Below are 86,402 nucleotides of genomic sequence, written 5' to 3' on the forward strand. Positions count from 1 at the left end.
GGAGCTGACGCCTGCGACCGACGATTGAGAGTGGCCGCCGTTTCTTCGCACTGCTGCGGGAAATTCGAAATGCTGGCGGGACAGCACCCCCCTCTGTCCTGCCGGACGTCTCCCCCGCAAGGGGGGAGATTGCCAGCATCGTCGGCTGAACTTTACTTCGGACCTGGGCGATTGGCGAAAGCCAAGGCGACATCCGATCTCCCCCCTTGCGGGGGAGATGTCCGGCAGGACAGAGGGGGGTGGGACGGAACGAGGCGGTTGTTATTTCCATACCGACCTAATCCATGATCCCGCCCAACCTCCAGCCCTACCGCGCCAAGCGCCGCTTCTCGAACACGCCCGAGCCGGCCGGAGGCCCGGTCACCGACGAAGGCAACCGCTTCGTCGTCCACAAGCATCATGCCACGGCCGATCACTATGACCTGCGCCTGGAGATCGGCGGCGCGCTGAAGAGCTGGGCGGTGCCGCGCGGGCCCTCGCTCAATCCCGCCGACAAGCGGCTGGCGGTCGAGACCGAGGATCATCCGCTCGACTATATCGACTTCGAAGGCGTCATTCCCGAAGGCGAATATGGCGGCGGGCCGATGATCGTCTGGGACACGGGCAGCTGGGCGCCGATGGACGATGTCGAGACGAGCCTGCGCACCGGCGCCTTCAAGTTTCGCCTCGCCGGCGAGAAACTGAATGGCGGCTGGATGCTGACGCGGCTGAAGCCCAAGCCCGGCGAAGACCCTGCCAAAAAGAACTGGCTGCTGTTCAAGGAGCGCGACCTCGCCGCTGATGCGAAGCTCGACATCCTCGAAGCCCGTCCGGAAAGCGTGAAGTCCGGCCTGCGCATCGAGGAACTCGCGGCAGCGGCCAAACCGGCAGCCAAGGCGAAATCAAGGCCGGTTTCGCTTAAGCCCGGCGCGCTGCCGGGTGCAGTGAAGGCGCCGGCGCCCGGCAGGATCGAGCCGCAGCTGGCAAGCCAGGTGCCAAGGCCTCCGGGAGGCGAAGGTCCAGGCGAACATACGAACGAGCCCTGGCTGCATGAGATCAAGTTCGACGGCTACCGGACGATGGCGCATCTTTCCGGCGGCCAGGTGCGGCTTATCACGCGCGGTGGGCTCGACTGGACGAAGCGCTATGGCGACCTGCCGCATGCGTTTGCAAAACTGCCGTGCCGCGACGCGGTCATCGACGGCGAGATCGTCGTGCTCGACGCCAGCGGCATCAGCCGCTTCGCGCTTTTGCAGGACGCGTTGGCGCAGGGCGCCGGCAGCAGGCTGCATTTCTACGCCTTCGACCTGCTGCATCTCGACGGCTGGGACCTGACGAAAGCGCCGCTGGTCAGGCGCAAGGCCCTGCTGGCCACGCTGCTTGGCGGTCTCGGCGGCAATTCCGCCATCCAGTTCTCCGACCATGTCGAGGGCTCCGGGCGGGGGCTTTATGAGCAGGCGACGGAACTCGGGCTCGAAGGCGTCGTCTCCAAACGCGCCACTGGAACCTATCAGAGCGGCCGGTCCAAGAGCTGGACCAAGTGCAAGGCGCTGCAGAAAGGCGATTTCGTCATCGCCGGCTACACCATCTCGCAAGCGGCGGAAGGGCTGGCGGCGCTCGGCCTGGCCGAGTGGCAGGACGGCGAGTTGCATTATCGCGGCAAGGTCGGAACGGGCTTCGATGCAGCAACTGCGGCTGGCTTGCTCGCCCGGCTGGAGCCGATGGCGGCGGACGCCACGGCGCCGGAAGGCGCGCCGCGCGAGATCATGCGCGAGATGCACTGGGTAAAGCCGCTCTTGTCGGCGCACATCCACTATGCCAACCGAACCGCCGACAATGCGCTGCGCCATGCGGTGTTTCGCGGCCTGCGCGATGTCGGCCTTTCGACACCGGTCGCGCCGAAGCGCAAGCGGCTGATCGCGGAAGCCGACCTGGCCACCATCTGGGTGACCAATCCGGGGCGGCGCCTGTTCGGCAAGACGGGCCCGACCAAGCTCGACATTGCCGTCTACTACGCGCTGGTCGGCGATTTCATGCTGCCGCATATTCTGGGCCGGCCGGTGTCGCTGGTGCGCTGCCCGACCGGCCTGCCCAAGGACTGCTTCTTCCAGCGCCACGCCTTCACAGGGATGCCGCCCTCGGTGGTGACATTCGACACCGCCAATTCCGAGGGCGAGACCAAAACCTACCTCGCGGTCGAAGGCGCCAAGGGCTATCTGGCGCTGGCGCAGTTCGGCGTCGTCGAATTCCATACATGGGGCACGCATCGGGACCGGCTCGACAGGCCGGACCAGATCGTGCTCGACCTCGACCCCGGAGAGGGGATTTCGTGGCGCGAGGTGGTCGAGGCCGCCATCCACATCAAGGGCGAGCTGGAAGGGATGGGGCTGGTGCCGTTCGCCAAGACCTCCGGCGGCAGCGGCATCCACATCACCGTGCCGGTGACGCGCAAACAGAACTGGAAGAAGCTGCATCAGGTGACGAGCGCGATCGCCAGCCGCCTGGCCGCCGCCGCGCCCGATAGTTTCACCACCACGATGGGCAAGGACAACCGCAAGAAGCGCATCTTCATCGACTTCCATCGCAACGCGCGCGGCCACACTTCCGCCGCTCCCTATTCGCTGCGCGCCCGCACCAATCTGCCGGCCTCGACGCCGGTGAGCTGGGGCGATCTCGAGGCGATCGATGCGCCGCAGGACCTGAACTATTCCTCGCTGCCGGGGCTGCTTGAGACATCGGGGGATCCCTGGGCGGAGATCGACGCGTTTGCCAGGGATCTGCCGGTGATGGAACGCTAGTTCCTCGCCCCACGAAAGTGGGGAGAGGTGGCCGCATAGCGGCCGGAGAGGGGGCAGCGCCGGCTTATGCGGTCAAGCGCCGGAAACATTCGGCGCCGCGCCATTCCCCTCTCCGTCTCGGCTTCGCCGAGCCACCTCTCCCCACTTTCGTGGGGCGAGGAAAAGGGCCGCGCCATCTCCATCGACGCTTGCTATAATTTGAACTATCCTCCGCGCCAACCCCGAGAACACTTCGCTAGGAATTCGGCTGTAAGGTCAGGGATCGGTGTAGGATTTCCGCAGCCTAAATCGTCCTCCGGACGAAGCGCTGCAAAGAGCATGGACAAGACCATGCTGCAACATAGTGTCAGTGCGTTGCCGCGTAGGAGTATATCATGGCGCCCAGGGCAAGTTGGAAGGGTTACCTCAAGCTCAGCCTCGTCAGCTGTCCGGTCCGGCTCTATCCGGCGACGACGACCAGCGAGCGCATCTCCTTCAACCAGTTGCACAAGAAGACCCACAACCGCATCAACATGAAGCCGGTCGATCCGGAGCTTGGCCTCGTCGAGCGTTCGGACCTGATCAAGGGCTACGAATATGAAGACAAGCAGTACATCATCATCGAGGACACCGACCTCGAGGCGGTGCGGATCGAATCCAACCACACGATGAACATCGAAGCCTTCGTCGACGAGCGCGAGGTCGACGTCATCTACCAGGATGCGCCCTATTACATGGCGCCGGATGGGGCCATGGCGGAGGAGACCTTCGCCGTGCTGCGCGAGGCGATGCGCAAATCGGGCAAGGTGGCGATCGCGCGGCTGGTGCTGTCCAGCCGCGAGCGTGTGGTGACGATCGGGGCGCGCGAGAACGGCATGTTCGTGTGCACGTTGAGGAACCCGAACGAAGTGCGAGGCACCGCTGAGTATTTCGGCAATATCCCGGCCGGCAATCCCGATCCGGAAATGCTGCAACTGGCCGAGGCGCTGATCAAGCAGAAGGAAACAACCTTCGATCCGAAGAATTACGAGGACCGCTACGAGATCGCGCTGATGGCGATGATCCGCGAGAAGCTCAAGGGCCACAAGCCGATCATCGCCGCGGCGCCGGAGCGCGGCAACGTCATCAATTTGATGGATGCGCTGAAGGCCAGCCTGTCGCAGTCGAAGCCGCCGGCCAAGTCCAAGAGCAAGGCCGACGAAATTGCCAAACCGGCCAAGTCAGCCGGGAAAAAGGCGGCGACGGGCGGCGCTGCCGAAAATCCGCTGAAGGCCAATCTGCTGAAGGCGGTCGGCAAGAGCAAGAAATGACGGCGATGGCTGTCGCGGGATCCGTCTTCGGCACGATCGGTGCGTTGTCGGCGTTCCCGCTCAGGCTCGCGGCGCGCGAGGTCGAGCGCCAGCACGGCGAGTTGCGACGCGGCGTCGTCAGGCGCACTACGCATGTCGTGTTCGGCCGCACGCTGCTTGCAAAGGCCGGGACCGCCAGGAGCAACGATACCGCAATCGAGCGCCGCGTCGCCGCCGAGCGCGCAGCCGGGCGCACCCCCGTCAGCGAGAACGGCTTCCTGCGCCTGCTCGGGCTCATGAAGGCGCCGGAAGCATCCTCGCTGTCGCGCCAATCGCTGATCGAGCAGTCGCGCCTGTCCGGCGCCGATCTCGACCTGCTCTCGCTGTTCGATGCCTTCGAGCATGATGGCGAGCCCTATTCCTTCCGCGACCTCATCCTGGCGCGCAAATATGCCGGGCTGATTTCCGGCGGGGCGAGCTGGGGCGCGATCGCGCGTTCCGTGCATCGCTCCGGGCCGGTCGCCTCGCTCACCGCCAAATCGCTCAATGTCGGTTCGGCATTTGGCCGCCCCGATCAGATCTATCTCGAAGGCGGCCAAAGCGAACTCGACGGGCAGTTGCTGTTCGATCTGGGCAGCGCCGCGCATGGCGACGACACGCTGGAAGAGCTGTTTGCCGAGGCGGAAGCGGCGGAGGAGGGCGGCGACCATGACGGCGCCGCCGCACTCTATCGCCGCTGTCTCGCCATCGACCCGAGCGACGCCATCGCCGCCTTCAACCGCGCCAACTGCCTGCGCGCCGGCGGCCATGCCGCAGAGGCTGCGCATGACTATGCGAGGGCGATCAAGCTCGACCCGGCCTTCGTCGAGGCGTGGTTCAATCTCGCCGGCCTGATGAGCGAGCAAGGCCGCGACGCCTCAGCGCGGCGGCATCTGCAAAGGGCGATCGCGCTCGACAAGAGTTATGCCGATCCGGTGTTCAACCTGGCCCGGCTGGAATTCGACGCCGGCAATCTGGCGGAGGCGCGCCGGCTCTGGGTGCGCTATCTCGAGCTCGACGCGGACTCGGAGTGGGCCGGGGTGGCGGCCAAGGGCGTGCAGTTCGTGGACATGCAGCTGGCGCGGACGGCGGGGTGACCGTGATTGGCGAAGGCCGCGATGAGAGCCGATCTCCCCCCTTGTGGGGGAGATGTCCGGCAGGACAGAGGGGGGCGCTGTCCCGCCGACGTACCGGCTCATGCTGAAGATCACTTCCTGGACATATCTGACCGTAGGCTGGCGTTCCGTCACGCCCCCCTCTGCCCTGCCGGGCATCTCCCCCACAAGGGGGGAGATTGGCAGCGTCGCGGTCACGCCGGATGTCGCCCCATGACCAGCTTCCTCTTCGACGGTCCCGACACCGCACCCGCGACCATCCTGCTGGCGCATGGCGCCGGGGCGCCGATGGATTCGCCCTCGATGACCGCCGTTGCCAAGGCCCTGGCCGAAGCCGGAATGCGCGTGGCGCGGTTTGAATTCGGCTATATGGCGGCGCGCCGGCACGGTCAGCGCAAGCCGCCGCCGCGGGCGGAGACGGTCAACCCGGAATATGTCGAGGCGATCGCGGATTTGCGCGCCGGGGGCGTTGCCGGCAAGCTCATCATCGGCGGCAAGTCGATGGGTGGGCGCGTGGCCTCGATGGTGGCCGACGAGATGTACGCCGCCGGCGAGATTTCGGGGCTGGTCTGCCTCGGCTACCCCTTTCACCCGCCCGGCAAGCCCCAGCAACTGCGGACGAAACATCTCGCCGGGCTGAAAACGCCGACGCTGATCTTCCAGGGCACGCGCGACGAGTTCGGCACGCGCGACGAGGTCAGCGGCTATACGCTGTCGGATGCGATCGAGGTGATCTGGCTGGAGGATGGCGACCACGACCTCAAGCCGCGCAAGAGCCTGTCGGGATTTTCGGCGGCCGATCATTTGAAGCGGCTGGCGGAGGCGGTGAAGGGGTGGGTGGAGAGGATTTAGGACGGGCGGTCGAGCATTCATTCGATGTTGGCGCCGCCCCTCACCCTTACCCTCTGGCCGTGAAGAACGGGGAGAGGGGGGCGGCAGCGTTGAAGCTATTTCCTTCTCTCGGTTCTTATACGGGGAGAAGGTACCGGCAGGCGGATGAGGGGCAGCCCTGCCATTGGCCATTGGCCCATATCCGGCCGCGGCATTCAACCATTGCTTGCCCATCGCCGCTGCTTCCTGCTTCATGCTTCAAATGAAAATCGCCACCTTCAACGTCAACAACATCAACAGCCGGCTGACGAACCTGTTAGCATGGCTGGCGGCCGCGAAACCCGATGTCGTGTGCCTGCAGGAACTCAAGGCGCGCGACACGCAGTTTCCGCGCTCCGCTTTGGCCGATGCCGGCTATGGCGCGGTATGGAAGGGCCAGCCGACATGGAACGGCGTCGCCATCCTGGCGCGGGGCGCCGAGCCGGTGCTGACCCGCGACGTCCTGCCCGGCGATGATGCGGACAAGCAGAGCCGCTACATCGAGGCGGCGGTCAGCGGCGTGCTCATCGGCTGCCTGTATGCGCCGAACGGCAACCCGCAACCGGGGCCGAAATTCGCCTACAAGCTTGCCTGGCACGAGAGGCTGAACGCGCATGCCGAGCAATTGCTCGGCACCGGCGTGCCGGTTGTGCTGGCGGGCGACTACAATATCGTGCCCGAACCGCGCGACATCTACGCCACCCGCTCCTATGACGACAATGCGCTGGTGCAGCCGGAAAGCCGCGCCGCCTTCGCCGCGCTCATCGAGCAGGGCTGGCTCGACGCGCTACGCAAGAAACATCCGAAGGAGACGCTCTACACGTTCTGGGACTATCGCCGGAACCGCTGGCCGCGCGACGCCGGGCTGCGCCTCGACCACATCCTGCTGTCGAAGAAACTGGTGCGCCGGCTGACCGCCGCCGGCATCGACCGCGACGTGCGCGGCCAGGACGGCGCCAGCGACCACGCGCCGGTCTGGGTGGAACTCAAGTGAACGCCGCGTATCTGTGGCTGCCGGTCCTCCTTGCCACGGTCGTGCTGCTTGCCGGCATAACCTGGCTGGCGTCACGCGCGCGTGCCCGCCGCAAGGCTGCCCGCCGGGCCGATCCCGGCAATGACTATGCCATCCGCACCGACTGGGCGGATGGCGGGGGCATCCTCAATTACTCGTCCTTCGTCTATTTCGACGTCGATCGCGACGGCGAATATGGTGTCGGCGACCGACCGATGGCCGGGATCATGGTGCGGCTCCAGGACGAGGCGGGCAAGGTGGTCATGGCGACACGGACCAACAATGCCGGTTTCGCCAATTTTCCGATGTCGATGAAAAGCCGGAAGGCAGTGATCCGCGCAGCAGGCGATTGGCGCTTTTCGGTGTCGGTGCCGCCGGGTTGGCGGGCGACAGGCGCCAATGAGGTCCAGGCACGGCACATCGATCATATGCCGGGCTCGCCGACCGGGCTGGTATCGCGCGAGATGCTGTCGCCGGTCGGCCTGGCGCCGCCCCGCTCTCTTGCCGGGTGGATCAGTGATGACGCCCACTCGACCAGGCGCATCAGTGATGACGCCCGACCAGGCGGGCGCATCCGTGATGACGGAACGCCGACGCTGGCGGTGCTGCGCGACGGAGCGGTCGTCGAGACACGGACGCTGCCGCCGGGCGCCGCCTTTCGCGTCGACCTGCCGGAAGACGCCGACGCGTTCAGTATCACGGGCGGCGGCCTGGACCGCTGGCTGGCCCTGTCGCCTTATCCCGTCGATCTCGGCCTGCTGTCATCTCGAACCGATCGCCTGGCGAGCGACGCGGTGCTGGAGACGATCGACTTCGACGATGTGACGGGGCGCACCTTCAGGAAAATCCCGTCAGGCCATGCCGGGCTGAGTTGGCGCAATCTGAACGCCATGGCGCGCGATTACACCAAGGACAGCCAGGGCTACGTCAATGGCAATGTATCGGGCGACCATGTGGCCTATACAAGCAGCGGACTGCCGGCCGAGTTCAGCTGCGACCGGCCGTTCGGCTTCCACTCCGTCATGCTGACGGCTGCCTGGCTGAGTTCGGAAGGCGAGGTGGCGCTGATTGAAAGCTGGCTTGGCGACCAGCTTGTCGCAAGCGACCACTTCGCGCTGTCGGCGCTGACGCCGGTGCACTACGCCCCGATGCTCAGGGCTGTGACCCGCGTCCGCCTGTCAACGACTCATCGCTGGCAACTGGTCCTGGACGATCTTGTCCTGGCGCGCTGAGATCAGCGCGACAGCGCTAAGATCAGTCCGGCAATGGGTTGGAGGCGCCGTTCGCGGCGGTGACCGCCGACAGCTGGCCCTTCTTGAGAAGCAGCGGCTTTGCGTAGGTCTTCTTCATGTCCAATTCCCCCTGGTTTGCCAGCAGATGATGGCAGACCCTGGGCAAGTGTCAACAAGGGCTCGATTGGAGCCCTTCGATGCAGCACAGGCGCGAGAAGCAGTAGACGTTCGAACGCCGCTCAGATCTCGTCGAAACGGCCTTCCCGGTCGGGATGCCGGCTGATGGCGGCTTCTTCCTCATCGTCGGGCAGGGCGTCGTCACTGTCCTGCAGCGCGTTGTCGTCATCCTCTTCGGGCAGGTCGCCATCCTTCTCGATGCCGTAGTTGATGCCGTCCGAGTCGATTACCGAATCCGGCAAGATCTCGGCGCCGGCGATGGCATCCCAATCCTGCTGTTCGATCACCGGACCATCGGCCTCGATGCCATTTTCGATGTCGGTGCGGGTGGTGTCGCGGGGTGCCATGCTTGATCTCCAGATTACGAGAAGGATCGAGGGCGAAACTCGGGCGAAAGCTGTTTGTTCCGGAGGCAAGGCGTCCTTGGACGATAGGCGCTTACGCTTCGGTCCTGTCGTGCACGGCCTTCGGCACGAAGAGCGCGGCGATGAAGCTGTCCAGTGCACGCAGGCTTGGGATGCGCCGCGGCGACCGGATCAGGCCCTGTTCGCGCGCGGCCCTTTCGAAGGCGGCCATTGCGATGGCCGGCCGGCACGCGCCGGCCTGTGCCGCCGCGATCAATTGCCTTGCGCGAAGATAGCTCGGCGCCTGCTTGTTGCACCACCTGCCGTCAAGGGCGTCGCGGGCCTCGGTGAGCGTCGAGACCGTCATCGAACGGGCGTCGATGAAACGAACGGCGAGCGGCGCGAGGCTGTTCATACCGGATGTTCCTACCAACCCATCCACTCGCGCGTGCGCCATGCGAGGCCCGCAAAAGGTGCGATGAGCGCGATCACCACGAACATCAGTGTGAAAGGGTGTTTGGTAACGGAGGGTCGGCGCGCCATCGGACATCCTCGCTGAAGAGTTCCGCTTTAACGTCATGATAGACGGTTGGTTGCACCGGGCATGCCGCAATTTGCTCGGCGCCGCCTGGCGGGGAGGGCAGTCGAGCCTGCTCGAAAGCGCTTGGGCTGAGGTCGACCTTGCCGTGGTCGTTCGAGGCTTCAGCCCGGCAAGGTTATCTCCCGGCTGAGTTTCACCAGCTCGCCGCGCGTGTGGCGGCCGGTTTTCTCGAACACCCGCAACAAATGGGTTCGCACCGTGCTTGGCGCCACGCCGAGCTTTTCTGCGATGGCGGCCGTCGTCTCGCCTGCCGCGACCAGTTCGAAGACACGCTGTTCGGCGGGCGTCAGCTCATAGAGGAGGCGCATGGCCTCGGCCGGCATTTCGAGCGGCGTGGCGGGATCCCCGATGAAGACGGCGGCGACCGCCCGCCGGTCGAGGCCGCCGCGCAGGGTGCGCTTTTCGAGCGGCATGACCTGCAGCGCCACCGCCGTGCCGTCGCGAGACTTCGCCGCGATGCCGATGCCGCGCCGTCCGAGCTCCTGCTCGGCGCGCGTCGCGGCCTGTACAGCCGCCTGCAGGCGGTTGGGCACCAGTTCGCGCGGCAAGGTGAGCTTGCCGCGTAGAGAGGCAATCGGATCTCCATTGGCCAGCATGGTCTTGGCCGCCGCATTGGCATGCACGATCGACATGTCCTGCGCGATCAGCACAACTGCCGAGCGCGTCGCGTCGAGCGCGGCCTCGAACGTGGAGGCGGCCGATGTCGTCTTGTCGAGCATGCGGCTGATGACCGCCGCCCGCCTCACATGCGGCGCCATAAGGCGCAGGCCGTTCATCTGGGCGTCGGTCAGCGGCGGCGCGGATTCGTGCAGGCCAAGTCCCACATTGCCGACCATCGTCCGGTCGCGGGCCAGCATGATGCCGACCTGATCGACGAGGCCGAGCGGGCGCACCCATTCCTCGTAGAAACGATTGCCTTCCCAGACATCCGGGCCCGTGATCCGCGACTGCAGGATCGGCTCCTCGAGCGGCATTTCGGCCATGCGCGCCATGCCGCCCCAAAGCTCGATGACGTCGTCATTATAGGCCTCCATGCCGGCGGCATATTCAGGGGGAATGTTGGTGGAGACCTGCACCATGGCGCTTCCCGTCGGCAGCGAGATCACCGAGATCGCTCCCAGATGAAAGCCGAAATGGCGCCGCATGTCGTCAAGCGCCTTCTGCCAGAGATCAGGCTCAATGACGGCATCGTAGAATGTGCCGATCATGCCTGAGAGTTCCGCGAATTCATCCGCCAAAATCTGCTCCCCGAAAGCGCCCGCCGCCGAAATACAGCATAGTGCGGATCTGTTGGCTAGTTTGGACAGTGATGCTGTCCCATGGTGGCTGGAGTAACGTCGATAAACTGATTCAAGCTGGATGTTCTCCACCAGTTGGTGGATGCCGACCTTCAATCTCGTCGCTAGCCTTCCGATGAATTGCGAATCTGCAATCGGGAATTGGCATTCGATCAGGCGGGGGCGTTTGGGAATGAAAGAACAGCGTGGCGGGGCGAACAGCCCGTTTGCGGTTGACGGTTCGAAGGGCGACGTGTTTCCCGGAGTCCCGCCGAGGCTACGCGCCTTGCTCGGCGCTTCATCGCTGGTGCTCGGCCTCATGATTTCATTCGGAAGCTCGGCCCTTGCAGATGACTGCGGTGACGGGACCGGCCTGGACGGCGCCTACGCCTGCGGCGCTGGCGCGAATGCATCCGACAGCCCGGCGAACAGCGCATTCGGCAATAATTCCACAGCCTCTAGCGATGGCGGCAATACCGCGGTCGGGGCGGCTGCTACGGCCGCTCTTGGAGCCAACAACACGGCTCTCGGCTACAATGCAGTCGCGGCTGGCAACAACGCCACCGCACTCGGTCAAGGCGCCAATGCCAGTTTTGACGGTTCCACCGCCGTGGGCCAGGGCGTTGCCACGACGAGGGATAACCAGGTTGCCATCGGCGGCAGCCAGGCAACCTATACGCTTTCCGGCCTGCCATCCGCCGCGAGCACCAGCGCCCAGTCCGGCACCACCTATGTCGTGACCACCGACAGCGCTGGCAACCTCGCCGCCTCGACATTCGATTTCGAGGCCCTGTCGGATACGGTGGCGCAGAACAGTTCAGACATCAGCGCGCTGCAAGGCACGGTGAGCGGCCACACCGCGGAACTCGCCGACCACGAGACGCGCATCACCAACAATGAGAGCGATATCGCGCAACACACGACCCAGATCGCATCGCTCGACACGCGGGTAACAACCAACACCGCCGACATTGCTACAAACACCTCCAACATCGCCATCAACACGGCCGACATCGCGACCAACACCGCCAACATCGCCACCAACACCAACAACATCGCGCTGCTCGACGGTCGTGTCGGCAGCCTGGAAAGCGGGTTGGACTTCGCCAACAACAGGATCGACAAGGCCTTCGAAGGCACGGCCATGGCGCTGGCGATGGCCGGCAGCGGGCTGCCCGGCGACAAGAATTATGCCGTCTCGCTGAACTGGGGCACGTTCGAAGGCGAGAACGCCTTTGCCGGCAGTGCGCAGGCCCGCATCAACGAGAATGTCATCCTCAGCGGCGGCATCGGCATGGGCGCCAGCAATCACACCGTAGGCGGCCGCGCCGGCGTGACAGTCGCCTGGTAAAGGCAGCCGATCGGACCTGTCGCGTGACCTGCGGCCAAGCGTCGGCCTCAATATGGCGGGCTGGCTGGAAAGCCGTTGCGCTGCTTCTCGGCCTTGCGACGAGCCTGGTATCTTATCCGGCCGCAGCGCAGACCGGAAAGGCCTCCGAAAAGGCGCATGCGAAGCCCGCCAATCTCGACCGCAACGGCGTGCTGATCCTGACGCGTGGCACGCTGTTGGCGCTCGACCAGGCCAACAAGACCGGCAACTACACAGTGCTTCGCGATCTTGGCTCGGCCAGCTTCCAGAACAAGAGCGCGTCCGACCTGGCCGAGATCTTCGCCGCACAGCGCAGGCAGATGCTGGATTTCAGCGCGGTCGCGGCGCTCGAGCCGCAATTGACGCTGCTGCCGCAGACGGAGCCGAACGGCATGCTGCACATGATGGGCTTCTTTCCTTCCGCGCCCCTGCAGATCAATTTCGAACTGCTGTTCGAGCCGGTCAATCGCCAGTGGAAGGTTTACGGGCTCGCGGTCAACCTGACGCCGGGAGGCCCGCAGGCACCTGACAAGCCAGCCGCCGAACCGGCCAAGCCCGTCGATGCCGGGCCGCCCGAACCGCCTTCGACGGCCGTGGGCAAGAAGAAAGCAGCGCTCGCCAAGCCGTAAGCTTCCTAAAGGCCGCCCGCCCGGGGGTGGGTCGCGCTCTCCTGGCCCGGTTTTACCTGCAAGGCCCGCGAATAGTCTGGAACCGAGCTTAAGCCCGTGAGTTTTTAGCCCGGCGGGTTTGTAGATTTACCCAAAGGAGATTGTCATGAAACTTTTTCTCAAGAGCGTGGCCGCAGCGGCCGTCCTGATCGGCGGCATCGGCGTTGCCATGGCTGAAGACGTTGTCGTCGTGAAGCCAGGCACGAAGGTGGTGGTGGAGCCGCAGCAGGAAACGGTGGTGCGCGAGTATATCAAGAAGGAACCGGTGGCCTCGGTGAACCTGTTGGGCGTCGAGTTGAAGCTCGGCTCTTCGGTGCCGGACACCGTCGAACTGCGTGAGGTCCCCAACGTCAAGTACCGCGTCGCCGTCATCAACGACCAGACCGTGCTGGTCGATCCCGACACACACCAGATCGTCGAAGTCCTGAACTAAGCTTGCCAAGAAGATGAAACGAAACGTCGTTCCCAAGGGAAGCGGGTAACGCTTTCCTTGGGAATTGCGTGAAGAAGACGTCCGACGCGGTTGGTGAACTCGTCTATTCGGCTGCCGGCGCCAGCTTGTCCTGCGTCTTCGTCTCGAAATCGCTGGCGTCGTGACGTTCGTGGAGTTGCAGGGCCGGTTCGCCGAACGCGCGGTTGACCATACGGCCGCGCTGGACAGCCGGGCGCGCGTCAATGGCTTGCGCCCAGCGCTGGACGTTCTTGTACTCCTGGACCGACAGGAAGTCGCCCGCATCATTATACATGCGGCCGAGCGCCAGTCCGCCATACCAGGGCCAGACCGCCATGTCGGCAATGCTGTAGTCGGCGCCGCCGAGATATTCGACCTCGGCCAGACGGCGGTCGAGCACATCCATCTGGCGCTTGACCTCCATCGAGAAGCGATCGATGGCGTATTCGAACTTCTCCGGCGCATAGGCGTAGAAATGGCCGAAGCCGCCGCCGAGATAGGGCGCAGAGCCCATCTGCCAGAACAGCCAGGACAGGACTTCAGCGCGCGCCGGCTGTTCCTTCGGCAGGAATTCACCGAATTTCTCGGCGAGATAGACGAGGATCGAGCCGGATTCGAACACCCGGATCGGTGTATCGCCGCTGCGGTCCATCAGGGCCGGTATCTTCGAATTCGGATTGACGGCGACGAAGCCGCTGCCGAACTGGTCGCCATCGTTGATCTTGATCAGCCAGGCATCGTACTCGGCGCCCTCATGCCCAAGCGCAAGCAGTTCCTCCAGCATGACCGTCACCTTGACGCCGTTGGGCGTGGCCAGCGAATAGAGCTGCAGCGGGTGCTTGCCGACAGGCAATTCCTTGTCATGCGTCGGACCGGCGATGGGCCGGTTGATGCTGGCGAACGTACCGCCATTGGCCTTGTTCCAGGTCCATACTTTGGGCGGGGTGTAGTCGGTCATTGCGGGGCCTCGGATGGTGGGTTTGGCAGGGGAGATGTGAAGTTAGGGTTGCGGAGGGGAAAGTTCAACTTGCGTTGAACTATTAGCGACGGTTGCGATGCCCCTCATTGCCCTGCCGGGCATTTCTCCCCGTATAGTGACGGGGAGAAAGGCGCCGTCATCGGGGATTTCGCCAATCACCAGCGTCGCAAGAAAAGGCGCTGAGGTTGCGGCCAGCTCCCTTCTCCCCGTCACTATACGGGGAGAAGGTGCCGGCAGGCGGATGAGGGGCGGCGGCGCAGCGCTTCGCAATTGAACTGCTGCCTGCCCTTGCGCCGTTCTCTGCGAGCCATACCTATAGGCTAAGCATTCGCATTTGCAGGACAAGAGCATGACCATCAATCCCAATCCGCGCTCGGTCGTGGCCGTGCGCGCCACCGTTCCCGACGATGCCTTCACGGCCGGCGCCCTGGGTACGCTGCGGGAAGGCAGCGGCGTCGTTATCCGTGATGACGGGCTGGTTCTGACCATCGGCTATCTCATCACCGAGGCCGAGGAAGTCTGGTTGACCAGCCATGACGGCCGGGTCTTTCCGGCACACGCCCTGGCCTACGACCAGGAATCCGGCTTCGGCCTTGTCCAGGCGCTGGCGCCGCTCGGCCTGCCGGCCGTGGCGCTGGGCGACGCCGGCAAGGCCAAGATCGGCGACGCCGTGGTGCTGGCCGACGGCATCGGCCGCTCGGTGCAGGCCAAGATCGTCACCAAGCAGGAATTCGCCGGCTATTGGGAATATCTGCTCGACGAGGCGATCTTCATTGCGCCGGCGCATCCCTCCTGGGGTGGCGCAGGGCTGTTCGGCGAGGACGGCTCGCTGCTCGGGATCGGCTCGCTGCGCCTGCAGATGAGCCGCAATGGCGAGGTGGCCGACATCAACATGGTGGTGCCGATCGACCTTCTGCCGCCCATCCTCGACGACCTGCTGACGCGCGGCCAGGTCGCCAAGCCGCCGCGGCCCTGGCTCGGCGCGCTGTCGGCCGAAAGCGACGGCCAGGTGGTGGTGATGAGCGTGACCGAGGGCGGGCCTGCGGCAAAGGCCGGCCTGCGCCAGGGTGACGTCATCTCCGATATTCGCGACGGCGCCGTCGACGGGCTGGCGGATTTCTATCGCAAGCTGTGGGAAAGCGGCTCGGCGGGCGCGGAGATCCCGATGCGCGTCGTGCGCGACGGCCGCGACACCTGGCTGCGCGTCAAGTCGGCGGATCGCGGCAGCTTCCTGAAAAAGCCGCAGCTGCAGTAGGTCCTCGACGCCAGCCGCATGCATCCAAGACTGCTCAAGACATTCCTGGCGGTGGCGGAGACGCGCAGCGTCACCCGCGCCGCCGAGGCGGTTCATCTCGCGCAGTCGAGCGTCAGCGACCAGATCCAGTCGCTGGAAGCCGAGCTTGGCGCCACGCTGTTCACGCGCAGCAGGGCCGGCTTGCAACTGACACCGGCAGGGCTGGCGCTCAAGCCTGTCGCCGAGGATCTTTTGCGCCTCGATGGCGAGGCGCGTGCGGCGGTTCAGGCGGCGGCCGGGCAGGCGCGCGGGCAGCTGACAATCGGCGCGCTGGAGACGATCGCCTCGGCGCGCCTTGCGCCCTGGATGCCGGGTTTCCAGGCCAGCCATCCCGATATTGCCGTGCGGCTGAAAGTGGCAGGCAGCGGCGCGCTGCTGCGGCTGCTGGAGGCCGGCGAGATCGACGCGGCATTCTGTTTCGACACGCAGCGGGGCGCCGGCCAGGCCCATCAGCTCCTCAGGCGTACCATCGCGGCCGAACCGCTGGTGCTGGTAGCGGCTCCGGGGCAGGTTGGCGGCGGGGACGATCTGGCTGCGCTGGCGACGCGGCGCTTCGTGGCGACGGAGCCCGGATGCATCTACCGTCACATGTTCGACACCGCCTTTGCCGAGGCGGGCTTGCCCGCGCCGAGCCTCTTGTCGGAGGTCGGCAGCATGGGCGCGATCGTACGGCTGGTGGCGGCCGGCGCGGGGCTTGCTCTGGTGCCGCGCCTGGCCGTCGGCGATGCGCTGCTGCGGGGTGAGGTCGTGGAATTGCCCTGGCCGGGCCGCCTGCCGGAGGCGCCGCTTGCAGTGATCTGGCGCCGCAGGCGTGTCCAGCCGCCGGCTCTCGCCAAGCTGCTGTTGGCGTTGCGAGACCCTCTTACGCTGGCGCTGCGGCCCACCAGGCCCGGCTCATCGGTTGAATCGGCTGATGCCGCCAAGCTCTTGCTTGCAAACGAGTCCTGACGGCGCGCCATCTGCTAGACGAGGCGATGGCCGCCCTCGACATGCAGTGTCGTGCCCGTCGTGAAGCCATTGCAGAGCAGGAAAAAAATGGCGTCTGCAATGTCTTCGGGCCGGCCGATGCGCCCCACCGGCAGCCGGTCGGCCATCGCGTCCAGCACCTGTTGCTTGCGCTCGCCGGCAACCTGCGCCCAAATCTCAGTATCGACCCAACCGGGCGAGACGGCGTTGACGCGGATCGGCGCGAGTTCCACCGCCAGCGCCCGTACCAGGCCTTCGAGCGCCGCATTGACCGCAGCGACGACGGACCCGCGTGGTGCCGGCCGGTAAGCGGCGATGCCGGAGACGAAGGTCATCGAGCCGCCGGCCGCGAGCCGAGGCGCGCCATGCTTGGCGAGCAACAGCGGGCCGTAGAGCTTGCTCTCGACCACCCTCTGCGCGGCCTCCAGCTCGATTTCCGGCAACAGCCGGTAGGCGCCTTCGATGTCGGCGGCTGTGCTGACGATGTGGTCGAGCTCGCCGATCTGACCGAACAGTGCTGCGACCTGGTCCTCGCGGGCGATGTCGGCGACGGCAAGCTCCAGCCCGGCGGGCGTGCCGAGCGCGTCGCGCGCCTGGCGCAGCCTATCCTCGCCGCGTCCGGCGATGACGACCGCGGCGCCGGCATCGATGCACCGCCGCGCCAACGCCAGCCCCATGCCCGAACCGCCGCCGACGATCAGGATTTTCTGCTTTGCAATGCTCATATCCGCTCTGCCCTGTTTGGATGGACGATGGCAGGGAATTGGCAGCTTGGTGCGCTGAGGGGAAACGGAAGAAACCGATGGTGGTATCGGAAATGCCGATGGCGGCGTGGTGTGGGATCCAGCTTGGCCAGATCGGGCCTGGGCGCCCCCCTCTGTCCTGCCGGACATCTCCCCCACAAGGGGGGAGATCAGTCTCGTCGCCGGTTTTGCTGATTGTCAGGGTCTCGAGGCACGCTTTATCGGCCTACTGGGTGCAGGCGGAGAAGGCTTCGCCAGGATTCCAGTCGCGGAACGCGACGGTTCTTCCTGCGACGGAAACGGTCTTGTGCCTGGTGGTGCCGTCGGGCTGTTTCTTGCTGCTGGTGCCTTTGCCGGTCAGGACGTTCAAGTCGCAGGCGCTGGCGACATTGTCCTGCTGGAAATCCTCGGAATCGTAAGCGAAGCCGGCGACGATGAAATTCCCATCGCGGTAGGCGATGGTCAGCGTCTGGTTGGTGCGCTCGCTGCCCTGCGGCAGCGCCGGCAGATAGACTTTGATCGAGCCTTTCGGCAGCAGGGTCAGCTCCGGCTCGGTGTCCGAATTGCCATAGCCCGGCCGGTCATAGCCGTTCCACTCGGCGTCGACCTGCTCGTGCACGATCTCGACGGGCTTGAGATAATTGTGCTCCTTGTCCCGGAGGAAGAAGTGGATGTCCATCGGGTCGGTCGGCTCCGTCTCGACGACCATGACCAAGTCGGAGGCGCCGTCGCCGTTGAAATCGCCGGTCAGCGCGGTGATGATCTTGCGGGTTTCGATCGGTTCGGCGAAGCCGGTTGCGGGCAGGGCGATCGCGAGCAGGGCGAGGGCGAGGCGGATACAGATCATGGGATGGCTTGGCCTCGGCGATGGCGACAGCCTCTTTGGTACAGCACGGCGGGGAAGGGCGCCAGCGCTGCCGCAACAGCCCCGGCTTGCGCGGGCAAAGCCGATGGCAGTCTAGTCCGTCTGCGCGCTCGCCAGCACCACGAGGTTTCCATCGGGGTCGTGCATGCGCACGATATGCACATAATCGGCTTGCTCGATCGGACCCGGCTCCAGTCCGGCGTCCGCCAGCCTGCGCCGTTCGGGCACCAGCGGCAGAACGCCCAGCGTCAGCGTCGAGGTGCCGGCCTTGTCCCTGTCTTCGAACAGCTGCACCTCGGCGCTGTCGGTGAATTGCCATTCGGCCAGGCCCGGCATCGGCCGCCGCAAAGGCGGCTTGCCGAAGAGCTTGCCGTACCAGACGATGCTGGCTTCGAGGTCGGAACAACTGACATGAGCAAAAATCGTGTGGATTGCCATCGCAGACCTCGTGCAGGAATGTCTTGTGGCTTTAACGCAGCGGCAGGCTCCGCGTTGCCTTTTCGGATGTGGGCAAGCTTGGCTGCTGACGGAACCTGACAGCGCCGTATGCCATTGTGCGGGCTAGCCTCGACTGGGCGATGGTGAGAACAATGGATTGCGTAGTGAAGGACGGGGAGAGGATCGACTGATGGCGCCGGTCAAGGTCGATCCCGACAGGGTGCATGAATTTCCCGACGCCGCCAGTTTCCGTGCCTGGCTCAGCCGGCATCATGCCACGGAAAGCGAAGTGTGGATCAAGGTGCACAAGGTGCGCTCCGGGCTGAAAGCGATCACGCCGAAGGAAGCCATCGATGTCGCGCTGTGCTTCGGCTGGATCGACGCCGTGCGCAAGGGGCTGGACGACAAGAGCTTCCTGCAACGCTACACGCCGCGCGGCAAGAAGAGCATATGGAGCCGGATCAATGTCGACAATGTCGCGCGGCTGATCGCCGAGGACCGCATGACCGAGCATGGGCTGAGAGAGGTCGAGGCGGCCAAGGCCGACGGGCGCTGGGCGCGCGCCTATGGCAGCGGCAAGGAGATGAAGATCCCCGACGATCTGCAGGCGGCCATCGACGCCGAGCCGGCGGCCAGGGAGATGCTGGGCAAGCTCAGCGCGCAGAACCGCTTCGCGCTCGCCTTCCGCGTCCACAATCTGAAGACCGAGGCCGGCCGCAAGAAGAAGATCGAGACCTTCGTGGCGATGCTGAAGCGCGGCGACACCATCTATCCCCAAGGCAAAAAATAGAGGCCCTTCATGCGCCCGAGTGCGGACTAGTGCTTTCCCATGGGGGCGCTACAGGCTGGCGCCGGCGAGGATGATGCCGAAGCCGGCGAGGCAGATGGCGCTGGTCCGGCGCAAGGCGCGGCGTCCGAGCAGGCTTGATCCGGTGCGCCGCACCAACACGCCGACGGCGAGCCAAGCCGCGCCTGCAAGCGCGACCAGCACGGCAATAATGGCCAGCAGGCTGGCCGTCATGTCATCGGACTGGACCAGCAGGGCGACGATCATCGCCTTGGGGTTGAGCAGCGTGGTCACGAGCACCTGCCTCACCGTGACCAGCCCGGTCTCGGCGTCGTCGTCATCGTTTGCGCTCCAGACGCGGTAAGCCAGCCATAGCAGCCACACAACAGCACCGGCACGCAAGAGGGAAGGCGGCGCGGCCAGATTGAAGGCCGGGACAATCGCGGCAAGCCCTGCCATCGCCAGGATCACCGCCATATAGGCGAGCACGACCGCCGTCAGCATGGGCACGGTGCGCCGTGCCCCGGACGAGACGGTCGAGAAGGCCAGCATGATGTTGGTCGGCCCCGGCGTCAGCAGCAAACCGCCCAAGGCCAGGAGATCAAGGTCAAGCATGCCGGTCCTCGGTGGTGTCGATGAGGCAGAGAGTTAGAAAAGGCCAGCGCCGGGCGAAACCCGTCGTCCAACCGGGCGGGTAAGCGCCCCGGCGGAGGCAGGGCGCGCCGCTGTGGGTTCATAGCGCGATTCGAGAAGCGTCGATAAGTCTCTGGTGTTGCTACGATATCGCGCTTTCTTGGCTGCGGGTCCAGCCATACGGGGAGAGGGCGGCCCTCGTAGGAACAGTACTGCTGTGGAGGAGATCGGCCCTCTGCGGCGCTGGTGCCTCTTCCTTTGCCGCCGTGCTTCGCGTATGGCGCCGGGCAGATCCTCTCATCCCAGTTTGGCCGGACACCGCATGATCAGACTTGAAAGCATCAGCAAGCAGAACGGCCGCCAGCTCGTGTTCATCGAGGCGTCGGCGGCGCTGCAGAAGGGCGAGAAGATCGGTCTCGTCGGGCCGAACGGCGCCGGCAAGACGACGCTGTTTCGCATGATCACCGGGCAAGAGCAGCCCGACGAAGGCCAGGTGCAGGTCGATCGCGGTGTCACCATCGGCTATTTCAGCCAGGATGTCGGCGACATGGAAGGCCATAGCGCTGTCGCCGAAGTCATGAACGGCGCCGGGCCGGTGAGTGAGGTGGCAGCCGAGATGGCGGAACTGGAAGCGGCGATGGCCGATCCGGATCAAGCCGACCGGATGGATGAGATCATCGAGAAATATGGCGAGGCCCAGCACCGTTTCGAGGAACTGGACGGCTATGCGCTCGACGGCCGCGCGCGTGAGGTGCTGGACGGCCTCGGCTTCAGCCAGGAGATGATGGACGGCGATGTCGGCAAGCTTTCCGGCGGCTGGAAGATGCGCGTGGCGCTGGCCCGGATCCTTCTGATGCGGCCCGACGTGATGCTGCTCGACGAACCTTCCAACCATCTCGACCTTGAAAGCCTGATCTGGCTGGAATCCTTCCTCAAGGGCTATGATGGCGCGCTCCTGATGACCTCGCACGACCGCGAGTTCATGAACCGCATCGTCAACAAGATCGTCGAGATCGACGCCGGGTCGCTGACGGCCTATTCCGGCAATTACGAGTTCTACCAGCAGCAGCGGGCGATCGCCGACAAGCAGCAGCAGGCGCAGTTCGAGCGCCAGCAGGCTATGCTGGCCAAGGAGATCGCCTTCATCGAGCGGTTCAAGGCGCGCGCCTCGCATGCCGCCCAGGTGCAGAGCCGGGTCAAGAAGCTCGACAAGATCGACCGCGTCGAGCCGCCGAAGCGCCGGCAGACGGTAAGCTTCGACTTCCAGCCCGCGCCGCGCTGCGGCGAGGATGTCGTGACGCTGAAGAACGTGCACAAGGGCTATGGCAGCCGCACCATCTATGAGGGGCTGGATTTCCAGGTCCGCCGGCGCGAGCGCTGGTGCATCATGGGCGTCAACGGCGCCGGCAAGTCGACGCTGCTGAAGCTGGTTGCGGGGGCTTCCGAACCCGATACGGGCACGGTGGCGCGCGGCCCAAGCGTCAAGATGGGCTATTTCGCCCAGCATGCGATGGAATTGCTGGAAGGCGAACGCACCGTGTTCCAGACGCTGGAAGACGCTTTCCCCCAGGCGGGGCAGGCGCCGCTGCGGGCCCTGGCCGGCTGCTTCGGCTTTTCCGGCGACGAAATCGAGAAGCGCTGCCGGGTGTTGTCAGGCGGCGAGAAGGCGCGGCTGGTCATGGCGCTTATGCTGTTCGACCCACCCAATCTGCTGGTGTTGGACGAGCCGACCAACCACCTCGACATCGCCACCAAGGAGATGCTGATCACGGCGCTTGCGCAGTATGAAGGCACAATGCTGTTCGTCTCGCACGACCGCCATTTTCTCGCAGCACTCTCCAACCGCGTACTGGAACTGACGCCCGAGGGGATCCACACCTATGGCGGCGGCTATACGGAATATGTCGAGCGGACCGGGCAGGAAGCGCCGGGGCTCAGGAGCTGAATGGCAAGGGCGATGCCAGCGAAGCCGGCACCGCCCTTTGTCTTTAGCTGAAGCAACGGCGGCGATGCCAGCGAAGCCGGCACCGCCCTTTGTCTTTAACTGAAATAACGGCGGCGATGCTAGCGGAGCCGGCACCGCCCTTTGTCTTAGCTCGAATAACGGCCTTACTCGAACGAGATGGCCATGCCGCTCAAGTCGGCGTTGACCTGCAGACCGACCTGCTTGCCTGACAGTTCGAGTGCGCGCCCTTGTCGTTGGTCATGAGGATCACCTGGGCGCCCTTGCCGATCGTGCCGCCGCCGCCGGCCGCTCCATAGACGCCGGTCACGTCGCGGGCGCGCCTGATATGGCGTACCGTGCCGCGGAAATAGGTCTTGGACACGCCGAAGGCGAGGCCGCCGGACACGGCGCCGATCGAGATCGGGTAGCTCTTGCCGTGGAAGGTGAAGGTGCCCTTGCCGCCGGAGCCGCCCACGAAGAAGGCCGCCTTGTAGACGGCGAAGCGGATCGTGCCGCTGTCGGCATGCGCTGCGCTGGCAAAGCCGATGCCGGCGGTGGCGATGGCGGCGACCGCGATCTTACGAAATCCCGACGAAATGTTCATGATGATAGCTCCTGGTATCGCCTCTTACCCGGCCGGGCTCGTCAGCGTCTTACGAAAGTCAAACGCAACAGTCTCGACCGTCAATGGTTCCAGCCTGGCGTGGTCACTCCGGCGTGACCAAAGGCGGCCGACTGTCCTGTTGCCGCCCGCTGATCGTCGAGTGCCGTGCTTGTGGGCAGGCGAGTTCCGTGTAGTGTCGCATCGTGTTGGGAAAGGCTTCGGCATGAGAATCGCACTATCCGCCGCAGTGGCGGCGACATTGGCCGGATGCGCGACATCGCCGGTCGACTATGGGACGTCGCTTTCGCAGCAAGACCCGAAATTTGCATCGCCCGAATGCCAGCACGCGCGGACCGCGGCTGCCGACTATGCCGCCCGCGAGAAGACGCATCCAGGCTGGGCCTTCGTCGCGCTCGGCCCATACGGGATGGGCATCCTGGCGGCGACCAAGGAGGCCGAACAGAAGCAACGCAGACTGTTCGCCCGCGACGTCCATCTGCAATGCTCCAGCCTGCCGCTGCCGAAGCAATTGCAGGGCGATTTGAACCCGGCGGGCGCGCAGACGAAATACCCGTAGCCGACGCGGAGCAAACCCTCGGCCCGCTGGCCGCCCCAAGCCATTGCCAGGATCATGGGTGGCCTCGCGACATCATTCTGCCAAGAATTCCCAGGAAGCGTTCATACCTCGGTCGGGGGATGTGTCTTGCGAAAAACGATAGCGGTCACGGCTGCGCTGGCGGCGCTTGTCGTGTTGTCGGCCTCATGGTTCGTTTGGGAGAGAAACGGCGCCTATGGGTTGAACGTCCTTCTGCGGCGCGGCGGAAGTTACTGGATCACGGTCGACCGCGACGATGCGCGCCTCTCGCCGGCGATGCGGCTCGCCCTGCAGCCCTCCATCCCCGAGGCGACCGCCGGGGCGAGTTCGTGGAGCGAAGTGGAGCCGGGATTCGAAGCGGCCGAGATACCGGTAATCGCCGATGCGCGGGAAGTCGACCGCCTCTATCTCTACCGGTTCGATCCGGCGAAATTCCGCTTCGTCGCCCGTAACGAGCCCGATGGAGGCAAGGACATCGACCAGTGGGAGCGCGCGCTTCGCCCTGATGACAAGGGAGGCACGGTGCTGATCGTCAATGGCAGCTATTTCGGCCTCAAGGGTGAGGCGGACACGCCTTTGGTGAGCAATGGGACCCGGCTTGGACCTCGTGACTATGACGCGAAGGCGGGGGCCTGGGCCGCCGATGCGTCCGGCACCCACGTCGTCGATCTGAGCAATCGCGACTGGCGTCCGTTGCTGGAGCACGCGGACAACGCCATGGTTTCCTATCCGCTACTCGTCGGCGAGGATGGCCGCAACGCTGTCAGGGCCAAAAGCAAGTGGTTGGCCAATCGCACATTCATCGCAGAGGACCGGCAGGGTCGCATCCTTGTCGGTTCGACCAGGGATGCGTTCTTCTCGCTGGACAGGCTGGCCGATTTCCTGCTCGCGTCGAAGCTCGACCTCAAGACGGCGTTGAACCTCGATGGCGGGCCGATTGCCTGTCTCAGCGTGCGAGCGGGCAGCTATAGGCTGAAGCACTATGCGCGCTGGGAAGCGCAAGTCACGGATGACAAGGTGTCTCTGCTGCAGGCACCGCTGGACGTGCCTTGGGGAATGCCTGTCGTGCTCACCGTGGAACGGAGATAGCGTCCGCACGAATTGAGCACTGATCGGGCATCAAGACGCGAAGCAGCTCCATCTAGCGCAGCAGCCCATCCGCCTCGAAATTGTCCCAGCCCTCGAGCTTTGGCGGCAGGCCGTCATCCTTTGCCGATTTTCGGGCCGTGCCGGCCTTGCGCTCGCGCTTGCCTGCCCGCGTCAGCGCCGCCTTGCCGGCGCCGCGCCGCCTGTTCTCGGTGACCTCCAGCGCATCCGCCTCCCGCCAGCTTGTCGCCAGGTCGCGGTCGAGAATGTCCTCGACATGGCGCGGATCGAAGACGTGGAAGGTGACGGATTTGGATCGCCCGCGCATCTTGACGGTGCGCGTGCCGATGCTTTTGAGGCGACCATCGCGCAGCCATTTGTGGCGCTCGCGGGCGGAGATGGTGAGGATGTCCTCCGCCTCACGGGGCAGGATGGCTAGGGTTTCGACACCCTGCAAAATGCGCGAGATCGTTGCCGAGGCGGCCTCGAACGCGTCCGCGTCGGTCTTCAGCATACGCAGCACGACCCGGCCCGTCTCTGCCTTGGCGAATTTCCTGACCGCCCAGGGCAGGCGGGCCCGGAGCTCGCGCTCGATCCCCTTCAGGCGCACGGCGGAACCGAGCGTCGCCGATGGCGGCAGCGGCCATTCGGCAACCAGTGTCGTGGCGCTGCTTTCGCCACTCCCGGTTGCGGGAGCAGGGGCGGGAGCGATTTTCGCGGCCAGCCCGCCCACAAGCTTTCGGAGGGAACCGCGCTTCTTCTTGTCCGCCATGTTCCTTTTCTCGCCGCGCGCCTGAACAGAGAACCGCGAGCGGGCTCCAACAGTTCCCTGGCATGCGCGGCACGATGGTGAGCTCTTCACCGCCTACGGCCCGACCGATCAGCAGAGCGAGGATCGGGCGATCCGCACGAAGGCCTTGGCCGGCAAGCATGTCGGCGTCATCGCCTGGAGCAGGGATGCTGACCCGGCGCTAGGCGATTATGGCCCGCCCGCGACCCTGTTCCAGAGCGGCGAGGTGCCCGATATGGAATAAGCGCGCCCAGGCAAATCTTGCCAACGAACTGCTTGAAAGATTCTGGTCCCTTTCTGAACGCTTGGCGTTGAAGTCTCATGTGCTTAGCTCGAATGTCCCCAATGTGGCGAAGCGAATGTTCCTCGGGCTCTCTACGCCGCCCCGCTGCTAGATCAGTGGGAGCGTGTTGATAAAATCGTGCTGCGGGACGCATTCATTTCTTGGATCGTCTTCGAAATTCTTAGGAGGAAGCAGTTCAAAGCGAAGCTTCTTCGCGCTCCAATTGTAAACGGTTTTTTCTACATCGTTTTGAACGATTAGGACGCCGTGAAAGAACCACCAAAATGAATCTCTATAACCTGTCCTAGTCGTGTAAAAGGATAGGCCGCGCAAGTTCGCCAGACTGGAAACAGGTTTACGATCCCCGTGCAACGCAATGCAGTATGGCCTAGCGCTACTCATTGCTCGCGCCGATGCGACAAGCATGCCACCTGCGGCCAGCGACCAAGTTGCAGCGATTGCCGGTATGATCATCAAGGCAATTGTGGACAGCCCCATGGGAGAATGAATATCGCCACGGCACAGAACAAGGAAAGATGCTAATACTGCTATGGTAAGGGTTGCACCGTGCATAAATACAACGTGTCCGCCTGCTCCAGAAAGGCCGGCTGCGACCAGGGTCAATAGCAGACCTACTACAAACGTTATATAAGCAAATAGCAGTGCGCTAGTTTTCGTCAGCCGCAGTGGTGTGAGACGAACCATTGACGCTACTATAGGAAATATAGGCGCGAGTTTGACGCACCATATCAGAATTGAAACTCTAGGCACACCCCCATCTACTGGGGGCCAACGCTTAAACCAGGTAATATCGACGTAGCCGAGAGCAATCAGCACCGAGAGAGCCGCGAGGATTGACCAGTGCAAAATGTTTTTTGATGGTGGGACGCGATCAATAGACATGCCCATACCTGACATCCTGTTATTGTATGCGCAACGGTTGCTACGCCTACGACGTCAACTTTCTGCAGCGAAACCGTAGCGCAGCTTGTCCTCGCTTGGCTTTCCTTAGGCGCCCTCCGAGCGCAGCATTTCAACCGACAACGAGCCGGCCGGGAGCGGCCGCAGCAGCTCGGCCTCTGACTTCGTCAGGTTGAGCCAGGCGGCCCAATTCTCTGGCTGAAGAACCACGATGTGCCGGATGTGGACGGCGCGACATCCGGTCCTGGCTCAGTCGTCAGCATCGTGAAGGTCGGCAGCTTGTTGCCCGCGCTCCCTCTTTCGCCAAATTCTGCGATATCGCGGCCAAGATCGCGCCCCGGCTACCCCGCGGCCAGCCATTTGCGCGACCGCGCGAAGGTCTTGAAGGCGCTGGCCTCCATGGGACGCCCGAAGAAATAGCCCTGCAGGATGTCGCAGCCAAGCTCCTTCAGGATACGCGCATGCTCCATCGTCTCGACGCCCTCGGCGATGACTTCGATGCCGAGCGATTTGCCGATCTCGATGATCGACAACACCAGATGGCGCTGCGCGCTCGAACCGGTGATGGGTATCACCAGTTGGCGGTCGATCTTCAGGCGGCGCGGCTGCAGCTTGAGCAAGGAGACGATCGAGGCATGGCCGGTGCCGAAATCGTCGATCTCGATGTCGATGCCGAGCTCCTTGATATGCTCGATGTTCCAGGTGACCAGCTCGTCGTTCTCGTCGAGGAAGATGGACTCGACCAGCTCGAACGACACGGTTCCCTGCTTGATGTCGAGCTTGCGCAGCCCTTCGATCAGGCTCTTGTCCTCCAGCCGCCTGGCCGAGACATTGACCGAAACGCGCGGGATCTTGAGATGGGCCTGGTTCCAGCGGCCGAAATTCTCCAGCGCCTGCTCGAGGATGGTGCGGTCGATCAGCGAGACGACGTTGAGCTCCTCGGCCACTTTGAGGAAGGCGTCGGGGGCAAGGACCCCGCGTCGCGGGTGGTTCCACCGCGACAGCGCCTCGACGCCGACGATCTCGAGCGTCCTGGCATCGAATTGCGGCTGGTAATAAGCGACGAATTCGTTGCGCTCCAGTCCGCCCAGGATCTCGTCGGCGACCTGCTTGGTGCGCACGATCTCGTTCTGCAGCTCTTCGTTGAAGAACTCGTAGCGGTTGCGGCCGCGGCCCTTCGCCCGGTAGAGGGCGAGATCGGCGTTGACGAGCAGCTGCTTGGTCTCGACGCCGCTGTTGGCGGCGATGCCGATGCTCACGCCGAAGCGGCAGGGATGGCCGCGATAGTCGAGGGGTTGGCGCATCTGTTCGATGATGCGGTCGGCGAGTGCCGCGAGCTCGTCGTCGTCAAGCCCATGGCTCATCACGACGAATTCGTCGCCGCCGATGCGCGCGACGAAATCGCCAGGGCCGGCATTGGCCTTGATGACCTCGGAGGCATGCACAAGCATGGCGTCGCCGGCGGCATGGCCGAGCGTGTCGTTGATCTGCTTGAAGCGGTCCAGGTCCAGGTGCAGCAGCGCGGTGGGCTGGTTCGGCCCGGTGTTTTCGGCGAGCAGTTCATCGAGATAGCGCCGGTTGGGCAGGCCGGTCAAGGAATCGTGCAGCGCTGCATACTCGATTTGCGCCTTGGCGACGTTCAGCTCGGCATTCTTCGATTCGGTCAATTGCCGCTCGCGCCTGAGGGTCTCGTTGAGGAGCACGTCGCTGGTCACGTCCCACTCGGCGCCGATCAGCTTCGGCGCGCCGTCGATATCCTGGAAGAAGCTGGCGCGCGCACGCACGTGGCGGACGGCGCCATCGGGACCGAGGAGGCGGTATTGCGAGGAATAGAGGCTCTTGTTGCCGGCGGCCCGATCGAAATCCCGCTGCGCCCGCGCCCTGTCCTCGGGATGGATTGCCCGCACCCAGTCATCATAGCCGCGCGGCTGGCCGTCGGCGGGTTTGCCGTAGATCTCGTTGACGCGGTCGTCCCATACCATTCGATCGGTGGCGAGGTCGTGCTCCCAGACGCCGATGCCGGAGGCTTCCAGCGCCAGCTCCAGGCGCCCGGAGAGGCGCCTCAGTTCGGCATAGTTCTTCTGCCTTTCTCCGAACAGGCGCCCGGCGACCATGATCGGCAGCACGACCAGGGCTCCGGCGAGCAACATCAGCGCCCGCAAGGTCCATTCGTTCTTCGGAGCCGCCGGCCAGCCGCCCTTGGGGATCGCCGAGATCTGCCAGGAGCCCGACGGCAGCTGCACATTGGCGGTAACCGGATGTCCGTCGATGACATTCTGGCCGCCGAAGAAGCGTTCGCCGCCACCGCCCAGCGCATCCTTGCCGGTCAGCGCGACGTCGATGTTGAGCTCGGGATCGGTCAGCCCGCTGGCGGCGTAGAGCCGGTCGACATCGACCACCGCCGAGACGATGCCCCAGAAGCGGTCGCCGCCGCCCGCTTTCGGCACAAAGACCGGGATGCGGCCGATGAAGCCGAGCCCGCCCTGGGCAAGCTCGACCGGACCCGCGAAGACCAGCACGCGCTGGTCTCGCGCCTGTATCGCCGCCCTGCGCTGCGTCTCGTTCTTGCGATAGTCGACCCCGAGGGCCTTCTCGTTCCCGTTCATCGGGTAAATCAGCGAGATGATGAGGTCGGGCGCGCCGGCAATGTCGCGCAATTGCGATTTCTGCTGGAACAAGTTGGCCGCGAGCGCGGCAAATCTTTCCTGACCCATGTCAGGCTCTGTGATGATGGTCGCCACCAGGCCCTGAACCAGACGCAGATTGCCCGCTATGTTGCCTTCGAGCTTGGCGCGGACGATGTTGACCTTGGCCAGCACATCGGCCCGCTCCAACTGGTCGGAGACGATCCGGTTCTGCCTGTCGGCAAGCAAGGCGCAGGCCAAAAGGACGACAAAAGCTATGGCCGCCGGCAAGTTGGCGGAAGAGAAAACGGCCTGTCTTACGCGACCTATGCTGAAACGCGTTGTGGCCAATTTGACCCGAATACCTTTCTGGACAACAGCCTGTCTGTCGACACTAGTACCAAACGTTTAAATTTGCCCTTCCAATATGGCTAGAGCTGCGCCTGCGCGAAGATGCGCGTCGCCCAGTCGAGGAAGACGCGCAAGCGGGGCGAGAGCTGGCGGTTCTGCGGGTAGAGCGCCGACAGCGGCGTCGGCGAGGGCGGGTAGCCGGCGAGCACTTCGACCAGCGTGCCGTCGGCAAGGTCTTTCTCGAAGCGGTAGCGCGGCGCCTGGATGAGGCCAAGGCCAAGCCGCGCCAGATCGGCCGCTGTATCGGAATTGTTGGCGGCGACGCGGCCGGGTAGCCGGACCTGGCGGATCCTGCCCTCGACGGTGAATTCGAATGGCAAGGTCTCGCCGGAGCGTGACGAGACGAACCCAACCGCCTGGTGACCTTCGAGCGCGTCGGGAGAGGCGGGCACGCCGTGGCGTTCGAGATAGGCGGGGCTGGCGCAGGTCATCTCGCGGATCATGGCGAGCCGCCGCATGATCATGCCGCTATCGGCCGGTTCGCCGACACGGATCACGCAGTCGACGCCTTCGCGCACGAGATCCACCAGGCGGTCGCCCTGGCCGATCTGCAGATCGATGCGGGGGTAGCGAGCCAGGAACTCCGGCAGGCGCGGCAACAGGAAGGTGCGGGTGAGCAGTGTGGAGGCGTCGATGCGCAGCAGGCCGAAGGGCTCGGCATCGCGGAAGGCAGCCTCGGCATCCTCGATCTCGGCCAGGATCGACAGGCAGCGCCGATAATAGGCCTCGCCGTCCTGCGTGGGGTTTACCTGGCGCGTGGTGCGCTCCAGCAGCCGCGCGCCGAGGAATTCCTCGAGCCTCCGGATGGCCTCCGTCGCGGTGGAACGCGGCAGGCCGAGATCGGCGGCGGCCGCAGTGAAACTGCGCCGCTCCAGCACGCGAACGAAAAGCCGCATCGTATCCAGGCGATCCATGGCTATTGTTCGCATTATCCGAATAGTGATGTCAACGAACGCCCGATTATCCGGAAAATAACTCGGCCTATATCCGTCTCACCAAACACGGAGAGACTTCCATGATCACTCAGCATCCAAGAACGGCAATCGTGACCGGCGCCTCCAAGGGCATCGGGGCCGCGATCGCGCGGCGGCTCGCCGGCGACGGCGTCGCCATCATCATCAATTATGCGCGGGGCCGGGCCGAGGCCGAAGAGGTTGCAAGGGCAATCGAGGCGGACGGCGGCAAGGCGATCGCCGTGCAGGCCGATATCGCCGATCCCAAAGGCATTGCAGCATTGTTCGATGCCGGCGAGACGGCGTTCGGCGGCATCGACATACTGGTCAACAATGCCGGCATCATGAAGCTGTCGCCGATCGCCCAGACCGATGACGCCTCGTTCGATACGCAGGTCGCTACCAATCTCGGCGGCGTGTTCCGCGGCATGCGGGAAGGCGCGCGACGGCTTCGCGACGGCGGCCGCATCGTCAATTTCTCCTCGAGCGTCGTCGGCCTCTACCAGCCGGGCTACGGCGTCTATGCCGCCACCAAGGCAGCCGTCGAGGCGATGACGCATATTCTGGCCAAGGAGCTTGGCCAGCGCCGCATCACCGTCAACGCGGTGGCGCCCGGCCCGGTCGAGACCGCGCTGTTCATGGACGGCAAGAGCGAGGCGCAGATCGAGGCCATCGGGAAGATGATCCCGCTCGGCCGGCTCGGGCAGCCCGCCGACATTGCCGGCATCGTCTCCTTCCTCGCCGGGCCGGACAGCTTCTGGGTCAACGGCCAGGTCATCCGCGCCAATGGCGGCGTCGTGTGAGGAGGTCACCATGCAAAAAACAATCCTGATCACGGGTGCTTCCTGCGGCTTCGGCGCGATGACGGCGCGGGCGCTGGCAAGGTCCGGCCACACCGTCTATGCCTCGATGCGCGACCCCTCGGCGCGCGGCGCGGCGGTGGCCGAGATGGAAAAACTGGCGCGCGACGAAGACCTAGCGCTCATTCCCATCGCGCTCGATGTCACCTCCGACAGTTCGGCCGAGGCCGCGATCGAGCGGATCATCGGCGAGGCTGGCCGGCTCGACGTGCTCGTCCACAATGCCGGGCACATGGGGTTCGGACCGGCCGAGGCCTTTACGCCCGAACAGCTGGCGCAACTCTACGATGTCAACGTCGTCGGCACGCAGCGGGTCAACCGCGCAGCCTTGCCGCATATGCGCCCGCTCGGCCGGGCGCAGATGATCTGGGTCGGCTCGAGCAGCACGCGCGGCGGCACGCCGCCATTCCTGGCGCCCTATTTCGCCGCCAAGGCCGGCATGGACGCGCTGGCGCAGAGCTATGCGCTTGAACTTGCGCGCTTCGGCATCGAGACGACAATCGTGGTGCCTGGCGCCTTCACCAAGGGCACGGAGCATTTCACTCACGCGGCGGCGCCGGCCGATGGCGAGCGCGCCGCGCTCTATTGGTCCGGTACCTATGCAGGGGTCGACCAGCAGGCGCTGAAGGGGCTGGCCTCGCTCGAGCCGGTGGACGCCGATCCGGAGACGGTCGCACGCGCCATCGTCGACCTCGTGGCCATGCCGCATGGCAGCCGTCCGCTGCGCATCCATATCGATCCCTCCGACGATGGCGCGGCCATCGTCAACGGCGTTGCCGACCGCGTGCGCGCGCAACTCATGGAACGGATCGGCCTTGCCGACCTGCTCCACGTCAAAATCTGAAACCCCACTGAAGAGAAGGAACAAGACCATGCCATTCGCCAACATAAAAGTGCCGCAGGCCGCGCTCTCCAAGGCGCAGAAGGCAGACCTCATCCACCGCACCACAGCCATGTTCGTCGACTTTTTCGGCGAGGGCGTGCGACCCACCACCATGGTGCTGGTGGAAGAAATCGCCGATGGCGGCTACGGCCGCGCCGACGAGGTGTTCGTGATCCCGGAAGCCTATCGCGCCAGGGAGTAATACCAGCCGGAGCACCGAAGCGCTCGCGTGCCGTCATGGGCGCGCGAGCGCTCGCGCCTCTGGGTGGGGGCGGCGCAGCCTTGAGTGCCGCCATTGACGGCACAGCTCATCCGGCCGATAGGTCCGCGCGAACAGCCCGAGACTGCACAATGCCCGACCTCAAAGAAGCAACCGCCACCGCCGATGCCGCCTGGCAGAACGATGTCCGCCAGGGCGTGCGCCATGTGCGCGATCTCGAGCGCCTGCCGCTGTCGCCGGCCGAGCGGGCGGCGGCTCAGGCCGCTGCCGCCAACCACAAGGTGCGGGCGCCCAAGGCTTACCTCGACCTGATCGACTGGAACGACCCGGCCGACCCGATCCGCGCGCAGGTGATCCCGTCGCCCGGCGAACTCAAGCAGGCGGAAGGCGAGCTCGACGATCCCATCGCCGACCACGCGTTCAGCCCGGTGCCGCGCCTGACGCATCGCCATGCCGATCGTGTGCTTCTGTTCCCGACCTATCAATGCGCCGTCTATTGCCGCTTCTGCTTCCGCAAGGAATCGCTGACTTCGATCGCCCGCGGCTACACGCGCGAGGCGCTGGAGCCGGCGCTGGCCTATATTTCGGCTCATCCGGAAATCCGCGAGGTGATCCTGACCGGCGGCGATCCGCTGTCGCTGCCCGACAAGGCGCTGGCCGAAATCGCCGGGCGCATCGAGGCGATCGCGCATGTGCGGCTGCTGCGAATCCACACCCGCGTGCCGGTGGCGCTGCCGTCGCGCATCACGCCTGGGCTGGTGGCCGCACTGCAAGGGCGGCTGATGGTCACCGTCGTCACGCATTTCAACCACGCGCGCGAGATCACCGACGCCACCGAAGCGGCCTGCCGGACGTTGCGGCTGGCGGGGTTCGTGCTGCTCAACCAGAGCGTTCTGCTCAAAGGCGTCAACGACAGCGTCGAGGTGCTGGAAGAGCTCTGCCGCGAGCTGATGTATCGCCTGGGCGTTAAACCCTATTACCTGCACCATGGCGATCTGGCGCGCGGCATGGCGCACCGCCGCACGACGATTGCCGAAGGCCAGGCGCTGGTGGAAGCGCTGCGCGCCCGCCTGTCGGGCATCTGCAATCCTGTCTATGTGCTCGACCTCCCGGAAGGCGGCGGCAAGGTGCCGATCGGGCCGTGTCATGTCGAGGTGCGGGACGGGCAGCGCTGGCGGCTGCGCGGGCTGGATGGGAAGGCGCGGGATTATGCGGAGGTGGTCGGCGAGGGGGAGGGCGCGGCCGTGAGCCGTAGCGACGCAAGTGGCGCAAGTTAGCGCTGCCCCTCACCTGCCTGCCGGCATCCTCTCCCCGTATAGGACGGGGAGAGGGGCGCTGTCATCGGCGATTTCGCCAATCTCCAAGGTTGCGGAAAGATCGTCAGCGTTGCGGCCAGCCCTCTCTCCCCGTCCTATACGGGGAGAGATGTCCGGCAGGACAGTGAGGGGCAGCGCCGACGCGGGAGATTGGTGCGTTGCATCAGCGCGGGGCGATAATTGGTCGAGCCTAAACCTCAACTCCGCCGACAAACGCCAGGACGACGATGCGCGGAGCGGTGCAGTAGACAAGGCTGAGCTTGCGGCCGATCCTTGTCGTGGCGCGGCGCGCGTCGAGGTCAACGGCGATATCCTCGTAGCCCAGCACCTGTCGGTCGAGCGGATAGACCGCCTTGTAGACAGCCTCCTTGGCGACGAAGAGGAGGCGGCCGGCGAGATGGAGATCACTTCTGTCCATGCGGTCCGCGGACGTTGCGACGAGCGCGAAAATATCATCGGGCAAAGGCAGCGCCGGCTCGACGTCGATGCCCAGCGATATGATGTCTCCGACTTCGGCAAGTGCCGCCACTGCCATGTCGTCGTCATGGGCGAGCGAGCCGGTCATCCCGTCGGGCCAGACCGGCGCTCCCGACGGCGCGCGGGGGATCGGGTCGTGGATGCCGATATCCGCCAGCAGCCGGTGCGCGATCCACCGCGCGGCGCCGCTGGCTCGCCGCATGGCCGGCTGGCGGGCAGGGAGGGAGCGCGCCTCCTCCGGCAGCAGATGGGTCTCGTCACCGTCGCGTATCAGCCGGCATCCCGTGCGCACCCCATGTGGGGCGATGGCGGCCAGCGCCCGCGCCAGCGACATTTCCTCGGGCAAAACGGCCAGCGAAGTGATTGCCGTCATGGTTCGGCTCCCGACGCCGGGCGGGACAAGATCGGCAATCATCTCTTCGCTCTCGTCCGGTCTTGATCGAGGGTCAATGGCGTCAGGACGACGCCCTGGAACCGTCGTCCATGATCGCCTCGACGAACCGATGCAGCTTGGCCGGGTTACCGCGCCAGATCGTGTCGGGCTCCAGGGTCTCGCCCTTCATGACGAAGGAATCGGCATCGACCATCGATCCCTTGCCCATGGTGACGCCGTAATGGACGAAGGCGGAGGGCCCTAGCGTACAGCCGTCGCCGATGCTGATATAATCCGACTTGAAGGCGCCTTCCTCCAGCGAATGGGCCTGGATGACGCAGCCCTCGTTGAGTGTGACATCGTCGCCGATCTCGACCAGCGAGCGCTCGGTCAAATTGGCGCCGCCGTCATAGACTCGTTTGCCGACCTTCACGCCGAGCAGGCGCAGGATCATCGGCCGGAAGGGCGTGCCGCCAAACAGCCGCACGATGGGCGAGTCGGCGAGCTTCCAGTGGCGCTCATGGCGCCAGAAATCGACGTCGTAGATCGTCGTCACCTGAGGCTTCAGCCTTCCGAAGCCGAGGCTTGCCCGCTCGACGAAGATGTAGAACGGGATGGTGATCGCCGACGTCAACAACACGGCGACGAAGAGGGCGATCTCGGCCCATTCGGTGTAATAGTTCAGCGCGCGGTCCCAGATCGCCAGGGTGGCGAACAGCATGATCCATTGCGTGGCCACGAACAGGAGGATCGTCACCAGATTGTGGCGGTTCTTGAACGGGATGCGCTTGCGCCGGTCGGCCTCGGCAACGCCCGCGATCAGCTCTTTATCGCGGTTCACCATGCGCGGGATTTCGAAGGAAGGCGACCCGAGCAGGCCGACATTCTCGCGCAGCGGCCCGTCGACCGGGATCATCACCTTTGTGCCGAGCAGGACGTTGTCGCCCGTGCGGCCATCCGGCGGGTAATAGATGTTGTTGCCGAGATAGTTGCGCTCGCCGATGCGGGTCGGCTCAAGCCTGAAGGCGGTGGCTGACTTGTGCATGTTGATCATGAACAGCCCGTCCGACACCATGGTCTCGGTGCCGATCTCGCACAGCAGCGGGTTTTCGTGCTGCTGGTTGGAGCCGAAATTGGAGCCCGTCTGCACGACCTTGTTGAGGTTCCAGCCGATGGCCCGCATATAGTGGACAATGGCTGAGCTGTCGCCGAACAGCAGTCCCAGCATGCGGGAATTGCTGGAGAATTCGGACACGGACTGCAGCCAGTAGCGGAAGCCGTAGAGCGTGTAGGTGCGGCCGGGTTTCAGGATCAGGCTGAACAGGCGCGGCACCAGGGTTGCGGCGAGGAAGGTCGCGCCGATGTAGCCGAAAAGCGTGACCGTGGTGCCGATGGCCACGAGGCCGATCGTCTCCTGGTAGTCGTCGCCGAGATTTTCCCAATAGGAGTGGAACAGCAGCGGCAGCGGCGTGATGACCGCGAACAGCAGCAACAGCTGAACGGCTTCATAGAGGATGCGCCTGATCTCGTAGGGGTTTTCATTGCGCACCTTGCAATAGTCCGCCGTGGTCGGCACGGCCGGCGAGCCATGCCAGTGTTCGCCGTCCGGGATGCTTTGCCCGCGCTGCAGCGAGGATGAATGACCGAGCTGGCCGCCGTCGCCGATGGAGATGTCGATGTCGAGCGTGGAGCCGACGCCGACAAAGACATCGCGACCGATGGTCAGCGGCCCTGTGTGGATATAGCCGGCCTGCGCGCGATAGCCCAGGATCATGGATTCCTTGCGCAGGATGGTGTTGGCGCCGATCGAAATAAGATCGGTGCAGACGGGGATGGAACGCGACTCGATGACGGCGTTGTGGCCGAGCCTGGTGCCGAGCAGTCTGAGATAGAGGCTGTAGAGCGGGCTGCCCCGGAACAGAACGACGGGCGCGGTGCGGATCAGGGTCTTGACGACCCAGAAGCGGTAGTAGCGCGGGCCCCAGATGGGGAAGGTCTCGGCCTTCCAGCGGCCGATGAGCACCCATTTGGCAAGGACGGCGAAGCCGGTCATGCCGAAGAAGACGCCGGCCGAGAGCGCGACGCACCTGAAGTAGAGCTGCAGCGGATCGTCGAGCGCCTCATACATCCAGTTGAGTCCGATGTTGAAGGCCCACAGGCCGAGATAGCTGTAGACGCCGTAGAAGAGCAGCTGCGCGAGGCCGCAGGTCCAATAGGCGAAATCCGAGGCGCGGCGGGTGAGGACGGGCTCGTAGGTGGCCGTCGTCATGGCATCGGCGGTGCCCAGATGCGCGGCCAGGCGCGCCACGGTCGGGAAGAGGTAGATGTCGCGCATCGACGTCGTCGCCCATTCCTCACGGGTTCGCACCCGCGCGCAGAAATGAGCCATGAGAAGCGAGTTGGCGCCGAGATCGTCGAAGAAATTGTCCTCGACCGACACCTCCTCGAATTTCAGCACCTCGGCCAGCGCGCCGGCCAGGAAGCGCTCGTCATCGGTGCGGGGCACCACCATGGCGCGGTCGCCCGAAAGCCGGACGCTGGTCGGCTTTGGCAATTGCCGAAGGTCGACCTTGTTGGAGACCGTCATTGGGATGCCGGGCAGTTCCTCCAGATAGGAAGGGACCATGTAGTCGGGCAGGCGCCGCTTCATCACCTTGGCGATTTCGGCGCGCGCGATCGCCGGCTGGCCTGATTTGGCGGCGTAATAGGCGACTAGTTCGACGCGGCCGGGCTCGATCTCCCAGGTGGTGACAGCGGCCTGCGCGATTTCGGGCTGGTCGAGCAGCACCGCCTCGATCTCGCCAAGCTCGATGCGATAGCCGCGGATCTTCACCTGCGTGTCGATGCGCCCGGCATATTCGATCTCGCCGCTTTCGTTGATGCGGCCAAGGTCGCCGGTGCGGTAGATGCGCTTCGACGGATTGTTGGGCAGGCCGATGAAATCGGCGATGAATTTCTGTTCCGTCAGGTCGGGCCGGTTGAGGTAGCCGACGGCCAGGCCGATGCCGGCAATGCCGATCTCGCCCAGTTCGCCGGGCGCGGCAAGCTGCGGCAGCGACGGGTCGAGAATGACGATGGAATAGGTGGGCAGCGGCGCGCCGATGGTCACCGGCCGGTCGGGCGACAGTTCGCCCATGGTTGCCGTAACCGTGGCTTCGGTCGGGCCATAGGTGTTGAGGATCTTGCGGCCGGGTCTCGACCAGCGCACGACCAGATTGTGCGGGCAGGCCTCGCCGCCGACCAGCAGCGTGCGCAGGCTGGGCACGTCCGACGTCATCGATGACAGCAGGGTCGGACTGCAGGCCATGCAGGTGATGGCGTGCTGGCGCAGGAAATCCGCGAGCTCCTCGCCGACGAGGGGGAGTTGGCCGGGCGCCGGCACCACGGTCGCGCCGGCCACGAACGGCACCCAGATCTCCTCGGAGGAAAAGTCGAAGGCGATGGTCATGCCCTGGTAGACGCGATCGCAGGGTTGGTAGCCGTAGGAGGCGGCGGCGACCCGGATGAAGTTGACGAAGCTCTGGTGGCGGACGGCGACGCCCTTCGGCCTGCCCGTCGTGCCCGAGGTGTAGAGGATGTAGCAGATGTCGTCGGCGGCGCCCGGCGCCTTGTGCGGCTTGAGCGGCGCGTCTGACTGGGCGGAAATCTCGGCAGCGGCGCTGTCGATGAGCAGATGCGGCACCGCCAGCTGGCCGGCGCGCGAGGCGTAGGCGGCGATGGTGACGATCATGCTGACGCCGGCGTCGTCGATGATCAGCTCCATGCGCTCGCGCGGGAAGGCGGTGGCCAGCGGCACGAAGGCAGCGCCCGCCTTGATGACGCCGAGAAGGGCGACATAGGTTTCCGCCGAACGGTCGAGGATGAGCCCGACGCAGTGGCCCGGCCGCACGCCGCGCTTGCCGAGCAGGCGGGCGAACTGGTTGGCGCGCCTGTCGAGCTCCTGATAGGTCCAGGCGCGCCCCTCGGAAATCACCGCGGGAAGAGCGGCAAATGTGTGGGCGAGCTGTTCGAAGACCTTGTCGAGCCGTTCCTCGGGCCGGCCGGCGCGGGGGAAGTCTGCCCCGGTCAGCACCTGGCCCTGCGCGGCGAGCGAACGCCGGGCGCTTTTCATGAGCGTGTCCACACCCGGCAAACCATTTGCGACCAGGCCATTTCCTCCCAGCCCGGTTTCGGGCTCTGCGCTCGGCCCTGCCGTGTCCCGCTCGAGTGCGGCGATATCGACACCGTGATCCATGTGCAAACTTTCCGGTCCTGCGAAGCCTTGAACGGCACGCCGCCGCCCGGCCTGGTTGCCCGGGCCGGGTCGCGCTGTCCGGATGGGTATGCCATCCGATCTTTTCGCCAGTTTTTCTCAACTGTTGAATCTTGTTTCTGAACTGTGTCTGGAGGCGGCAAAGGCGCCGGTTTCGCCGGTCCCGGCGCAGCGGTCCGGCGCCTCGCAAAAAATCTGCCGGCCGCCGGGAATAAAGGGCGGCCTTTCCGGGTCTTCACTACAGCGGGGCCAAACCGGCCCGCGACACGAAGAAAACGAAACAAGGATCTTTAGGAATGACCAAGCTCGCTCTCAGCGTGGCTGCGATGTTGCTTGCCTCGAGTGCCGCCTTTGCCGGCAGCGACCATTACGGCGCCGACAATGCCAACCAGCCCGCCGTCGACGCCAATGCGACGGCCTCGATCCCCTATGCCGGCCGGAAGGACGGCGTCGACGCCAAGGTGACGACCGGACCGAGCCAGGGCTCGGTGCAGGACATCATCGATCGGCACAATCGCGACGGCAATTGGGGCCGCTAACCGCTTCCGATCTTCACGCAAGCCTTCAACAAACAGGAACCATCGACATGAAAAACATCGCTCTCACCGCCGCCGCCATCCTGCTCGCCACCACCGGCGCCTTTGCCGGCAGCGACCATTTCGGCCAGACCTCCGCCAGGCCGGCGGCAGCCACGGTCGACACCATCCGCACCGCATCCATCCGCAAGGCGGACATGGCCGCGCACGACATGAAGGCGACGACGAAATCCGACGCGGACGAACCAGGCCAGGGCATCTGGGGCAACTGAGTTCGCGGGCGCCGGCGCCGCATCCCGACGGCGCCGAGCCCGACCGCGTCGGGACGGAGGGCCAGGGCTTCGGCCCTCCGTTATCTCTTTCCCGGCTGCCGGCGTGATGTCCCGCCGCCGGGACCTGACTTTTCCGCGCCTCTAGCCAACCCAACCCATGAGGAGACCACCATGTTCAGCATGACACGCCGCACAGTGCTTCAATCTGCGGCGGCCGCCGCCGCCCTCGGCCTTGCCGGCAAGCTTGAATTCACCCGGCCCGCTTTCGCGCAGACGCCGCTCGAACCGTCCGTCGGCTTCTACAAGTACACAGTCGGCGACATCGAGGTGACCGCCATCTATGACGGCATCTGGAAGAAGCCGCACGACCCGGCCTTCATCGCCAACGCCTCGGTCGAGGACACCAAGGCGGCACTCGCCAAGGCGGGGCTGACCACCGACTTCATGCCGATCCCGCTCACCGTTGTCGTGCTCAAGATGAACGGCAAGCTGATCATGATGGATGCCGGCTCGGGCGTCGGCCAGTGGCAGACCAACGCCACGCACCTGCCGGCCAATATGGCCGCCGCCGGCATCGACTACAAGGCGATCGACACCATCATGATCTCCCATTTCCACCCCGACCATGTCTGGGGCCTGATGGAAAAGGGGAGCAACGCGCCGGTGTTCCCCAATGCCGAGCTGATCGTCAACGCGACCGAGTATAAATGGTGGACCGATCCCGGCCGGCTGGCCAAGCTGCCGGAAGGCCGCAAGCCGGCGGGCAAGCGCATCGCCGACAATTTCCCCAAATGGAAGAACTGGAAACTGGTGCAGGACGGCGACGAGGTGGCGCCCGGCATGCAGATCATCGCGGCGCCCGGCCACACGCCAGGCCATTCCGTGTACCTCGCCAATTCCGGCAAGGAACAGCTGATGATCTCGGCAGACACCATGTATGTGCCGGCGTTGCTGGCGCCGCATCCGGAATGGCGGGGCAGCTACGACCAGGATGGGCCGACGGCGATCGCCACGCGCCACAAGATCATCGACCGGGTGATCGCCGACAATATCCGCATTTCCGGATCGCACTTCCCGTTCCCGGGCACCGGCGTCTTCGTCAAAGACGGCAATGCCTACGGCTTCACACCAGTTCAGATTTGAGACCGTTTGGAAACTCTACTCTGGCGGCCATCTGAAGGCGTTTCTGCGCTTCCGGTGCTCACGGACCCGAACGTCCGCTGCGCTCCGGTTCTCGAAATCACCTCCATATGACTCCCCAGAGCGAATTTCGAAACGGTCTCTCAACGCTAGCGCTCAAACCAACCGAGAAAGACAATGAAACAATCCTATCTGGGCAAGCACGCCCTTTACGCCCTGCTCGGCGCCGTCGCCGTTCTGACGGTCGTTCCCGTCGCCACCATCATGCCGGCCTATGCGGTCGACGATATAGAGGGTGCGGATGCGCCCGACCTCACCGCGGTCCAGGCCAAGATCGCCGCCAAGGACTACAAGGGCGCGCTGGCCGACCTGCGGGATCTCGCGCAGGACAACCAGCAGCCGGATGTCTACAACCTGCTCGGCTTCACGCTGCGCAAGACAGGCGACTTCGCCACTGCGCTGACCTACTACAACAAGGCGCTGGAGCTGAAGCCCGACCACAAGGCAGCCCGCGAATATCTGGGCGAGCTCTATGTCGAGACCGGCGACATGGCCAAGGCCAATGAGCAGCTTGCATCGCTGCAAAAACTCTGCCCCGCCGGCTGCGAGGAGCTCGCCGACCTACAAAAGGCGATCGACACAAAGGTCACGCAGTAAGGTCGCCCTCACCCGGATTGCCGAGACCGAATTGCGGAATGCAATTCGGGGCAATCCGACCTCTCCCCGAGGGGAGAGGAGGGAGCCGGCACCGGGCACGCCTTCCTCTTCTCCCCTTGGGGAGAAGGTGGCCCGCAGGGCCGGATGAGGGGCCTTCGCACTGACTATCCCATCATGATTCACCAGTTTGGGCGACGCCACTTTCGCCCATTGCCGGGGCCGGCTTCTCTCCCTCGCGCCGGCTCCGGCTCTTTCGACACATCTGGCAGCGCTTCCGCGGGCGTCCGACCGGGCGCTTTTGCCTGCCTGCAAATTGGAGCTCGACCATGAACCCGACCGTCCTCGCCGCGACGCTGCATGCGCTCGCCTCCAGGCTGTGCATCAGGGACGCAGCCCTGCTCGCCGGCCGGCTGCTGCTGTCCTTCCTCTTCCTGCATGAAGGCGCCACGCTCGCCACCCATTTCGACGCCGCCGCCAGGGCGATGGCGGCGCTCGGCGTCGGCCTGCCGCTGTTCGTCGCCACGCTCGCGCTGCAGCTCGGGGCGGGGCTCGCCATCGCGACCGGACTGCTGACGCGGCTTGGCGCCATCGGGCTAGGCCTGTTCTGCCTGGCGACGGCGATGCTGTTCCACACCAATTTCGCCAGCCAGAACGAGTTGCTGCATTTCGAGAAGGACCTCGCCATAGCCGGCGGCATGTTCGTGCTCGCCGCCACGGGCGCGGGCAGGCTTTCGCTGGACCGGTTGATGGTCGCCTATCTGCAACGGCGCCGGCGCGACAGGGAGATGATGGCGGCGCTGCAGGCGGTGGAAAGCCATGGCTGGCTGGGCGAGGTGAAGCTGCCGGTCTGAGTTGTGGCGGCCGTGCATCACAAGGCCGGCCACAGTCCAGCTGGCGTGGAACCAGCGCTCGCGCTCTGCATTCTATGACGCAGATGACTGTGACCCAGACGGGTCGGGAGTGCGGGATGAAAACGTTTTTTGAGATGCTCGGTAGCCTGGTGATCAGCCTGTCGATGCTGGCTGTCGCTGTATTACTTGCGTCGTGGCTGGTAGCTCCCGTGCCGGCCAAGTCCGAGGCGCGTGCCGCCAGCGTCGCCGACCTTTGGACCCGGGAGCCGCAGAAGGTGGACAGGGCGTCGCTGACGCTGGAACGCGTGCCGGCCGCCCCGCAGGCTGCGCCCGATGCCGCGGCGCTGGCCCGCATGCCGGCCACCGAGCCCCGGATGGTCGCCCAGACGGAACCCGCCGTCGAGGCACAGCCGGCGCTTCCCGCGGAGCATGTCAGCTGGTGTGCCGAGCGCTACCGCTCCTACAACCCCGACGACAACAGCTACCGCTCCTATAGCGGACAGCAGCGCCCGTGCGTTTCGCCCTATCTCGCGGCCAATGACAATGGCGATATCCTTCGCGCCGACACGGAAGTCCAGTCGGCCACGGAGGTCGGCTATGTCGAGACCGCCTCGGCGGAAACGGACAGCATGATGGCGGCCACCAACCTGTCCGCCGGCCATATCGAATCCTGTCTCGGCCGCTACCGTTCCTACAGGCCGGAGGACAATACGTACCAGCCTTATTCCGGCGGGCCGCGTCGCCAGTGCGAATAGGGCCTGGCCGCTGAACAGGGCCAATACGACGCAGCAGCGCCGGGCCATGATCCCATAGGCGCGGCAGGCAGCGGCGCTTGATTCTTGCTAGTCGATGATGAAGGCGGTGCCTTGCGCCTTCATGCGGGCGAGGCCCTCCTTCATCTGTTGAAGCTGTTCGGCTGCATGGCCCTGCCACCCCGTCACTTCCGCGAGAATTCGCAGCGCATCGCGCGAGCGATAGGACATGGACGGATTGCCGGGGAATTTCTTGTCGGTCAGGTTCGGGTCGTCGACATAGGGGCCAGTCGGCTCGACGACATAGATCCGGCCGGGCCGGTCGCCTGCGGCAAGCTCGGCGCCCCAGATCGCGGCATCCAGCGTGCTGGTGAAATAGATGAAGGATAGCGGCTTGCCGCTGTCGAAGTTCGAGGCATGACCGACGACCAGCAGGTCGCCGGGCTTCAGATCGGCCCGCGTACCATGGAAGAACGATTGCGTGAACATGCTTGCGGCAGCTGACATCGGAAGGTCCCTGTTTGTGGCTCGAAGGCCAGAGGGATGACACGAACACCCCGGCTTGACGCAAGCCCCACCTCGCCATAGACCATGGCAATGGGAAAGCCGGCGCGCCTCCCATTCCCCCAAACCCGAACGCATCGTGAGCGTAACCGCCGCTTGAGCGATGCTTACTGCCGACCTGCTGTCAGCAGACTTGGCTGCTCTGTCTCGATCTCCCTTCGGCACGACGCTAATGTGAAGCGAAGCCATCGAGGGAGCGAGGACATGATCTGCAGGGTTTGGCGCGGTTGGACGAGCAGGGGCAATGCCGATGCCTATCAGCGCATCGTGCATGGCCAGGTCATTCCCGACATCGAGGCGCGGCGCATTCCAGGGTTCCGGCAGATCGACCTGATGCGGCGCGAGCTCGAAGACGAGGTGGAGTTCACGACCTTCATGTGGTTCGACAGCACCGACGCGGTGCGCGACTTCATGGGCGAGGATTATACGGTGAGCCATGTGCCGGCGGCGGCGCGGGCGGTGCTCAGCCGTTTCGACAGCCATGCCGTTCACCATGACGTCGTCGACCGGCGGCCACAGGTCTAGAACCGCCCCATGCGGCCGGCGGCGCTACCGCCGATCACGGAAATTTTTTGGATCATTCGCCAGCGATCGGCGTTCATGCCTCACCCCAACAGAGGACGTGACAATGACCGACGACCGCAACGACAGGATCCGTGAGCGCGCCTATGAAATGTGGCAGCGCGAGGGCGGCGCACATGGCAGCGACGAGCGCCACTGGCACCAGGCCGCGATGGAGATCGACCGGGAATCGGCGCTGCCGCTGACGGCGGACGACGCCCTGCCGCAGACCGGCGAGATCGCCGCCTCCGACGTGCAGTCGGTCGAGGCTCTGGCCATGCGCACCGGCATATCGGGCGACGAGGCGCAGGAGATGGTCGACAAGCTCGGCAGCGACCGCGTCGCCACCGAGCAGGCCGCGCGCGGCCTGAAGTCCAGGCGCAGATCCTGACCCCAAGATCGTAATTATTGCCCTGACGGCAGGGCCAACAAGAGGACCAGGCTGACGACAGGAGAGCGAGATGATCCGCAAACTCAAGGACAGCAAATACCGGCTCTATTCGCGCAAGAAGGACGAGACGACAGGGAAACGCAGGAATCTCGGCACGTTCGACAATCGCGAGGCGGCCGAGAAGCATGAGAAGGACGTGCAGTATTTCAAGCGGCATTGACCGGTCTGCCCCGGCTTATCGCCTCGCGGAGCGATTGCGGCTGGATTCTTTCGCCGCGATGATGTCGTTGTAGGGCATGAACCTTCCTCCGGCCCTGGCGCCCGATCCCTACACACTGATCCTGCTCGGCGCGGGGTTCCTCATCGCCCTTGTGGCGTGGCTGCCGCTTGCGCTGAAGCGGCTGCCGCTGTCGCTGCCGATCGTGTGCATCGGGCTCGGCATGGCGATCTTCTCGCTGCCGCAGGTGACGCTCAGCCCGCTACCGATGGCCTATCCCGAAGTCGCCGAGCGTTTCTCGGAATTCGTGGTCATCATCGCGCTGATGGGAGCTGGGCTGAAGATCGACCGCGTGTTCGGCTTTCGCAGCTGGGGGGTGACCTGGCGGCTGATCGCCATCACCATGCCGCTCAGCATTTTCGCCATCACCGCGCTCGGCGGCTGGTGGATCGGCCTGTCCTGGGCAACGGCGCTGCTGCTCGGCGCGGCGCTGGCGCCGACCGACCCGGTGCTGGCCGCCGACGTCCAGGTCGGGCCGCCGCAATCGGGCCAGGAGGACGAGGTCCGCTTCGGCCTGACCTCGGAGGCAGGGCTCAATGACGGCTTTGCCTTTCCCTTCGTGCATCTGGCCATCCTGCTGTCGGCGGTAGCGGCCACTGGCGAACCGTGGCTGGCGCATTGGCTGTCCTACAATGTCGTGTGGGAGATCGCCGCCGGCGTCGCCGGGGGCTATCTGGTCGGGCGCGCCTTCGGCTGGCTGACCTTCCACGTGCCGGCCCGGACCAAGCTCGCCAAGACCGGCGACGGGCTGATTGCCGTGTCCGCCACCTTTGTCTCCTACGGGCTGACCGAGATCGTCCATTCCTATGGCTTCCTGGCGGTGTTCGTGACCGCGCTGACCTTTCGCCACGCGCATCGCGACCATGATTTCCAGCTCGACATGCACCAGCTGACCGAGCAGATAGAGCGCATCGCCATGATGGTGCTGCTGATCCTGCTCGGCGGCTCGATCGTCGAGGGGCTGCTCGCCTCGCTGAGCTGGGCCGACTGCGCCGCCGTGGCGGCCATCCTGCTGGTGATCCGGCCGATGGCCGGCCTGATCGGGCTGATCGGCCACCGCACCAATCTGCGCGAGCGCCTGATCCTGTCCTTCTTCGGCATACGCGGCGTCGGCTCGATCTACTATCTCGCCTATGGGCTGAACCACATGAAGGCCGATCCCGGCGCCGAGCGCCTGTGGGCGGTGGTCGGCCTGACCATCCTGCTGTCGATCCTGATGCATGGCCTGACCGTCACCCCGATCATGCGCCGGCTCGACCGCAGCCAGGGTCGCGACCCCGATCAAGACGAGGCGGAGGAGCAGAAGGAAAAGGAAGAGAAGGAGGACGAGGGCGTTGGCGAGCGCGGGTGAAGCGGGCTGTCGGATAGGCCGCCCCGTTGGAGACCTGCGGGGACGCGGCTCCTGATGCCGGCGCCGATCGGCCTCGTCACCCTGTCAGGACCGAAGCCGGGCGATATATGTCCGGTTTCAACCCGATGGAGGACATCGCCGCCATGATCAACGCCCTGCCTTCAGCCGAGGAGGTGCCGCATGAGCGCGCCTAAAGTCACGCCGCGCGATGTAAGGCGGATCGCGCAGGCCGCGCTGTTTGCCGCCCATGCCCACAAGGACCAGATGCGCGAGGATATGGGCGATCCCTACCTCGTCCACCTCGCCGAAGTGGCGGCGCTGTGCGCCGGCATCAAGCCGCTGGACCCGGTGCTGTTGGCTGCCGCCTGGCTGCACGATACGCTCGAAGACACCGATACTGACGAGGCTACCCTGCGCGGAGAGTTCGGCGAGGCGGTGGCGGCGCTTGTCGCCGATGTCAGCGACCCGCCCGGGCTCAAGGGCAAGGCGCGCCGCCAGCGCCAGGTCGACCACACCGCCAGGGCGGGCCTGCGCACCAAGCGGCTCAAGCTGGCGGACCGGACCTCGAATGTCGACGAGGAGCTGAACGCTCCCGACGAGCGCTTCAGGGCCAAGAGTGCCGCCCGCTACCTGAAATGGTCGCACCGCGTGGTCGATGTCTGCCGTGGCGCGGCCCCGGAGCTGGAAGCGCGGTTCGACAAGTCGGCGGCGGCGCTGAAGGCGCGGATCGAGAAGGGCGGCGGCGCGGTCTAGGCGAGGGGGGTTGGATTTGCCCGCCCAGCACTATCCCGATCTGCCCAGCGCCCTCAAGACAGACGCGGTCCTGATCGGGCCGAGGGCAGGGCGATCGCAGATCCACGCCAGCACGACACCGGAACGGCGTATTTACCGAACGCGTAGACGGCTGGATTATACAGGACAAATCTTGCTAGGCTGCCGGTCCGGGGGGAGCGCGATGGACGAGGTTGCAACGCTGGAGGTCGACATCGTCGCGACGGGGCTCGGCTGGCCCGAAGGTCCGACGGTGCTTCCCGATGGGCGCGTCGTCATCGTCGAAAGCTATCGCAGCCAGCTGACCGCCATCGATGGCGACGGAACCGCCCGGCAGTTCGCTTATGTCGCGGGAGCGCCCAATGCGTGCGTCCTGGGCTCCGATGGCCTGCTCTATGTCTGCCAGAATGGCGGCACGACCGGACCCTGGCGGGCCGCCGAGATGACGACGCCATCGATCCAGCGCGTTGCCGAGGGCGGCAAGCCGGAGATCCTGCTGACCGAGATTGCGGGCATCCGGCTCAATGGTCCGAACGATCTCGTCTTTGCGCCCGGCGGCCGGCTGATCTTCAGCGATCCCGGAACGTACAATCCCGGCAATCCGGATCCCAGCTACATCTTTGCCGTCAACCCCGATGGCAGTGCGCAGATTGCCGTCGGCTTCGACGAGCCGACCTTCCCCAATGGCGTGGCGATCGAGGCCGACGGCTCGATCGTCTGGGGCGAGTCCTATACGGGCCGCGTCAAGCGGCAACGGCCGGATGGCAGCGTCGAAGACCTTGGCCGCTTGCCCGGGGCCAATCCGATCCCGGACGGGCTGAAGGTTGGGGCCGATGGCCGCCTCTATGTCACGGATATTGCCGCCAACGGCATCCACGTGCTGAAGCCCGACGGCGCGGCGGAAGGGTTCTTCCTCTGCGGCAAGGCAACGACCAACTGCGTCTTTTCGGGCGATATCCTCTGGGTGACGAATGCCGGCGTGCTGGCGACCGGCAGCGACCCCTCCTTCGGAGGCACGCTGTGCTGCGTGCATGTTCCCGGCGGCGGAGGTCCGACGCATTACGGCCGCATCGACGGTAGGAAATCGTGAGCAACTCCTCGACCGCTCCGGCCGCGCTGAAGCGCCTGTACAGCGTGGCCGCGGTGCGCGACGCGGCGCGGCGGATTCTGCCGCGCCCGGTGTTCGACTTCGCCGATGGCGGCGCCGAGGACGAGCGGACGCTGCACCGCAACGAGGCGGCGTTCAACGATGTTGCTCTCCTGCCGCGACCCCTCAACGGCGCGGCGACGCGCGATCTCTCGCTCGATCTCTTCGGCGCCAGGCTTTCCATGCCGCTCGGCATTGCGCCGACAGGACTAGCCGGGCTGTTCTGGCCCGACGGCGAGCGCGCGGCGGCACGAGCCGCGGCAGCCGCCGGCACCTTCTACTGCGCCAGCCACGGCTCCGTCTGCACGCTGGAGGACATAGCGCAAACCGGGGCAGGCCCGCGCTGGATGCAGGTTTTCGTCTATACGGATCGCGGCTTCACCCGGGACATGGTGGAGCGGGCGCGCGCCGCGGGATACGGCGCGCTGGTGCTTACCATCGACAACCAGCTGCTCGGCAACCGGGAACGCGACATAAGCAACGGGTTTTCCATCCCGCCGCGCTTCGGCGTGGCAGGGACCCTGGCGGCCGCTACAAAGGCGGCGTGGCTGCTGCGCATGCGCACCCGGCTGCCGAAACTGACCTTCGGCAATTATCTGCGTCCCGGCGAGACGGCGACGGTCGGCGCGCTAGCGGGCCGCATGGCCGGACTGCTCGACCCCGGCCTGTCCTGGGCCGATGTCGACTGGCTGCGCACCGTCTGGTCCGGACCGTTGCTGCTCAAGGGCATCCTGCATCCCGGCGAAGCCGCCGAGGCCGTGGCGCGCGGCATCGACGGCGTCATCGTCTCCAACCATGGGGGACGCCAGCTCGACGGCGCCGCCGCGTCGCTGGACGCGCTGCCGGCCGTCGCCGCTTCTGTGGCCGGGCGCATTCCGGTGCTGGTCGATGGCGGCATCAGGCGCGGTTCCGACGTGGTGAAGGCGCTGGCGCTCGGGGCGTCCTGCTGCCTGATCGGCCGGCCGCAGCTCTGGGGGCTCGCGGTCGCCGGCGAAGATGGGGTGCGGCACGTGCTCGATCTCTACCGCAAGGAGATCGACCGGGTGATGGGGCTGATGGGGGCGCGCAGCCTTGGCGAGCTCGGTCCAGACTGTCTTTCCTCCGTTCAAGCCAAGAGGCTGCCCCATGATTGAAGACCCGCCGCTGCTGACCATCAGGCGCCGTTTCGAACGGCCCGCGGCAGACCTCGTCAGCGCCTTCGCCGGCGTGCCCGTCAGCCAAATCGTCGACGCCATGGGCGGCCGCGGCGCCTTGCACCATGCGATCAAGCCGCTATCTCAGGCTGCCGCCACGCTGGTCGGCGTCGCCCTGACCTGTCAGTGCGGCCCCTCCGACAATCTCGCGCTGTTCGGGGCGCTGGAGGTTGCCGCAAATGGCGATGTCATCATTGCGGCCACCGACAGCTTTGCCGGGGCGGCGGTCACCGGGGATCTCGTGCTCGGCATGGCGCGCAACAAGGGGGTGGCCGGCTTCGTCACCGACGGCCTGGTGCGCGATGTCGTCGGCATCGAGGCGGTCGGCTTGCCGGTCTATTGCGCCGGGGTGATCGCGAACTCGCCGGCCCGCAATGGCCCGGGCACGGTCGGCTTTCCGGTGGTGCTGGGCGGCGTGACCATCTCGCCGGGCGACATACTGGTCGGCGACCGCGACGGCGTCGCCGTGGTGCCCCGCCTGGAGGCCGGCACGGTTCTGGCACGGCTCGACGCCATCAAGGCGGCCGAGCAGGATCTCGAGACCAGGGTGCGCCAGGGCCTGACGATGCCCGAATTCGCCAGCGCCGTCCTCAAATCAGACAGGACGCGCTTCGTCGACTGAAACGGAGCGCCGAAGTGCAAAAGCGATTTCAGGACGACAGGAGCCGATGAGGCGGCGCCGGTTGCAGGGCGGAGCCTCAGCCCGGCAAGACGCAGCCTAGGCGGCGCGCCGGTGCGGCAGCTGAAGGCCCGGGCGGGCGCGACGCGGGTCGACCGCGGTCACGATGCTGTGGTGATGATCGCAGTAGACGCGGTCAGCCGACGTCGGCGCTGCACAAAAACGGTGGCCGCCGGGGACCGACCGGTCTTCGCTAACGGGGTAGCGGCACTGGTAGACGCCGAGCTGGATGAGGGGGACGTCTCTCGAGATGGGTCTGATGTTTGCAGGCATGATGGTTCCTTTCGTTCATAGCCACGGCCGGCTGACGGCCGCGGTGCGACGTCGGGCGAGCTTCTCTCGTTTTGAGGGCTTTGGATGAGCATATGGGGGTTGCCGGGGCGTGAATGAAGGGCGACGCCCCGCTTCTGAGGGCGATCGTTTGCGACTTAAGGACACATCTGTGAGGCTAATCGCTCCGAGCGCGCTGCGCGAGCAGTTCGGCGAGCCGGTGGCGACGCTCGTCGCCGATGTCAGCAACTCGCGCGGGCTTAACGGCAAGCGCCAGCGCTAGGTCCACAACACCGCGAAGGCCGGCATCTGAACCGAGAGGCTCAAGCTGGCGCACGAACCTCGAATTTCGAGGAGATGCTGAACGGCCCGATGAGCGGTTCAGCGCGGCGAGGTACCTGAAATGGTCACGCCGCGTGGTTGATGTCTGCCGTGGTGCGGCGCCGGAGTTGGAAGTGCGATTTGACGAGGCGGCGGCTGGGCTGCAGGCGCGGCTGGAGGAGGTTGGAGTGGGGAGTAGGGAGTAGGGAGTAGGTGAGGAATGCTCATTTCCTCAAGCCGGCGCCGAGCCACAGCGCTGGAGCTGGAGCTGTGGACGCGATGCACCCAAGCACTCGGGCTCGGAAGGCGCCATGCCCCACAGCGACGCCCTCTTGTGACCCCCCGTGACGACGCCGTACCATATGGCTTGCCGTGCTGTCGGCGGGTAATTGTAATTCTATATAGGGTGGGAGCGCGGTCTGGCTCCTAAGAACGAATTGGAATCGAAGCAAACCAAGTGAATCAGGCGGTGTATGATTGATCGAATATCAAAAGAGCGCCGAAGCGCAAATATGGCGCGCATACGCTCCAAGAACACCGAGCCAGAGATGCGTGTTAGACAGGTCGCGCATCGATTTGGTTACCGTTTCCGCCTTCACCGGAAGGATCTCCCCGGCAAACCTGACCTGGTTTTTCCAGCACGTCGTAAAGTTATCTTTGTTCACGGGTGCTTTTGGCATAGGCACGACGGCTGTATCGATTGTTCGGTGCCGAAGTCACGCCAGGATTATTGGGAACCAAAATTCGAGAGAACGAAGGCCAGAGACAAAGAGTCGCTGCAATTGCTCAATGAGGCTGGGTGGTCAGCGATGATAATATGGGATTGTGAAACTAAGACAGAAGCTGAGCTGTTAGCTGCGATATCTGACTTTCTCGGGCCACCGAACAAGTGATGCTATCAAAAATGCACGGCTGTTTATAGACAGTTTGCTTTCTCGAGCGGATGCTGCTTGCGCTGACACGAACAGATCAGTAACGTGGTCTCGGGGGCAATTAGTGGCTGAAGCAGTAGTTATCGAAAAAGGTGAAGATTTGTCCAACTGGTTGGCCAATCCGGTCAACGAGGGTCAAATTGCGCAGACTAGGCTTGCGGCGAGTGACAGAGTAATAGCACGGGTAACGGACGGAATTTATCGTCAGCCGGCATCGGCTTTACGCGAGCTAATATCCAACGCGTGGGACGCAGACGCGTCCACTGTGACAATTCTCACCGATGCGCCTCGGTTCTCCAGAATATATGTTCGTGACGATGGCGCGGGTATGTCGCATGAGACACTTACGCGCTTACTAAAGAACATTGGCGGTAGTGCAAAAAGGCGAGAGGAGGGAAAGACCCTTGGAGTGGTAAACGCTCAAGACGTCGATTGTACTCCGGGTGGACGACCACTTATTGGCAAAATTGGAATTGGCCTTTTCTCGATAAGCCAGCTGTCGCGACGGTTCCAGATTAGTACGAAGGCAAGAGGTGAAAATTATCGCTTGCTCGCTGAGATTAGGCTCCGTGCGTACGCAGAGGACCGTAGCGATATCGAGGCAGACGAGGGTGAGGACTACATTGCAGGCGATGTCCTGATCCGCCGAGAGCGAACCGAGGATCTGGATGCCCATGGAACAGACATCATCCTTGATGATGTGAAACCTCGCGTCCGAGACATCTTACGCAGCGCGGACCGTTGGGAAAACGTCGCTGATCGCGAGGCAGCCTTCAATCGCGGTGATCTCGATACTTGGGCCAGTATGCGGGTCGAACCTCCGACCTATCATTCCGGATACATCGGAAAACTGTCCGAGCCTGCTGGTGGTCCGGTGCTTTTGGCCATCAAGCCGAAACTCCCTTGGACCAGCGAGGATCCGGCCGAAGTTCGCATGTCAAAGTTGATGGATGCCGTGGAAGGCGAGTTCGATCGTCTTGACCGCCCCGAGCTGGCGACCACGTTGGATACCTACTTGGAAATGATCTGGACATTGGGCCTCGCGGCGCCCGTGGCCTACGTCGATCGGCATCCATTTGACCTTACGCAGGACGGCCACCTCCAGCTCTATTGGATCACTAGAGAGCGGGGGCGTGGCCAAGAAGTCAGACTGGACCCTGGCGTAACTGTTCGCGAGGCAGTGAAAGCTCGAATAAAGGGTGCACCGGAGCTGACCGATGGACTAGATCCTGTAGGCGGCTTTCGCGTCGTGATGGACGGAGTCGAGCTTAAGCGGCCGATTAGGTTTAAGCACTATCCCACCTCACAACGCGGGCTAAATACCTCGGTGTTGTTTGTAGGTCGTTTCGAGCCTGACCTAGCCAGGGTTGCGCCTAGCCAGCGCGGTGGTGATCTATCGCTCGAAGCATATCTCTTCTGGACGGGGCGCGTTGTTCCCAAAGAGAATAATGGGGTTCTGGTCCGCATACGGGGCGCAAGCGGTTCAAATTTCGATCCAAACTTCTTCAAGTATCAAGTATCGGAGCAGACGCGTCTTAGACAAATTACGTCAGAACTCTTCGTTCAACGTGGGTTAGATGCCGCTCTGAATATTGATCGCGAGAGTTTTAACTACTCTCATCCCCACCTGCAATTGGTGACGCTATGGTTGCATGGGGCTATACGGCAGCTCACGAACCGCCTGAAAGACGAAGCAGATAAGTTAAGGTCAATGCGGAAAGAAAGCGAAGCTCAGGCTGGGCGGGATTTTCTTAGCACGACCACGTCTCAAGTATGGCGAGATAGACGAGGAGACGAGCCAGCACCCGACGTTGTGATAGCAAACACTGTCGCTGAGGCTCAGGAGGCGCGCAAAGCCGGCTCGATTGCGATTCTTCGGTCAGCAGTACCTCAACCCGCGAGGCCTCAAGAAAGAGAGATTGCCGATGGCCAAGCTGCGGCTCTCATACAGGTTCTATCCGCCTATGATGTTCTGGAAGGGCGCACGTATGAAGAACAACAGACGTTGATTGCAGCCATACTGGCCATTTTCCGAGGGGGAAAACTTTGAACGGCGCGAAGTTCGGCACGGCTGACAATATAGAATTCGGAGAGCCTGCCGAAGGCGTTGGGGACGAGCAATACATAGATGCTGTTTTCGGGACTGATGCAGAGCAGGAGACGGTTCTTGGGGTGTCACTCGCGCCCCGTAGAAGCTTCGCTCCATGGCATCATCCAATTAAGCAGGTTGTTCGCCTCTACCAATGGGCTCAGCATGTAAAGCGCTTGGTCGAGGAACACCGTCCCACGAAGCACTTAGAAACGCTTCGATATTTTACGCTACCCGGATCCGATCTCCTCGACGTACGAGTGCTAGCAGACGCGCTCGCCGTTAGCGGAACACGTATCGAGTACTTTGGCTTTGACTCAGGCTACCATGGTACCGAGTCCGGAGATGCCACATCTGACTCAAACGGGATATACTTGGCTACTGAATCAGCGCTTCGCCAAGCTGGCCGGATTTCGGATGGTGCGGAAGTACTTGCTGATCGACTTGAGGATATTGCGGTCAAAGGCAGTCAAGCTGCCAATCGCTTGCGTCAGAAGGGCGTTTTTGATGTTGTGAACATCGACGCCTGCGATCATTTAGGGTATGTGCCGAAGAACCGGACGCAATCAGTATTTGACGCTCTGGAGGCCATGCTCGCACATCAGCTTCCTGCGGTGGACCCATGGCTACTCTTCATAACTACACGAGCCAGTCCTGAGTTACTTGGTGCCCCGGCGACAAAACTCCAAGGCGCGATTTACAAGAATTTAGATCAGCATTCGTCGGCCTTCGGTGATCCATTGGCAATTTGCCTCGGAGGCGATCCGCTAAATTTGGCGGGCGAGCTTGCCAACCATTGGTCTACGCAGAGTTTCTCCTTTCTGAAGCTCTTCTCAATAGGTCTTGGAAAATACCTTCTACAGTATTATCACGCTCAACAGAATCTTCCCGCTAAAGTTGAACTTGTGAGCGCGTTTGCGTATAAGGTCTCCAAAGACCAACCGGATATGCTCTCTCTGGCATTTCGCATAACACCGGATGGTATCAAAGTTCAGCCTGGTAGCGCTGGAGGCGCTGCTGTTATCCCTCCGTTAGAACTGCAACATGCTATTGCAGTAGTAGAAAAGGCGGCACGGCTTTGGTATCTCGATGATGCGATTGCGAATGACGAAAAACTCCGGAAGGAAGCAGTACTCAGCACCGAGGCTCTGCTCGAATCAGCGCACTACGACATCCCGTTCTGGCGCAAGTGGCTAGCCGAACTTCCTATCCGGCCGATGCAATTGGACACCGCAGCTTGACCCCTCTACTGCGACCAACTGATCTTTAACAGATTTTGCTACGGCTCTTGCCAGCGGAACTGGTACTGCCTCACTTATCTGGCGTATTTGTGAAGACATGGTGCCATGTAGCCGATAGTTGTGCGGCATCCCCTGTAGCTGCATAGCCTCATAAACGCTAAGTCTACGTTTGCCGCTTGGATGAATATGTACCTCTCTGTGGCCATACGCGACGGCAATGCTAGGTCGCTCCCAAGAAAGTGTTTTGAAGCTACGGCTTTTTACATTGCCTTCAGCAAGCGCACCCGGCCGGTCGAATTTTGGAGATCGAGGCTGCATGCACCAGTGGTTCGGATGGTGTGGAAACTGACTGGCGTCGGCACCCTTCTGAAAGTACATAGGCTCGGGGAGACCACCAATGGCATCGCGGACCGTACGTACCGGTGTTACAAGAGGGGCGGGCGGCAACCACTCAAGCCCATCGAAACGGCCTCGGTTAAACCCCACAAGAAATAGACGTTGCCGCGACTGGGGTGCGCCGTAGAACTGTGCATCCAGAATAGTCTGAACCACTTCGAAGCCCGCCGCATCGAAGGCTTCCTTCGTCTTCCGAAGCGTATCTCGGTGTCGAGAAAGTGTGAGGCCGACAACGTTTTCGAGGACGAAGAAATCGACGGGGCTCCGCTCGTTAAGTTCTTGTGTGAGCCTGGCAAAAACGAGCGGCATCAGATGGCGAGGATCATCGTCCTGCTGCCTTACGTTCGCCTGACTAAAACTCTGACACGGCGGACCACCTATAATTCCAGTTGGGTTAAATTGCTCGCCATAGGTCTGATCCAGCGTGCGGGCTGTCACCTCGGACAGGTCAGCAACATGCCCAGCGGACGGCCCGGGTCGATTCTCGTTGTAGGACAATACGCTGTCGCGGTTTCGATCAAAGGCCAATCCGACTTTGAATCCGGTCTCTTCGAACCCCAAATCGAGGCCGCCGGCGCCGCAAAAAAGACTCAGCAGCACCTAGTTACCTCCATCGTTACAGTAATCCGGTAGATACACGATTCGTAGAACCATACTCCAACAATCTGCATTTGGATGCGGATGCGCTGGAAATGGCACTTAGGGGCATGCCGTGGCCTCTAACGCAAGAATATCGGAGATGTGGTGCGGAGGCCATTACAACAGGACCCCTAGCACTTCCACTCCCCATTAACCATTCGTTAACCATCTCGCCGCTAGCGTTTACCTCTCAGTAAGGATTCGCCAGCCGTGACTTTTGCCGCTCCCCTCGAGGCTAAATCCATTCGCTTTCGCGCCCGCTCTTTCGTCGCCTTCACGCTGACGCCGGAGGCGCCTTTGGCAGCCTGGCTGGAGGGGCTGGATCACTGGATCGGCAACTCGCCGGGCTATTTTTCCGGGCGGCCGGTGCTGCTCGATCTCAACGCTTTGAAGCCTTCGCCGGGCGAGATCGGTTCGCTGGTGGCGGCGCTTCTGGCGCGCGGCATCCGCATCTATGCCATCGAGCTGGAAGGCGCTTCGCTCGGGCCCGATCTCCCGCCGGTGCTGGTCGGCGCCAAGGAGGCGACGACCGATGGGCTGCTGCCGGGCCGCAAGGCCGAGGGCAGGGCGTCTGACGGCAGCGCTGGCCGCGACGGCAAGGCCAAGGCGGCCGAGGCTAAGGCGGCCGAGGCCAAGGCTGGCGAAGGCAAGGCCGATGCCGGCAAGGCGGATGCTGGCAAGCCCGACTCCGTCAAAAATGGCAAGGGCGAGGCCCGCGCGGTGCAGCCGGAAACGCCTGGCACGCTGATGATCAAGGCGCCGATCCGCTCCGGCCAGGCGATCGTGCATCCGCATGGCGATGTCATCGTGCTCGGCTCGGTCGCGTCGGGGTCGGAGATCATCGCGGCGGGCTCCATCCATGTCTACGGCACTTTGCGCGGGCGCGCTTCGGCAGGCGCGCTGGGCGACAAGGATGCGCGCATCTTCTGCCGCCGCAACGAGGCCGAGCTTCTGGCCATCGACGGCTGGTACGTCACCGCAGAGGAGATGGAAGGCGTTTCGCGCGGCAAGCCGGTGCAGGCCTTCCTCGACGGCGATGGCTTGCGCGTTTCGCCGCTGAACTGACGCACGATCCGATCGATATTCCGGGTCGGCAAGGCGCCGCCCGGCAACAAGACAAGGCAACGACAATGGAGGCTTTTCAATGGGCAAGGTAGTGGTGGTCACCTCGGGCAAGGGGGGCGTCGGAAAGACCACCTCGACGGCCGCACTCGGCGCGGCAGTCGCCAAGACCGGCAAGAAGGTGGCGCTGGTCGATTTCGACGTCGGCCTCAGGAATCTCGACCTGATCATGGGCGCCGAGCGGCGCGTCGTGTTCGACCTCGTCAACGTCATCCAGGGCCAGGCCAAGCTGTCGCAGGCGCTGATCCGCGACAAGCGGGTCGACACGCTGTTCCTGCTGCCGGCCTCGCAGACGCGCGACAAGGACGCGCTGACGGAGGAGGGCGTCGGCGAAGTCATCGACAAGCTGCGCTCGGTGTTCGACTATGTGTTCTGCGACAGCCCGGCCGGCATCGAGCGCGGCGCGCAGCTCGCCATGCGCTTTGCCGACGAGGCGGTCATCGTCACCAATCCGGAGGTGAGCTCGGTTCGCGATTCGGACCGCATCATCGGCCTGCTCGACGCCCGCACCATGCGCGCCGAACAGGGCGAGCAGATCGCCAAGCATGTGCTGGTGACGCGCTATGACGCGGCGCGCGCCTCGCGCGGCGAGATGCTGTCGATCGACGACGTGCTGGAGATCCTGTCGGTGCCGCTGCTGGGCATCATCCCCGAGAGCCAGGATGTGCTGCGCGCCTCGAACCTCGGTTCGCCGGTGACGCTGAGCGAGCCGCTCAACACCGCTGCCAAGGCTTATATCGACGCGGCCCGGCGGCTCGAAGGCGAGCAACTGCCCGTCGTCGTGCCCTTCGAGCGCAAGGGCTTCCTCGACCGGCTTCTGGGAAGGAGGGCGGCATGAGCCTGCTCGACATCTTCAAGCGGCGCTCCAGCGCGCCGGTGGCACGCGAAAGGCTGCAGGTGCTGCTCGCCTATGAGCGCCGCAACCGCGGCCAGCCGGACCTCGTCTCCATCCTGCGCGAGGAGATCATGGCCGTCATCGCCAGGCATGTGCAGATCGACCAGGACTATCTGCAGGTGTCGATGGACCGCGGCGCCACCATGTCGACGCTGGAAATCGACATCCAGATCCCCAACAAGAGCGCCATGCCGCTGGCCATGGCGGGGTAGGCAGGAAGGTCGCGATCCTTCGCGCCCCCCTCTGGCCTGGCCGGCAGGCCAGAGGGGGGCGCTGCCCCGCCGGCGTTTCCTTATTCACGCCTTCCGCACAGGTTGCGCTTTGATGATCGACGTGTCGATCCAGGCGAGGTGACGGCCGCGCGCTGTTGCGTCATGGCGGCGGGCGAGGCAGAAGGCGCGCTACGATGCCCCGGGTGCATCGCGCTCGGGATCATCGGCAAGGCGGCGGAGGTCAGATGAGATTGCGGAAGCGGAGCTGGGAGCAGCGGCGCGAGGCCAGGATCCGCTGGCTCAGGCGGCGCAGCGCCATCCTGCTCTGGTGGCATGGCCCGCTACGCCCGAACCCGCAGGCGCGGATCGTGCTGACCGTGCGCTATGCCGTGCATTTCAATGGCGGCGCCGAGGGGTGGATCATCAAGCGCAAGATGACGGAGGAGGAGCATCTCGCCTGGCTCTTCGACGAGGCCCGGCTGGCCGAGCGGCTGCAATTCTTCACCGGCATCCTGTTGCCGTCGCTGCTGAGCCAGGACATGCCGATGCAGCGCGGACGGCGCGACCTGGTGGTCTATGTCTCGGAGGGCGTGCCGGCTGGCCATCTCGCCGCGCTGCAAGCCGCGCTTGCCGGTCATGACTGGGCGCGGATCGTGCCGGTGCCGATGGGCGCAATGGAATATCCCGATGTCGGCCCCAGGGAGGAGCATGCGCATCTGCGCATCGATGATGACGACGCGCTGTCGCGCGATTTTCTGAGCCGCCTGTCGGCCTTTGTCAGGCCGGCGTTCCACGGCCATATCATCACCCATCCCGACGGTTATTTCGCCGGGTTCGACGAGGCGGGGAAGCTGATCCTCAGACCGGTCTCCATCCCGATGGTCGCCATGGGCATCGCCTATATTGTCGGGCCGAGGAGCAAGTTCCGCTCGATCTACGCGGTTGGCCCGCATTACGATGCCTATCGCGACGCCCCAACCATCATCGCGGATGCCAGGCCCGCCTATATCCGCACTGTTCATCCCGGCCAATCGATGTATCCGCTGACCAAGTTCGAGGGCGACCCGGCGACGACGCTCGATGTGGTGAGGCGTAGCATCGAGTTCGATCCGGAAGCGTTGCGGACATCGGCTACGCCGGCCTGAAGCGGTTTTCGGCGCCCAGCCAGTCCGCCCGGGCTTTCAGGCGGCAGCCTTCGCGGGCTGCGTTGCGCGTCGATTTGGGCTGGGAACCATTGAAAACTCCATCCGTTACAGTGGCCACAGTGCGAGAAGGGGATCCCGTGGAGAGAGACGATGCGTCACCAGTGGCATCAGGCGTCGAAGGCCTCGACTACGTCCTCAGGGGCGGCTACGCCAAGTTCCGATCTCATCTCGTCGAGGGCAGGCCCGGCTCCGGCAAGACGACGCTTGGACTGCAATTCCTGATCGAGGGCGCCCGTAACGGCGAGACCTGCCTTTACATCACGCTGTCCGAAAGCCGGCGCGAACTGCTGTCCGTGGCCGGCCGCCATGGCTGGGACCTCAGTGGCATCGAGATCCTGGAGCTGGTTCCACCGGAGCTCAGCCTCGATCCCTCGCAGCTGCAGACATTGGTGCATTCCTCCGACCTGGAACTCGGCGAGACGGTGCATGCGGCGCTGGCCGAGATCGAACGCATCAAGCCCGACCGGGTGGTGTTCGACTCGCTGTCGGAGATCCGGCTCTTGTCGCAGGGGTCTCTGCGCTACCGCCGGCAGGTGCTGGCGCTGAAGAGTTTCTTCCTTCTCAACAACGCCACCGTGCTGTTGCTCGACGATCTGACCGCCGAGCATGACGACCTCAATTTGCATTCGATCAGCCATGGCGTGATCCGCATGGAGCAGCTGTCGCCGGTCTATGGCGGCGAGCGGCGGCGGCTCAGGGTCATCAAGATGCGCGGCGTGCAGATCCGCGGCGGCTTCCATGATTTCGTCATCCGTCCGGGGGGCGTCGTGGTATTTCCACGGCTCGTCGCCGGCGAGCATGAGATGGGCGAGCACGGCACCTCGGCCACGAGCGACAGCTCCCTGGACGATCTCCTCGGCGGCGGTCTCGCGCGCGGTACCAGCACGCTGCTGATGGGCCCCTCCGGCGTCGGCAAGTCGACCGTCGCGTGCACCTATTGCCATGCGGCGCTGGCCCGCGGCGAGAAAGTACAGATCCTGCTGTTCGACGAGACCAAGCGCATCTTCCTGGCCCGGGCCGCTGGGCTCGGCATGGATTTCGAGGCCTATGTCGCCAATGGCTCGCTGCTCTTGGAACAGATCAACCCGGCCGAACTGTCGCCGGGGGAATTGTCGACGCGCATCCAGAGCGGCGTCGACAAGAGCGATGTCCGCATCGTCGTCATCGACAGCCTGACGGGCTATCTCAATGCCATGTCCGAAGAGCAGCATCTTGTGCTGCAGATGCACGAGATCCTGACCTATCTGAACCAGAAGGGCGTCGTCACTATCCTGCTCCTGGCCAATCATGGGCTGATCGGCCGGATGTCGACACCCATCGACATGACCTATCTCTGCGATTCCGTGATGCTGCTGCGCTTCTTCGAAAGCAGTGGACGCCTGCGCCGGGCGATTTCGGTAATCAAGAAACGCGTCGGCCCGCATGAGGATACGATCCGCGAGTTCAGGATCAGCGGCAGCGGCATAGCGGTCGGCGAGCCGCTGGAGGAGTTTCGCGGGATCATGACCGGCGTGCCGTCCTACGAGGGCAAGGAGTCCGATCTCCTCAGGGATGTGGAATCATAATGCCCGCACAACCCCTCGTGCTTGTGCTGACCCCGGTCGGGCGGGACGCCAGGATCGCCGAGTCGATCCTGGCCAACAGCCAGATCGCGACCCGCACATGCGCCACGCTCGAGGAAACACTGCCCTTGCTCGACGAGGCGCAGTGCCTGGTCGTCGCAGAGGAGGCGCTGACCAGCGCCGATCGAAGCGGACTTGCGGCTTGGCTGGAGAACCAGCCGGCATGGTCGGATTTTCCGATCGTGCTGCTGGTGATGCGCGGCACCGAATTCGACAAGCGGCTGGCGTTCCTCGACCGCTACCTCATCGTGCTGGAGCGGCCCTTCCTGGCGTCGAGCCTGTCCAATTCCGTGCGTTCGGCGCTGCGCGCGCGCGCCCGGCAGCTCGAGGTCAAATCCTATATCGAACAGACGCGGGTGGTCGCCGACCGCCAGAAGCTGCTGATCCGCGAGCTTCATCATCGCGTCAAGAACACGCTGGCCAATGTGCGCGCGATGATGGGCGCCACCGCCAGGTCGAGCGGCACCATCGAGGATTTCATGACGGATTTCTCGGCCCGTCTCGTCTCGCTTGCCGATACGCATTCCATGCTGACCGACGATTACTGGCAGACAGCCTCGTTGAAGAAATTGCTGGCGGGGGAGCTTAGCCATTACGAGACCCGCGACACGCCGCGCATCGCGCTCGACGGACCGGATGTCGCCCTGGTCGCCGACATCGCCATCCCGGTCGGCATGGCGTTCCATGAACTCGCTTCCAATTCGTCGAAGTTCGGCTCGCTGTCGCTGCCCAAGGGCAGGCTCGACGTCAGCTGGTCGGTGGGCAGCGACGGCGACGCGCGCATCGTCAATCTCGACTGGCGCGAACGCGACGGGCCGCTGGTCGAGCCGCCGAAGCGGCGCGGGTTCGGCACGACTTTGCTGGAGAAGGTGGTGACCGTGCAGTGCGACGCGAAGGTCGCGCTCAACTATCACCGCGAAGGCCTGCACTTCAACATGGCGCTGCCCTTGCGCGACACCAGGCTGGTGCCGGCGTATTCCTGACGGCTGCAGTGCGGCGCGTGAAAATGTCGCCTGGCGCATTGGGCATGGCGAGAGCCCCGCATCGCTGTTATTGAAGGCGTTCACGAAGTCCGGACGCGCAACAGATGACATCCAATCCAGATCAGGCCGAAACAGTCGGACACTTGCTCGATACGCCCGATCTGGCCAGCGCGCTGGAAAGCGAGCAGTTCAAGAAGTTCCTCGACCAGGTGCCGATCGCCATCGCCGTGTCGGACCTCAGCGCGCAGGAGCGCGTGGTCTACGCCAATCCGGAATTCGAGAAACTGTCTGGCCTGGGGGCGGCGAAGCTCGCGCAGAAGGACTGGGCGATCCTTTCCGGCACCGGCCTGCACGCGCAGAAGGACCGGCCGCTGTCCGAGGCGGTGGTCGAAGATGCCGATTTCGTCGGCACGTTCCGGCTCGAGCGGGTGGAAGACAAGCCCGCCATCGTCGACGTCTATTCCAACGCCATCGAGGATGATGGCGGCAGGGTCTGCTTCCGCCTGGTGGCGCTGGTCGACGTCTCTGCCCATGGCGATGCCGATGAGGCGGTCTCGACCGAGGAACGCGTGCGCGAGAAGGACACGCTGCTGCGCGAATTGCAGCACCGGGTGAAGAACAATCTGCAGATGATTACCGCGCTGATCCGGCTGGAGACACGCAACGCGGCCGAGCCGGACCGCAAGCGCTTCGAGCGGCTGGCGGGACGCGTCGACGCGCTTGCGATCCTCTACCAGACGCTGTCGGGCGACGATCACAGGGACGAGGTCGATCTCGGCGTCTATCTCAGCCAGATCGCCTCGGCGGTGATGACCTCGCATGCCGTCGAAGGCATCCGGCTGGACATGAAGGTCGACACCTATCCGGTGTCGATCAATGTCGCCATGCCGACCGGGCTGGTGGTGAACGAACTGCTGACCAACGCACTCAAGCACGCCTTCCAGGGGCGCGAGGGCGGCACCATCACGCTGCACAGCATCGTCGATGGCGATGGCTGCCGCATCGTCGTGGCCGATGATGGCGTCGGCCTGCCGGAAGGCCAGACCTGGCCCAAGCCCGGCAAGCTCGGCGCACTGATCGCCCGCTCGCTAACCGAGAACGCCAAGGCGGAGTTCGACGTCAACTCCAGCATCGGCGAGGGGACGCGCGTGACCATCGTCTTCAAGCGCTCGGCCGCCGCCGCTTAAACAAGGCACGGCGTCCGATCCGGCGCGATGGCGGCTTGCCCCAGCCGACAGCCAGCCGTGCCTCACGACAAGCCTAGCCTAGCAGTGCAGAGCTGCCGGCCAAGCCGCCGGTCGAAGCGGCTGCACGCAGCGGCATGGGAGGATATCAAGTGACAGCGACGCCAATTGCCCGGCGCGAAGCGGCGCCCTTGCCCATATTCGCCCTGCTGGGCGCCATGGTGTCGATCCAGATCGGCGCCACCTTCGCCAAGGGCCTGTTTCCGGTGATCGGCGCGCAAGGGACGACGACGGTCCGGCTGGTCATCGGCGCACTGATGCTGATCGCCGTGCTGCGGCCCTGGCAGGCGCTGCCGTCTCGCACCACATGGCCTTGGCTCATCGGCTACGGGATGACGCTGTGCGTGCTCAACCTGCTGTTCTATGCCGCGCTCGCCACCATCCCGTTGGGCGTTGCGGTGGCGCTGGAATTCTCCGGCCCGCTTTTGGTGGCGACGCTGAGCTCGCGACGCGCCACGGACTTCGCCTGGATCGTGCTGGCGCTGGCCGGCATCGTGCTGTTGTCGCCCTTCATCCGTTCGGCCGTGCCGCTCGACCCGACAGGGGTCATGCTGGCGCTGGCGGCGGGCGCATGCTGGGCGCTCTATATCGTGCTTGCGCCGAGGGCCGCGGCCGAACTCGGCACCCGCACGACCGCCTATGGCATGTCGATCGCCGCCCTGCTGGTGCTGCCCTTCGGGGCGGCGCAGGCCGGGGCGGTGCTGCTGACGCCAACGATCCTGGTCAGCGCGCTGTTGGTGGGCCTGTTCTCCAGCGCGCTGCCCTTCTTCCTGGAGATGGTCGCCCTGACCCGCATGCCGGCCCGCATCTATGGCACGCTGACCTGCCTGGAGCCGGCGCTGGGCGCGCTGATGGGCTTCCTGTTCCTGCATGAGAACCTGAGCGCGCCGCAGCTGGCCGGCATCGGCGCCGTCATCGTGGCGGCCGCCGGCACCGCGCTGACATCGAAGCCGCCGGTGCCTTCGCCGGAGTAGCTGATCTCCCCCCTTGCGGGGGAGATGTCCGGCAGGATAGAGGGGGGTGCTGTCCCGCCGACATCCCCGCCGCTGAAAATCGAATTTTTAAAGGATCTCGGTTCGGGAACGGATCGAACCCGAACGTCGCGTTTCTTCACACCCCCCTCTGGCCTGCCGGCCATCTCCCCCGCAAGGGGGGAGATTGGCAGCTTCACCCTCAGATCAGCTTCTCCAGCGTGATCGGCAGGTCGCGGATGCGCTTGCCCGTCGCGTGGAACACCGCGTTGGCGATCGCCGGCGCGACGCCGACGATGGCGAGCTCCCCGACGCCCTTGCCGCCGAGCGCCGAGGAATGCGGGTCGGGGATACCGACCGAGATCACCTCGATGTCGGGTATGTCGGCATTGGTCGGCACCAGATAATCGGCCAGATTGTTGTTGACGATGCGGCCATGGCGGCGATCGACGATGCCTTCCTCGAGCAGCGCCTGGCCGATGCCCATGATGATGCCGCCCTTCCACTGGCTTTCGGCGAGCTTGGGATTGTAGAGCCGGCCGGAATCCAGTGCCGAGACGACGCGCGACACGCGCACCGTGCCGAAATCCTCATCGACGCGCACCTCGATGAAATGCGCGCACCAGGAGTGGCGGGAATAGTCGCCTTCGGTGTGCGGCAGCGCCATGGAAATGGTGGTGTAATTCTTGTAGCGGTCCTCGGCGGTCGAGTTGGCCGGCATGGTGTCGCCCGACGCCTCGATGCGGTCGAGGCCGATACCGGAAAGCAGCTCGGCGATCGACACATCGGGGCCATCGCCACGCGGCGAGGCGATGCGGCCATTGGCGACCACCAGCGTGTTGGCCTGCAGCGCATGGAAGGGGGAACGCGGATCGCTGATCGCCAGGCCGACCAGCTGATCGAGCGCCGAGGTCGCCGCCTTGTAGACGGCGCCGGTCATCACGCCGGCCAGCCGCGAACCGCCGGTGACCCCGGCGCGGGGGAAGCGGGAATCGCCCAGCTTCACCACGACGCTGTCTGCCGGCACGCCGAGGGTTTCGGCGGCGGTCTGCGCCAGGATGGTGTAGGTGCCCTGGCCCATGTCGATCGAGGAGCTTTCGACCTCGACCGAACCATCGGCGAGGATGCGCACGATCGCCTCGCCATGGGCGCGCCGCACCGGATAGGTGCCGGCCGCCACGCCCCAGCCGATCAGCTGGTTGCCGTCGCGCATCGAGCGTGGCTTTGGCGTGCGCGCGGCCCAGCCGAAGCGTTCCGCTCCCGTGGCAAAAGCCTCCCGCAACTGCCTGGTGGACCAGGCTTTCCTGGCGTGCGGGTCCTGTTCGGCATAATTGCGCAGCCGGATTTCCAGCGGATCGATGCCGACCTCGTAGGCGAGTTCGTCGATGGCGCATTCGATGCCGAACGCCGATGGGTTTTCGCCCGGCGCCCGCATCGCGCCCGGAACCACTGAATTGACGCGCACGACATTCTGCCGCGAGGAGAAGTTGGGCGTCGCGTACATGATCGAGGTGACCGAGCCGAGCGGTTCGACCCACATGCCGTCGATCGAGGTTTCATTGACGCCGCGATGCACGATCGACTGGATGAGGCCGTCCTGGGCTGCGCCGATCGTCACCGTCTGGCGCGTCGCGGCGCGGCCGCCATAGCCGGTAAAGGTCTGCGGACGGGTCAGCACCAGCTTGACCGGCCGGCCGAGCATCCTGGCCGCATAGGCGGCGACGGCGCCGTGGCTCAGCGCCAGCGCCTTGGAGCCGAAACCGCCGCCGATATAGGGCGACACAAGCCGGACATTCTCAAAGGGAACGGAGAACCATTCGGCATAGGTGCGGGCCATGCCGTCCAGCCACTGGCTCGGCTCCCACACCGTCAGGCGGTCGTCCTCCCAGCGCGCGATCAGGCCATGCGGCTCCATCGGCGCCTGGTATTCGCGCGGCGTGTTGTAGGCGGCGCAGATCCGCACCGGCGCGGCGGCGAAGGCGGCCGGCGCGTCGCCCCATTCCTTGGTCATGGCGTCGACCGGGATGCCGTCGCCGGCCTTGGCGTCGTTGAGGTCGACGATGGCCGGCGTCTCGTCATAGCTGATTTCGATAAGGGCAGCCGCGGCGACCGCCTGTTCGAAGGTTTCGGCGACCACCGCGGCGACATGCTGGCCGGAGAAGGTGATGTCGCGCGCCAGCGGGAAATAGGGCTTGTCCGGCGGCGGCGTGCCGAACCAGTCCGAGGCGGTCCGCAGACCGACAATGCTGTCAGGGGTCAGGACCTTGAGCACGCCCGGCGCCGCCTCGGCCCGTGCCGTTTCGATCGCGCGCACCCTGCCGGCGGCTATCGTGCTGTCGACCAGCACGGCATGGACGAGCCCGTCGAGCTGCTGCTCGACGGCGTAGCGGGCGGCGCCGGTGATCTTGGCGGGGCCGTCGACGCGCGACAGCCGGCCGCCGACGGCTTCGGCGAACGCGCCATCGGAGGCGTCGCCATGGCTCTTGATGTGAACGGTCATGTCGTCTCTCCCAATTTCAGGATGGCGCGGGCGACGACGCGCGGCGCCAGTTCGATCTTGTAGCGGTTGGCGCCGTGGTCGACGGCGCCTTCGACGGCAAGCAGGCTGGCGGCGCGGATGGCCTCCGGCTCCAGCACCTTGCCCTTCAAGGCGTCTTCCACGGCCCGTGCCCGCCATGGCTTGGTGGCGACGCCGCCGAGCGCCACGCGCAGGTCGCGGATGGTGCGCCCATCGGGCTCGAACTCGATGCCGACGGCGGCGCTCGCGGCGGCGAATTCGTAGGATTGCCGGTCGCGGATCTTCACATAGGTCGAGCGGCGGGCTGTGGCCGACGCGGGGATTTCGATGGCGGTGATCATCTCGCCCGGTTCCATGGCGTGTTCCCTGTCCGGCGTGCTGCCCGGCAGCAGGAAAAACGCGTCGACCGAAATCCGGCGCTCGCCGAGATGGATCATGGCGTCGAAGGCGACGAGCGCGGCGGCGAGGTCGCCGGGATAGGTGGCGATGCAGGCCTCGCTGGTGCCGAGCACTGCGTGCCCCCTGGTGACGCCGCCGATGGCAGAACAGCCGGAGCCGGGGTTGCGCTTGTTGCAGGCGGGAAAGTTGGCGGGGTCGCGGAAATAGGGGCAGCGCGTGCGCTGCATCAGATTACCGCCGATCGTCGCCATGTTGCGGATCTGCGCCGACGCTGCCTGCCAAAGCGCCTCGGAAATGGCGGGGAATTGGCTCTTGATGCCGGCATGATCGGCGACATGGGACATCTTGGCCAGCGCGCCGATGGTGGCGCCGCGCTCGTCGACTTCGATCCGATCGAGCCCGTTGAGGTGGGTGATGTCGATCAGGCTATCGGGTTTGGCGACGCCGCATTTGGCGAGGTCGATCAGCGTTGTCCCGCCGGCGAGCAGCATGGCGCCGGGCAGGGCGGCCGCCTGCCGGGCGGCATCGGCGGTAGCGGCGCGGATATAGGAGAAATCCTTCATGAGGCGGCCTCCTGGGCTGCCTGGCGGACAGCGGAGACAATATGCGGGTAGGCGCCGCAGCGACAGAGATTGCCGGCCATATATTCGCGGATCTCTTCATCGGAGCCGGCATGGCCCTCGCGGATGCAGGCGACGGCCGACATGATCTGGCCGGGCGTGCAATAGCCGCATTGGAAGGCGTCCTGCTCGAGGAAGGCGGCCTGCACGGGATGCGTTTCGCCCTCCCGTGCGAGCCCCTCTATGGTGGTGACAGCGCGGCCCTCGACCTGCGCGGCGAGGGTGAGGCATGCCAGCACACGCTCGCCGTCGACATGGACGGTGCAGGCGCCGCACTGGCCGTGGTCGCAGCCCTTCTTGGTGCCGGTCAGGCCGAGCCGGTCGCGCAGGGCGTCGAGCAGCGTGACGCGCGGCTCGAGCGCGAGGTCGTGATGGCGGCCATTGATATCGAGATGAACAGAAATTGTCGTGTTGGTCATGGGCGTCTGGCTCCAGTTGCTTGACGCGAAGTCGTCTGATCTTGTGCTTGACGCGAAGTCGTCCGATCTTGCGGGACGGGCGGAGGCACGGCGCACCGGCCGTGTCCCGCCTGCCGGCCCGTCGCTTTCGCTCCAGGCCATTTTTCGTCTGGAGGGCCGGCGAACCGGCCCCCGATCTCATGCGCGCCTTATCGGGCGAGCAGGTCCTCGATGCGGATCGGAAAACGCCTTGGCCGCACGCCGGTCGCGTGCCAGACCGCGTTGGCGACGGCCCCGGCCGTGCCGGTGACGCCGATCTCGCCGACACCCTTGATGCCGAGCGCGTTGACGTGGGGGTCGTCCTCGTGAACCAGGATCGCCTCGACCGACGGCACGTCGGCATTCACCGGGACGTGGTATTCGGCGAGGTTGGCATTCTGGATCCGGCCCGAGCGGCGGTCGGTGACCGCTTCCTCTTGCAGCGCGAAGGAGACGCCCCAGATCATGCCGCCATAATACTGGCTGCGCACCAGCCTGGGGTTGATGACCCGTCCGGCGGCGAAGGCCCCAACCAGCCGCGTGACGCGGACCTGCCCGAAATCCGGGTCGACCTTCACCTCGGCGAAAACGGCGCCATGGGCGTGCATCGCATAGGCTTCCAGCGACGCCGGGTCCGAGGCCGCTTTGCCACTGCCCTCGATCTCCTTGAGGCCGGCGCGAGTGAGGATATCGCCATAGGTCTCGCCGCGGCTCTCATCGTCGCGGCGCAACAGCCGGCCGCCGCGCGCCAGCACTCCTTCATTGCCGGCGCCGAACAGCGGCGAGGCTTCGTCGGCGGTGGCCAGATCGGCGAGTTTGGCGATCACCGCCGCACCGGCATTGTGGATCGCCATGCCGGCGGTGGCCGTGTGACCCGAGCCGCCGGCAATGCCCGCATTGGGCAGGTCGGAACTGCCGGCCCTGAATTCGAGCCGGTCGATGTCCAGTCCAAGCCCGTCGGCGGCGATCTGGGCAAAGGCGGTCCATGCGCCCTGGCCCATATCCTGCGCGCCGGTTTCCATCAGCCCGCTGCCGTCGCTTTTCAGCACGGCGCGGGCCTCGGCCTGGAACATCAAGGCGGGGAACGTCGCCGTGCCCATGCCCCATCCCGTGAGGAAGCCGTCGGCGTCGCGCATCAGCCGCGGCTGAAGCGGGCGGCTTGCCCAGCCGAACCTGTCTGCCGCCTGCTGGTAGCATTCCCGCAGCGCCTTGGAGGAGAAGGGCTTGCCGCTCATCGGCTCGACCTCGGCATAGTTCCTCAGCCGGAATTCCAGCGGATCCATGCCGCAGGCATAGGCTGCCTCGTCGATGGCGCTTTCGAGTGCGATCGAGCCGGTGGCCTCGCCGGGCGCCCGCATGAACAGCGGGGTGCCGGTGTCAAGCCGCACCGCATCGTGCGACGTCGCGATGGCCGGGCTGGCATAGAGCGTGTGCGAGGCATCCGCCGCCGGCTCGAAGAAGTCGTCGAAGGTGCTCGATGTCGTCCTGGCGTGATGGTCGACCGCCGTCAGCCGGCCCTCGCCATCCATGCCTAGGCGCAGCGTCTGGCGCGTCGGCGCGCGGTGGCCGACCGGCCCGTACATCTGCTCGCGCCGCAGCACCAGCTTGACAGGGCGGCCGACGAGTCGCGCCGCCAATATGCCAAGCACCTGCGGACCCGACATCATGCCCTTGGAGCCGAAGCCGCCGCCCAGGAACGGGCTGCGGATGTGGATGTTTTCCGGCGCGATGCCGAACAGGCCGGCAATGCGGCCCTGCGCCATGGCAAGGCCCTGGCTCGGCGTGTCGATCGACAGCCTGTCGCCGTCCCAGGCGGCGACGATGGCGTGCGGCTCCATGGCGTTGTGATACTGGGCAGGCGTTTCGTAGGTCGCCTCGATGCGGGTCGCCGCCGATTGCAGGCCGGCCTCGACGTCGCCCTTGTGCTGAACGGGCGGATTGCCGACGCCGACTCCGCGCGGCACGAAGCTCTCGGCGTCGTCGAGGCCGACGCGCGCGGGAAGTACCTCATAGCGCGGCGACAGCAAAGCGGCGCCTTCGGTCGCCGCTTCCAGTGTCTCGCCGATCACCACGGCGATGCTCTGGTTGGGGTAGCGGACGCCGTCGTTCTGCAACAGGTCGAGCCGGAACATGAACGGATTGTCCTTGGCGTCCGGGTCGATGGCGAGCGCCGGGCGGTTCTGCGGCGTCATCACCTCGACGACGCCGGCATAGGCCTTGGCGGCCTCGACATCGAGCGAAAGGACACGGCCGCGCGCGATGCTGGAGACGGCGAGCACCGCATAGAGCATGCCTTCGGGATGATTATCGGCGGCATAGACCGCCCCGCCGGTGACCTTGAGGAAACCGTCGCGGCGGGTCAGCGGCTGGCCGATGCTGGAGCCCTGCCTGAGATGGGCGGGCTGCTGGTTGAGACCGAGTTCAAGCGTCATGGCGCGCTCCGGGAATGTTGGAGAAAGGGGAGGCGGGCAAAGCAGGCATCAAGGCCGGCGTTCCGGCAAGGGCGGACGTCAGCGCCCTGACCACAATGCGGCGGGCAAGCTCGATCTTGAAGGCGTTGTCGCCGGAGGGCGTGGCTTCTGCCAGGGCGGCGTCCGCCGCGCGAAGGAAGCTTGCCTCCTCGGCTGGCGCGCCGATCAGCAGCGCTTCCGCGGCACGCGCCCGCCATGGCTTCGCGGCGACCCCGCCCAGCGCGAGCCTGGCAGCGCGGATCCTGCCGCCCTCGACAGTCAGCGCGGCGGCAGCCGAGACCACCGCGAAAGCATAGGAGGTGCGTTCGCGCACTTTGAGGTAACGGGCGTTGGCGGCGAAGGATGCGGCTTCCGCCGGCAGGCGCACCGCGACGATGAGGTCGCCCGGCTCCAGCACCGTCTCGCGTTGCGGCGTCTGGCCCGGAAGCCGGTGGAACTCCTCCAGCGTGACGTGACGACGGCCGTCCTTGCCCTCGATTTCGACCACGGCGTCGAGCGCCACCAGCGGCACGCAAAAATCCGATGGATGTGTGGCGATGCAGGCTTCGCTCCAGCCGAGCACGGCATGCAGGCGGTTCTCGCCGTGAAGTGCCGAGCAGCCGGAGCCGGGTTCACGCCTGTTGCAGGGGCTGGCGGTGTCGTAGAAATAGCTGCAACGCGTGCGCTGCAGAAGGTTGCCGCCGACCGTGGCGGCGTTGCGAAGCTGCGCCGAAGCACCCGACAGCAGCGCTTCCGCAACCGCCGGATAGGCCTTGGCGAAGGATGGGTCGTGGGCGAGATCGGCATTGCGCACCAGCGCGCCGATACGCAGGCCGCCTTCCGGCAATTCCTCGACGCGGTCGAGTTCAGGCAGACGGGTGATGTCGACGATACGTTCGGGGCTCGTGATGCCGCCCTTCATCAGATCGAGCAGATTGGTGCCGCCGGCGAGATAGGCCGAGCCTGGCTGCGCCGCCGCCGCGACAGCATCGGGGATGGTCGCCGGCCTGATGTAATCGAAATCCCTCATGCCGCGGTCCTCCGGTCTGACTTGGCCATGTTTTGCTGGGCTTCCAGGACGGCTTCGACGATGCCGCCATAGGCCGCGCAGCGGCATAGATTGCCGCTCAGCCCCTCGCGGATGCGTTCGGGATCGTCGCCGGCCTGACCTTCGGCGATGAGACCGAGCGTGCTCATGATCTGGCCCGGCGTGCAGAAACCGCATTGGAAACCGTCATGGGCGATGAAGGCGGCCTGCACCGGATGCAGGTCTTCGCCCTGGGCGACGCCTTCGATGGTCAGGATCTCGGCGCCGTCATGGCTGACGGCCAGCGCCAGGCAGGAATTGACGCGCCTGCCGTCGACCAGGACCGTGCAGGCGCCACACTGGCCGCGATCGCAGCCCTTCTTGGTGCCGGTGAGATCGAGCCGCTCGCGCAGCAGGTCGAGCAGGGTGACGCGGGGTTCGATCTCCAGATCGTGCCGGAGGCCGTTGATGGTAAGCGTAATGGGAAGGCTGGTCATGGGCGTCTGGCTCCAATGCTTGACGCGAAGGGAAGGGTGGTGGTGCCGAAAGCGAGAGAAGGGAGAGTTCGAAAGGTGCCGGGTTGTGTGGCGGATGGGGGTCAGCGCGCCATGCGAGGCGACCCCCTTTGGCCTGCCGGGCATTTCCTCCGCGAGGAGGGAGAGTGGCCTTGCACGTTCGAATTGCGTGACATCACGGGTTCCCTGCCTATATGATGAAAGCACTCCACTTAAACGGAGGCGCCTCCGTTTACTAGTTGGGGCTGGGCCTGGCCGGGTTCAAGTCCCATATTTCGTTCGTGGAGAAAAAATTGGCCGAAACCGTCACTGCCGAACAGAACGCTGCAAAGGCAAAGCCGTTGCGTGCCGACGCGCGCCGCAACCGCGACAGGCTGGTCGAAATTGCCGCCGCCGCCTTTGCCGAGCACGGCGTCGATACCTCCCTGGAGGGCATTGCGCGCCGCGCCGGTGTCGGCATCGGCACGCTCTATCGGCATTTTCCGACGCGCGAGCATCTGGTCGAGGTGGTCTACAGGCGGGAAGCCGAAGGCCTGTGTGCGGCCGCGGGGGAGCTTGCCGCAAGGCTTCCGTCCGATGCCGCGCTCGAAGAGTGGATGCGGCGTTTCATCGACTATATCGCCACCAAGCGCGGCCTCGCGGCCAGCCTGCGCATCCTGATGACGGCGAACTCGACGCTGTTTTCCGACACCTGGCAACGCGTGTCGCAATCGCTGCGGCAACTGGTTGAGGCGGCGGTCGCGGACGGCACGATCCGGGGCGATGTCGATGCCACGGATGTGCTGCACGCCCTGTCCGGCATCTATTCGGCGCCCGACACGCCGGAATGGCGCGACCGTTCGCGCCGGCTGGTCAAGCTGTTGATGGACGGTTTGCGGTTCGGAGCGGGAACGGCGCCGAAAGACTGACGGCGACCGGCGCTGGCGCGGACGGTGATATCCGCATACGTCGCGCTCAGCCCCAATGACCGCACTTGCATCTGGAGGCGAGCGGTTGTTAAAATCCTCACATTTTATCGTGTCGATGAGTTTTACACATGACTTCTCGCAAGGCGCAACGCACGGCCCGGCTGATGCATTTCCTGTCGGAAAAGCGGGTCATCCATCTCAGCGAGGCGGCGACGCTGCTGGGCGTATCGGAGATGACGGTGCGGCGCGACATTGCCGGCAACCAGGGGCAGATCGCCTATCTCGGAGGCCACATATTGGCGGCTGCCGAGATCGATGCGGATACGCCTTACGTGCTGGCGACGGCGGCCGACAGCCATGCGGCGGCGAAGCGCGAGGCCTGCGTGCAAGCGGTGCGCAGGATAAGGCCCGACGAGACGATCTTCGTCGATTGCGGCACGACGCTGATCCATCTTGTCGATCTCATTCCGGACTCTTATCGAATAACCGCAATATGTTACGCCATGAACATAGCGGAGCGCCTGACCCGAAAACCCAATGTAACCATGATCATGCTGGGCGGCGTCTATCACCCGGCGTCGGCGTCTTTCTCGGGCACGCATGATTTCGACATCCTGAAGAGCGTCGGCATCAACGCCGCCTTCCTGTCGGCCGCCGGCGTCGACGCCAAGCGCGGCGCCACCTGCGAGCATTTCCACGAGGCGGTGGTCAAACAGAAGGTGATGAGCCTGGCGCGCGAGAATTACCTCGTCGTCGACACCAGCAAGATCGGCAAGCTCAAGCGGGCGTTCTTCTCCGGAATGGATGGCTTCGACGCGGTGATCACGGAGGAGGGTGAGCTCGGGCCGGAGGGGTTTTGAGTCTCGGCGCGGAGGGTGCAGGAGCGCATGCGTGCGCGGGACCGTACACGCACTTGGTTCGGCCGCCCTCGCTTCGTCATCCACGGGCGAAGCAGGCGCGCAGCGGCGTCGCGGAAACCCGAGGATCCATTCCGTGACATGGGTCACGGAACGCGGCGAAGCGGAATTCTGAACCGTTGCAACCGCCTCAACGTCACGGAATGGATCCTCGGGCCTGCGCCGTGTCGCTTCGCTCCTTGCTCCGCCCGTGGATGACGAAGTCGCGGTGGCGTTGCCCAAATCCGACCTTCGGCGGCATCGCCAGTCGCTGGCCGCAACCTCAGCGTCGCACTGACCTTACCCAAGCTTCGTTTGACATTTCCTGCCCCTGATGGAAAAGTCACAAAAAAAGTAAGGGAAGTCTCAAAAGAGACTCGCGACCGGGGCAGGGGACGCGTCAACGGGAGGAAGTGCGGGCGTCATGATCGAACAGGGTTCGATTGCGCCATTATCCGGGATCCCCTTGCTGCGCGTCGAAAGCGTCAGCAAGCGGTTCGGCGGCGTCAATGCGTTGCGCGGCGTCCGTCTCGATATCCGCGCCGGCGAAGTGCATGCGCTGCTTGGCGAGAACGGAGCTGGTAAATCGACGCTGATCAAGATCCTGAGCGGCGTGCATGTGCATGATGGCGGCACGATCGAGATCGACGGCAGGCCCGTCTCGTTCTCGTCGCCGCTCCAGTCGCGCGATGCCGGCGTGGCGGTCGTCTACCAGGATCTCAGCCTTGTCGAGTCGCTGTCGGTCGCCGACAATCTGCTGCTCGGACGCGAACCGAGGACCCGCTTCGGCTTCCTGAAAAGGCGCCAATTGGTTGCGCAGGCCGAGGCCTTCCTGAAATCGCAGAACATTCCGCTCGATGCCCGCGCCATGGTCGGATCCCTGCCATTCGCCTATCGCCAGATGACGGAGATCGCCAAGGCGCTGATGGGCGACGTGCGCCTGCTGATCCTCGACGAACCGACCTCGGCGTTGACCGACGACGAGGAGAAGATCCTGTTCGAGGCGATCCGGGCAGTCGCGGCGCGCGGCGTCGGCGTGATCTACGTCACGCATCGTCTCAACGAGGTCTTCCGCATTTCAAATCGTGTGACCGTGTTCCGCGACGGACAGAATGCCGGGACTTTCGTGACCGCGCAGACCAATATGCGGCAGCTGGTCGGCGCCATCGTCGGGCCGGATCACGCCGTCCTGAAGTCCGACGCCGTGGCGACCCAGCCAGATCCAACCTCATCGGCTGCTTCCGCCGGAAAGCCGGTGCTCGAACTGAAGGCCGTCAGCAATGACAGGCTCGACGCGGCAACTCTCGAATTGCGCGGTGGCGAAATCCACGGCCTGGCGGGGCTGATCGGCAGCGGCCGCACCGAGATCCTGCAGACGATCTTCGGCCTGCGGCCCATTCGTTCGGGTGAAGCCAGCCTCGATGGCGTTTCGTTGCGGGACATCGATCCGGCGGAGGCGATTGCGCAGGGCATCGCGCTGGTCCCGGAGGACAGGCATTTGCAGGGGCTGGTGCTAGACCATTCGATCGAACGCAACCTGACCCTGCCTCGGCTGCCCGACTTTTCGCGGCTCGGCTGGCTGCAGCGCGGACCGGCCAGCGAACAGGCCAAAACGGCCATGCGCCGGCTGGCGGTCAAGGCGCCGGGCGCCTCGACCCTTGTCAGGAACCTGTCCGGCGGCAACCAGCAGAAAGTGGTGTTCGGCAAATGGAACGAGCCGCGTCCGCGCGTGCTGTTGCTCGACGAGCCAACCGTCGGCGTCGATGTCGGCGCCCGCGAGGAAATCTACGGCGTCATCCGCGCCGCAGCGGCGGCGGGCAGCGGCGTGCTGCTGGTGTCGTCCGATCTTTCGGAACTGATCCAGCTCTGCGACCGCGTCTCGATCGTCGTCGATGGCCGCATCACCCGGACGATCGAAAGGCAGGATCTCGGCAGCGCCGAGGGCCTTCACCACCTCATCCAGATTTCGCAGCCATCGGAAGAACACGCGGCATGACAGAAACCCAGAACCCGGCAAAAGCCGCCATCGCTCAGCCGGGCGGACGCCCGGCGCTGCTGACCCTGTTGCAGGGCGAACGCCCCTACATGCTCTATCTAGCCTTCGCCGTCATGCTGGTCGTCTTCAGCCTGGCGTCGCCCTGGTTCCTGTCGATCGACAATTTCCTCAACATCGGCCGGCAGACGACTCTGGTCTCGATCATCGCCGTCGGCATGACATTCGTCATCATATCGAGGCAGATCGACCTCTCCGTCGCCTCGACGCTGGCGCTTTCGGGTATGAGCGCGTCGCTGGCCATGGCTTTCGTCGCCAACAGCTGGGTCGTCGGCGCGCTGGCGGGGCTCGGCACCGGGGCGCTGATCGGGCTGATCAACGGCCTGCTGACGACAAGGCTGGAAATCCCGTCCTTCCTGGTGACGCTGGGGACGCTGAGCGGCGCGCGTGGCCTGGCGCTGATGGTCACCAACACCAAGCCCGTCATCATCACCAACGAGACTTATTTCGCCATCTTCGGCGAAGGCTCGGTGCTGGGCATCCCGGCGCCGATCCTGTGGACGCTCGGGGTCACCGTGGCGGGCATATTGCTGCTGCACTACAGCGTCTACGGGCGACGCGTCTACGCGGCGGGCGGCAACCCGACGGCCGCACTCTATTCCGGCGTGCGCATCAAGCAGGTCACGACGCTGGCTTTCGTCCTGACCGGGACGCTCGCCGGCCTGGCGTCGCTGATCCTGTCGGCGCGCTCCCACGCGGCGCGGCCCGACGTTGTGCAGGGCATGGAGCTCGACGTCATCGCCTCGGTCATCCTCGGCGGCTGCAGCCTGTTCGGCGGGCGCGGCTTCGTGCTCGGCACGCTGCTCGGCAGCCTCATCATCGGCACGCTCAACAACGGGCTGGTGCTGCTCGGCGTCAGCTCGTCGCTGCAACTCGTCGTCAAGGGAGCAATCATCGTCGCCGCGGTCGCGTTCACGAGGAGGTAAGGCGCGCATCCGCGACTATCGGGAGAAGACCGCCGTCTCCAAAGGGCGGACGGATATTTCAACAATCAACGGAGGAAAGTCATGAAACAACAGGCACGAACCCTATTCGGTACACTGAGCCTCGCGGCCAGCGCCCTGGCGCTGTCGACATCCCTTAGCCTTGCGCAGACGCCCGACACCTGCGTCACCGGCGTCGACATGGCGACGCTTGGGCCGCAGGGCATTGTCGGGCAGGGCCCGCATGGCGAAAAGGCGGCTTCGCCAGACGAGTTGAAATTGACCGACGAAGAAGCGGCCAAGGTCAAGGCCGGCAAGTTCAAGGTCGGCATTTCCATGCAGACGGTGAACCTCGACTGGTCGCAGCTGCAGGTAGCGGGTATCAGCGAGACACTGGCCAAATACGGCGTCACCGTCACCGGCGTGGCGTCGGCCGAATATCAGGTCGACAAGCAGATCGCCGATATCGAGAACACCATCCAGCAGCATCCCGACGGCATCATCTCCATTCCCGTCGATTTCACCGCGACGGCGCCGACCTACAAGAAGGTGGGCGAGGCCGGCATCAAGCTGGTGTTCATGGACTCGATCCCGGTCGGCCTCGAATCGCCCAAGGATTTCGCCTCGATGGTCTCGGCAGACAGCCAGGGCAACGGCCAGATTGCGGCAACGATCCTGGCGTCCTGCATGCCCAAGGGCGGCACGATCGGCCTGGTCAATTTCGGCGTCGATTATTTCAGCACCAATGAACGCACCAAGGGCGTCAGCGAGTGGATGAAGAAGAACCGGCCCGACATCGTCATGAAGCAGGTCGACTTCACCGACCCGTCGAAGGTCTCGCAGATCGCCGGCGACTTTCTTACCGGCAATCCCGATGTGAAGGGTCTGTTCGCCGTCTGGGACCAGCCGGCACTCGACACGCTGTCCTCGATGCGCGCTCAAGGCATCGATATTCCGATCACCACGGTCGATCTCGGCCTGCAGTCGGCGATCGAGATCGCCAAGGGCGGCCCGCTCAAGGCGACCGGATCGCAGCGCCCCTACGACCAGGGCGTCGCCGAGGCGATGGCAATGATGAAGGCCCTGATCGGCGAGAAGACGCCGGCCTGGGTCGGCGTGCAGTCGCTGCCGGTGGTGCAGTCCAACGTGCTGGAATCCTACAAGACCGTCTTCCACAAGGATCCGCCGGCCGAACTGGTCGACGCCTGCAACGCGGCGAAGCCGAAGTGTAATTGAGATGATGCGTCGGCCATGGCACCGGGGGTTGTGCCATGGCCGGTCATGCCGGTCCGTGATGTCGGCAGCGCCGCACCGGGGACCGGCACTCGCGGCATGAAGGACTTGTCGATCATGCCGCGTTAACGGCCGGAGGCTCGTCGCGCAGAGCTTGCACGGGCTTCAGCTATAGGGCGACCAGCATTGCTGGCGTGGACCGTTGTAGGGTTGGTAGCTGTTGTCCCAGGCGCGGTAGGAGACATAGCGCTCGTGACACCAGCGCACATGGGCGGCGGCCAGCCGGGCGGCCGGGTGTGGCGGTAGGGGCGCCACGGTCGCCGCCGCGACGCCGGCGGCAAAGGCGGCAGGAGGAAACCAGTAGCCATTGTAGTAGCGGAAACCGGGCCGCACTCGGACATAGCCGCGGTAGCCGTTATAGTAATAACCCCCGCCGACGACGTAGAAGCCGCGCCGCCACCAGACCGGCGTCGGCGCGGTGGCGGCCGATACCGGCCCCGAGGCCGGCACGACCGGGAAGGCCTCGGCCGGCGAGGCCAGGATTGAGGCGCCAAGCGCCAGGCCGCAAAACACCAAGAATATCGGTTTCATCATCCCTCTCCTTTGTTGCTGGGTGGAAGGTCCCGGCGCTCATTGACGCCGCAGCGCCCGCAATTCCGAAATTGACAGCGCGCCGTCGCCATTCGTGTCCGCCCGCAACAGCCGGTCGGGAATGAAGGCGGCAAACTCGTCGCGCGAGATCCTACCGTCGCCATTGCGGTCCATGCGATCCGCCTGCGTCTGGAGGCCGGCTAGCTGCGTGGCCTGGAAATCGCGCTTCGACTTCACCCGCTCCACGGCCGCGCGCACCTCGCCGGCATCGAGCTGGCCATTGCGGTTGGCATCGATCCGGTCGAACATCTGCGCCCGCGCCGCCTGGATCTCGCTGAATGCGAGCTTGCGGTCGCCATTGGTGTCTATGCGCCGGAACAGTTCACGAGCGCCGCCGTCGGCCGCACAGGCGCTGCCCGCGCCAAGCAACAGGCCGGCAAAGGCCATGACGATCTTGTTCATGTTGGTCTCCGCATTGGGTTGAACGACCCGCCACGGGCCGTGCTTGCGGAGCCTTCTACGCAGCGCCTCGTCCGCTCCTACGCGGCAGCGGCGATTTTCTTGCAGAGGGCCGCTTGGCAGTCTCCGGAAAGAATCTTTCGCGCCGGGCGTAGGGGCGAGGCGCTTGCTGCGTATCCGTCAGCAGTCGCCCCCGCGACCTGACAAGGAAAGGACCATCACCATGAAACGCTCCGCACTTGTCGCGGCCCTGCTTCTGGGGCTCGCGCCGCTAACCGCTCAGGGTCAGGACATGCCGGGTCAGCGCATCATGCAACGGATCGACGCCAATCATGACGGCGCCATCTCCAAGGACGAGATGACGGCCGCCCGCGAGCGCCTGTTCAAGAAGCTCGACCGCAATGGCGACGGCGCCATCGACCAGCAGGAGATCGAAGGCGCCCGCGACGCCATCATGGATCGGGCGGATGCCGCGCAGGCAAGGCTCGGCAACCGCTGGCGGCGCCTCGACACGAATGGCGACGGCAAGGTCTCCGACCAGGAGTTCGCCCGCAGCATGCCGCTGTTCGATCTCGGTGACCGTAATGGCGACGGCAAGCTCTCGGCCGACGAGATCGCCTCGGTCCGCAAGCTGATCGTCGAGCGCGGCAACTGACGATCGTTTCCATCAACCCAGTCCCAATCGAAAACAGGAGTACAGAATGCTCTCTACTGCGAAATTCCCCATGCTCTGCCTTGGCGCGATGCTTGGCTGGTCGGCTGTCTCGCCGGCGGCCGCCGAGGAATGGAAACGGCCCACCACGCATGGCGGCGAGATCAGCCGCAGCGTCGGCAGGGACGGCAACATCGTTACCGGCTCGACCACCCGCACCGGCCCCAATGGCGGCACTTATACGTCGACATCCAAATGCGTTGGAGGCGTTGTTGACCGCTGCGCCAGGAGCTATTCTGGAACCGGGCCGGACGGGCAGTCCTTCTCCGGAAAGCGGCTGTCGGCGCGGGGACCGTTCCGCGGCCGTTCGGTCGGCAGCTTCACCGGCCCGGACGGCAACACGATCCACGGCTTCCGACGCTGGCGCCGCTGACGGCTGGTGTGATGGATTTGAATCCGAAATTCGCCCTTGCGCTCATCCGGATCGGTGCGAATTTTGGATTCGCCAGGCCGACAGGTGCCTGCCGCCGTGTCGCATGAGGGCGCCCGTGGCGACGACGAACTGCTGGCACGCATCGCAGCCGGAAGCCAGGGCGCATTGTCGGAGCTCATCGCCCGGCATGGACGCGGCCTGCGGGCGTTCGCCGCGCGCTATCTCGGCAATGCCGGCGACGCCGAGGATGTGGTGCAGGAGGTGTTCGTGACTGTCTGGAAACAGGCTGCCCGGTTCGATCCCGCCAGGGCCCGGGCCTCGACATGGCTCTACCGGATCACCGCCAATCGCTGCATCGACCAGCGCCGGCGCCGGGCATTGCGCGGCTTCGTCGGCCTCGACGACATCAGCGATCATGTCGCTTCGCCGGACGCCGACGCCGAGGCGACGACAGCCGCGCGGCAGGAACTGGCGATCGTGCGCGAAGGCCTCTCGCGCCTGCCTGAGCGACAGCGCATGGCGGTGCTGCTGAGGGCTGTCGGCGACCTCGATGTCGTCGCGATCGCCGAGGTGATGGGCGCCAGCCCCGGTTCGGCCGAGCAACTGCTTGTGCGCGGCCGGCGCGCCCTCAGGGATCATATGGCAATGGCGGCCGCGGGCCGCGAAAGGAAGCCCACATGACACGGGACGAATTCGAACGACACCGGCGACGCTTCGGTGACGCGGTCGAGTCATGGCCGGCGCCCTTCCGGCAGCAGGCGCTGGCGCTGATGGCGGCCGGGGCAGGCCCCGACGACGATGATGCCGCGCTCGACCGGCTTGTGCTCGAAGCGACACTGATCGAAGGCGACGACCAGGCGCTGGCGCGCACGGTGCTGGCCCGCATCGACGGCGCCTCGGCGCGCTCCTCCTTTCTGCCGCGCTTCCTGCTTGCGCCGGCAGGGCTGGCCGCCTGCAGCGCAGCCCTTCTCGTCGCCGCCACGCTTGCCGGCTACCAGGCGGCGGGGCTGCAGGACGATTTGCAGGATTCGGAGCTTCTGGCGCTGGCGTCCGGTGCGCGGCTCACCGGCAATGGCGGGGCCGACATCGCCGCCGATCCGGCAGAGGAGGGCTCGCTTTGACGAAGCGCTCCTGGATATGGACGGCAATGCTGCTGCTGCTCGCGCTGTCGCTGGCCGTCAATTTCTTCCTGGTCGGTTATGCCATGCATGGCCTTCGGCAAGGCACGGCGGCACGCATGCTTATGTCGGAGATTGCCGACGACTATCCTCCGGAGGTGCGCAAGGCGTTCCGCGGCGTGTTGCGCGAAAACCGGCCGCGTACCTTCCAGGCGCTGCGCGACCTGCGCACGGCTCGCGCCAATCTGGTGGCGGCGCAAAAGGCCAGGCCCTTCGACGAAACGGCGGTGAAGGACGCGATGGCGGCGGTGCGCACCGCCACGACCAAGTTGCAGGCGACTATGCAGGACTATCTCCTGAGCGCCCTGAAAAATGTCAACGCGAAGCCCGCGTCGGGAGGCTGAGCCGAGCCGGCCGCGTGCCGGGCGCACTCGAAGCCAGCGCCATGCAGGCGCTTGCGGTAACAGCCCCGCCTTCAGGACGGTCACTTGGCTGTTGGCGTGGTCCTGGGGTCCGGATGATCGCCGATGTATGGCCGCTAGTGCCGGCCGGATAGCATCTTTAGCCAAGGCGCCAGGTGGAAGGCGCTCATCAGTAGATACATCGCGGGCATGCCTGTGAGAGGCGAGGCGCTCATGCACATGGTCACGTCTCCAGCCTGGAAGCAGGAGAGCAGCGCCATCAGGGCAAAGGTCGGCGCTGCGGCCAGGCAGAGCCAGTCTGCAATGCCTCGGTTGGCCGTTTCGCCGCCGGTGCTTGTTTGGATGTCGCTCATTGTCTTGTCCTTGATGATCGCTACCCGCCGGGTTGTTCGTTGCCAGCTCTGACTATCGGGATTCCTGCCAGGAGGACCCCCACCCTAACCCTCCCCACAAGGGGGAGGGGACGCTGCCGCGCGGCATGACTCTTGGTCGGGCATGAACCCTGGCAAGTCCTGAAATCAGCGCCTGCCAAGTCTCCCTCCCCCTTGTCGGGAGGGGTAAGGGGTTGGGGGGTCTTCATAGGGCGCAAGGCTTCGGGACCATGCAATTGCCCTGCCACCCCTGCGGAGCCCAGGGCGGTCAGACTCGCTACTCGCCCTTGTCGCGGAACGCCGCTTCGCCGGCGGCGGCTACTTCGGCCCATTTCTTGTCGGGACCCGCATCGTAATTGTCGTGCCAGTTCCACCAGGAATAGAGCGGGGTCTGCGGATAGCCTTCCGGCGAATCCTCCCAAACCTCCTGACGACCGAGCGGCGTTGCGTCGAGATAGCTCCACACGGTTCCGAACTGCTCGTCGCCGCGATTGTTGAAGAAGTAAGTGCGGAACACCCGGTCGCCGTCGCGGAAGAACACGTTGTGGCCATGCCATTCGTCGACGCCGAAATCCTTGTCGAAACTGTCCGTGATCGTATACCAGGGCATCTCCCAGCCCATCCGCTGCTTCAGCCGCGCAATATCGGCCTGCGGCGCGCGCGAGGCGTAGGCCAGCGTGGTGTTGCGGGCGTTGAGATGGGCGAGGTGGCCGACCTGATCGGCGCCGAGCGAACAGCCGCGACAGGCGTGGTCCGGCCAGCCATAGACGCCAGGCTCGAAGAAGGCGCGGTAGACGATCAGCTGGGGCCGGCCCTCGAACAGGTCGAGCAGGCTCGACTTGCCGTTGGGTCCCTCGAACACATAGTCCTTGTCGACTTCCAGCCAGGGCATGCGACGGCGCTCGGCCGAAAGCGCGTCCCGGGCGCGCATCGTTGCCTTCTCCTTGACCAGCATCTCCTGATGCGCGGCATCCCACGCCTCTCGCGAAACGATCGGCGGTGTCTTCATTGCTACTTGCTCGTTCATGGTCTTCTCCAGTTATGGCGTTGTCTTGTTGTCGCCGGGCGATGCCTGGCGCGACCCATCCTTGCCGGGGGCAGGCGCGGCCTGAACGGCGTCGGCTGGGCCGGCGCAGCAGGGGTGGCTGGGCCGGCCGGCGGCGCCAGGTGCTTGATCTGTATCGGTCATCGTTTTCTCCTTGGCGTGCCGCGCGGGCCGATGCAGGTTGCTGGCCGGAGCGGCTTGGCGGTTGGCGGTACTGGCCTAAGCTAGCGAGAGGCCGCGCCTGGGTGGGAGTTACAAGTGTGACGGGATTTGAATGGACTCGCTGATCACGGCTGCCGGGCTGGCGCTGGCTTCGGGCGATCCGCTGGGCGCGCTCGACCGCGTCGCCCTGCGCGACGATCCGCCGGCGCTGGCGCTGCGCGGCATTGCGATGGCGCAGCTCGGCGATCTCGATCGCGCCAAAGCGCTGCTGCGCCGGGCGGCGCGCGCCTTCGGTCCGAGAGAGGCGGTGGCGCGGGCCCGATGCGTTGTCGCGGAGGCCGAGATCGCCCTGGTCTCGCGTGACCTCGGCTGGCCGGCCAAGGCGCTCGACGCGGCGCGGACGACGCTGGAGAAGCATGGCGACCGGCTGAATGCGGCGCATGCCGGGCACCTCAAGGTGCGGCGCCTGCTTCTGATCGGCAGGCTCGACGAGGCCGAGCATGTACTGGCGGACCTCGATCCGGCGCCGTTGCCGCCGGCCTCGCGGGCCGCGCACGAACTGGCCGTCGCCGGCATCGCCATGCGGCGCCTGAGAACAAGACCGGCGCGCCGGGCTTTGGAATGGGCGCGCCATGCCGCCCGCGAGGCCGGCATTGCCGCTTTGATGGCGGAGGTGGACAGCGCCTTGCTGGCGCTTGAGATGCCGGCGGCGCGGCTGATCGCCAAGGGCGAGGAGCGCGCGCTGCTGCTCGAGGTGGTCGAAGTGCTGCGGGCGTCGCCCGCGCTCGTCGTCGACGCCTTCCATCATGCCGTACGTCGTCAGGACAGGGCGGTGTCGCTGGCGACGCGGCCGGTGCTGTTCGCACTGGCGCGCGCGCTGGCGGAAGCATGGCCGGGGGATGTGCCGCGGGCCGGGCTGATCGCGAGGGCCTTTGGCGGGCGGCATGCCGATGAGTCGCATCGCGCCAGGCTGCGGGTCGAGATCGGCCGGCTGCGCGCCGAGCTGAACGGGTTCGCAGGCATCGACGCGACCAAGCGCGGCTTCGCCCTGGTATTGCACGGGGCCGGAGAGGTGGCGGTGCTGGCGCGGCCGATCGAGGAGCGGCACGCCGGGGTTCTGGCGTTTCTGGCGGACGGCGAAGCCTGGTCGAGCTCGGCACTGGCGCTGGCGCTCGGCACCGGCCAGCGCAGCGTGCAGCGAGCGCTGGAAGAGCTCGCGGAGGCCGGTAAGGCGCAGTCGTTCGGACACGGGCGGGCGCGCCGCTGGATGACGCCGCCGGTGGCCGGTTTCACGACGGCCTTGTTACTCCCGGCGCCGTGGCTGAACGGCTAGGAAGGCGGGACGACCATCAACGAGGATCAAGACATGAAGCACTCACCGGCCGAAATCCTGCGCGAATATGGACCCTTCGAGGGTGTGAAGAGCATACATGGGGTGAGTTTCGACGGCGAGAATGTCTGGTTCGCTTCCGGCGACAGGCTGAATGCCTTCGACCCGGAAAGCGGGCGGACGCTGCGCACCATCGATGTCGCGGCCCATGCTGGAACGGCGTTTGACGGGCACCACTTTTTCCAGCTCGCCGGCGACCGGATCCATAAGCTCGACCCGGACAACGGCCAGGTGCTGGCCACCATTCCCGCGCCCGGCGGCGGCCGCGACTCCGGCTTGACCTGGGCCGAAGGGACGTTGTGGGTGGGGCAATATCGCGAGCGCAAGATCCACCAGATCGACCCCGAGACCGGAAAAATCCTGCGCACCATCGAATCCACCCGCTTCGTCACCGGGGTGACCTGGGTCGATGGCGAGCTGTGGCACGCCACCTGGGAAGGCGACGAGAGCGATTTGCGCCGGGTCGACCCCAAGACCGGCAAGCTGCTGGAGCGGCTCGACATGCCGGCCGGCATGGGCGTCTCGGGGCTGGAATCCGACGGTGGCGAGCGCCTCTACTGCGGCAGCACATCCACCGGCGTGGTGCGGGCGGTGCGGCGGCCGAAATGAGCCGAGCGGGCGGATTCATGCTCTATCGACTGGCCGTGGCGCGCCATCGGACCTAGATAGCTCTGCACCGGGCGGCCGCCCGGACATCATTCGCAGAGGACCTGAGATGCCCGAACAGATCGCCTTGAACGACGGCACAGCCATTCCCCAGCTCGGGCTCGGCGTCTGGCAGGTCGATCCGGCCGTTACCGCGCAAGTCGTATCCTGGGGGATCGCCGCAGGCTATCGCCTGATTGATACCGCCGAGGGCTACAATAATGAGGAGGGCGTCGGGCAGGCGATCCGCGACGCCGACGTGCCGAGGGGCGAGCTGTTCATTACCTCGAAGCTGCGCAACGGCGCGCACCAGCGCGATGCCGCACTTCGGGCCTTCGACGACACGATGAGCAAGCTCGGCATCGAGCGGCTCGACCTGTTCCTGATCCACTGGCCGGTGCCCAGCCAGGGCAAATATGTCGAGGCGTGGAAGACGCTCATCGAGCTGCAGCAGGCCGACCGTATCAGTTCGATCGGCGTGTCGAACTTCAACCAGGATCATCTCGAGCGCATCATCGGGGAAACCGGGGTGACGCCCGTCGCCAACCAGATCGAACTGCATCCCCGGTTCCAGCAGCGCGAGCTCAGGGCATTTCACGCGAAGCACGATATCCGCACCGAAAGCTGGAGCCCGCTCGGCAGCGGCAAGCTGCTGGACGACCCGACCATTTCAGGCATCGCCCGCAAGCACGGCAAATCCCCCGCCCAGACGATGATCCGCTGGCACTTGCAGGAAGGGCTGGTCGTCATCCCGAAATCGGCCCACCAAGAGCGAATTGCGGCCAATTTCGACGTCTTCGATTTCGAACTCGACGCCCAGGATCTCGAGACGATCCGAGGCATGGATTCGGCGAGCGGAAGAAGCGGACCCAACCCCGCTACGGCGTCGTTTTTGTTTTAAGGGCCGAATAAGCTGCGATCTCCCCCCTCGTGGGGGAGATGTCCGGCAGGACAGAGGGGGGCGCTGTCCCGCCGGCCCGTCCGTCTTTGTCTTCGGCTCAGAGAAGAACGCTGGCGAGGGAATGGCCGCGCAATCCGGCGTGGTTAATGCTGTGGGATGATCGAGGTTGGTGCCCTACGGCGCCCCCCTCTGGCCTGCCGGCCATCTCCCCCACGGGTGGGGAGATTGGCAGCTCTGCCACCGCGCTCTCCTTGCAGCGGTCAATATTGACGCAGGCGATGAAGTTCTGATCTCCCCCCTCGTGGGGGAGATGTCCGGCAGGACAGAGGGGGGCGCTGTCCCGCCGGCCTGCCCATTGCGTCAATTCAAAGCTGCCCGATGACGGTAGGCTGATGGATACACATACGTCTATCGGACGCTGAACGCGCGGTTGGAGGATGATGAAGGTCAGC

86 protein-coding genes and 3 pseudogenes are annotated in these 86,402 nt (G+C 64.9%); 58 read left to right on the forward strand and 31 right to left on the reverse strand.

What is annotated here, in order from left to right:
* Positions 1-284 precede the first annotated feature (284 nt).
* From ligD to LB513_RS23140, 6 genes are all read left to right on the forward strand, one after another.
* Positions 285-2,777, forward strand: a complete 2,493-nt coding sequence (ligD, locus tag LB513_RS23115; RefSeq protein ID WP_224665798.1) for a DNA ligase D — start codon at positions 285-287, stop codon at positions 2,775-2,777.
* 374 nt (positions 2,778-3,151) lie between these two features.
* Positions 3,152-4,066, forward strand: coding sequence for a Ku protein (locus LB513_RS23120; RefSeq protein ID WP_224665799.1), 915 nt, complete (start codon positions 3,152-3,154; stop codon positions 4,064-4,066).
* Between the two features lie 5 nt (positions 4,067-4,071).
* Complete coding sequence (locus LB513_RS23125) at positions 4,072-5,181, forward strand: tetratricopeptide repeat protein (protein ID WP_224665880.1); 1,110 nt, start codon at positions 4,072-4,074, stop codon at positions 5,179-5,181.
* 231 nt (positions 5,182-5,412) lie between these two features.
* Complete coding sequence (locus LB513_RS23130) at positions 5,413-6,051, forward strand: alpha/beta fold hydrolase (protein WP_224665800.1); 639 nt, start codon at positions 5,413-5,415, stop codon at positions 6,049-6,051.
* Positions 6,052-6,292: 241 nt separating this feature from the next.
* The gene (locus LB513_RS23135; RefSeq protein WP_224665801.1) at positions 6,293-7,063 is read left to right on the forward strand and encodes an exodeoxyribonuclease III; all 771 of its coding nucleotides are present in this window, start codon (positions 6,293-6,295) and stop codon (positions 7,061-7,063) included.
* A complete protein-coding gene (locus tag LB513_RS23140; RefSeq protein WP_224665802.1) occupies positions 7,060-8,313 on the forward strand; it encodes a hypothetical protein in 1,254 nt (417 codons plus the stop codon). The genes LB513_RS23135 and LB513_RS23140 overlap by 4 nt, the downstream gene beginning before the upstream one ends.
* Before the next feature lie 22 nt (positions 8,314-8,335).
* On the opposite strand, the gene LB513_RS23145 is transcribed toward LB513_RS23140, so the two are convergent.
* The 4 genes from LB513_RS23145 to LB513_RS23160 form a co-directional block, all read right to left on the reverse strand.
* Positions 8,336-8,431, reverse strand: a complete 96-nt coding sequence (locus tag LB513_RS23145; protein WP_224665803.1) for a putative RiPP precursor — start codon at positions 8,429-8,431, stop codon at positions 8,336-8,338.
* A gap of 121 nt (positions 8,432-8,552) precedes the next feature.
* Positions 8,553-8,837, reverse strand: coding sequence for a hypothetical protein (locus LB513_RS23150; RefSeq protein ID WP_224665804.1), 285 nt, complete (start codon positions 8,835-8,837; stop codon positions 8,553-8,555).
* Positions 8,838-8,928: 91 nt separating this feature from the next.
* Positions 8,929-9,249: a DUF982 domain-containing protein gene (locus tag LB513_RS23155; protein ID WP_224665805.1), complete on the reverse strand. Its 321-nt coding sequence runs from the start codon at positions 9,247-9,249 to the stop codon at positions 8,929-8,931.
* Positions 9,250-9,536: 287 nt separating this feature from the next.
* Positions 9,537-10,673 (reverse strand): helix-turn-helix transcriptional regulator, encoded by a 1,137-nt coding sequence (locus LB513_RS23160; RefSeq protein ID WP_224665806.1) that lies wholly within the window; start codon positions 10,671-10,673, stop codon positions 9,537-9,539.
* 232 nt (positions 10,674-10,905) lie between these two features.
* On the opposite strand from LB513_RS23160, the gene LB513_RS23165 reads away from it, so the two are divergent.
* The 3 genes from LB513_RS23165 (at position 10,906) to LB513_RS23175 (ending at position 13,182) form a co-directional block, all read left to right on the forward strand.
* On the forward strand, positions 10,906-12,063 hold the full coding sequence (locus tag LB513_RS23165; protein ID WP_224665807.1) for a YadA-like family protein: 1,158 nt from the start codon (positions 10,906-10,908) through the stop codon (positions 12,061-12,063).
* 23 nt (positions 12,064-12,086) lie between these two features.
* Positions 12,087-12,710: a hypothetical protein gene (locus tag LB513_RS23170; RefSeq protein WP_411962738.1), complete on the forward strand. Its 624-nt coding sequence runs from the start codon at positions 12,087-12,089 to the stop codon at positions 12,708-12,710.
* A gap of 145 nt (positions 12,711-12,855) precedes the next feature.
* On the forward strand, positions 12,856-13,182 hold the full coding sequence (locus LB513_RS23175) for a DUF1236 domain-containing protein (protein ID WP_224665808.1): 327 nt from the start codon (positions 12,856-12,858) through the stop codon (positions 13,180-13,182).
* A 103-nt stretch (positions 13,183-13,285) separates the two neighbouring features.
* On the opposite strand, the gene yghU is transcribed toward LB513_RS23175, so the two are convergent.
* The gene (yghU, locus tag LB513_RS23180; RefSeq protein ID WP_224665809.1) at positions 13,286-14,158 is read right to left on the reverse strand and encodes a glutathione-dependent disulfide-bond oxidoreductase; all 873 of its coding nucleotides are present in this window, start codon (positions 14,156-14,158) and stop codon (positions 13,286-13,288) included.
* Between the two features lie 370 nt (positions 14,159-14,528).
* Here yghU and LB513_RS23185 point away from each other — a divergent pair, with 370 nt between their 5' ends.
* On the forward strand, positions 14,529-15,434 hold the full coding sequence (locus tag LB513_RS23185; protein WP_224665810.1) for a S1C family serine protease: 906 nt from the start codon (positions 14,529-14,531) through the stop codon (positions 15,432-15,434).
* 18 nt (positions 15,435-15,452) lie between these two features.
* Positions 15,453-16,421: a LysR family transcriptional regulator gene (locus LB513_RS23190; RefSeq protein WP_224665811.1), complete on the forward strand. Its 969-nt coding sequence runs from the start codon at positions 15,453-15,455 to the stop codon at positions 16,419-16,421.
* Between the two features lie 14 nt (positions 16,422-16,435).
* Here LB513_RS23190 and LB513_RS23195 read toward each other — a convergent pair whose 3' ends face one another.
* The 3 genes from LB513_RS23195 to LB513_RS23205 all read right to left on the reverse strand — a co-directional run bounded on the left by LB513_RS23195 (position 16,436) and on the right by LB513_RS23205 (position 18,485).
* Complete coding sequence (locus LB513_RS23195; RefSeq protein WP_224665812.1) at positions 16,436-17,164, reverse strand: SDR family oxidoreductase; 729 nt, start codon at positions 17,162-17,164, stop codon at positions 16,436-16,438.
* A 244-nt stretch (positions 17,165-17,408) separates the two neighbouring features.
* Positions 17,409-18,029, reverse strand: coding sequence for a hypothetical protein (locus LB513_RS23200; RefSeq protein ID WP_224665813.1), 621 nt, complete (start codon positions 18,027-18,029; stop codon positions 17,409-17,411).
* Positions 18,030-18,140: 111 nt separating this feature from the next.
* The gene (locus LB513_RS23205) at positions 18,141-18,485 is read right to left on the reverse strand and encodes a VOC family protein (protein WP_224665814.1); all 345 of its coding nucleotides are present in this window, start codon (positions 18,483-18,485) and stop codon (positions 18,141-18,143) included.
* A gap of 190 nt (positions 18,486-18,675) precedes the next feature.
* On the opposite strand from LB513_RS23205, the gene LB513_RS23210 reads away from it, so the two are divergent.
* Positions 18,676-19,275: a YdeI/OmpD-associated family protein gene (locus LB513_RS23210; RefSeq protein ID WP_224665815.1), complete on the forward strand. Its 600-nt coding sequence runs from the start codon at positions 18,676-18,678 to the stop codon at positions 19,273-19,275.
* A gap of 48 nt (positions 19,276-19,323) precedes the next feature.
* Here the strand turns inward: LB513_RS23210 and LB513_RS23215 are convergent, their stop codons facing one another.
* Positions 19,324-19,887 carry a LysE family translocator gene (locus LB513_RS23215; protein WP_224665816.1) on the reverse strand — a complete coding sequence of 188 codons (564 nt, stop codon included), beginning with the start codon at positions 19,885-19,887 and terminating at the stop codon, positions 19,324-19,326.
* A gap of 340 nt (positions 19,888-20,227) precedes the next feature.
* Here LB513_RS23215 and LB513_RS23220 point away from each other — a divergent pair, with 340 nt between their 5' ends.
* Positions 20,228-21,850: an ABC-F family ATP-binding cassette domain-containing protein gene (locus tag LB513_RS23220; RefSeq protein WP_224665817.1), complete on the forward strand. Its 1,623-nt coding sequence runs from the start codon at positions 20,228-20,230 to the stop codon at positions 21,848-21,850.
* Between the two features lie 164 nt (positions 21,851-22,014).
* Here the strand turns inward: LB513_RS23220 and LB513_RS23225 are convergent.
* A pseudogene (locus LB513_RS23225) lies at positions 22,015-22,454 on the reverse strand (hypothetical protein).
* 223 nt (positions 22,455-22,677) lie between these two features.
* Here LB513_RS23225 and LB513_RS23230 point away from each other — a divergent pair.
* Both LB513_RS23230 and LB513_RS23235 read left to right on the forward strand, forming a co-directional pair.
* Entirely contained in the window at positions 22,678-23,031 is a 354-nt protein-coding gene (locus LB513_RS23230; protein WP_224665818.1) for a hypothetical protein, read from the forward strand.
* Positions 23,032-23,157: 126 nt separating this feature from the next.
* Positions 23,158-24,138: a phosphodiester glycosidase family protein gene (locus LB513_RS23235; RefSeq protein ID WP_224665819.1), complete on the forward strand. Its 981-nt coding sequence runs from the start codon at positions 23,158-23,160 to the stop codon at positions 24,136-24,138.
* Positions 24,139-24,190: 52 nt separating this feature from the next.
* On the opposite strand, the gene LB513_RS23240 is transcribed toward LB513_RS23235, so the two are convergent.
* The gene (locus tag LB513_RS23240) at positions 24,191-24,907 is read right to left on the reverse strand and encodes a hypothetical protein (RefSeq protein ID WP_224665820.1); all 717 of its coding nucleotides are present in this window, start codon (positions 24,905-24,907) and stop codon (positions 24,191-24,193) included.
* A 73-nt stretch (positions 24,908-24,980) separates the two neighbouring features.
* Here LB513_RS23240 and LB513_RS23245 point away from each other — a divergent pair.
* Positions 24,981-25,169 (forward strand): annotated as a pseudogene (locus LB513_RS23245) (hypothetical protein); the annotation flags it as partial.
* 147 nt (positions 25,170-25,316) lie between these two features.
* On the opposite strand, the gene LB513_RS23250 reads toward LB513_RS23245, so the two are convergent.
* The 4 genes and pseudogenes from LB513_RS23250 to LB513_RS23265 form a co-directional block, all read right to left on the reverse strand.
* Complete coding sequence (locus tag LB513_RS23250) at positions 25,317-26,117, reverse strand: hypothetical protein (protein ID WP_224665821.1); 801 nt, start codon at positions 26,115-26,117, stop codon at positions 25,317-25,319.
* A 99-nt stretch (positions 26,118-26,216) separates the two neighbouring features.
* Positions 26,217-26,428, reverse strand: a pseudogene (locus LB513_RS23255) (SOS response-associated peptidase family protein); the annotation flags it as partial.
* 42 nt (positions 26,429-26,470) lie between these two features.
* Entirely contained in the window at positions 26,471-29,032 is a 2,562-nt protein-coding gene (locus tag LB513_RS23260) for an EAL domain-containing protein (protein ID WP_411962740.1), read from the reverse strand.
* A 152-nt stretch (positions 29,033-29,184) separates the two neighbouring features.
* Entirely contained in the window at positions 29,185-30,078 is an 894-nt protein-coding gene (locus tag LB513_RS23265) for a LysR family transcriptional regulator (RefSeq protein ID WP_224665822.1), read from the reverse strand.
* A 101-nt stretch (positions 30,079-30,179) separates the two neighbouring features.
* Between LB513_RS23265 and LB513_RS23270 the strand changes: the two genes are divergently transcribed.
* From LB513_RS23270 to LB513_RS23285, 4 genes are all read left to right on the forward strand, one after another.
* Positions 30,180-30,920, forward strand: a complete 741-nt coding sequence (locus LB513_RS23270; protein ID WP_224665823.1) for an SDR family oxidoreductase — start codon at positions 30,180-30,182, stop codon at positions 30,918-30,920.
* A 10-nt stretch (positions 30,921-30,930) separates the two neighbouring features.
* A complete protein-coding gene (locus LB513_RS23275) occupies positions 30,931-31,821 on the forward strand; it encodes an SDR family oxidoreductase (RefSeq protein ID WP_224665824.1) in 891 nt (296 codons plus the stop codon).
* A gap of 28 nt (positions 31,822-31,849) precedes the next feature.
* The gene (locus tag LB513_RS23280; RefSeq protein ID WP_224665825.1) at positions 31,850-32,062 is read left to right on the forward strand and encodes a tautomerase family protein; all 213 of its coding nucleotides are present in this window, start codon (positions 31,850-31,852) and stop codon (positions 32,060-32,062) included.
* A gap of 149 nt (positions 32,063-32,211) precedes the next feature.
* Positions 32,212-33,357 carry a KamA family radical SAM protein gene (locus LB513_RS23285; protein ID WP_224665826.1) on the forward strand — a complete coding sequence of 382 codons (1,146 nt, stop codon included), beginning with the start codon at positions 32,212-32,214 and terminating at the stop codon, positions 33,355-33,357.
* A 229-nt stretch (positions 33,358-33,586) separates the two neighbouring features.
* Here the strand turns inward: LB513_RS23285 and LB513_RS23290 are convergent, their stop codons facing one another.
* Positions 33,587-34,246 carry a 4'-phosphopantetheinyl transferase gene (locus tag LB513_RS23290; RefSeq protein WP_224665827.1) on the reverse strand — a complete coding sequence of 220 codons (660 nt, stop codon included), beginning with the start codon at positions 34,244-34,246 and terminating at the stop codon, positions 33,587-33,589.
* An 82-nt stretch (positions 34,247-34,328) separates the two neighbouring features.
* Positions 34,329-38,480: a Pls/PosA family non-ribosomal peptide synthetase gene (locus LB513_RS23295; protein ID WP_224665828.1), complete on the reverse strand. Its 4,152-nt coding sequence runs from the start codon at positions 38,478-38,480 to the stop codon at positions 34,329-34,331.
* 314 nt (positions 38,481-38,794) lie between these two features.
* Between LB513_RS23295 and LB513_RS23300 the strand changes: the two genes are divergently transcribed.
* The 6 genes from LB513_RS23300 (at position 38,795) to LB513_RS23325 (ending at position 42,709) form a co-directional block, all read left to right on the forward strand.
* Positions 38,795-39,037, forward strand: a complete 243-nt coding sequence (locus LB513_RS23300; protein ID WP_224665829.1) for a DUF680 domain-containing protein — start codon at positions 38,795-38,797, stop codon at positions 39,035-39,037.
* A gap of 47 nt (positions 39,038-39,084) precedes the next feature.
* Complete coding sequence (locus LB513_RS23305) at positions 39,085-39,306, forward strand: DUF680 domain-containing protein (RefSeq protein WP_224665830.1); 222 nt, start codon at positions 39,085-39,087, stop codon at positions 39,304-39,306.
* Between the two features lie 171 nt (positions 39,307-39,477).
* Complete coding sequence (locus LB513_RS23310; RefSeq protein WP_224665831.1) at positions 39,478-40,449, forward strand: MBL fold metallo-hydrolase; 972 nt, start codon at positions 39,478-39,480, stop codon at positions 40,447-40,449.
* 174 nt (positions 40,450-40,623) lie between these two features.
* The gene (locus tag LB513_RS23315) at positions 40,624-41,103 is read left to right on the forward strand and encodes a tetratricopeptide repeat protein (RefSeq protein ID WP_224665832.1); all 480 of its coding nucleotides are present in this window, start codon (positions 40,624-40,626) and stop codon (positions 41,101-41,103) included.
* Positions 41,104-41,429: 326 nt separating this feature from the next.
* Positions 41,430-41,954, forward strand: a complete 525-nt coding sequence (locus LB513_RS23320) for a DoxX family protein (RefSeq protein ID WP_224665833.1) — start codon at positions 41,430-41,432, stop codon at positions 41,952-41,954.
* Between the two features lie 116 nt (positions 41,955-42,070).
* Complete coding sequence (locus LB513_RS23325) at positions 42,071-42,709, forward strand: BA14K family protein (protein WP_224665834.1); 639 nt, start codon at positions 42,071-42,073, stop codon at positions 42,707-42,709.
* 87 nt (positions 42,710-42,796) lie between these two features.
* Here LB513_RS23325 and arr read toward each other — a convergent pair whose 3' ends face one another.
* Positions 42,797-43,213 carry an NAD(+)--rifampin ADP-ribosyltransferase gene (gene arr, locus LB513_RS23330; protein WP_224665835.1) on the reverse strand — a complete coding sequence of 139 codons (417 nt, stop codon included), beginning with the start codon at positions 43,211-43,213 and terminating at the stop codon, positions 42,797-42,799.
* Between the two features lie 261 nt (positions 43,214-43,474).
* Here arr and LB513_RS23335 point away from each other — a divergent pair, with 261 nt between their 5' ends.
* The 8 genes from LB513_RS23335 to LB513_RS23370 all read left to right on the forward strand — a co-directional run bounded on the left by LB513_RS23335 (position 43,475) and on the right by LB513_RS23370 (position 49,583).
* On the forward strand, positions 43,475-43,795 hold the full coding sequence (locus LB513_RS23335) for an antibiotic biosynthesis monooxygenase (protein ID WP_224665836.1): 321 nt from the start codon (positions 43,475-43,477) through the stop codon (positions 43,793-43,795).
* A gap of 103 nt (positions 43,796-43,898) precedes the next feature.
* Complete coding sequence (locus LB513_RS23340; protein ID WP_224665837.1) at positions 43,899-44,222, forward strand: DUF2934 domain-containing protein; 324 nt, start codon at positions 43,899-43,901, stop codon at positions 44,220-44,222.
* Positions 44,223-44,292: 70 nt separating this feature from the next.
* The gene (locus tag LB513_RS23345; protein ID WP_224665838.1) at positions 44,293-44,442 is read left to right on the forward strand and encodes a hypothetical protein; all 150 of its coding nucleotides are present in this window, start codon (positions 44,293-44,295) and stop codon (positions 44,440-44,442) included.
* A gap of 76 nt (positions 44,443-44,518) precedes the next feature.
* Positions 44,519-45,850 (forward strand): cation:proton antiporter, encoded by a 1,332-nt coding sequence (locus tag LB513_RS23350; RefSeq protein ID WP_224665839.1) that lies wholly within the window; start codon positions 44,519-44,521, stop codon positions 45,848-45,850.
* 180 nt (positions 45,851-46,030) lie between these two features.
* The gene (locus LB513_RS23355) at positions 46,031-46,603 is read left to right on the forward strand and encodes an HD domain-containing protein (protein ID WP_224665840.1); all 573 of its coding nucleotides are present in this window, start codon (positions 46,031-46,033) and stop codon (positions 46,601-46,603) included.
* Positions 46,604-46,805: 202 nt separating this feature from the next.
* Positions 46,806-47,711 (forward strand): SMP-30/gluconolactonase/LRE family protein, encoded by a 906-nt coding sequence (locus tag LB513_RS23360; RefSeq protein ID WP_224665841.1) that lies wholly within the window; start codon positions 46,806-46,808, stop codon positions 47,709-47,711.
* Positions 47,708-48,901: an alpha-hydroxy acid oxidase gene (locus tag LB513_RS23365; protein WP_224665842.1), complete on the forward strand. Its 1,194-nt coding sequence runs from the start codon at positions 47,708-47,710 to the stop codon at positions 48,899-48,901. The genes LB513_RS23360 and LB513_RS23365 overlap by 4 nt, the downstream gene beginning before the upstream one ends.
* Complete coding sequence (locus tag LB513_RS23370) at positions 48,894-49,583, forward strand: RraA family protein (RefSeq protein ID WP_224665843.1); 690 nt, start codon at positions 48,894-48,896, stop codon at positions 49,581-49,583. The genes LB513_RS23365 and LB513_RS23370 overlap by 8 nt, the downstream gene beginning before the upstream one ends.
* A 96-nt stretch (positions 49,584-49,679) precedes the next feature.
* Here LB513_RS23370 and LB513_RS25335 read toward each other — a convergent pair whose 3' ends face one another.
* Complete coding sequence (locus LB513_RS25335; RefSeq protein ID WP_224665844.1) at positions 49,680-49,913, reverse strand: GcrA family cell cycle regulator; 234 nt, start codon at positions 49,911-49,913, stop codon at positions 49,680-49,682.
* Positions 49,914-50,743: 830 nt separating this feature from the next.
* On the opposite strand from LB513_RS25335, the gene LB513_RS23380 reads away from it, so the two are divergent.
* The 3 genes from LB513_RS23380 to LB513_RS23390 all read left to right on the forward strand — a co-directional run bounded on the left by LB513_RS23380 (position 50,744) and on the right by LB513_RS23390 (position 54,493).
* Complete coding sequence (locus LB513_RS23380) at positions 50,744-51,124, forward strand: very short patch repair endonuclease (RefSeq protein WP_411962739.1); 381 nt, start codon at positions 50,744-50,746, stop codon at positions 51,122-51,124.
* A gap of 103 nt (positions 51,125-51,227) precedes the next feature.
* Positions 51,228-53,213: an ATP-binding protein gene (locus LB513_RS23385; protein WP_224665846.1), complete on the forward strand. Its 1,986-nt coding sequence runs from the start codon at positions 51,228-51,230 to the stop codon at positions 53,211-53,213.
* Positions 53,210-54,493 (forward strand): PP_RS20740 family protein, encoded by a 1,284-nt coding sequence (locus LB513_RS23390; RefSeq protein WP_224665847.1) that lies wholly within the window; start codon positions 53,210-53,212, stop codon positions 54,491-54,493. Before LB513_RS23385 ends, LB513_RS23390 begins: the two co-directional genes overlap by 4 nt.
* On the opposite strand, the gene LB513_RS23395 is transcribed toward LB513_RS23390, so the two are convergent.
* The gene (locus LB513_RS23395) at positions 54,446-55,489 is read right to left on the reverse strand and encodes a DNA cytosine methyltransferase (protein WP_224665848.1); all 1,044 of its coding nucleotides are present in this window, start codon (positions 55,487-55,489) and stop codon (positions 54,446-54,448) included. The two genes, LB513_RS23390 and LB513_RS23395, sit on opposite strands and share 48 nt — an antisense overlap.
* Positions 55,490-55,738: 249 nt before the next feature.
* Here LB513_RS23395 and minC point away from each other — a divergent pair, with 249 nt between their 5' ends.
* The 8 genes from minC to LB513_RS23435 all read left to right on the forward strand — a co-directional run bounded on the left by minC (position 55,739) and on the right by LB513_RS23435 (position 63,785).
* Positions 55,739-56,593: a septum site-determining protein MinC gene (minC, locus tag LB513_RS23400; RefSeq protein ID WP_224665849.1), complete on the forward strand. Its 855-nt coding sequence runs from the start codon at positions 55,739-55,741 to the stop codon at positions 56,591-56,593.
* 79 nt (positions 56,594-56,672) lie between these two features.
* Positions 56,673-57,488: a septum site-determining protein MinD gene (gene minD / locus LB513_RS23405; protein ID WP_224665850.1), complete on the forward strand. Its 816-nt coding sequence runs from the start codon at positions 56,673-56,675 to the stop codon at positions 57,486-57,488.
* Complete coding sequence (minE, locus tag LB513_RS23410; RefSeq protein WP_224665851.1) at positions 57,485-57,757, forward strand: cell division topological specificity factor MinE; 273 nt, start codon at positions 57,485-57,487, stop codon at positions 57,755-57,757. The genes minD and minE overlap by 4 nt, the downstream gene beginning before the upstream one ends.
* 245 nt (positions 57,758-58,002) lie before the next feature.
* Positions 58,003-58,902: a glycosyltransferase gene (locus LB513_RS23415; protein WP_224665852.1), complete on the forward strand. Its 900-nt coding sequence runs from the start codon at positions 58,003-58,005 to the stop codon at positions 58,900-58,902.
* A gap of 137 nt (positions 58,903-59,039) precedes the next feature.
* On the forward strand, positions 59,040-60,527 hold the full coding sequence (locus tag LB513_RS23420) for an ATPase domain-containing protein (RefSeq protein WP_224665853.1): 1,488 nt from the start codon (positions 59,040-59,042) through the stop codon (positions 60,525-60,527).
* Positions 60,527-61,567: a sensor histidine kinase gene (locus tag LB513_RS23425; protein ID WP_263482234.1), complete on the forward strand. Its 1,041-nt coding sequence runs from the start codon at positions 60,527-60,529 to the stop codon at positions 61,565-61,567. The genes LB513_RS23420 and LB513_RS23425 overlap by 1 nt, the downstream gene beginning before the upstream one ends.
* 104 nt (positions 61,568-61,671) lie before the next feature.
* Positions 61,672-62,754 carry a sensor histidine kinase gene (locus tag LB513_RS23430; protein WP_224665854.1) on the forward strand — a complete coding sequence of 361 codons (1,083 nt, stop codon included), beginning with the start codon at positions 61,672-61,674 and terminating at the stop codon, positions 62,752-62,754.
* Between the two features lie 149 nt (positions 62,755-62,903).
* A complete protein-coding gene (locus LB513_RS23435; RefSeq protein WP_224665855.1) occupies positions 62,904-63,785 on the forward strand; it encodes an EamA family transporter in 882 nt (293 codons plus the stop codon).
* Between the two features lie 199 nt (positions 63,786-63,984).
* On the opposite strand, the gene LB513_RS23440 is transcribed toward LB513_RS23435, so the two are convergent.
* The 6 genes from LB513_RS23440 to LB513_RS23465 form a co-directional block, all read right to left on the reverse strand.
* Positions 63,985-66,282: a xanthine dehydrogenase family protein molybdopterin-binding subunit gene (locus LB513_RS23440; protein ID WP_224665856.1), complete on the reverse strand. Its 2,298-nt coding sequence runs from the start codon at positions 66,280-66,282 to the stop codon at positions 63,985-63,987.
* Positions 66,279-67,262 (reverse strand): FAD binding domain-containing protein, encoded by a 984-nt coding sequence (locus LB513_RS23445; RefSeq protein WP_224665857.1) that lies wholly within the window; start codon positions 67,260-67,262, stop codon positions 66,279-66,281. The genes LB513_RS23440 and LB513_RS23445 overlap by 4 nt, the downstream gene beginning before the upstream one ends.
* Positions 67,259-67,738, reverse strand: coding sequence for a (2Fe-2S)-binding protein (locus tag LB513_RS23450; protein ID WP_224665858.1), 480 nt, complete (start codon positions 67,736-67,738; stop codon positions 67,259-67,261). The genes LB513_RS23445 and LB513_RS23450 overlap by 4 nt, the downstream gene beginning before the upstream one ends.
* A 188-nt stretch (positions 67,739-67,926) precedes the next feature.
* A complete protein-coding gene (locus LB513_RS23455) occupies positions 67,927-70,188 on the reverse strand; it encodes a xanthine dehydrogenase family protein molybdopterin-binding subunit (RefSeq protein ID WP_224665859.1) in 2,262 nt (753 codons plus the stop codon).
* Positions 70,178-71,236: an FAD binding domain-containing protein gene (locus LB513_RS23460; RefSeq protein ID WP_224665860.1), complete on the reverse strand. Its 1,059-nt coding sequence runs from the start codon at positions 71,234-71,236 to the stop codon at positions 70,178-70,180. Before LB513_RS23460 ends, LB513_RS23455 begins: the two co-directional genes overlap by 11 nt.
* On the reverse strand, positions 71,233-71,730 hold the full coding sequence (locus LB513_RS23465) for a (2Fe-2S)-binding protein (RefSeq protein ID WP_224665861.1): 498 nt from the start codon (positions 71,728-71,730) through the stop codon (positions 71,233-71,235). The genes LB513_RS23460 and LB513_RS23465 overlap by 4 nt, the downstream gene beginning before the upstream one ends.
* Before the next feature lie 299 nt (positions 71,731-72,029).
* Here LB513_RS23465 and LB513_RS23470 point away from each other — a divergent pair, with 299 nt between their 5' ends.
* The 5 genes from LB513_RS23470 to LB513_RS23490 all read left to right on the forward strand — a co-directional run bounded on the left by LB513_RS23470 (position 72,030) and on the right by LB513_RS23490 (position 77,764).
* On the forward strand, positions 72,030-72,656 hold the full coding sequence (locus LB513_RS23470; protein ID WP_224665862.1) for a TetR/AcrR family transcriptional regulator: 627 nt from the start codon (positions 72,030-72,032) through the stop codon (positions 72,654-72,656).
* Between the two features lie 128 nt (positions 72,657-72,784).
* On the forward strand, positions 72,785-73,516 hold the full coding sequence (locus tag LB513_RS23475) for a DeoR/GlpR family DNA-binding transcription regulator (RefSeq protein WP_224665863.1): 732 nt from the start codon (positions 72,785-72,787) through the stop codon (positions 73,514-73,516).
* 460 nt (positions 73,517-73,976) lie between these two features.
* Positions 73,977-75,548 carry a sugar ABC transporter ATP-binding protein gene (locus LB513_RS23480; protein WP_224665864.1) on the forward strand — a complete coding sequence of 524 codons (1,572 nt, stop codon included), beginning with the start codon at positions 73,977-73,979 and terminating at the stop codon, positions 75,546-75,548.
* Complete coding sequence (locus LB513_RS23485; protein WP_224665865.1) at positions 75,545-76,531, forward strand: ABC transporter permease; 987 nt, start codon at positions 75,545-75,547, stop codon at positions 76,529-76,531. The genes LB513_RS23480 and LB513_RS23485 overlap by 4 nt, the downstream gene beginning before the upstream one ends.
* 81 nt (positions 76,532-76,612) lie before the next feature.
* Positions 76,613-77,764, forward strand: a complete 1,152-nt coding sequence (locus LB513_RS23490) for a substrate-binding domain-containing protein (RefSeq protein WP_224665866.1) — start codon at positions 76,613-76,615, stop codon at positions 77,762-77,764.
* A gap of 162 nt (positions 77,765-77,926) precedes the next feature.
* On the opposite strand, the gene LB513_RS23495 is transcribed toward LB513_RS23490, so the two are convergent.
* Positions 77,927-78,352 carry a BA14K family protein gene (locus tag LB513_RS23495; RefSeq protein ID WP_224665867.1) on the reverse strand — a complete coding sequence of 142 codons (426 nt, stop codon included), beginning with the start codon at positions 78,350-78,352 and terminating at the stop codon, positions 77,927-77,929.
* 39 nt (positions 78,353-78,391) lie between these two features.
* A complete protein-coding gene (locus LB513_RS23500; protein WP_224665868.1) occupies positions 78,392-78,814 on the reverse strand; it encodes an EF-hand domain-containing protein in 423 nt (140 codons plus the stop codon).
* 220 nt (positions 78,815-79,034) lie between these two features.
* Here LB513_RS23500 and LB513_RS23505 point away from each other — a divergent pair, with 220 nt between their 5' ends.
* The 5 genes from LB513_RS23505 (at position 79,035) to LB513_RS23525 (ending at position 81,418) form a co-directional block, all read left to right on the forward strand.
* Positions 79,035-79,466 carry an EF-hand domain-containing protein gene (locus LB513_RS23505; protein WP_224665869.1) on the forward strand — a complete coding sequence of 144 codons (432 nt, stop codon included), beginning with the start codon at positions 79,035-79,037 and terminating at the stop codon, positions 79,464-79,466.
* A gap of 46 nt (positions 79,467-79,512) precedes the next feature.
* Positions 79,513-79,896, forward strand: a complete 384-nt coding sequence (locus LB513_RS23510; RefSeq protein ID WP_224665870.1) for a hypothetical protein — start codon at positions 79,513-79,515, stop codon at positions 79,894-79,896.
* Positions 79,897-79,959: 63 nt separating this feature from the next.
* Positions 79,960-80,577, forward strand: a complete 618-nt coding sequence (locus LB513_RS23515; protein WP_224665871.1) for an RNA polymerase sigma factor — start codon at positions 79,960-79,962, stop codon at positions 80,575-80,577.
* The gene (locus LB513_RS23520; protein WP_224665872.1) at positions 80,574-81,017 is read left to right on the forward strand and encodes a hypothetical protein; all 444 of its coding nucleotides are present in this window, start codon (positions 80,574-80,576) and stop codon (positions 81,015-81,017) included. Before LB513_RS23515 ends, LB513_RS23520 begins: the two co-directional genes overlap by 4 nt.
* Entirely contained in the window at positions 81,014-81,418 is a 405-nt protein-coding gene (locus LB513_RS23525) for a periplasmic heavy metal sensor (RefSeq protein ID WP_224665873.1), read from the forward strand. The genes LB513_RS23520 and LB513_RS23525 overlap by 4 nt, the downstream gene beginning before the upstream one ends.
* A gap of 134 nt (positions 81,419-81,552) precedes the next feature.
* Here LB513_RS23525 and LB513_RS23530 read toward each other — a convergent pair whose 3' ends face one another.
* The 3 genes from LB513_RS23530 to LB513_RS23540 all read right to left on the reverse strand — a co-directional run bounded on the left by LB513_RS23530 (position 81,553) and on the right by LB513_RS23540 (position 82,996).
* Positions 81,553-81,789 carry a hypothetical protein gene (locus LB513_RS23530; RefSeq protein WP_224665874.1) on the reverse strand — a complete coding sequence of 79 codons (237 nt, stop codon included), beginning with the start codon at positions 81,787-81,789 and terminating at the stop codon, positions 81,553-81,555.
* 295 nt (positions 81,790-82,084) lie between these two features.
* The gene (locus LB513_RS23535) at positions 82,085-82,834 is read right to left on the reverse strand and encodes a DUF899 domain-containing protein (protein ID WP_224665875.1); all 750 of its coding nucleotides are present in this window, start codon (positions 82,832-82,834) and stop codon (positions 82,085-82,087) included.
* 12 nt (positions 82,835-82,846) lie between these two features.
* Entirely contained in the window at positions 82,847-82,996 is a 150-nt protein-coding gene (locus tag LB513_RS23540) for a hypothetical protein (protein WP_224665876.1), read from the reverse strand.
* A gap of 130 nt (positions 82,997-83,126) precedes the next feature.
* On the opposite strand from LB513_RS23540, the gene LB513_RS23545 reads away from it, so the two are divergent.
* The 3 genes from LB513_RS23545 (at position 83,127) to LB513_RS23555 (ending at position 85,950) form a co-directional block, all read left to right on the forward strand.
* Positions 83,127-84,347 carry a helix-turn-helix domain-containing protein gene (locus LB513_RS23545; protein ID WP_224665877.1) on the forward strand — a complete coding sequence of 407 codons (1,221 nt, stop codon included), beginning with the start codon at positions 83,127-83,129 and terminating at the stop codon, positions 84,345-84,347.
* A gap of 33 nt (positions 84,348-84,380) precedes the next feature.
* Positions 84,381-85,013 (forward strand): PQQ-binding-like beta-propeller repeat protein, encoded by a 633-nt coding sequence (locus tag LB513_RS23550; RefSeq protein WP_224665878.1) that lies wholly within the window; start codon positions 84,381-84,383, stop codon positions 85,011-85,013.
* 106 nt (positions 85,014-85,119) lie between these two features.
* Positions 85,120-85,950 carry an aldo/keto reductase gene (locus LB513_RS23555; RefSeq protein WP_224665879.1) on the forward strand — a complete coding sequence of 277 codons (831 nt, stop codon included), beginning with the start codon at positions 85,120-85,122 and terminating at the stop codon, positions 85,948-85,950.
* Positions 85,951-86,402: the final 452 nt, after the last annotated feature.

Origin of the sequence: Mesorhizobium sp. ES1-1, assembly GCF_020164785.1 — a bacterium.
Taxonomy (GTDB): domain Bacteria; phylum Pseudomonadota; class Alphaproteobacteria; order Rhizobiales; family Rhizobiaceae; genus Mesorhizobium.

Bases quoted from the DNA above. Each gene is read 5' to 3' on its own strand.
- LB513_RS23200 (WP_224665813.1), bottom strand. From the start codon at position 18,029: ATGATCTGTATCCGCCTCGCCCTCGCCCTGCTCGCGATCGCCCTGCCC.
- LB513_RS23345 (WP_224665838.1), top strand. From the start codon at position 44,293: ATGATCCGCAAACTCAAGGACAGCAAATACCGGCTCTATTCGCGCAAG.
- LB513_RS23280 (WP_224665825.1), top strand. From the start codon at position 31,850: ATGCCATTCGCCAACATAAAAGTGCCGCAGGCCGCGCTCTCCAAGGCG.
- LB513_RS23460 (WP_224665860.1), bottom strand. From the start codon at position 71,236: ATGAGGGATTTCGATTACATCAGGCCGGCGACCATCCCCGATGCTGTC.
- LB513_RS23360 (WP_224665841.1), top strand. From the start codon at position 46,806: ATGGACGAGGTTGCAACGCTGGAGGTCGACATCGTCGCGACGGGGCTC.
- LB513_RS23380 (WP_411962739.1), top strand. From the start codon at position 50,744: ATGGCGCGCATACGCTCCAAGAACACCGAGCCAGAGATGCGTGTTAGA.
- ligD (WP_224665798.1), top strand. From the start codon at position 285: ATGATCCCGCCCAACCTCCAGCCCTACCGCGCCAAGCGCCGCTTCTCG.
- LB513_RS23415 (WP_224665852.1), top strand. From the start codon at position 58,003: ATGAGATTGCGGAAGCGGAGCTGGGAGCAGCGGCGCGAGGCCAGGATC.
- LB513_RS23150 (WP_224665804.1), bottom strand. From the start codon at position 8,837: ATGGCACCCCGCGACACCACCCGCACCGACATCGAAAATGGCATCGAG.
- LB513_RS23450 (WP_224665858.1), bottom strand. From the start codon at position 67,738: ATGACCAACACGACAATTTCTGTTCATCTCGATATCAATGGCCGCCAT.
- LB513_RS23425 (WP_263482234.1), top strand. From the start codon at position 60,527: ATGCCCGCACAACCCCTCGTGCTTGTGCTGACCCCGGTCGGGCGGGAC.
- LB513_RS23490 (WP_224665866.1), top strand. From the start codon at position 76,613: ATGAAACAACAGGCACGAACCCTATTCGGTACACTGAGCCTCGCGGCC.
- LB513_RS23445 (WP_224665857.1), bottom strand. From the start codon at position 67,262: ATGAAGGATTTCTCCTATATCCGCGCCGCTACCGCCGATGCCGCCCGG.
- LB513_RS23355 (WP_224665840.1), top strand. From the start codon at position 46,031: ATGAGCGCGCCTAAAGTCACGCCGCGCGATGTAAGGCGGATCGCGCAG.
- LB513_RS23440 (WP_224665856.1), bottom strand. From the start codon at position 66,282: ATGACCGTTCACATCAAGAGCCATGGCGACGCCTCCGATGGCGCGTTC.
- arr (WP_224665835.1), bottom strand. From the start codon at position 43,213: ATGTCAGCTGCCGCAAGCATGTTCACGCAATCGTTCTTCCATGGTACG.
- LB513_RS23510 (WP_224665870.1), top strand. From the start codon at position 79,513: ATGCTCTCTACTGCGAAATTCCCCATGCTCTGCCTTGGCGCGATGCTT.
- LB513_RS23320 (WP_224665833.1), top strand. From the start codon at position 41,430: ATGAACCCGACCGTCCTCGCCGCGACGCTGCATGCGCTCGCCTCCAGG.
- LB513_RS23455 (WP_224665859.1), bottom strand. From the start codon at position 70,188: ATGACGCTTGAACTCGGTCTCAACCAGCAGCCCGCCCATCTCAGGCAG.
- LB513_RS23155 (WP_224665805.1), bottom strand. From the start codon at position 9,249: ATGAACAGCCTCGCGCCGCTCGCCGTTCGTTTCATCGACGCCCGTTCG.
- LB513_RS23270 (WP_224665823.1), top strand. From the start codon at position 30,180: ATGATCACTCAGCATCCAAGAACGGCAATCGTGACCGGCGCCTCCAAG.
- LB513_RS23220 (WP_224665817.1), top strand. From the start codon at position 20,228: ATGATCAGACTTGAAAGCATCAGCAAGCAGAACGGCCGCCAGCTCGTG.
- LB513_RS23480 (WP_224665864.1), top strand. From the start codon at position 73,977: ATGATCGAACAGGGTTCGATTGCGCCATTATCCGGGATCCCCTTGCTG.
- LB513_RS23210 (WP_224665815.1), top strand. From the start codon at position 18,676: ATGGCGCCGGTCAAGGTCGATCCCGACAGGGTGCATGAATTTCCCGAC.
- LB513_RS23550 (WP_224665878.1), top strand. From the start codon at position 84,381: ATGAAGCACTCACCGGCCGAAATCCTGCGCGAATATGGACCCTTCGAG.
- LB513_RS23485 (WP_224665865.1), top strand. From the start codon at position 75,545: ATGACAGAAACCCAGAACCCGGCAAAAGCCGCCATCGCTCAGCCGGGC.
- LB513_RS23265 (WP_224665822.1), bottom strand. From the start codon at position 30,078: ATGGATCGCCTGGATACGATGCGGCTTTTCGTTCGCGTGCTGGAGCGG.
- LB513_RS23555 (WP_224665879.1), top strand. From the start codon at position 85,120: ATGCCCGAACAGATCGCCTTGAACGACGGCACAGCCATTCCCCAGCTC.
- LB513_RS25335 (WP_224665844.1), bottom strand. From the start codon at position 49,913: ATGCCTGCAAACATCAGACCCATCTCGAGAGACGTCCCCCTCATCCAG.
- LB513_RS23315 (WP_224665832.1), top strand. From the start codon at position 40,624: ATGAAACAATCCTATCTGGGCAAGCACGCCCTTTACGCCCTGCTCGGC.
- LB513_RS23495 (WP_224665867.1), bottom strand. From the start codon at position 78,352: ATGAAACCGATATTCTTGGTGTTTTGCGGCCTGGCGCTTGGCGCCTCA.
- LB513_RS23240 (WP_224665820.1), bottom strand. From the start codon at position 24,907: ATGGCGGACAAGAAGAAGCGCGGTTCCCTCCGAAAGCTTGTGGGCGGG.
- LB513_RS23325 (WP_224665834.1), top strand. From the start codon at position 42,071: ATGAAAACGTTTTTTGAGATGCTCGGTAGCCTGGTGATCAGCCTGTCG.
- minE (WP_224665851.1), top strand. From the start codon at position 57,485: ATGAGCCTGCTCGACATCTTCAAGCGGCGCTCCAGCGCGCCGGTGGCA.
- LB513_RS23505 (WP_224665869.1), top strand. From the start codon at position 79,035: ATGAAACGCTCCGCACTTGTCGCGGCCCTGCTTCTGGGGCTCGCGCCG.
- LB513_RS23135 (WP_224665801.1), top strand. From the start codon at position 6,293: ATGAAAATCGCCACCTTCAACGTCAACAACATCAACAGCCGGCTGACG.
- yghU (WP_224665809.1), bottom strand. From the start codon at position 14,158: ATGACCGACTACACCCCGCCCAAAGTATGGACCTGGAACAAGGCCAAT.
- LB513_RS23295 (WP_224665828.1), bottom strand. From the start codon at position 38,480: ATGGATCACGGTGTCGATATCGCCGCACTCGAGCGGGACACGGCAGGG.
- LB513_RS23350 (WP_224665839.1), top strand. From the start codon at position 44,519: ATGAACCTTCCTCCGGCCCTGGCGCCCGATCCCTACACACTGATCCTG.
- LB513_RS23370 (WP_224665843.1), top strand. From the start codon at position 48,894: ATGATTGAAGACCCGCCGCTGCTGACCATCAGGCGCCGTTTCGAACGG.
- LB513_RS23335 (WP_224665836.1), top strand. From the start codon at position 43,475: ATGATCTGCAGGGTTTGGCGCGGTTGGACGAGCAGGGGCAATGCCGAT.
- LB513_RS23285 (WP_224665826.1), top strand. From the start codon at position 32,212: ATGCCCGACCTCAAAGAAGCAACCGCCACCGCCGATGCCGCCTGGCAG.
- LB513_RS23175 (WP_224665808.1), top strand. From the start codon at position 12,856: ATGAAACTTTTTCTCAAGAGCGTGGCCGCAGCGGCCGTCCTGATCGGC.
- LB513_RS23130 (WP_224665800.1), top strand. From the start codon at position 5,413: ATGACCAGCTTCCTCTTCGACGGTCCCGACACCGCACCCGCGACCATC.
- LB513_RS23120 (WP_224665799.1), top strand. From the start codon at position 3,152: ATGGCGCCCAGGGCAAGTTGGAAGGGTTACCTCAAGCTCAGCCTCGTC.
- LB513_RS23275 (WP_224665824.1), top strand. From the start codon at position 30,931: ATGCAAAAAACAATCCTGATCACGGGTGCTTCCTGCGGCTTCGGCGCG.
- LB513_RS23535 (WP_224665875.1), bottom strand. From the start codon at position 82,834: ATGAACGAGCAAGTAGCAATGAAGACACCGCCGATCGTTTCGCGAGAG.
- LB513_RS23250 (WP_224665821.1), bottom strand. From the start codon at position 26,117: ATGGGCATGTCTATTGATCGCGTCCCACCATCAAAAAACATTTTGCAC.
- LB513_RS23195 (WP_224665812.1), bottom strand. From the start codon at position 17,164: ATGAGCATTGCAAAGCAGAAAATCCTGATCGTCGGCGGCGGTTCGGGC.
- LB513_RS23215 (WP_224665816.1), bottom strand. From the start codon at position 19,887: ATGCTTGACCTTGATCTCCTGGCCTTGGGCGGTTTGCTGCTGACGCCG.
- LB513_RS23290 (WP_224665827.1), bottom strand. From the start codon at position 34,246: ATGACGGCAATCACTTCGCTGGCCGTTTTGCCCGAGGAAATGTCGCTG.
- LB513_RS23465 (WP_224665861.1), bottom strand. From the start codon at position 71,730: ATGACCAGCCTTCCCATTACGCTTACCATCAACGGCCTCCGGCACGAT.
- LB513_RS23545 (WP_224665877.1), top strand. From the start codon at position 83,127: ATGGACTCGCTGATCACGGCTGCCGGGCTGGCGCTGGCTTCGGGCGAT.
- minD (WP_224665850.1), top strand. From the start codon at position 56,673: ATGGGCAAGGTAGTGGTGGTCACCTCGGGCAAGGGGGGCGTCGGAAAG.
- LB513_RS23230 (WP_224665818.1), top strand. From the start codon at position 22,678: ATGAGAATCGCACTATCCGCCGCAGTGGCGGCGACATTGGCCGGATGC.
- LB513_RS23430 (WP_224665854.1), top strand. From the start codon at position 61,672: ATGACATCCAATCCAGATCAGGCCGAAACAGTCGGACACTTGCTCGAT.
- LB513_RS23300 (WP_224665829.1), top strand. From the start codon at position 38,795: ATGACCAAGCTCGCTCTCAGCGTGGCTGCGATGTTGCTTGCCTCGAGT.
- LB513_RS23205 (WP_224665814.1), bottom strand. From the start codon at position 18,485: ATGGCAATCCACACGATTTTTGCTCATGTCAGTTGTTCCGACCTCGAA.
- LB513_RS23165 (WP_224665807.1), top strand. From the start codon at position 10,906: ATGAAAGAACAGCGTGGCGGGGCGAACAGCCCGTTTGCGGTTGACGGT.
- LB513_RS23540 (WP_224665876.1), bottom strand. From the start codon at position 82,996: ATGACCGATACAGATCAAGCACCTGGCGCCGCCGGCCGGCCCAGCCAC.
- LB513_RS23125 (WP_224665880.1), top strand. From the start codon at position 4,072: ATGGCTGTCGCGGGATCCGTCTTCGGCACGATCGGTGCGTTGTCGGCG.
- LB513_RS23305 (WP_224665830.1), top strand. From the start codon at position 39,085: ATGAAAAACATCGCTCTCACCGCCGCCGCCATCCTGCTCGCCACCACC.
- LB513_RS23145 (WP_224665803.1), bottom strand. From the start codon at position 8,431: ATGAAGAAGACCTACGCAAAGCCGCTGCTTCTCAAGAAGGGCCAGCTG.
- LB513_RS23340 (WP_224665837.1), top strand. From the start codon at position 43,899: ATGACCGACGACCGCAACGACAGGATCCGTGAGCGCGCCTATGAAATG.
- LB513_RS23520 (WP_224665872.1), top strand. From the start codon at position 80,574: ATGACACGGGACGAATTCGAACGACACCGGCGACGCTTCGGTGACGCG.
- LB513_RS23185 (WP_224665810.1), top strand. From the start codon at position 14,529: ATGACCATCAATCCCAATCCGCGCTCGGTCGTGGCCGTGCGCGCCACC.
- LB513_RS23500 (WP_224665868.1), bottom strand. From the start codon at position 78,814: ATGAACAAGATCGTCATGGCCTTTGCCGGCCTGTTGCTTGGCGCGGGC.
- LB513_RS23310 (WP_224665831.1), top strand. From the start codon at position 39,478: ATGTTCAGCATGACACGCCGCACAGTGCTTCAATCTGCGGCGGCCGCC.
- LB513_RS23530 (WP_224665874.1), bottom strand. From the start codon at position 81,789: ATGAGCGACATCCAAACAAGCACCGGCGGCGAAACGGCCAACCGAGGC.
- LB513_RS23190 (WP_224665811.1), top strand. From the start codon at position 15,453: ATGCATCCAAGACTGCTCAAGACATTCCTGGCGGTGGCGGAGACGCGC.
- LB513_RS23475 (WP_224665863.1), top strand. From the start codon at position 72,785: ATGACTTCTCGCAAGGCGCAACGCACGGCCCGGCTGATGCATTTCCTG.